We start from the raw sequence: 115,343 nt of genomic DNA, 5'->3' as shown, positions 1-115,343 counted from the left end.
AGGAATAATGTAAGGTCGCAAAGACATTTGTTCTTTCCAGTACAAAAAATGACATAAAAATCCCCGGATAGTTTAGATCTTCCCGGGGATTTTATTAGTTTAATGATGGTGTATTTAACGTATTAAATCACTTCATCAATATTATAATTCTTATGTTCCCTGTTGGTTCTGATGATCATTTCTCCTAAGAATCCGGCTATGAAAAGCAGAGTTCCCATAATCATCATTGTCAGAGCAATATAAAACCACGGATTGTTTGTAATCAAATGTCCGTAAATTCCTCTTGCTACATCGATCAGTTTTGAAATTCCTAACCAAAGTGCCGAAAGAAATCCCACGATAAACATCACAGTTCCCACCGCCCCGAAGAAATGCATGGGTCTTCCTCCGAATCGGCTTACAAACCAAAGGGTTACCAAATCCAGAAAACCTCTGATAAATCTTTCGGTTCCGAATTTTGAAGTTCCGTAAGGTCTTGCCTGATGCTGAACCTCTTTTTCGGTAATTCTTCTGAATCCGGCATTGGCTGCTAAAACAGGAATATAACGGTGCATATCTCCATACACATCGATGGATTTTACAACCTGCTTTTTATAGGCTTTCAGACCACAATTGAAATCATGAAGATAGACTCCCGACACTTTTCGTGCTGCTGCATTGAACAGTTTTGACGGAACATTTTTCGTCATTACGTTATCAAAGCGTTTCTTTTTCCAGCCTGAAACAATATCGTAATTATCTTCAGTGACCATTTTATAAAGTTCAGGAATTTCTTCGGGAAAATCCTGTAAATCGGCATCCATGGTAATCACTACTTCTCCGTTCGTTCTTTCAAAAGCAGCATGAAGAGCCTGAGATTTTCCATAATTCCTGGAAAACTTTATTGCATGGATCTGGGGATGCTGAACCTTCATATTTTCAATGATGCTCCACGACAGATCGGTACTTCCGTCATCTACAAACCAGATTTCATAGGATAAGCCGTTGGAATAACAGACATTATCAATCCTTGAAAAAAGTTCTTCCAAAGAGTCCTCTTCGTTTAATAACGGAATAACTATAGATAAATTCATTTAATTTTAATAAAAATTATTCTTGATTTTCGGTTTCCTGGTATACGGATCTCGTTCTGAAAAACGCTCCAAAAAACACTGACAAAACTACGTAAAATATAAGAATTGCTGCAAAATATCCTGAAAAATGACTGGCAGTAAGCATATCTTTTCCTTTAATGGCTTCCGGAGAAAAACTTGGCAGCCTTTCCTTGTACTTTTTGTCTAATTCATCAATGTCTTTTTGATGTTTCAGGATTTTTCTTGCAGACTGATACTCAGTATCTAGTTCCGTTTTCTGTCTCTGCACATACTGGTAATTCAGCAGTTTTTTAGCATCAGTATCTACGAAATTAAGGAAAGCGTAAATGCTGAAAATAGAAAGAATTCCTCCGATAAACATCGGAATAAATGCTCTTGAGAACGCATCTTTAAAGCTTACGACTCTATTTTTGTTCCAGAAAGATTTTACGGACCAAAAAGCACCACCTGCATATAAAATAGGCAGAACAAATGCATTGATTTTCAGAGAGATGTCAAAATAATTGATACCTGAGAAAAAGTAATAGGCTACAAAAAAGATGATCATTGTAGCGATAAAAAGTATAATTCCTAATGTTGATGAACTTTTCGTCATGTTAGATTTTTTAGAAAAAGTTGAAAAATTATTGCCCTAAATTCCAGCTGTTTAGCTTTATTACTGCCTTTTTTCGACTAATTTTCTTTAATAATATTTTGAAGTTTATAAATTATTCCTACCTTTGCAACGGCAAGTCCTAAACAACCAGCTCCTGAGAACCCTCCAGGGTGGGAACACAGCAAAGGTAATTGGTCGTAGCGGTGTGATTTAGGTAGCTTGCCATTTTTTTGATTTAAGTTGAAGTAAGGTAATTGGAAGATTATCTTTTTTTGTTTCCATACTTTTCAGCATTTCCATTCTAATTTCCAGATTACCTTTCATTTTTATTTAAAATTCAAACTCCTCTCCCAGTTTAGGAAGAACAAGTTCTACATTTTTATCTGCAAAATGCTTCAATGCACTTTCATGGTTGATCTCAATGGCAGGGAATGTATCGAAATGGCATCCGATCACTTTTGGAGTTTTTAGTAATTCTGCTGCTGCAAAAGATGCTTTTCTTGGGCACATGGTGTAGTGGCTTCCGATGGGAAGGATAGACAGGTCAATATTCCCGAAAAGTCTTGGGAAAAGCTCCATATCAGCCATTACCCCGGTATCTCCGGCCAGATAAATGTTCTTACCTTCAGGAAGTCTGAAAATATATCCTACCGGAACGCCTCCATAGCTTCCATCCGGGAACGAACTTGTATGGTGAGCCGGTACCATGGAAATTTTAAGATCGCCGATTTTTGCCGATCCTCCTAAGTTCACATCGTCTTTGTTTTTTGCAGTTTTAAAATAAGCACAGACCTCAGGAACACCAATAATTGTTGCTTCCGGATGAAACTGTAACACTTCCTCTACATCAGCAATATGATCACCGTGAGCATGAGTCAATAAAATATAATCGATCTTCTGAGCCGATATATCAAAGCCGGATTCCGCTTTTTTGTAATTGTAAAAAGGATCGCTTAAAATTGTTTTGTCTTTGTATGTAAACAAAAAACAGTTTTGTCCTAAAAATTGTATTTTCATTTTTAATTTATTTTCTAATTATGTACATGAAACCGTTGAGTTGAAAAGAATTTGATACAACAATAAACTTGTTGGTATAATAATAAAAATCTGAAGAATTAAAAATTCTCTCTGCGGTTTTTTCTTTCCGATTAATAAAAGCAAAGCGAAAACTGCATTTGAAACAACAACGATGAAAATTAAAAGAGGAAGAAAGCTAATATCAGAAACCGATATATTACCCTGTGATTCATCAATAAGAGTATAAATAAGAAATAAAGCTAAAATAATTGATAAATAAGAAGTTATTTTTAAAGCTAAATTCATTGCATTTATTTTGATGGAAATTTATCCTCAATCAGATTCAGTTTGATTCTATGTTCAAGATATGCCTTACAGCCATCTAAAACAGTTGTAAAACCTCCCGTATTATCATTAATTACTTTTAAAAGGTCTTCACCCGTCTGGCTGAACCCATAGCTTTTAATAACAACTAGAATTCCTTTCTCCATTTGTTTGAATTCATAATCTACATGTACTGACGGATCTCCCCACTCTGTTTTTATCAGCTGGTTTGGAATAATCTGGTGAACTTTTACTTCAGATTTTGCGCCATACATTTCCCACTCCCAGGTAATCGTTTTACCCTCCTCCAATTTTCCGGTAGATTTTGTAAACCAGAAATTGGTAGTCACTTCAGGATTGATAAATGCCTCAAAGACATCTTCAATCGGTTTTCTGATAAGCATTTGAGCTTCAACATAGCTATTTGAACTCATAGTAATGGAAATTTATTTATTTAAAAAAATTAAGCCCAATTGCTGTAAGAACCGCCATGGTAAAGGTAAGGATACCCACCTGTTTCAAGAATGGATCCAAGTCTTTAGGCTCTTTTACAGACATGATTTTCCTTCTGAGCTTAGCAAATGGAATTAACAGGATCATTACAATGAAAACGTAATAGTTTTGAGACTGTATGAAACCATTTAATCCTAAAAATATAAGAATTAAGACTAAAGGAAGCTGTAACAGGACCATTTCGTAAATCATTGCATTTTTGAAACCTATCCTCAATGCAAAGCTGTTTTTCCCAGACAATCTGTCACTTTCTATATCTCTCATATTGTTAAGATTAAGAACAGCCATACTCATCATTCCTACTGCTGTTCCGGGTAATAGCATATCCCAGCTGAAAGTTTTTGTAAACAGAAAATAACTCCCGCAAACCGAAACTAAGCCAAAAAATACAAATACAAAAAGATCTCCCAATCCCATATATCCGTAAGGTTTTTTTCCAACTGTATAGCCGATTGCCGCCAGAATACAGGCTACTCCCAATCCTATGAAAATATAAAATTCATTCATATAATTGGGGATGAAAGCGATGTATAAGAGTGCAATTGTGGCAACAAAGGATAATGCAGAAAAAAGGATTACCGCATTTTTCATTTGCTTTGCCGTAATTTTTCCTGAAGCTACGGCTCTGGATTCTGCCTCATTTATTCTTTTGGCATCAGTTCCTTTTACGCCATCCCCATAGTCATTGGCATAGTTTGATAAAATCTGGTATAAAAGGGTTACCAGAATCGCCAGAGCAAAAATTTTCCAGTCCCAGGTACCTCCTTCTCCGTAAAGTCTCCATTTTGCAATGAAAGCTCCCATTATAATTCCGCTTAAGGAAAGCGGTAAAGTTCTTAGCCTTGCGGCTTTTATCCAATCCGACATAAATATTTAGATGTTAGATAGTAGAAGTTAGAAGTTAGATTTAAAACCATATAAGCTTACTATCTAATTTCTAACCTCTAACTTCTTATTTTAAGATATCCATTGATTTTCTCCGAAGTCTGGCTTTCTTTTTTCAAGGAATGCATTTCTTCCTTCCTGCGCTTCTTCTGTCATATATGCCAAACGGGTCGCTTCTCCTGCAAACACCTGTTGGCCAACCATTCCATCATCTGTCAGGTTCATTGCGAATTTCAGCATTCTGATAGAAGTTGGTGATTTTGCTAATATTTCCTGTGCCCATTCATAGGCTGTATCTTCTAATTCGGCATGTGGGATAACGGCATTAACCATTCCCATTTCTAAAGCTTCCTGAGCAGAATAGTTTCTTCCTAAAAAGAATATTTCACGGGCTTTTTTCTGACCAACCATTTTCGCCAGGTAAGCGGATCCGTATCCACCATCAAAACTCGTCACATCAGCATCGGTCTGTTTGAAGATAGCATGTTCTTTACTTGCCAGAGTAAGATCGCATACCACATGAAGTGAATGCCCTCCTCCTACTGCCCATCCCGGAACAACAGCGATCACTACTTTCGGCATAAAACGGATCAGACGCTGAACTTCAAGAATATTCAATCGGTGTCTTCCGTCTTCGCCTACATATCCCTGATGTCCTCTTGCTTTCTGGTCGCCTCCACTACAGAAAGCCCAACCACCATCTTTGGCACTTGGACCTTCTCCTGAAAGCAGGACAACCCCTATTGAAGAGTCTTCATAAGCGTCATAGAAAGCGTCATACAGTTCTGAAGTGGTCTTGGGTCTGAAGGCATTTCTTACTTCCGGTCTGTTGAAAGCAATTCTTGCTACCCCATTACATTTTTTATAGGTAATATCTTCGTATTCTTTGGCGGTTTTCCACTCAATCATCTTATAAAAATTTTTCCCAAAGATACGGAATTACAGAGAATTTTCAGGGTGAAATTTAACGATAATTAAGGTGAAAATAAAAGCATATTTCAGATCAAAAAATAAAAAACCGGAACATTTCTGCTCCGGTTTCATTTATAATTTAACTAAGAATTATTATTTTGCTTTTGCTTTAAGCTCAGCTTCCTTAGCTTTCAGATCTTTAATTTTATCTGTATTTTTTGTTACGATATAGATCTCTTTCAATGCAGTAAGGGCATCAAGATTTTCCGGTGCTGCTTTGTACCATCCTTCAGCATATGGAAGTGCCTTAGTAAATCTTTCTCTTCTTGCATCGATTAGTTTAGTCGCTTCTTCAGGCTTATCTTTTCTTGTTGCGTTAATCTGCTCTACAATTTTGGAATCGTCTCCAATTATTGTATAAACAAGGTTCTGATAGGCATTATCAAAGTCAGGTTTAATCTCGATAGCTTTCTTGAATGATGCAAGTGCATCCTCCACTGTTGCAGGATTTTTAGACTGCATTACTCCAAGGTTATACCAGTTGGTAGCATCGTTAGGGTTTTTAGCCAGCTGCTCTTTAAGTGCTCCGATGAATTTTTCCGTATTTCCAGAATCATAATAAGCTGTAGCCTGAGCTTCTTTAAGTTTGGCATTATTTGGATATTTTGCCAAACCTTTTTCAATAATTGTCAATGCTTCATTAGGCTTCTTTGCGTTCATAAGCAAAGTCGTTAATGTTTCATACAGTTCCGGCTCAACACTTGGTGTTTGCTCTGTTTTGAAATCTGAATAATCAGGATTCTTTTTCATAAGCTCCCAAGTAGCTTTGTCTAAATTCACTACCTGACCAGACTTTTTCTCTTTCGCAGTATACGTTGTCTGAACTCCTGTAAAACCTGAATTAATAAGATCTGTATATATTTTGATGGATTCGGTGCTGTTATTTGCCAAAGCATAGCTCAGACCTGCGTAATACATATATATCTTATCATCCTGGCCATTGGTCTTTAATAAGTTATAAACTTCTAAAAACTTAGGCGCGGCAACGGTATAATTTTTTGCATTATATGCATCCATTGCAGCTTTGTTCGCTTCCTGCAGCTTGGCATTTACATCGCCCTTCTGACCGAAAACGAAAGCAGAAGCTACGATTGCTATACCTAAAATGAGTTTCTTCATAATAACTATATTATATTAATTGTACGTTTTATTCTTCAGAATCAGAATTCTCATTTTCTCCGGCCGGGTTTTCTTTTTCAGCCTGTGGTTCTGTATTGTTTTCTTGGTTATCTGCTACAATTCCTGTCCCTTCTGCATTTTCTTCAGAGTCTTCTTCTGCTACCTCTTTATCCATTTCTACTTTTGCAATGGCTGCAATTTCGTCATTTTTCTTAAGGTTAATCATTTTTACTCCCTGAGTATTTCTTCCCATTACTCTCATTTCATCCATATTCATTCTGATGGCAACACCGGACTTATTGATGATCATCAATCCGTCTTCGTCTGTCACATTCTGAATAGCGATCAGATTTCCTGTTTTTTCGGTAATGTTCAGGGTAATAACTCCTTTTCCTCCTCTGTTGGTGATTCTGTAGTCTTCTACAGCAGTTCTTTTACCGTATCCCTTTTCAGAAACCACAAGAACTGTCTCTTTTTCTACATCATTCACAACAATCATACCAATTGCCTCATCATTATCGTCCATAGTGATACCACGTACCCCAATGGATCCTCTACCTACTTCTCTTACTTTTTCTTCAGGGAAACGGATACATTTACCATTTTTAGTTGCAATCATGATCTGAGAAGTACCATTGGTAAGGTATGCACCCAATAATTGGTCATTATCTCTGATCTCGATGGCATTAACCCCATTAACTCTTGGTCTTGAGTACGCTTCAAGAGAGGTTTTCTTAATGGTTCCATTCTTGGTCACCATCACTACACTCATTTGGTTTACGTATTCAGCGTCTTTCAGGTTATTGGTTCTGATATAGGCTTTGATCTTGTCATCCTGCTCAATGTTGATCAGGTTCTGTACTGCTCTTCCTTTGGATGTTTTTGACCCTTCAGGAATTTCAAATACTCTTAACCAGTAACATCTTCCTTTTTCTGTGAAAAACAGCATATACTGGTGGTTGGTCGCAGAAACAATATATTCAAGGAAATCTTCGTCCCTTGTAGTTGCTGCCCTGTTCCCTACACCACCTCTGCTCTGAATTTTGTATTCAGAAAGTGAGGTTCTCTTAACATATCCTGCGTGTGAAATGGTAAGAACTACGGCTTCATTCGGGATAATATCCTCAATAGACATTTCTCCTCCTGAATAGTCGATTGCAGTTCTTCTTTCGTCACCATATTTTTCTTTGATTTCAAGCAATTCTTCTTTGATGATCTCAAATCTTCTCGGTTCATTGGCTAAGATATCTTCCAGGTTCATGATCTCTTTCATGATCGTGTCATATTCATCACGGATCTTGTCAAGTTCCATTCCTGTAAGACGTGCCAGTCTTAGATCAAGAATAGCCTGAGCCTGAATGTCAGAAAGTTCAAATGCTTCGATCAAACCTTCTTTTGCCGCCTGAGGGTTAGCACTGTGACGGATAATAGAAATGGCTCTGTCTAAAGAATCCTGAGATCCTATCACTTTCATGAAACCTTCCAGGATGTGAGCTCTCTCTTTTGCTTTCTTAAGCTCGTACTGAGTTCTTCTCACAATCACTTCGTGTCTGTGCTCTACGAAATGGTGGATGATATCCTTTAAATTAAGCTGTTCCGGTCTTCCTTTAACCAGCGCAATATTATTAACGCTGAAAGAAGTCTGAAGTGCTGTATATTTATATAGTAAGTTTAGGACAACATTAGGAATAGCATCATTTTTCAGTTCGTAAACGACACGCAGACCGTTTCTGTCCGATTCGTCTCTGATCTCATGAATTCCTACAATCTTATCATCTTTTACGAGTTCCGCAGTTCTGGCGATCATATCAGCCTTGTTTACCTGGTATGGAACTTCAGTAACGATAATAGCATTTCTGTTTCCGATTTCTTCGAAATTCACTTTTGCTCTCAGCACTACTCTTCCTTTTCCTGTATGGAAAGCATCCCTTACTCCATCGTAACCGTATATAATACCTCCTGTAGGGAAATCCGGCGCTGTAATATGGTGCATTAATTCATCGATAGTAATCTCTCGGTTATCGATATAAGCACAGATTGCATCAATAGATTCTGATAGGTTGTGCGGTGCCATATTGGTCGCCATACCTACTGCAATCCCGGAAGTACCATTGACTAAAAGGTTAGGAACTTTTGTAGGCAGCACGGTAGGCTCCTGCATACTGTCGTCAAAGTTATTCTGAAAATCAACAGTTTCTTTGTCCAGATCTGAAAGAATCTCATCAGAAATCTTTTTCAGTCTTGCTTCGGTGTATCGCATTGCCGCAGGCGGGTCTCCGTCCATTGAACCGAAGTTACCCTGCCCATCCACCTGGGGATAACGCAAGCTCCATTCCTGAGCCATTCTCACCATTGCATCATATACTGAAGAGTCTCCATGCGGGTGATATTTACCCAAAACATCCCCAACGATTCTTGCAGATTTTAAATATTTTCTATTAGAAAAAACCCCTAATCCATACATACCGTAAAGTACTCTTCTATGAACGGGTTTCAGGCCGTCTCTTACGTCCGGCAACGCTCTTGAAACGATAACCGACATCGAATAATCGATATAAGACGATTTCATTTCATCAACAATGTTGATAGGAATCAGTCTTTCTCCTTCTTTTTGCATAAACAAATTTATTATAATGACAGTCAGACCTTTAGCTGTGCGTCTGAAAATTATTTATTTCCAATTTTTATTAACGGGCTAATTTACGAAATTTTTACCGATTTTTGCACTAGAATTTATCCACAAAATCTTAAAAATTCATAAAATATGAGCTTATTGAGTATAACTTTCCACTGTACGAAAAACAATATCGAAGAATGGGAAAATTATATTGATGAAACACTGGTGCTGATGGCGGAAAACCTTATGGATGTCAATAAATATATTCTTTCTGAAGTACACAGTGATTATATTGAAGAGGGGAAGAATTATAACTTGCTTCTGATGTTTGACAATGATGATCTCAGAGAGGATTTTATCAAAAGTGAAATGCTCAACATTTCGGAAAGAATTGAGAAAAAATTCGGAACGGAAATAATGATCTTTAATACATTCCTGAATCCAAAAAAATCAAGATTTTAATACAAATCAAAAGCCCTGAAAAATCAGGGCTTTTTTATTTTTCTTAATCTCTGTGTCGTTTGTGTCCTTTGTTTTTATGATGATGACCTCTGTTGTCATAATCATAATAATACACTCGTTTTTTCACCTGTCCCGGAGCATAGTATCGTGCACTTCCTCCATACACTTTTTTAGCTTGTCCCGGCGGGAGTCTCCTTACATGATGATCATGCACCACACATGATGTCATCATAAACATAACGGTTAACACCCCTACAATTTTCATTAAACCTTTCATATTTTCCACTTTTTCAAATTTCAATAGGGAGATAACAAGGTTAGTGCCAAAGTACACCGGAGCATTTTTGAAAGGGAAGCTTACGGGGTTTGAAAGCCAATATTTTTAGAACAAAAGTGATTTATTTAATTAAAACTGAAAGATTTAAAGAATTGTCCGGTTCTCTTTTATTTATTCTATACTGTCACTTCGCTTTTCGAACAGTACAACATCTTTCCACTGTCCGTTTAGCTTTCCAATTTTTTTTCTGACTCCCACGGTTCTGAACCCGTTTTTTTGGTGAAATCTTATAGAAGCTTCGTTTTCGGGAAAGATACTGGCCTGAAGAGTCCAGAAACCATGGCTTTCGCTGTCAAGAATCATCTTTTTCAGCAGAACTGATCCTAAGCCTTTCCCTTGATACGTATTGTCAAAATAAATGCTCACTTCAGCTACTCCTTTATAACATTCTCTTTTGCTTACCGGCTTCAAAGCGCACCACCCTACTATTTCATTGTTTTCATTCTCAAGTACCCAACGGCAATCGTTGAAATATTCCATATTCCATGCTTCGGCAGTAGGAACTTCTGTTTCAAAAGTGGATACCCCTCCGTCTAATCCCTGCTTATAAATTTCCAGCACTCTTTTTTCATCACCGGGAAGCATTTCTCTTAATTCGTAATTCATTCTATTTAATAGTATTTTCTTTTATTTTTTCTTTTGATTCTTGAATAGTGGGTCTGCTTTTCTTTCTCATCTTCTGAAATAACGCTTATATTACCATCAACTTCAAGAATAGAAAGCTTAACATCTCTTATTTTCTCCACGCCGTGTTCTCTTATGGCTTCTTCCAGCTCATCACGGGTGATCTTCACCCTGTTCAGAGCAGTCTGGTCTATTACCCCATCTCTGATCAGGATTACAGGGTCTTCTTCCATAAATGTTTCGAATTTCCGGTTGGAGAACATGAGTCGTTTTAGAATAAAGTTGGCCGCAAACAGAACGAGGGCTGCAATAAGACCACCCTGTAGAGAGGTATTCTGGCCCACCATTGCATTCTGAACCGCATTGGAAATAAGAAGGAGCAGAACCACATCTCCTGCATTAAGCTGGGAAAGCTGGTTTTTACCAAAGAGACGGATAGCGATCACCATAAAAAGGTAAACGCAAAGGGAACGTACTACAACATCAAGAATAGGATTCACAGATCATATTTAATAATCAAATGTATTAAATTTTATGATTGGCTGTTTAAATTATTTTTAGGCTTAAGAAACAATCTGACAGAATAAAAGATGGCACATGATTTGACCATTGAATTTAAATTTTATTGATGAAAAAAATCTTTCTATGCTTAGGAATTTTTCTCTTTTTAGCAGCCTGCAAAAATAATGGATCCCGTGCAAATTCGGCCGAAGAAACCTCTGTTATACAAAAGGCCAACGAGCTTTACCGTTTATATGGAGGCTCAAATGATGCTCTTTATAATAAACCTTTCTCTGACAGCCTTTTTTCTCCGGAACTCAAAAGAACACTTGAAGAGGCTTTGAATGCTTCTAAAGCTGATATTGAAAAGGTAAAACACAGTGATCATCCGGATGAAAAACCATTATTGTTTGAAGGAGCTGTTTTTTCAAGCTTATATGAAGGATACAACAGTTACAAAATAAAATCTGTTGTTATCAACCCTTCGGGTACTTCAGCGGATGCGGCGGTTACTTTTGAATACATGATGTCTCAGCCTAAAGTTATATGGACCGACAAAGTACATTTGATAAAGTCCGGCCAGGAATGGAAGATTGATAACATCAGCTTTGACAGTATTGCAAATTCGAAAGATCTGAAAGCAAGCCTGAAGAATTTTGCTCAAAGCGTGAAATAATCATTAAATCTGATCATAAAAAAAGCTGCTCTAAAGGCAGCTTGAATTTTTAAGGACATTGAGAAATATGGGCTTCACTACACACTGTTTTATTGAGTCTTTCACAAAATACACAATAAATTACAGGTGCACCCCCATACACTGATTTCAATTCATTCTTGTTAAGTTTCTTTAAATTTTTCATATTGTTTTAATTTGTTTGACAAATATAGAACGCTTTTCCTGAACATTTATTATATTTTGCACTTAAAATTTTCATTATTTATAAAAATCATAAGAAATTCCAAACAATACTTTAATATCATATATCTTTATGGTGAAATATTATTTATAATATATTATGTATCTTTAAATAAACCAAAACAATAAAATAATATTAAAATGATCACACCAAAAGGAGCCCAGGTCGGGCAATTCGAACCAGCGAAAAAATCACTGATATCCAATGGCCTTCTTTCCGGGCAGGACGAGATGGCCAATTACAACAAGGGCGTATGCCACGATGTGGTAGCTTATGCCCTGTATATGAGAGGTGCAGCCATATCTCCGGATGAACTTGTACAGTTCCGTGCACAGGGATGGCTCAATAAATTCAACTATCCCGCAGGCGACAAGTGGGATGGTTATGCTATAATTCCCAAAGGAAAAGCCATCGGTTTTTACAGGCTAAGAGATAAAACGTGGTTCCATTCGGCGGTCACTACCGGAAACGGTGCGGAGATCAGATCCGTGAACGGATTTTCACTGGGTACGGCATGGTCTGTTCCTGTAGACATGAAATGGGTTCTGGGTAAAAAGAATGAAGACGGAACCTTCAACTACGACGGTACAAAAATAGAAGTTTATATATCCTCTCTATAATTGGTTTGATCAATGCTAAAACCTGTTAATATTGAAGAGCGAAAACCTGTATGGATCGCTCTATCTGATTTTTATCTGGATACAGAACTTCAGGATTTTAATTTTCAATATATTGTTAAAACAATTCTGGAAAGCCCGTATTCTTTTGACGATGTGAAAACCATTAATATATATGAAGTCTTTCCTGTTTTACAGCCCAATCTGTTACAGGCAGCAGGTGAATGGGCCGGATTTAATGAAAAATGGCTGCTGGAAGCCATTACAGATTACCTTAAAACAAAAACCGTTTCTGATAACGCAATGATCAGCACCAATTATAAAAAATATGCTTGGATGCAGGAAGACTATTGGCAGAAGCTTGAAAGCATTTACAACGAAATGCAGGAGAAATAAAAAAGCCACAACAAGTATTGTGGCTTTTTATATTTAATTTTAATTATTATTCTAATTCTCTTTTTAGAAACTTACCGGTCAAACTCTTCTTAGATTTCACAATCTCTTCAGGAGTTCCCTGAGCTACGATCTGGCCACCGTGTTTTCCTCCTTCCGGTCCTACATCGATAATATGGTCTGCCAATTTGATCACATCCATATTATGTTCGATGATGATGAATGAGTTTCCTAATTCTACCAGCTGGTTAATAGCATCCATCAGGATCTTTACATCTTCAAAGTGAAGCCCCGTCGTCGGCTCATCTAAAATATACAATGTATTTCCAGTCTGTCTTTTCGAAAGTTCTGTAGCCAACTTGATACGCTGTGCCTCTCCTCCTGAAAGTGTTGTCGACTGCTGTCCCAGTGTAATATATCCTAATCCTACATCCTGAAGGGTTTTTACTTTGGCAAAAATCTTAGGAATTGGCTGGAAGAAATCTACCGCTTCACCAATCGTCATATCCAGAACATCGGAAATAGATTTTCCTTTGTAACGTACTTCCAGGGTTTCTCTGTTGAAACGTTTTCCATTACAGGTTTCACAATGTACGTATACATCGGGAAGAAAGTTCATTTCAATTACTTTCAGCCCACCACCCTGGCAGGTTTCGCATCTTCCGCCTTTTACATTGAATGAGAATCTTCCCGGCTTATAACCACGGATTTTACTCTCCGGAAGCTCAGCAAAAAGGTTTCTGATGTCTGTAAACATTCCTGTGTAGGTTGCAGGGTTTGATCGCGGAGTTCTTCCGATCGGAGTCTGGTCTACGTCTACAATTTTATCAATATGATCAAGCCCTTCAATCTTTTTGTATGGAAGAGGCTCCTGAACGGCTCTGTAAAAATGTTTGTTCAGGATCGGATATAAGGTTCCGTTGATCAGGGAAGATTTTCCGCTACCTGAAATTCCTGTTACTACAACCAGTTTTCCTAACGGAATATCAAGGGTAACATTTTTAAGGTTATTTCCAGTAGCTCCTTTTAACAGTATATTTTTACCATTCCCTGCTCTTCTTTCCGCAGGAACTGCTATCTTTCTTTTTCCGTTGATATAGTCTGCCGTAATGGTATCTGCTTTCAACAGGTCTTTCGGTTTTCCCTGCCACAGTATTTCTCCACCAAATTTTCCGGCTCTCGGACCAATATCCAATACCTCATCAGCCTCCAGGATCATATCTTTATCATGCTCTACAACAATGACGGAGTTCCCGATATCTCTAAGGTTTTTCAATGAATTGATCAGTCTCTCATTATCTCTCTGGTGAAGCCCGATACTTGGTTCATCCAGAATATACAGAACATTCACAAGTTGTGACCCGATCTGCGTGGCAAGACGTATCCTCTGGGATTCTCCGCCTGAAAGGGTTTTAGAGCTTCTGCTTAAGCTCAGATAATCCAAACCTACATCCAGAAGGAACTGAAGTCTTGTTTCAATCTCTTTTAAGATTTCGTAGGCAATGATTTTATGTTTTTCTGAGAATTTATCTTTAACGTCGGATAGCCATTCTTTTAAATCGGATAAGCTTAAAGCATTTACCTCAGCGATATTCTTTCCGTCTATTTTAAAGCTTAAGCTTGCAGGCTGAAGACGGGTTCCGCCGCATTCCGGACAGGTTTCTTCAGTGGTAAAATGCCTTTCCAGCAATACTGCCTCGTAAGATTCTCTTTCTTCAATGATCTCTTCCATAAAAGTGATCAGACCATCGAAGCTTATTTTTATCTTTTTGGTAATCCCTGCGTATTTCAGATCTTTATTAAATTCCTTATGGCACCCGTTGTAGATATAGTCCAAAGCCTCGTCCGGAATATCCTTCATAGGTGTTGCCATGCCCAATCCGAAGATCTCAAGGATATTTTTGATCTGTGATAGTATCCATTTGTTGGATTTAATATCTTCCAGCGGCAACAGTCCGCCCTGGTTAATGGAAAGTTTAGGGTTTTCAATAAAGTAATCTGTATTGATCTTTTTGATAGTCCCCAAACCTTTACATTCCGGACAGCTTCCTTTCGGAGAGTTGAAGGAGAATGTATTGGGTTCCGGAAGTGCCAGTGAATGTCCTGTTTCAGCATCCATCAGATTTTTCGAAAAATATTCTATATCTGTGCCTCCCAGTTTCTGGATTCCGATGATCCCTTCGCCCATCTCAATTGCGGTACGCAGGGATTTTTCCATTCTGGATTCGGAAGCATTTTCACCGATGATCCATCGGTCGATCACAATGTCTATATCGTGGGTTTTATAACGGTCCAGCTTCAGATCATATTCTATATCCTGCAGCTCACCGTCAATCCTTGCCTGACCGTAGCCTTTTTTTGCCATCTGTACAAAAAGCTCATGGTAATGGCCTTTTCTGGAACGTACTACAGGCGCAAGAAGCATTATTTTTTCGCCTTTATAATTTTCCTTGATTGTGTCCAAGATCTGGTCTTCCGTATAGCTTACCAACCTTTTTCCACTGGAAAGAGAGTATGCATCGGAAACTCTTGCATATAGCAAGCGTAGATAATCATACAGCTCGGTTACGGTTCCTACGGTAGACCTCGGATTTTTATTGGTGGTTTTCTGCTCGATGGCAATTACGGGAGAAAGACCTTCTATCTTATCTACATCCGGTCGTTCCAGACCGCCCAGAAACTGGCGCGCATATGCCGAAAATGTTTCGATATAACGACGCTGTCCTTCGGCAAAGATGGTATCAAAAGCCAAAGATGATTTCCCGCTGCCGGAAAGCCCGGTAATTACTACCAGCTCGTTGCGAGGAATCTTTACATTAATATTTTTAAGATTGTGTTCACGTGCTCCGTAAACTTCTATATATTCTGTTGATTTACTCATAATTTGGGGTGATCCTGCCTGAAAATCACAATGTGCAAAATTACGGAATTTTATGGAATTGTATGAACCTGAAAGATTTTATTAAACTTTAATTTTAGTTAAATTTTTAAGCTTCTGAAATGATTAATTCTTCATGAATTTCGTTCGTGAAATTTTGTTTATGCTCTGCGTGATACTGCTGATATTAACTATACTCCTATTCCCGCAAATAAAAAAGACTGATACATTGCATCAGTCTTCTGTTATAGGTTCATACTTTTTTTATTTCACAAATGAATTGTAGGAGTTCAATACAGATTCGTAGGAGGAATCGATCTGCTGGATATCGCTGTCTGAAATTTTTCCAGTGCCTTTAGCATCACGAATCAGTTTTCGGTAAGTATCCAAAAAGCTGGACGCACTTTTATTAAAGCTTTCAAACAATGTTTTTTTGTAAGAATACTGCGGATCTTTCACATTGAATTCTAATTTTGAATTGGCTTCTACTGCTTTGGCAAGCTCATCATATTTTTTCTGAGCTTCCGCTTCGTTGAATTTTCCTGAATACTGCTTATCCAGTACATCAATATTAGAGTCCAGGGAGTTCATTACGCTTTTGGAAGAGATGATATATTCTTTCATAGGATGGTCTTTCAGAACCACTTCTTCTGCCGCATCTGTTGCAGGTTTGATCTTCGCCACTACATTTTCTCCCGAGGTAAATAAAGCCTGGGCTTCGGTTTCAATATCCTTTGTTATGGCATCTGCTTTTGCTCCTTTGTCATCTTTATAGTCTTCAGAATTCATATAGGATTTAAGCTCTTCGAACTTTTTCTCTATACTTTCCTTTTTAGCTTTATAGGTATTGAAATCAGCTTCTATTGCTGCCTTGTCTTTTCCAAAACCTGACGGTATTTCTTTGATCTTGCTGAATGAGTAATCCATAGAACCTATTACTGGCATTATCATGGCATTTCCGCCTTTTGCTTTCGCTACGGCTCCATCTGCATATCTCAGAATACTTTCTATATGTTTGGATGTATTCTTATAAGAATCCAAAAAGTTGTTATTGAAATCGATGATAGCATTCGCTTCGTCAGCACCACCAAGGTTCAAAACGGATTTACCCAGTTTACTGACGTCTTTTTTACAGCTGATCACACTGACTGATGTGAAGGTCAGGGCCATAGCAAGGACAATAATCTTTCTCATATTTTATAGTTTAAGTTTAGTTGTAATTTATATTTCGTCAAGATCAATATCTTCATTGCTTATTTTTACTACATATTCGATTCCGTCAATCGCTTTCGAAATGATTTGATTTCTAAGGATATTGGCCATATTTTCCCAGTAGGCCCTTCCATAGAATGAATAATTCTGAGGAATGATTTCTATTTCAACGGTTCTTACAAAACCTTCTTTTGGGCGGTTGCTGATCATGGTTCCTCTTCTTACCCTTACTTCTTTTACCTCATCTTTCAGGACCATTCTGCAGTAGTTTTTAACATCTTCGAGAGAAATGATCTTGTCTCTTGTGGTTAGGGCATATCTGTAAGCCTGAATACTGTCTGTTCCTTTCTGTTCTTCAGAACCGCCTATAGTTTCTGTGAGGAGTACAACAGTCTGTGACTTTAACTGATTAGAAAGTTCTGTTCCCGGACGCATATGGTTGGCCAGTGTGCAGTGTGTCACCCAGAATGAGGCATATGTATGGTCTGTTTTTTCTACAGGCTCCATAATGACGTAATTCAGTTCCTGTCTGATATTTCTCTTCGCATTGTTCACTTTCTGAACCATCGTCTTCATTTTATCTGACATTTCACTTAGCACTCCTTTGACATTATCCCTGTTTAACAGTGAAAATGCAGCAATTTCATCTCTTGTCAGTTCCAGAACATTGGCAATCATATCTACGGCATTTCTATTGGTGAAACGCTCCATTCCGCCTTTTCTTACTGTATACAATCCTTTTTTAAGATCATCGGCAGGAGTAAAAGGAATCTCCGTATATTTTCTTCCGTCTCCATCCTGAACTTCATCCACATACAGGAAATGTTCGCCTTCGTCTGTAACGAGAGGAATATTGTTTCCCATGATATCCAGGCTGTATTCTGTCTTCTTCCAGCCTCTGTTGTAAATAGGGAAAGCATTCATTACAAATGAAAAATTATCTAAGATCTCCGCAGAAAACTGCGGCGGGAATTCAAAGGTAAGCCACAAATAGCGTTTGTCTCCGATCTGCTTCCTGATCTCTTCTTTTTCGTTGAGAAAGTCTAAATTTTGTGGCAATACGCCAGGCTCCGAAAAGAGGCTGCTTGAAAGTCCGGTGATTTCTATGAATTTATGACGGTAAATACTTTTGATATCTTCAATAACTTTATTCCGGATCGACTGTTCTCTGAACATCTGCTCGTATCCGTCCTGCTGGCTGTTCGTAAGATAACTCAATCCCTCTCTTACAAACAAAGGATTCCCATTACTGGTAACGGTAATATAAGGAAGCAGCTTGTAGACGAAATCTATATGCTCAAAAGCAGGATTGGAACAGAATACGCTGATGTATTTTGGGAAATTTTCAGTGGCATATCGGCTTACATCCACTCCTATTGTAATCTTTCTGTAGTCTTCAGGTTTTCCCTGGAATCTTGCAACCGGTATTTTATTCAACCTGTCATCTACACTATAGCAGGTATTTCCTACAAACATTATTGCCGTCTGTATTTTATTAATTCTTACATTTCCTACGGGTGTAAAAGGAATATTAAGCTGTTTATCCGATTCTGATTTTACCGTTGATGTCATCTGCTTGCGGAAAAAGAATTCGGTATGTTCCAGTAGGACTTCCGAAGATTCGTAAGGCAACGTAAAGGCAACCGCATGGGCCGGAATCGGATGGGTATAGATGGATGGTGTCAGAAGTTTTGCCAGTTTCTCAAGGATTCTTGCATTTACTGTCTGAATCTCATTATTAGCCTTAAAAACTTCTGTACTGAATGCGTCTATCAGTAGTTTTACAAAAGGGTCCAGAGACTGCGGGCTTTTCAGTCCCCACACTTTGGTGGCGTTCTGAAGCATTCTTGCCTTTACAGATTCTTTGGAATATATATTTTGATCTAAATTCATAATTTTTCTTGCTTTTAAAAACAATTAGTCAATAGACATCGGGCTTAAAAATAATTCTGTAGAAAAACTGAAACGCTCTCCTGTTGCCTCCATTTTTGCATTGATGGCAATTCTTACTTTCTTTTTGATCTCTGTATGTTCTTTGGTATCGTAGCTGTGCTCTACAAATTGGATGTGGGCATCAATCTGCGGGTTCACGATGCGGGGCTCATATTCCTGAATCTGCCTTCTGAGGCTTTTAATGAAAACGCTCTCCCAAACGGCACTGGTAACTCCATTATCGAATTCCAGATTCCATACGTCGTTTCCATAATTGTCATCATATCTGTTTTCGCCTTTTTTAGTGGTGATCAGCAGCATGATATTGTGCGCAATGCTTTCGCCCATGTCGCAGATATCAATGCTTCCTCCTTCAGTCATGAGTGTTGAAGGCACGAAAGGCATTCTGTAATTTGGTGTGTCCATAGTCAGCTTCTTATTTTACATAGTCTAGTTTTCTTAAAAAGAACTACCAAAATACACATTTTCATGAAATAAATATGAAAAGAAATCAAAAATCTCATTGAAAAAAGGGCTTCCAAACGAATTTGAGAGCCCTGATATATTATAGAAACGGTTGAATCTTAACCTATTGATCTGTCTGCTTTTTCCTATTAATGAAATAATACACAGGAAGTCCCAGGAGCACCATTAAAAATCCGGGCCATGTATATTGCTGTTTGTAAATCAGGAGAAGTACACAAAACCCTGTTCCTATCAAGAGATAGATAATAGGCGTTACCGGGTAAAGCCATGTTTTATAAGGTCTTTCAAGATCCGGCTTTTTGATTCTTAAATAAATAACTCCGAAAACCGTAATCATGTAGAACAGAACGATCACAAAAGAGATCATGTCCAGAAGATTACCATACTGTCCGCTAAGGCATAGCACCGAGGCCCATATTCCCTGCATCCATAAAGCATTTTCCGGAACTTCATTTTTATTATTTTTCTCTGCAGATTTAAAAAACATTCCGTCTTTTGCCATAGTCTGAAATACCCGGGCTCCAGCCAGAATCAGCCCGTTGTCGCACCCGAAGGTAGAAACCATTACAAGAACTGCTATAATGATGGTGCCTGCACTTCCGAAAATATTCTGTGAGGCTGCCACCGCAACCCTGTCATTGGCTGCAAAAGCAATACTGTCCCTGTCCAAAGCATTCAGGTATACATAATTGACTGCCAGATAAAGGATCATCACTGCAGAAGTTCCATAGATCATTGATTTGACAATATTTCTCTTAGGATTTTCAACTTCTCCAGAAACGAAAGTTACACTTTCCCAAGCTACCGAACTGAAAACAGATCCTACCATGGCTGCCGCGATGCCTCCGAGCAGGGTCATTCCATTAATTGGTTCCCAGCCTTCTTTTAGGAAATTACCGCTTATATCTTTTTTAAGGTTATTAAATGAATCAAAACCCAGGCTGAAATTTTCAGCTAAATGCGAAAAATCAACTAGAATAAATCCAACAGCAATTAAGCCCAGTAAAGCAATAATTTTTGAACCCGTAAATACATTCTGAAGCAACTTTCCGCTCTGTACACCTCTTGTATTAATATAAGTAAGTAAAAGGATAACGGCTATTGCCAGAATCTGTATCCATGTGATTTTGAATTCTCCACTCTGGAAAAGAGGAGCTGCATCATTCAGTGACGGAACCAGATAAGCGGTGAATTTACCGAAAGCCATTGCTACTGCGGCAATGGTTCCTGTCTGGATTACCGTAAACAGGCCCCAGCCGTACAGAAATCCCATCTTTTTCCCAAAGATCTCTTTGAGATAGGTATACTGCCCGCCTGCTTTTGGAAACAGCGCAGAAAGCTCTCCATAGCTGATTGCCGCTGCTACAGTCATCACTCCGGTAATGATCCAGACTACGATCAGCCAGAAACCGGATCCCAGGTTCCGCATCATATCGGCACTTACAATAAAAATTCCGCTTCCAATCATAGATCCCATTACCAGCATAATGGTGTCCCAAAGTTTCAGTTTTTTCTGCATAGTCAAGTATAGGCATCAAATATAAACAAATCTGAGATTGATTTTGATATTTGTTGAAAATTTACTGCATCACCTGCTTTTTATCAAGTTTTTATCGAATTGTTATTCAATTTTAATTAGTACTTTTGGAAAAAATATTAAAAATGAAATTCAAGGCTATATTATTTGCAGCAGCTGTAAGTATTTCTACTTTAGCTTTTGCACAGGAGACATCACAGAAAAAGTCTGGACCACCGGAAGGAAGTGCTATTGTAGGTGACGCATATGGAGCCGGAGTAACTTCAGAGTCTAAGGCCATCACAGTTGATAAACTGAGCAAAAAACTTAAAAAAGACAATAAAAAAGTTGAAAACGTAGCAGTTAAAGGAAAAGTAACTGATGTATGTGAGAAAAAAGGATGCTGGCTTACCATCCAGACTGAAGATAATTCTCAGTTTTTCGTAAAAATGAAAGATTATGCATTCTTTGTTCCAACAGCTTTAAAAGGTAAAAATGTTGTATTGGAAGGTACTGCAGAAAGAAAAGTAACTTCAGTAGACGAGCAGAAACACTATGCTGAAGATGCTAAGAAACCTCAGGCTGAAATTGATGCCATCACGACTCCTAAAGAAGAGATCAGGTTCGTAGCCAATGGAATTAAAGTGGTAAACTAATCCTGTATATACTATCAAAAACGTCCTCAGGAAGTAATACTTTTTGAGGACGTTTTTATTTTATGAAAATCTTAAGCTTTTCTAATCTTCTATTGTAAATTCTACAGGCGCATCCAGTTTCGGATATTTGGTAGCAGATACAAATCTTTTCCCTGTACAGTCTATTTCCAGCCAGCCTTTTCTTTTTTTCACATCTCCCACTTCCATCACAAAAGGTACAAATGATATTTCATCCTTACCTTCTTCCATAATTTCGCGGTACTGAACTGCAACATCCAAAATGCATTCATGGTCTGTATTCAGCTTTACATTTCTGTAAATAATATCATAATGTGTTTCCTGGTTTTCGGGAATTTCAAGATATTTTTCCCACCCTTCTGTATCCGAATTCAGCTCACTGATTGCTTTTAAAGCATAATATAAAGCAACCGTATAGTATTTTCTGGTTCCTTTTCTTGTATAATCATCTACGAAATGTCCGCCCTCAAATAAAATAGTAGGCATTCCGGCCTTAATGAAGTTGTCGCCTGTAGAGGTAGGATAAAACTCATCAGAATATCTACCGATCTGATTCGGAATTAATTCTTTTAAATGATCATACATTCTTCCAATTACAGCCATGCATTTCTTCCTGTTATCCGTTATCGTACGTTCTTCATTTTCAGAGGGAGCCAAAAAAGAAAGCGTTGCCGGATGTATTCCGTCTGTCGTAAAAATAGTCCTCTGTTCATGTAGGTTTAGTGCATAATCATATTTTTTTGAGGCCACTATTTTTTTAAGGAATTTAATTTCCGTACTCGATTCATTATGAAAATCTCTATTCAGGTCAATATCTGCAGCATTTAGTCTTGTCCATCTTTCTGAGCCGTCAGGATTGAGCATAAAAATAAAATCCAGCCTGATTTTACTGAAAAGATCCTGTTTCATTTCCGGATCCTTATCCAAAGTTTCCAAAAGGTCAAGCATGGCATGGCTGGCATTGGATTCATTTCCGTGCATCTGTGACCATGCAAGAACATTAATAGTTCCCGTTCCTAGGCTTAACTGATAAATAGGCTTGTCTAAATAGGATCTTCCAATCTCCTGAATATAATCGCTGAGATTGGCCTGTAAGTAAGAAAATAATTTTTCAGGGGAAATATAGCGGTTTGAGAAATTAGGATTCGGAGAATAGAGCTGTTCAAAATTCATTATAAATAATTTACAAGAGTCAAATTTAATGATTTTTAGGCAAAAAATATTAGTTAACATTTGTAACTTAATTAAACAATGACAACTGCCATTTTGTCTGTGGATAAAATTGTTAATTGAAAATATGATATTTATAGATATGTAAAACATTTAAATTCAGTAACTTATAAAGCTTACATCAATTACATTTAGAATCTTACTTTAAGTGAATAAAAGCCTATTAATCAGTAAATAGGCATAATATTGCTAAACAAGATTAATGTGGAAAACTTCGTTAATTAAATACATATACAAATGTAAATTGCTGTTTTTTTGTATTTATCCAAGAAATTCAATCTAAATTTAACTATCATATGACCTTCATTACTCTTATCAGAAAATAAGGATTTATTAGTAAACAAAGTTTTAATATATTTATCCATAAAATACTATTAATAAGTTATTTATGATTATAATTTACGTTTGTATACGGCAAATAAAGATCTTTTACTGCTTAAAATCTTTTATTTCTCAGTAAATATGCTTTACTTCTGAATATATTTTAAAACACTACTAATCATTGATTTAGCATATAATTAATAGACAACCCCTGAATATTGGAAACCCAACAAAACAGAAGGTTTCAAAGTAATTAATCAAGGAAATTTATCAGCTTAAAATGGTGTTTACTTTGTTAAATAGAGTTATAGTGGAAAGAGAATTATTATAAACAGCTCTATTTAAGCTTATTATATCCATTTACATATGTATATTTATAAAATTAAACTTCGTTTACTTATGTAATTTGTATATGTAAATTTTATTATTTACATTTGTAACACAATTGACAACTTATTTTCATGAGTTTAAACGAAAGAATTTCAAAAGTTATTGAGTATTCCAACCTCAGCCCTTCCGAGTTTGCAGATGAGATCGATGTACAGCGTTCTTCCATTTCGCATATCACTTCGGGAAGAAACAAACCATCTCTGGAATTTATTATAAAGATAAAGTCAAGCTTTCCGGAAATCCTTTGGGACTGGCTGGTTACGGGTGAAGGTGAAATGCTGAAATCCGAATTACCGGAAGTAAAATCTGCTTCAGAAGAAAAACCGGAAGATGAAAAAGGGAAACCCACTCCGCTACCCGACCTGTTTACGATGATGAAGGATGATGAAGATTTCGGAGCTGAAGAGGAATCTGATACTCTGAAAGAGAGCCCACGAGAATCGTTTATACCACCCCCATATAAGACTCAGGAAAATTTATCCAATTCTCAGCGATTAGAAAATACTAATGATAAAATATTAAGCCAAGTTATTGGTAATCAAGAAAATAAGATAAAAAGGATTGTGCTTTTTTATGAAAATGGAAAATTTGAAAGTTTTGAGCCATAAAAACCCGGTCAAAGAAAATGGCCGGGATAAAAAATAGTTGAAGAAGAAAACTAAAGCTTACTGCTTTATTAGTTTTGTAATTTTTGTATGTCCACCTTCATTCTTGATCTTCAGAATATAATTTCCTTTTGGCAAATCTGAAACACTATACTCTTCGGAACCTTTCAAGGTCCTTACTATTTTTCCGGAAACATCCATAATTTCCACACTGCTTATTCTGAGCCTTTCAGGATTATTGATTCTGAAATGGTCTTTTACCGGATTAGGATATACCTGGATCCTGTTGTCATACTGCATGGTTTCCTGTGTACCTAGCGTAGTCGCTGTAAATGTAATAACAAACGGCATATCTAAAGGGACATCAGGAGCTGAAGTAGGGTTTCCGGCATCAACTAGAGAAGTCCACGTTCCTAAAATGGCATCAAATTGTTTAGCATTAAAGGCTGGAAGTCCCCGGCTTCCAACAATCGTAACCGGTGGTAAAAAGCCTGCATTAGCCATCACCACATTCTGCAGCTGGTACTTTATCCAGTATGTTCCGGCTCCCAGAGTAACAGGGGTATTGGTTGTTATTTTCCATATTTTTCTAGTGGTACCAGGAACTGCTGCTGCAGGTACGACAGTATTTCCAGTTCTGTACATGGTAGCATCTATTCCTGCAGAAAACCTGTTGGTAGTATCATCTCCAAATACACTTGTTGCCCCTGCTACGGAAGGGTCCGAATTGAATATGTTTACTCTTACTGTATTAAAAGGAGCCGTAGTTCCTGCATAATTCGTCTGATAGGCAAAAAAATCTATGGTTGTAATCTGCCACGAACTTCCGGCGGGAACAGTAAAATCATCAGCAAGAAAAAAACTCGCCGCAGCTGAGCTGGATGTTCCGCCCAAACCAAGGCTGGTATTGGACTCTGTAGTATTTCCTGTATTATTCTGAAGTTCAGACCATGTGTATCCGGCAGGTGCTGCCGTTCCGCTTTTAGAAGTAGCTCCGGTACTTAAACCTCCGTTATTATAGGTTTGTGCTATGCCAGAATTAGCCGCTATAAAGGCAGCAATAAGTAATGCTTTTTTCATAATATTAGTTTTTAATGGTTTAAATCAAATATAACCAATAACAACGAATAAAACAATATATATTAAATATTTTTATTATATAATTAAAATATATATAAATATTATAAATTATAAATAATATAAAACTGCGGAAACTTATAATAGATACAGTTCTTTTTCACATGCATATAGCAAATTAAAAAGACCTGCAGTTTCTGCAGGTCTTTTTGTATATTTTATAAAAGATTATTTCTTTCTTCTTTCCAATTCTTTCTTGATGAGACCTAGTTCTCTTCCGGTTTGTCCGGCTACAGAAGTGTTTTCTCTGGCTCTTCTTGTAAGATAAGGCACAACATCCTTTACTGGACCGTATGGAAGGTATTTAGCTACATTATAGCCTTTATCTGAAAGATAGAAGGTAATATTATCACTCATTCCGTAAAGCTGTCCAAAGTAGATATGAGGATTTCCATTTTCAAGCGCCTTGGATTTCATTTTATCCATAACCAATTCAGATGAGATCTCATTATGAGTTCCAAAGAATGCAGATACTTTATCCAGATGATTCATTACAAAATCAATTCCGGCATTATAATTCTTGTCTGAAGCCTCCTTATTAGGCTGGATAGGATCCGGATATCCTTTTTCTTCTGCTCTGGCTCTTTCCTTTTCCATATAGGCGCCACGCACGATCTTATATCCTATGAAATAGTTCTTTTCTCTGGCTTTCTGAAGATGAGCTTCCATATACTCCAGTCTTCCGGTTCTGTACATCTGGATGGTATTCCAAACAATTGGCTTTTCCCGGTTGTATTTCTCCATCATTTCTTCACAAAGTTGGTCTGCTGCATCCTGCATCCAGGTCTCTTCAGCATCTACCATTACTTTTTTGTCATGCTCATGGCAAAGACCGCATACCTCATCAAATCTTCTTACAACTCTTTTCCATTCCTCTTTCTGACTTGAAGTAAGTTCAGCTCCACTTCCTACCGCTTCATACAGGTCAATTCTTCCAAAAGCAGTCGGTTTGAATACAATAAAAGGAATAGCAGGATTTCCCACAGAAAATCTAATGATATCTTTGATCTCTTTACATACCGCATCAAAGGTTTCCTCATCCTCTTTACCTTCTATAGAGTAATCGAAAATACTTCCCACTCCTCTTTTGAAAAGCTGTTTTACCGCTTTCATACTTTCTTCACGGGTCTCACCACCACAGAACTGTTCAAACAAAGTACTTTTTACAATTCCGGTCACGAAAGGAAAATTATTGTGAACCGTAAAATTAAGAACAGAAGTTCCAAGACTGGTAAGAGCGGGCTGTTCAATCATTTTAAACATCCAGTACGCCTTTCTCAATTGTGCATCAGACTTGTCTGCAAATGCTACTTTAGTATCGTTAAAAATGGGCATTCCTTTTTATTAAATTTAGTTTTGCAAAGGTAATAATAACCTCAGTTTATTTAAAGAAAATTTTCTAGAATTTGCTTTCGATTCCGTTCAGGAGCATTGCCATAATTCCTACAAAAACCCAAAATCTTAATATATTGAGTGTGAAGAACTTACTTCTTCTGGTAGATTTAAGCAGAAGGTAAATACAGAAGATCATTACGAATAAGCCTCCGGTAAAGTAATATGCCATAAAACCTGATATCCCTGTTTTGGTGATTAGTTTCATGGAAACGGCCATTGTGGTAATCAACAGGGAAATGATTATGATCTGGGTATTTTTATTTTTAAAATAGTTGGGAATGGTTGTATATCCGAATGCTTTGTCTACACTTTTTGTAAGCATATCTTTCACAATATCGATACACAGAAGGATCAGAAAAAGGAAAATAGCCATAAGCAATACCTTCTTGGAAAAGGTTTCATAATACACCATCATTCCGAAAAAAGGATAAAGGGTTAGGCTTACAAAAGTAAGATTGTTAATGATCAGTAACCGGCTTAATTTATGACTGTAAAACCACATGAAGAACTGGTATACAAGAAAAAAAACAAAAACCTTATGGGAAATCATCCATGCGACCCCAAGAGAAATCGCTGTCAGAGCAAGGTAAGCATACAAAAAATATTTCTGCTTGATAAAGCTTTGGATTCTGGTCCGGAACGGTTTTACCACATGGTCTTTTTCCAGGTCATAAAACTGATTGATGATTCCACCCGCCAGAATAGTTATAACGGTGCAGAAAATAATGCCGTGTACCTTAAAATCGAAGACAAATTTACTGAACGTTTCATCCTGATTGAAGAGAAAAAAAGTAGATACATACAGGGCAAATGTATGGAGTGCCGCAACAAAAAAACGGGCACCTATCAGAAAACCCACGAATTGTGATAATCTGTAAAATATAGATTTAGAGATATAGTTTTTAGATTGGAAAGTTTCTTTTTCAGAATTCATTCCAGCCTGTTTAAAATCTGTAAATCACTTCTTTTTGGAAGCCTTCAAGCATTTTTTCTGCTTTTGCATAATCTTTAGTGAAACCCAGGATATATCCGCCACCGCCGCTTCCGCAAAGTTTCAGATAATAGGCATTAGAATCGAGTCCTTTTTTCCAGATGTTGAAAATACTTTCAGGAATCATCGGACGGAAATGTTCATATGCCCAATAGGAAAGCTTTTTCAGGTTCCTGAAGAAAGGATTCATATCTTTTTTAAGGAAAGATTCAATGCATGCGTTGTTGTAACGGATGAATTCTTCTTTCAATGTTTTTCGGAAACCTTCAGTTTTCATTTTTTCAAAGAAAATCTGTATCATAGGCCCTGTTTCTCCTGTAATGCCGCTGTCGATAAGAAATATGGCTCCTTTTCCAGCTTCCCCTTCCGGGATGGAAACTCTATCGAGGTTTTCTTTATTCTCGATAAGGATCGGAAGGTTCATATAGCAGATCAGAGGGTCCATTCCTGAACTTTTACCATGGAAATAGCTTTCCATTTCTCCAAAAACGGTTTTTAATTTTTTCAGATTGTCTTTTGAGATTTGTTCAGGATCCAACTTATTGAGCGCATATTTTTCAAAAATAGCAGCTACCAAAGCTCCTGAACTTCCTACGCCGTATCCCTGGGGAATATTGGAATCGAAGAAAAGTCCGGATTCAATATCATTTTTAAAGCTTTCGATATCTAATTTAAAATCATCAGAAAGGTCAAGCGTTGCAAGGAAATCAGAGTATTTCTGCAGATGTTTGTTCGATTTAAGTTCAAATTCAGAACTCAAATCTGAGAATTTCAGGGTTCCTTTATAGAAACTGTAAGGTACTACAAGCCCCTGGGAGTCTTCAATCATCCCATATTCTCCAAAGAGAATTATTTTTGCATAAAATAGAGGGTTCGTCATTTTGACAATAAATCTTTTTGCAAAGTTAAAATTATTCCGCTGAATATAAGCAAAACTTAAGCCGAATTCCAATTTATTTAAGCAGAAAACGTTTTTCAGGCTTTTCTCACTACAAAGAGCAGAAAACCATTTTATCCGCAGACAGCAAAAAAGCCTGAAAGATCAGGCTTTTATGATAGTTTAATTAATTTTTATTGATAGTTGGTTATAAAGTATCTCTTTCTTTCCGCATATTAACTTTAAGAAACCGGATCAGAACAAGTCCTGCCGCGAAAAATAAAGTCATCGAAAGGGCTGCAATGCGCATATTATTAAAATGTTCAATCAGTGTTGCAAAGATGAATGTTCCGATAATGATCGCAATTTTTTCCAATACATCATAGAAGCTGAAATATGTGGTATTTTCCATAGAGTCTTCAGGCAGAAGCTTTGAATAGGTTGATCTTGACATAGCCTGAAGTCCACCCATTACCAATCCTACTACTGCTGCCACTCCATAGAACTGATATTCTACCGTAGGATTTTCTTTGTTCAGGAAATAAGCCCAAAGACACGCAACAATCCAAAGTACGATAGCGATAGAAATCACGTTTCTGTTTCCTATTTTTCTTGATAACCTGGAGAATATGACTGCTCCGATAATCGCTTCGATTTGAATAACCAAAAGGGTTCCGATCAGTTTATCCTGAGCCAGGTTGATTTCACTTTTTCCAAATAACGTAGCCATCAGGAAAATAGTCTGCATTCCGACACTGTAAAAAAAGAAGCTGGAAAGGAAGAATTTTAGGTTTCTATCCTTAAATAATACTCCACCTACTTTGAAAAGCTCATGAAAACTTTCTTTGGCAATGTCTTTATAAAAGCTCATATTGTCTTTAAGAACCTCAAAGAAACCACCCTGTTCTTCATGTTTTTTAAAAATATTCTTATAATTTAAAAGGACAAGATCTTTAGGCAGTTTTTCTTTAACATCTCCAAACTGAGGAAGATGTTTGAAAGTATACTGGGAAAAACCAAACCACCATGCACCGGTCAACAGGAAGCTTATTCTTGTAAATAAAAGCTGCTGTGCCGCTCCTTTTGCAAAAACCTGAATAAGTACCAGACAGATCACCACAAGAACGACAGAACCTATATATCCGTAAACATATCCTCTTGCAGACAGCGCATCCTGTTTATCCCGGGTTGCAATATCGGGCAAAAATGAGTTATAAAATACCAAACTTCCCCAGAACCCGACACTCGCCGTAATACTGAATAGAAGGCCTAAAAATACATTATGCATTCCCGTAAACATAGCCAATCCCATACATGAAGTTGCGCCAAGATAACAGAAAAACTGAAGGAATGATTTTTTGTTTCCGATAGTATCCGCTAATGAGGATAGGAACGGAGAAAGCAGCACTACAATAAAAAACGATATGGTCAGTGAATATCCGTACACAGCATCCGGCTGGTATTCTTCTCCGAAAATCTTTATCATGTGCCTTACCGGAACATCAATCCATGATTTTGTTTCTTCCACATACTCCTTTTTCTCATAAGCAGTTGTCAGTATGGAATAGTAAATAGGAAAAATAGTAGAGGTAATAACCAATGAGTAAACAGAGTTCGCCCAGTCGTATACAGCCCAGGCTTTCATAATCCTTGGATTATTCTTTATGTTTTGAGGCTGTTGATTCTCAATTTCAGACATTTCAAATAAATATTAGTAGCACAAAAATAGAAAAACCATTAAGAAATCGATTAGAATTTAGAAAAATTATCGATTCCTTAATGGTAAAATATTCTTCGAGAGAATATTACATATTTTCAATCACGATAGCAGAAGCTCCTCCACCACCGTTACAGATAGCTGCAGCACCATATTTTGCATTATTCTGCTTCAATACATTAATCAGTGTTACGATGATTCTGGATCCTGAACTTCCCAGCGGATGTCCAATGGCTACTGCTCCACCGTTTACGTTTACTTTGGATGCATCCAGACCTAGAATTTTGTTGTTGGCAAGCCCTACTACAGAGAATGCTTCATTAAATTCAAAGAAATCAATATCAGAAATTTCTAAACCTGCTTTTTTAAGAGCAATTGGTAAAGCCTTTGCAGGAGCAGTCGTGAAGTTTTCAGGCTCCTGAGCTGCATCAGCATAGGAAACGATTCGTGCTAGAGGCTTTAAGCCTAATTCTTCCATTTTTTCTTTAGAAACAAGGATTAAGGCAGAAGCACCATCATTTAATGTAGACGCATTGGCAGCGGTTACTGTTCCTTCTTCTTTCTTGAATACGGTAGGAAGCGTTGCAATTCTGTCAAAATTTACTGCTTTATACTCTTCATCTTCAGAAAAAATTACCGGATCTCCTTTTCTCTGAGGAATTTCAACAGGAACCACTTCTTCAGTAAATTTTCCTTCGCTCCATGCTTTTGCCGATCTTTTGTAAGATTCTATAGCAAAATTATCCTGATCTTCTCTTGAAATACTGTAATCTACAGCACATTTCTCTGCACAAACTCCCATATGCACTTTATTGTACACGTCTGTAAGGCCATCCAGCACCATTCCGTCCTGCATTTTGATATCGCCTAATTTAGTGGCAACTCTTGCATTATAGTAGTGTGGAACAAGCGACATATTCTCCATACCTCCGGCAACAATTACTTCTGCATCACCTGCCTTGATAGCCTGCGCTGCCATAGTTACTGCTTTCATTCCAGAAGCACATACTTTATTGACTGTAGTAGAAGGGGTCTCAACAGACAGCCCTGCACCCAAAGCTACCTGACGGGCCGGGGCCTGGCCTTCTCCTGCCTGCAGTACATTTCCCATATAGATCTCCTGAACATTCTTAGGATCAAGACCGATTTTATTTAATGCTCCTTTTACAGCAGCAGATCCCAGCTTTGTAGCAGGAACGGTTGAAAGGCTTCCCATAAAACTCCCGATAGGTGTTCTTACTGCGGAAACGATGAATACTTCTTTCATGTGTATTATATTTACTTTTTTTAACAAATGCTGCCTTCCGACTGCATTATACTATTCTATTTTTTTGCTTTTATATAAATAACCTCATATTGGCTATTTTCAATTTTGGAATGTATTTTCAGGGCGTTATCCTGAGTTTCTACAATTTTATTGCTGAAAACATCTCCTATACGGATACGGCCATCATTGACTGTCTTATCCAGCACGATCGCTTTATAATTGCAGTCGTCCACAAAAACCAGAGAGGATTTTATGTAGTCTTTACCATTATTGAAATATTCGGTCTGAATATTATCTTTAATGGTCATATACCAGATTCCCGCGGGATAATTCGGGCGAAGGAATTTCCCTTCTCTTATATTTTTACATTTAGCCGGCTGATCCGGCTTGTCAAATGCTGTCTTTTGAGACTTAGCCTGAGAAAATATCAACATCAATAAAGCTGCTGATCCTAATTTTAAATGCTTCATATTTGTGTCCGTTGATTTATTTTTTTATTTCCTGCAGCGAAAACCATAAGGAAAGCGCCTAAAAATTCTATAACCCAGCCCCATCTCAGCTTTACAACTCCTGCAAAAGCTTCTCTCCATGATTTGAACGGCAGAAAGCTGAAGTATTCCAGAGACTGCATCTTTACGGCAACGAGTGTAAATGCAAATAACAGAATCAGCAACACTCCAAAGAACCTTACTACTTTCACACTGTTATTGACAATACCAAAAACTGCACATGCGGCAAAGATCCAGCATGCAATAGCCAGATAATGATCCAGTTTCCAGTAATTCCAGTTTCCAATAATGGGAACATGAACAAGAGGAAGAAAACTACCGGCCACCACTAATAATAATCCTAATAACTGAATATTTTTCATATTTACTAAAGTGCCAAAATACAAAAAAAAACACACTTTTAAACAGTGTGCTTTAAAAACGGATGATTCCTTTACAAACATTTGTTAGCCTCAATAAAAATTGATTAAAATTAAATTATTTTCAACAAACATTCAATTTCATTACTGAATTAGAAAATGATATTTACGAATTCTATGCCGAGCTGAACTCCATATTTATTCTTCAGAATAGCCCTGTCATTGAATACGGGTGTAAAATCTTTCTGGACAAATACTTTAAGACCTCCATAACTGATCCCGAATTTTCCACCGACGATAAAATCGTTCACTCCATGCATTATTCTTTCTCTTTCTACAATCCTTCTGGAGTTTTCATTTGAATATTTTATGTAATTCACACTTCCCACTTTCACACCACCATAAATCCCCATTACCAGGCTCAGTTGTCTTTTTTTGTTATCAAGATACTGAACCCCGTCATATTCTGTATATTTTGGATTCAATACAAATCTTAAATCTACAGGAATGTATAGGTATGTAATGTTGAATTGGGTTTTCTTTAAATTCCCCCTGTCAAAATCATCTACGAACAAAGCGTTGTCTTCCTGCTTAAAAACTCTTCCGTATTTGGGAACATACTGGTCGAATCTGACTCCTAAACCAACCCGGTAAAATACAGGGCTTTTAAAGCCTCCGATCTGGTCCTCATATCTGATTGCCATTTCTGAAGAGTTGATGATGGTGTTCCTGGTATCAGAATCTTTATTGTAAAAGTTAAAAGGTTCATTTTTTGAGGTCAGGCCTGCTCCCATTATACTGCCGGATAATTCTACCGTCTGTAAGGACTGTTTGGGATTTTTTGTCCCCTTTTGCCCCAATTTCATATTAAGACCATTAAATCCCAGCCACATTTCGTTTTTATTTGTACTGTCCCGATCCATAAAAACAGCATTTCTAACCATTTCTGTTGTCGCAGCCTGCAGTTCGCTTTGCTGGGCATCTACTTTTTCATTAATCGTTTGTTGATATTTTGAAGCAATTTCGGAGCGTTTTTTCTTCTTTTCCTCCGTTGTGATTTTATTATCTTTAAAATCTTTATCAACGATGTCCAGCTCTGCATTCATTTTGGATTTCTCTGAAACCACAATGCTGTCAATTTTTTTCGAATAGAGTTTAATCTGCAGATTCATATCCGGTTTTTCCTGAGCCGCACTGTATGTAAAAGCCATTACAGCAGCCATAAAGATCAACTTTGTTCTCATATTTATTTTATTAATTTTAAACAATATTTTAGCTCTGTCCCTGTTTCAGGTCAGTATTATTTTGATTTTAAAAAAGTTCAGTTTTATTTGGATTCCAGATAGACCGTTACTCCCAAAACGGTTACATTACCTACATTCGGAACAATGTTATCAAATTTGAAAGCTCCTAATTTACGTTCATCTTTACTGGCTTTTTCCCGGGCTTTATCAAATTCTCTGCCCAAAAGAAGTTCATCAGGATTGATATAGTTTGATTTTGATTTCTTGACTTCTGCAAGTACTGGAGGATTTGGCATCACAGTATTCTCCGCTTTTTCATTGTTAATGATATTATTTTCCGGTTGAATAACTATATTTTGCCCTTCTTTATGTTCGGCAATCTGAGTATCGTTCGATCTTCTTTCTTTTTTTGGAATTAATGCATGATCAGAACTAAATTTTTCCAGATTTTTGTTTACAATTTTTACTGTATTCTCCCGGATAGGCTGATCATTCGAAATAAGCGTTTGATCTTCCAAGCCTGCATTTATAGGATTTACTGTCTTTTCAAGAGTTTTTTTAACAATATAATCCGTTTGTTTACTCTCAAATTTTGTTTTATAATTGTTATAATAAATAAATGTTCCTGCAGAAATAAAGAGCAATACAGCAGCAGCATACTTCCACCACTTAAAAGACCGGTTTAACGGCATATCAGGTATATTATCCAACTTCTGGTCTAATTTATCCCAAAGATCTTCAGAAGGCTTAATTTCGAGTCTTTCGTAGTCAGACTTTAACTGTTTCAGTATCTCTTTTTTCATTTTCTTCTGCTTTTAAAAATTCTGTAAGCCATTTTTTGGCTTTGCTTAGCTGGCTTTTACTTGTTCCCTCTGAAATATTCAGCATTTTTGCGATTTCCTGATGTTTTTTTTCTTCAAAAACATATAGATTGAAGATCAGCCTATACCCTGCCGGCATCTTTAAAAATATTTCTTCAATATTGATTTCTTCCAGCCGTTCATTTATATCTTCATCAGAATACTCGTCTGCAATTTCTATATCGGCATAAAGAATATTCCTGTTCTTCCTGACAAAACTGATAGAATCATTGACAACAATTTTTCTCAGCCAAAATGGAAAGCTTTTCCAGTCTCTGCATTCGTCTAGCTTGGTAAAGCATTTCATAAACGCGCTGATCAGGATATCTTCTGCATCATGAAGATTATTCGTATAAGAATTTGATATGGCAAGCATTTTAGCCGAAAACATTTCGTAAAGAGCCTTTTGGGCCATCCGGTCCTGTTTTTTAGCCAGTAAAAAATTCTTTTCGAGGTTCTCCATGTATCGGTTTTCTAACTATAAGACGGAATTTATTCTAAAAGGTTGCCCGAAAATAAAAAAAATTGCACTTTCTTTCAAAAAGTGCAATTTAATATTTTAATAATCAGATCAGTAGAATTAGTGTTTTACTGAAGAAACTTCTTCCGGATTGTGTTTATGTCTGAATAAAACAGCAAAGAAAATGGCCAGGATCAATGCATAAATTGCAAATGAGAGCCATATATTCTGCCAGTCTTTTACCATGACTACAGATGAGAGTGTTCCGTCAGTATTCACTGTTGAATTGAAGCTGTTTTTAAGGATTTCCAGGAAAGTAGGATTATCTGCTGTTGTGTCAAGATAAGCAGATAAATCCGAAGCATTCGTAAATTTGTGCGTGAAAAATTTATCGATAGCCCAACCTGCAATATAGCTTCCGAAAAGAGCACCAAAACCATTGGTCATCATCATAAATAATCCCTGAGCAGATGATCTTATCTTTTTATCAGTCGTTGTTTCTACGAAAAGAGAACCGGAAATATTAAAGAAGTCAAATGCCATTCCGTATACGATGCATGAAAAAATGATCAGTGAAAGCCCAAATCCATCAGGAACACCATAAGCAAAGAATCCGAATCTAAGCACCCAGGCCAACATAGACATCAACATTACCTTTTTAATTCCAAATTTTCTTAGAAAGAATGGGATTGCCAAAATAAATAGTGTTTCCGAGACCTGCGAAATCGACATGATAATCGTAGACCTCTGTACTACAAATGAGTCTGCATATTTGGGGAAGTGTGAAAATTCACTTAAGAATACATCTCCGTAAGCGTTAGTCAGCTGAAGTGCTGCTCCCAAAAGCATTGAAAACAAAAAGAACAAGGCCATTTTATAGCTTCCGAAAAGCTTAAATGCATTAAGGCCTAATTGTTCAGATAATGGAGCATTTTTATCAATCAGCTTCTGAGGCGGACATTTTGGTAAAGTCAGAGCGTAGATTCCTAGAAATATCGCAATAGCCCCGCCAATATAAAACTGTCCTTCTGTAGCCTTGTTTCCTGTAAGATTGGTAATCCACATCGCTACAATAAACCCGATAGTTCCCCACACGCGGATAGGCGGAAAATCTCTCACGACATCCAGATTACTGTTTTTCAGGATCGTGTAAGAAATAGAGTTTGCCAGGGCAATGGTAGGCATATAAAAGCACATCGCCAGAAGCATTAGCCAAAAGAAAGAATTAGGATCTGCGGAATGAGGCAATACAAAAAGGATAACCCCATAAAGGATATGCAGTACAGAAAATATACGTTCTGCATTTACCCAGCGGTCGGCAATAATCCCGGTAATGGTCGGCATAAAAATAGAAGCTATTCCCATGGTTCCGAAAACGGCTCCAAACTGGGTTCCGTCCCAGTGTTTTGTACCGAACCAAAAATTAGCCATCGTAATCAGCCATGCTCCCCAAACAAAAAACTGAAGAAAGCTGAGGATGGTAAGTCGTAATTTTAAATTCATAGTTTAGTATAAGTGTTCTTTTAATCAATTCTCTTTTTCCTCCTTTTAATTTCTTCTTGAATTTCCAGAGCAGTATCAAAATCTTCTTCCTTTACGGCTTCATCCAGTAATTTTTGCAGCTCTTCCATAGATACCGCTTTTAAATTATCTTCAGACTGCTCGGTTTCGGAGAACGGCTGTTCTTCTTTTGAAACATCTTCCAGCTCAAGAAGAATTCCCGCTTCATTAAGTACCTGCTGAGTGGTAAAGATAGGCGCATCAAATCTTACGGCCATTGCTACTGCATCAGAAGTTCTTGCATCAAGGATCAGCTCTTCGTTATTAGCTTTATTTTTGAAATTAATATTAGAAAAAAATACGCCGTCTACGATCTGGTAAATAATCACTGAAACCAATTCATAATGGGCAGAAACTATAAATTTTGTGAATAAATCATGGGTAAGCGGACGGGGCGGATGGATGTCTTTTTCCAGTCCCAGCGAAATAGACTGAGCCTCGAAATTTCCTATAACAACAGGTAATTTTATATGTGATTCTTCATGTTCCAATAACAAAGCGTAAGCCCCCGATTGGGTCTGGCTGTACGATATTCCGCGAATAATTAGCTGCTTATAATCCATAGCTACAAATATAAATTAATTTTTTATTGTAGGTTTCACTTTTAGACAAAAATAAAAGCCCGGAAGCCGAGCTTTTATGCTATTGTTGATAAGTGTCAAAAGTCAATAGTGAATTTTGCTTCGCAAGTGAATTAATTTAAAAAATTGACAAGCGTAGCGTATTGACTATTAACCATTCACTATTCTATCCTTTAATTGCTTTAATTTTTTCTGTTAATGCAGGAATAATCTGGAATGCATCTCCTACTACTCCATAATCCGCAGACTTAAAGAATGGTGCTTCAGCATCATTATTAATAACTACGATGGTTTTAGAAGAGTTTACCCCGGCTAAGTGCTGAATAGCTCCGGAAATACCTACTGCAATATAAAGATTAGGTGAAATTGCTTTTCCTGTCTGTCCTACGTGCTCTGTGTGAGGTCTCCATCCGATATCAGAAACCGGCTTGGAACATGCAGTAGCAGCCCCAAGAACATTAGCAAGATCTTCAATCATTCCCCAGTTTTCAGGACCTTTCATTCCTCTTCCTGCAGAAACTACCACCTCTGCTTCTTTAAGGTCTAATTTCCCTGAGCTCTGCTCGTGAGAGATCACTTTAGTATCTTCATTAGCTACTGATAGATTCTTAACTTCTTCTGATCCTGATACAGCGCTTTCTTTTACACCGAAAGCATTTTGAGAAACTGTGATGATCACCCCATTTCCTTCAGCTTTTGCATGCATAAACCCTTTTCCTGAAAAAGCTTTTCTTTTTACCTGGAACGGGGAAAGGCTTTCAGGGGCTTCCAGTACATTGGTAATCAAAGAATAGTTCTTCATTACTGCAAGCATAGGAGCGATAGAAGAAGCATCTGTAGTGTGAGGGAAAACGATAGTGTTTCCGTCTGCCACTTCACTTACAGCCTGAGCGAATGCCTTTGCTGAAAAGCTTTTAAGACCTTCATCTTTTACATTGATAACGTTTGATGCTCCATATTTGTACAATAAATCTGAAGAATCTGTTGGGTTTACAGAGATTGCCGTAACGGTATCTCCCGCCTGGTCTGCAACTGCTTTAGCATAAGAAACGGCTTCAAAAGCTGCTTTTTTGTAAACTCCATTTATATTTTCTGCGTATACGAATACTGCCATTTTTTTTAAATTTAAAGATTAAAAAATTTAAGGATAAAAGATTGGAAATCAGATCAGGGCTCAACATATATCCCTGTTTCAGCTTCTTTCTTTTAAATTTTTAGATTACTTTAGCTTCTTCGTGAAGTAATCTTACCAATTCATCCAAATTGTCAGGAGAAACCATTTTTACAGCAGCTCTTGGCGGCACGCTGTCATAAGTTACTCCCTGAACTTTCACCTCAGAAGAAGCAGGCTCTACTACCTGTAAAGGCTTCGTTCTTGCAGACATGATCCCTCTCATATTCGGGATGATAAGATCTTTTTCATCTACCAATCCTTTTTGTCCTGCGATTACAGCAGGTAATTTTACTGATATCGTTTCTTTTCCGCCTTCAATTTCTCTTACAGCAGTAGCTTCGCTTCCGTTTACATCTAAACCTACAGATGCATTGACGAAAGGCTGATTTAACAGCTGAGCGACCATTCCTGGTACTGAACCTCCGTTGTAATCGATAGATTCTTTTCCGCAAAGGATAAGGTCATATCCTCCGTTCTGAGCTACGGCAGCGATTTCTTTCGCTGTAGAATAGCTGTCTTTAGGATCAAGGTTTACTCTCACGGCATCATTGGCACCAATAGCTAATGCTTTTCTGATCACTGGTTCTGTAGCAGCATCTCCTACGTTGATCACTGTTACAGTTGCACCCTGAGATTCCTGAAGTTTAACTGCTTTTGTCAACGCAAATTCATCTAAAGGGTTGATTACCCACTGAATTCCATTTTTGTCGAAGGCAGATTTATCTGCCGTAAAGTTAATCTTGGAAGTAGTATCCGGAACACTACTGATACAAACTAATATTTTCATGTGTACTATTTTATTTTTTCCCTTTTAGGCATAAAAAACCTTAGTGTTTTATGCTGAGATTTTGTTACATTTTACGTTGCTAATATAATTAAAAAATATATTATGCATGCATAATACTTATTTTTTTACTATTCAATACATTAAATGCATTTACTAGGCTGGTTTTGTTGCCCTAAACTCTATTTTGCTGGGCAGAACACGTGGATTCATTTTTAAAATATCCAGGACCAGATTCCCCATATCTTCGGGCTGGATCTTCCAGCTGTCTTTTTCTGAGGGAACGTTTCCGTTAAAATTGGTAGCGACTGATCCCGGCATAATAACCGTAGATTTGATGTTGTATTTTCTCAGATCAATCATTGCCGCCTGAGTAAATCCTACGACTCCAAATTTAGATGCATTGTAACCTGTTCCGTTTTCAAAGAAATTGGCACCTGCCAGACTCGAAATCGTGATATAATAGCCTTGCGTCTTTTTTAATTCTTTCACAGAAGCTTTTAATGTGTAGAATACGCCTGTCAGATTGGTTTCTATCATATCATTCCACTCTTCGGCAGTCAGTTCATCTACAGGTTTGAATATTCCCAATCCTGCATTGGCAATTACAAAATCCAACCTTCCGAATGTCTCAGTAATATATTTTACAGCCTCTTCTTCGCTTTCAAGGCTTCTTACATCTGAAACAATCCCCAAAACATTATTTGAATATTTCTTAAGTTCTTCTTCAGCTTTTTCAACATCATCTCTTTTACGTCCTGAAAATGCTACTGAAATACCGTTTTCCAATAATATTTTCGCTATTCCGAAACCTATTCCTTTGGTTCCTCCAGTTATATAAGCTACTTTATTTTCTGACATATTATTAATTTTAATGCTCTAAAATAACAAAAACGCTTCAATTGAAGCGTTTTATATAGACTAAGATTTGTCAGGTATTTCTATAATTAATCTATAACAAAATAATTTATCTGAAAAATAATGAAAACTAATTTCATACAAAACTCAACCTATTTTTTTATAAATTTCTCAGAGAAATTACCATTTTCAGTTCTAATATTGATGAGATAAGTGCCAGCAGGAAAACTTCTAACATCAATTTTATCATTTTCTACCATCGACTGAACCTTTTTGCCAGCCGCATCATAGATTTCAATGTTTTTTATCTTAGAAGAAGCATTTATTTTAATAAAATCTGAAGCAGGATTAGGATATACAATTACCTTATTCTTATTTACAGTACTGTTTGCTACAGATAATAATGCCTGATTATATACTTTAACATTATCAATATAGGCTGTTCCGTCTGCGTTATCGTGTACGAAACGCAACTGGTTTATATCCATTGATTCTACTGCAATACCGGAATAGATCAAAATCCCGTTCAGATAGTATTTAACATCTGCAGCGGTTCCTACAACTGCAATATGGTACCAGGAATTCGGCTGCCACGTTCCCAATGCAGTGTCCATTACAGGATTTCCTGATAGTGTTTTCAGAACTTTAATTGCACCGGAATTATCAAAATCGAGTCTGACAATATATTTTTCGTCAGCGCTGCTTACTCCCTGAAAGCTAAAAATCGATCCATTAAGCTGGGACATATTGATATCGAAAGAAACCGTAAAACCGTTGTAGGGAAGCAATACAGGAAGATTATCAAACGCGCCGATGATAGGAATGGATTGGGTTCCATAAGTATTTTCTTTTACAATCTTCAGAGAATTAATTCCGTCTGATGCATTATCCATAGAAATGATCTGGTTAAGCACGTTCGGGGGCATATCACCGGTTGGCGTGCTGATCCAGGTCCCCTGACCATGGATATTCCCGGTATAAAATCCATCTGAATATTCAAACGAAATGATCTGCTGCGCAAAGGAAAACACTGAAAACAAGCAGAATGCGACAGAGTAGTTTTTTTTCATAGTAATTATTTTAGGTTGAACTAAAAATAATCACATACATTAACTAAAAAAATATCATTTGATAGGGATATTACCATAAAAAAACGTAAAGCGCTCCGATTTTGGAACGCTTTACTGAATATGATTATAAAATATTTAATTATTTTGAATAGTTCTGGAAGAACAGCGGAATACTTTCAATTCCTTTATAGAAATTAAACAGCCCGTAATGTTCATTCGGTGAGTGAATTGCATCTGAATCCAGCCCAAAGCCCATTAGCACAGACTTAGCGCCTAATACTTTTTCAAACATTGCCGTGATCGGAATACTGCCTCCACTTCTGTAAGGAAGAACTTCTTTACCAAATGCAGTTTCCATAGCCTGCTTAGCCGCTAAAAACTCTTTAGTATCACTTGGTAAAACATATGGCATTCCTCCGTGGTGAGGTGTTACTTTTACTTTAACATTCTCAGGAGCAATTTTTTCAAAATATTTTGTGAATTTTTCCGTGATCTCTTCAGGAGTCTGATAAGGAACCAGACGCATTGAGATTTTAGCAGAAGCTTTGGAAGGAATTACTGTTTTAGCTCCTTCTCCTGTATATCCTCCCCAAATACCATTACAGTCTAAAGTAGGACGGATAGAGGTTCTTTCAAGCGTTGTATAGCTTTTTTCACCTTCCACTCCATTGAGTCCGATAGATTTCTTGAATTCTTCCGGATTGTCTTTCAATTTGTTCATATCTGCTCTTTCAGCATCTGATACGGTTTCTACATTATCATAAAATCCGTCTATGGTAATATGTCCGTCTTCGTCGATCAGTTTAGCAATCATTCTGGAAAGTACGTGAATCGGATTAGGAACGGCTCCTCCATACAATCCTGAATGAAGATCTCTGTTCGGTCCTTCTATTTCAACTTCTACATAGCTTAAGCCTCTTAAGCCAGTTGTAACAGTTGGCTGTTCGTTGCTGTAAATATGAGTGTCGGAAATTAAAATACAGTCGCAAGACAATTTTTCTTTGTTTTCGTTAACGAAGTCTCCCAAGCTTACGGATCCTACTTCTTCCTCACCTTCCAAAATAAATTTAACATTACAAGGAAGAGAGTTTGTCTTCATCATCGCTTCAAAAGCCTTTAAATGCATAAAAAACTGTCCTTTATCATCCGCAGAACCTCTTGCAAAAATGGCTCCGTCAGGATGAAGTTCTGTTTTTTCAATATAAGGTTCAAAAGGTGGTTTTGTCCAAAGCTCCAATGGATCTGCCGGCTGAACATCATAATGTCCGTATACCAATACTGTTGGCAAATTTTTATCTAAAAGTTTTTCTCCAAAAACAATAGGATATCCTTTGGTTTTGCATACTTCTACATTGTCAGCCCCTGCATTTTTAAGATATTCTGCAACAACATCCGCACATTTCAAGACGTCATTTTTATAAGCCGGATCTGCAGAAATAGAAGGAATTCTCAATAACTCAAATAATTCATCCACGAAACGCTGTTTGTTTTCATTGATGTAATTTAATGTCTCTTGCATTTTAAAAATTTGTTTCGTTAAAAATAAAAAAAATGCCCTGCTTGAGCAAGACATTCATATACTTTATTGTATTTAAATTATTTTGTAAATCTTACAGACATTTTTCTGTCAGACGCTCTTTCTGCATCAGATGCTTTTGCATCCACTTTTGCAAACTGGCTTCCATATCCTTCTGCTGAGACAATCTGTCCTCCGGCACCTAAAGCGGTAAGCTGAGCCTTAATGAAATTGGCTCTGTCCTGAGATAATTTCACATTTTTAGGTTCATCTCCGGTTTTATCAGTATAACCGCCAATTTTAATTTTTGCATCCGGGTAAGCTTTCAAAATTTTAGCAAGATTACTCAACTGCTCCTGAGAACCAGCTTCCAACTGATTGGCAGAACCCATTTTGAAGTTAACATTATCAAAGTCATACCATACATTTTTCAATCCATCTTCTGTAGCAGAAGCATATTGTCCGGATTTCAGGTATTTTACAATGCTGTCTTCCATTCCGTTAGCAAAACCTTTCAGAGCAACCCCATTTAAATCAATAGAAACCTGAGATCTCTTCTCAGCATGTTCAGAACCATGTCCTGCAGCAGCTTCATGACCGTGTGCTTCACCTCCACCCTGTGCATCGTCGGAATATCTTTCTACTCCTTCTTCCAGTTTCAGAGTATTCTTGTTTCCTCCTGCCTGGATCTTTTTACAGCTTACGGCTACTGTTGCAACAGCTAAACATATAATGAATTTTTTCATATGTAAAATTTATTTTTTAAATGTCATATGGAATCGCATTATTTTAGCCGGTTATCATATTTTAACAGCAAGCGATTTCATGCTTAAATTTTTGATTGCCCAAAAGTAAGAAATCCTGCTTTTTTCGGCAACATTTTTATACTGATTTTAAAATAATTTTCCCTTTTTTGGATTGTGTAAAAATAAGGTAGCCTTCACCACCGTCTTTTATTCCATATTTCTTTTTGATATCTTCAGGTTTTAAAGGATAATTCTTTGAAATAATATTAAACTGCTCTTTCTTTTTAATTTGCTTAGATTCAACAGATTCCATTTCTAAAACTCTACCGGGAAAATCATTAATTTTCTGATCTGAAGTATAGAGATGGGTATTGGGATGAAGTTTTTTAAGCCTGAATCTTTCTGAGACCAGATTAAAAATTCCGGCTTTTAAAATACTGTTATTAGGAATATAGATGAACTTTTCAGGCTCGGAATACACAGGCTGAGCATTGTCCTCTTCTCCAAATACGAACTTAAAATCAGGTTCCCCGCTTTCCAGGTTGATACAATTTACTGTAATGCCATTTCTTTTTTCATTGGATAAAAAAACAACGGCTTCTTTTACATCATTTTTCAGGGCTATTATTTCTATCCTGAAAATACCTGGCAATACCGAAATCAGATATTTTAAATCGATTAACGGTGAAAGTTTTATAATCACCTGATCTGCAGTCGCAAGAAGAACGTCTTTAATCTGGAGGATATCCGGCGAAAGATCTTCAAGCAGAAATACTTTATTTTTGTTGTGGTCTCTTCTTGCAGGATCTAAATAAATAACATCAAAATATTCTTTATTCGTACTCAGAAAGTCTTCCAGATTTTGATTGATAAAAGATGCTTTTCTGCCTAAAATTCCCCAATTATGTTCTACTATATTCAGTAATTCGAGGTTTTTTTCCACGAGAGTCACCTCATTGAAATTCCCGGAAAGATAATAGGCATCGATTCCAAAACCGCTGGTCAGGTCCACGAATCTATTCCCTTTAAGGATCTGCGACTTGTAAAGTGCCGTTGTTTCCGAAGAAGCCTGCTCTAAATTAAGTTGCGGCGGAAAAATAATGCCTTCTTTCAGCAGAAACGGAAATTTCTTCTGGGCAGTTTGTTTTCCTTTAATCTGCTGCACAATTTCCGACATGGAAACATCTTGAAATGGGGATTTTTTTAACAGAAGAGAATGCAGATCTGTATTCAGATTTGCATTGATATAGTTTTGAATTTCTTTGTTTAATAATTTGTTTTCCACAGATTTCCTGGAATTTTCAAATTTTATAAATGAATAATATAAATGATTATAAAATACTTCGACTCCGCTCAGAATGACGTTCTATGACTGTTCATTATATTTTTCAAGGCAATACCTAGATTTTATCTTTTATAAAAAATATAATCTGTCAGTAACGGATCAATACCGCTTTGTTTTAGAAGGGAATTGATCTGGCCCCGATGATAGGTTGAATGGTTTATGGCATGAAAAAGCATTTCAAAAATACTATTTTCAAATTTTATTCCTCTTGAGTTCTGATATTCCACTCTGTTATCCAGATCGGATTTTTGAATGATATCAATACTTTTCAGAAAATTCTGCTGATTAATTTCATCAAGAGACTCAAAAGGGTTGACCTGCCAGACTTCAAATGAGTTTTCGCCCAATATCCGTGAATTCCAGATCTGCTGGGCATTCAATATATGATTGATCAGATTGATTGTTTTTTCATCAACTTTCGATCTATTCTCTGAAATATATTTAATCATTTCTTTGTTGAAATGATGAGTGTATTCAAATAGATCAATCAGTTTTTCTTTCATTACATGATATTATTTTTCTTAACCACAGATTACGCAGATTTACACAGATGTTTACGATTAATTTCCATGATCCTAAAATTAGGTATAAATGGTATTAAAAGAATAAAAAATTTACACATAATCATCTGTGTAAATCTGCGTAATCTGTGGTTTAATAATCTATATTTTTTTTAATCTAATTCTCCGTTTACTTTTCTGAAAATACTTTTATTAATATAGTCAGTATTAAAGTTCACTAGAATGCCGAGCTTTAATCCGGTAAGTTTTAGATAAGTCAACAACTGTTGATGATGTATATTAGCTATATCTGTAGTAGCTTTTATCTCTATAATTACTTTATTTTCAACAATTATATCCGCAATAAATCCTGATTCTATAACAGTATCCTTAAACTTAAGATTCATTGGGACCTGAGTTTTTACCATTAATCCATTATTTTCAAGTTCATAAGCCAGAACTTTTTCATAAACCTTTTCTAATAAACCTGGGCCAAGCTCATTATAGACAGAAAAAATGCATTTCCTGACATAAAAACTTATCTCATTTTCTTTCATTATATTGTGTTTTTAAAATAACAGATATCTTTTAAGATTACCTGTATTTGAGAAGTCTGGGGAACCTATAAATTACTCAAACATTTCCGCCCAACGTACGGCTTTTATTTCTTTTTCGTTGTAAAGATCCTCTATTGATCTTTTAACGTCTAATTTGGGGTATAAATTCACTCCTATCAGCTTTATTTTACCTTCTTCCACCCATCTTTGCTCTTCAACAGCATGATCGTAGATCTTTTTCTGAATGATTCCCTGTTTCAAAAGTTCCAGATACCCTCCTGCCTCTTCTATTTCAACAAATAATGCCCAGGATTTTTCTGCCATCTGACGGGTAATATCTTCAACGTAATAACTTCCGTTCGATGCATCCTCAAATACATTAATGATGCTTTCATAAGCGAGAACAATCTGCTGCTTAAAGGAGATTTCTTCGGAATTATCAGTACTTCTGTTCACCAGATAATTATTGCTGAAAACAGCATCTGCTCCTGCAATCATTGCAGAAGCGAGTTCTAAGGTTGAACGGATCAGGTTATTTTCATTATCGGAAACCGCTTTATTTCTTAAAGATGTCTCTGCAAAAATATATGGCGTTTCATTTAAACCATATTCTTTGGAAAGTTGGTTAAAAACTATTTTAAAAGCTCTCAGCTTAGCTATCTCAAAGAAATAATTCCCACCCACTGCTATTCTGAAAATCAGCTTGTTCAAAATTTCAGAGCCATACACTTCAGCAAGTTCCTTGGTTTTCGCCAGCGCAATTCCCAACTGCTGGTAAATGGCAGCTCCGGCATTCTGATGAAGTGAAATATCAACACAGATGTTTCTTCTGAAGTCTTTTGATAAAAGTTCTTTAGTCAGCTGGTCATCAATGATGCCTTCATTTTCTTTAAAAACATCAATCAGTGAAAAATACTGGTCTTCTTCTTTCGGGCTGATATGACCGGCAAGGTCTTTATTATTGACAAAAATTGTTTTTTGCTCAAGGTTTTCTACGTTGTGGTCTAAGACAAATGCAAATACATCTTCTTCCAGGCTTTCGTGATATCTTGCTACGAGATGGGTATTTTCCTCAACTTTCGGCAGGTTTGCCAATGGTTGCTGAACTTCACTGTAAAAAGGTTTTACATCAATTCCTTCCAGATTTTCCTTATTTAAGATGGAATAAATGTCTTCTGTTTTAAGCTGTTTTTTTACTAAATTTTCCCAGTTTGGAAGTATATCTGCTGACATTGGCTGTTTATTATGGGTGAATGGTGAATTTTGCTTTGCAGGCAATGGTAAAATTATTAAAATTGACAATTAACCATTGATAATTCACGATTACGTTTATCATTTTTATGTGAATGGTGAATTTTGCTTCGCAAGTCAATGGTGAGTCATGAAAATAGACTATTGACCATTCACAGCAAAGCTAATTGACTTTCACATTTCAAATTTCTTATTTTTTAGCACTATTTGTGCTGTCTACTACCAAAATGAAGATCTCTTCATCCGGTTTTTTCATAAAATAATTTTCTCTTGCGTATTTTTCTTTTTCCGACTTATTGTTCATCAGCTTTTTATAAAAAGTATCATTTTTTTCGTACTCTTTTTTATAGTATTCAAGCTGGTCTTCATATCGGCTGATTTCACCGTTCAGTTCATTAATAACAAGGAAAGAGGTTTTATCAAAGAAAATCATCCAGACCAAAAACATACAGATTGTAATGGTATATTTATTCAGAACATATTTCTGGATCATTTTAAATGTTTCAGATTTCGGCTGAATGTCTTTAATAAGTTTGTTTTCTTCCATTTTAATGTTTTCTCAACGAATTTTTAATAACAGTAGTTAAAAAATCAATCGCTACGGAATTCTGTCTCATATTCGGAATGATCAGATCTGCGTCATTCTTGGATGGCTCAATGAATTCCTGATGCATTGGCTTCAAAGTGGTCTGATAACGGTGAAGGACTTCACTCAGATCTCTTCCTCTTTCCTGAGTATCCCGCCTGATTCTTCTGATCAGTCTTTCGTCTGAATCTGCATGAACAAATACTTTTAAATCAAATTCTTTCAGCAGTTCTTTGTTCGTCAATACCAGAATACCTTCTACTACCAATACATTTTTAGGTTCTACAGTGACGTGGTCGCCAGTTCGGGAATGGGTTACAAAGCTGTAAATGGGCTGTTCTATAGACTCATTGTTTTTTAAAGCTTTTACGTGTTTTATCATTAAATCGAAATCTATAGACTTTGGATGGTCATAATTAAGCGCCTCTCTCTCGATCAGTGTCAGATTCGGGTTATCGTGATAATAATTATCCTGAGAAAGGATATTCATTCCTTCAATATCAAGCTGTTGCAGTATCTTATCAACAACTGTAGTTTTGCCGGATCCTGTTCCTCCAGCAATTCCTATTACAAGCATTCTTTTTTGTTTCTTTATAGTTGGTACAAATATACTATTTTAGATGAATGCAAGTAAAACAATCCCGCAGAATTTGGTATAACAAAAAAATCCGATGTCTGGGCACCGGATTTAAAGTTTTTATTTTTTAATGAATTTTGCAGATAAATTAATTTCTTTTACGGTCAGGATATAATTTCCGGACGGAAGGTTTGAGACATCAATTCTGTTGCTGTTATTCCTTATCGTTGTTTCCATTACTTTTCGGCCTTCCATGTTATAAATTTCGGCTTTTTCTTCTTTGTTCCCTTTCAACAAAACGATAAGAACATCAGAAACCGGGTTTGGATATACTGAAACTGGGTTTTCTTTAACTGTTTCTTTGGTACCCAGTGTACAGCTGTATTCCGGAAGAACATAGCCTGCAGCTGTAAATTCCTCTGTCATAGCGGTGATATCATTACAATTGAACCCGAACTGTCCCAGCATATCAATACCGGCCTGTCTTACGGCAATGGCCGCATTTTGCTGGTTTGTTGTTGAAGTTGTTAAATTCAGTCCTTCTAAAAACGCTCTGTCCGTTTTCTCTTTTCCTATTCTGTTATAAATTCTCATCAGTGCCGCAGACCAAATCTGTGCTTTATCATAATAGGAACCGGATCCCGGATATGTCATTGTAGTATTGGTTATTCTGCCATCCCAGAAAGAATTATGACCGTCCCAGCTGAACATCCAGTTGTATTCCGGAGCAGATGTAGACCATTGATTTAAGCTTCTGCTGTAAGACTGTGCCCAGTAATCGCCACATCCTTCACTCAGACCATCTGCATTGGAAATTCCTCCTGCCAGCCAGTGATGAATTCCGTGTCCCAATTCATGTAAAATTACATCAGCATCTTCAGCATCGTCTACACCGCCTTCACCAAATCCAAGTGACTCACTTCCTGTCAGATAATGAGAGTTATCCTGACCACTAAAACCATGCGGATCAAATCTTAATACCCCATTGTTTTGTGAAGGTTTGCAGACAATTCCTAAAGTTACATTGATGTATCTTAAACTATTATCAAGGTGCCAGTAAGCATTCACTGCTTCAAATCCATCATCACTTCTGTTAAACAAAAACTGATTGGTAGACTGTGTAAAAATTCCTTTTGCAGGTGCCTCTATCTCCTTAATTTCTGCATACGTTCCCTTTAAGGTATAAATTCCGCCTGTAAAATCAATTTCAGGAATTGTCACTAAAGTTCTTGCAGCATCCAGACTGGCGTTGGTAGCGTCGTTATTATCTACAAAATCACCTGCATAAGCTGATCCTGTTTTAGATAAAGGATCCGGTTGAAAAATGTAGGCACTTCCAGTTACCAAAGCCTTCTTTGATGTTATTTTTTTATCTTTTTTCTTATGAAGTGAATCATTTTTATCATGATGTTTTACAGAAATGTCTTTCATGCTGATCACATCACCTGTTTTTGCATCCACAATGGTTTCCCAGCTGCCGGGATTATCAAAAGAGCTGATCAGTACCCTGTAAACCAGTTTTGTTTCTCCTGAATCTGTAATGTAGATAAACAGCTTATTTTCTTCATAGGTAATCTCTCCTTTTGACCGGGAAGCTCTATGGGCTTTTTTAAGCGCTTCTGAAGCAGACACAGAGGGAGCCGTATCAGTTTCTTTCAGGTTTTTCTTCAAACTTTCTGTCCCTGTATAACTTATTTTACCGGATTTGTTGAAATGGACCACAATTTCAGACTGAAAAACAGGAACGTCTTTTATCATCTGCTGAAATCGCAGGGTTTCTCCTGTATTGCTTTTGCGTACCGAGCTTAATGTGAGTCCGCTGAATCCCGGAATTCCTAAATTTCTTGAGTTTTCTTTGATCCAGTTTTTAGCCGGAGCTTCAAAAGATGATTCCTGAGCATGTAATGCGGAACAGCATAATATACTCCCAAGAACCAGCGAAGTAATTTTTTGTTTCATTTATTTATATTTAGAGTGTGTCTTAATTGCTAATATAAATAAATATGACGAAATTTTTCACCAATAAGTGTATATTCTCTAAAAAAAACATGCTTTAATAAGAAACACTGCCAATTGGCAGTGTTTTGATTATACTATTTCGCTTGTTAATTCTCTCGAAAGCAGTTTTTCATGCATGGGCTTAAGGAGATCCATAGAACCTGTTTTTACTGTGCATTTGCCTTTGTAATGGACGAGCATTGTACATTGCTCCGCCTGTTCCAGGGTATGCTTGCAGATCTCTATCAGACAGTCTATCACATAATCAAATGTGTGAATATCATCATTATGGAGAACCAGTTTATATACTTCATCTGTGTCATCCAAAACCAATACTTCTTCTTCATATTGACGTTTTGGATCTTCGTAATCTTTTATGCTGTTATAAAAAATCATTTCTACCTTTTTAAACTTCCCCTATTTTATCGGCCAGGTCATTAAGTACATTCGGCCCTTCGTATACTAATTCTACGAGCTCTACACTCTTATTATTCATTTTCAGAATCTTGAAATGATAATTTTCCAAATCAAATTCGTCGTTTTCCTCCGGAATATCTTCCAGTTCATGCAGAATGAATCCTGCGAGTGAGTTGTATTCGCTTTCTTCAGAAAGAGGTAATTTTTTAGGCAGATATTCGTTGATTTCATCCAGTGGCTGCGTAGCCTGAACCCAATAAATATTATCTCCTATTTTATCTACCAGCTTATCTTCATCATCTTCTTCATCCTGAATTTCTCCTACAAGCTCTTCCAGAATATCTTCCAGGGTAATAATACCTTCTGTTCCTCCAAATTCATCAATAACTATTGCAAGGTGCTGTTTTTTCTGCTGGAAGATTTTCAGGAGGTCCGAGATCTTTTTGCTGCCCACAACAAAGAATGCATCACGCATAAGATCTTTAAGATCCTCATGGTTAAGGTCTCCTTTTCTCTTTACAAATTCCCTGATAATCTCTTTGGTATAGAAAATCCCAATCACATTATCTATGGAATCAAGATACACGGGAATACGCGAATAGCCGCTATCCATGATCTTGTTGATAATTTCATTGATATCTTCTTCAAAGTCAATAGACGTGATATTCTGTCTTGGAACCATGATCTGCTTGGCGGAATGATCTGTAAAATCAAATGCATTTTTAATGATCTCATAATTCTCTTCTTCAATCTCGCCACTATCAGCACTCTGCTTTACCAGAAGCTGAAGTTCTTCGGTGGAATGAATTTCCTGTTCGGAAGCCGGATGTATCTTAATTAATCTTAGAAATGTATTCGACATCAGGTTCATCAACCAGATAAATGGTTTGAAAACCGTGTAAAAAACTCTTAATGGAACTGCTGTAGCCATTGTAGTCGCTTCCGACTTTCTAATGGCAATAGATTTCGGGATAAGCTCACCAAATACAATATGCATCACAGTAATTAATACGAAACTTGTCACCACTGAAATTGTGGTAATTGTTGTTTGGGTAAGCTCCACATTCAAAGAGTGGAAAATACTTTCAACTACGTGGTGCAGGGCACTTTCACCTACCCAACCCAACGCAAGAGATGCCAGGGTAATACCAAGCTGTGTTGCAGACAGGTATTCATCAAGGTGCTTGATAATATGCTCCGCCTGTTTTGCCATAGAGTTACCTTCGGCTGCTTTTAACTGGATCTGTGAATAACGAACCTTAACAATTGAGAATTCTGCGGCTACGAAAAAGCCATTTAGTAAAACAAGAAATAAGGCTAGCAAAAGCCTGACTATATCCGAGTCCATTTAGAAGTTGTATAATATTTTAGTTTACAAAGATAGATAAAATATAAATAACAAGAAAAGCATCGATAATATCGATGCTTTAATATTATGTTAAAATAATTCTTTACGAATTTTTCAAAGCTTCTGCTCCGGAAACGATCTCTAAGATTTCGTTTGTAATGGCAGCCTGTCTTGCTTTGTTGTAGAAAATGACAAGATCATTTTTAAGTTCCTGCGCATTATCTGTAGCTTTGTGCATTGCTGTCATTCTCGCGCCATGCTCAGAGGCAACTGAATCTAAAACTGCTTTGAAAACCTGGGTTTTGATCGCTTTAGGGATCAAATTATCAAGAATTTCATTTCTGTTCGGCTCAAAGATATAATCTGTTTCCACCTGAGTTTCTTCAGCTTTTTCAGCCATAGAAATCGGAAGAAGCTGTTCAGTAGTTACTTCCTGAGTAGCAGCATTAACAAATTTGTTGTAGATTAAATAAACTTCGTCAAATTTACCTTCTTTAAAGCTGTTCATTACTCCTTCAGTAACATGAGATACTGTATCAAAGTTTAAGTTATCAAAAACAGCACTTTCATTAGAGTATACCGTACGGGTTCTTCTTACCGCATCAAAAGCTTTTTTACCGATGGTAAGCACTTCAACTTCGTATTGAGACTTATCTCTAAACTGGATGTTAAGCTCTTTTACAATAGATGAATTGAAAGCTCCTGCAAGACCTCTGTTTGAAGTAACAGCGATGAAAAGAATCCTCTTCACTTCTCTTTTTTGAGCATAGATAGAAACCTGATCGGGATCAGAGCTAGAATTTACATTCTGGATGATTTCCTGCAGTTTTTCAGAATAAGGTCTTAGCATTACGATGGCATCCTGTGCTTTTTTAAGCTTCGCAGCGGAAACCATTTTCATAGCACGTGTAATCTGCATCGTAGATGAAATTGACGTAATTCTACCTCGTATTTCTTTTAAGTTTGCCATTAATTTGGGTTCAAAGTTTATGGTCTAAAGTTTAAGGTTTAAAACGGATTCTAAACCTTAAACAATGAAGATTTTAGTTATATTTAGAAGCTAAATCATTAGCCGCCTGCTTAAGAACGTTGGTAATATCGTTGTCGATTTTACCTGCTTTAATAGCCGCCATTGTGTCAGGGTGCTTAGATCTTAGGAATTCGATATATTCAATCTGGAATTCTTTTACTTTTCTGATCGGAACGTTTCTCAATAAGTTCTCAGTTCCAGCGTAGATCATAGCCACCTGGCTGTCTACAGGAAGTGGAGAGTTTACCGGCTGCTTAAGGATCTCAACGTTTCTTTCTCCTTTAGAGATTACCGCTAAAGTAGAAGCATCAAGGTCAGAACCGAACTTAGCGAACGCTTCCAATTCTTTATATTGAGCCTGGTCTAATTTAAGAGTACCAGATACTTTTTTCATTGATTTGATCTGAGCATTACCTCCTACTCTGGATACAGAGATCCCTACGTTGATCGCAGGACGAACCCCTGAGTTGAATAGATCAGACTCCAAGAAGATCTGTCCGTCTGTAATAGAGATTACGTTAGTCGGAATATATGCAGAAACGTCACCAGCCTGAGTTTCGATAATTGGAAGTGCAGTTAATGAACCACCACCTTTTACGATTGGTCTTAATGAATCTGGTAAATCGTTCATCTGGCTCGCGATTTTGTCATCAGCAATAACTTTCGCTGCTCTTTCCAATAGTCTTGAGTGAAGATAGAAAACGTCTCCAGGATAAGCTTCACGGCCCGGTGGTCTTCTCAATAGTAGAGAAAGCTCACGGTACGCAACCGCTTGCTTGGATAGATCATCATAAACGATCAATGCTGGTCTACCAGTGTCTCTGAAGAACTCACCAATAGATGCTCCAGCCATAGCAGAATATACCTGCATTGGAACCGGATCGGATGCGTTAGCCGCAACAATTACAGTATATGCTAAAGCTCCTTTGTCAGAAAGGGTTTTAACGATTTGCGCTACAGTAGAAGCTTTCTGACCAATAGCAACATATATACAATATACAGGCTTACCTGCATCAAAGAATTCTTTCTGGTTGATGATTGTATCGATCGCAACGGTAGTTTTACCGGTCTGTCTGTCACCAATAATAAGCTCTCTCTGACCTCTTCCTACAGGGATCATAGAGTCAATCGCAACGATACCTGTCTGTAAAGGCTCAGTTACCGGCTGTCTGAAGATAACCCCAGGCGCTTTTCTTTCCAATGGCATTTCGTATAAATCCCCAGTAATAGGACCTTTACCATCGATAGGGTTACCAAGAGTATCTACTACTCTTCCTAACATACCTTCTCCTACTTTGATAGAAGAGATTCTGTTTGTTCTTCTTACTGTATCTCCTTCTTTTACTAATTTACTTTCCCCAAGTAGAGCAACACCCACGTTGTCTTCTTCAAGGTTAAGTACAATACCTTCTACATCACTAGAAAATTTCACCAACTCTCCGTATTGTACGTTTTCTAACCCGTATACACGAGCAATACCATCACCGATGGTTAAAACTGTACCTACTTCCTCAACGTTGGATTGAGTGTCGAAGTTGGCCAATTGCTGTTTTAAGATCGCAGATACTTCTGCCGGATTTATTTCTGCCATTGTATGGTTGTTTTTTCTTTAATTTAATTGAAAATCTTTTTTAACCTGGTTAAGTTTTGTCTTTACAGATGCATCGATCTGCTGATCACCTACTCTTAAAATGTAGCCTCCTAAAATATCTGGCTTCACATTTAAATTCAGATCAAAGTTTGAATCTGATTTTACTAGATTGGTAGATCTTAGAATCTGATCAAGGTTCTCTTTAGAAAGCTGAGTCGCTGTAGTAAGAGTTATTCTCTGTACTCCATTGATATCCTCTACTTTATTGATGAACTCCTGAGCAATATTTTTCAGTTGGTTCTCGCGTCCGTGCTTGATCACTAATCTGATCAGGTTCTGTGAAGAAACTGAAAAATCTTTAAAGATCTGGTCTGCTACCTCTATTTTCTTTTTTGCATCAATGTAAGGTGTAAGGAAGAATTTATTCAAATCTGCAGATTGAGACATGATCTTCTTTACATCTTTCATTTCAGAAAATACAGCAGCTGTCTGACCTGTTTCATTGGTGAAATCAAGCAGTCCCTGTGCGTATCTTTTAGCTACTTTAGATGTAAGCATTCTTAGTTAAGGTTAGATTTGTTTAAATAATTTTGAACTAATTCGTTTTGAGCTTCGTTGTTATCCAACTTCTGCTTAAGGATAGATTCAGCAATATTTACAGATAAAACACCGATTTGAGTTTTGATGTCTGCCATAGCAGCATTTTTCTCAGCATTGATTGTCTGTTTAGCTGCTTCAATCATTTTATCTCCTTCATTTTTAGCAGCATCTTTAGCTTCACCTACGATTCTATCTTTAATTTCTCTGGCTTCTTTAAGGATAGCATCTCTTTCGATTTTAGCTTCACGAATAATTCTTTCGTTATCTTCTTTTAAAGTCTCCATCTCTTTTCTTGCTAATTTAGCTTGATTAAGAGCATCAACAATAGAAGTTTCTCTGTCATTGATTGATTTTAAAATAGGTTTCCAAGCAAATTTGCCTAACAAAAATAATAATGCTAGAAAAATAACAGACTGGATAATAAATAATCCTGATGAAAACTGGTGAATTAATTCCATTATATAAATGTATAAATAATTATTACTTTTTTTCTTAAATAACCATTACCTGTAACCAACCGTTACGGGTAATGGTTTAATTTTAATTAGTTTACTGCGAATAGAGCAGCAAACGCAACACCTTCAACAAGTGCAGCAGCGATAAGCATAGCTGTTTGGATTTTTCCAGATTGCTCAGGTTGTCTAGCGATAGCTTCAAGAGCAGCAGCTCCGATTTTACCAAGACCGATACCTACACCTAGTACTACGATACCAGCACCTACAATTTTAGGGATTTCCATAATATATAATTTTAAAAAATTTGTTTTTACTTTAATTTACAATTTCAATTAGTGAGCAGCATGGTGTTCATGTTCGTGCTCTTGTACTGCCATTCCGATGAACAAAGCTGATAACATTGTGAAGATATAAGCCTGTAAGAATGCTACCAATACTTCCAATAAGTAGATCACTAATGTTAAGAACGGGAATGCAACACCTGCTGCAAAGTTCTTAAACACATAGATCAATCCAATTAAACTCATTACTACGATGTGTCCTGCAGTCATGTTAGCAAAAAGACGAATCATCAATGCGAAAGGTTTAGTAATTGTTCCTAATAATTCGATTGGCAACATGATCAGTTTCATTGGTACAGGAACACCCGGCATCCAGAAGATATGTTTCCAGTAATCTTTGTTAGCAGAGAACGTCGTGATTAAATAAGTAAGGATCGCAAGGAAGAATGTCATGGTAATATTACCTGTAACATTAATTCCGAAAGGCATCAATCCTAATACGTTAAGAAACAATATAAAGAAGAATACTGTTAATAAGTACCCCATAAATCTTTTGTATTTATGTCCGATGTTTGGGATCGCTACTTCATCTCTTACGAAAATAATTAAAGGCTCTAAGAATCTTGCAGCTCCTGTAGGGACAACAGACTTCTTATAAGATTTAGCCATTCCCCCAAATAATACTAACATAAAGATTGACACGAATAAAATGATAAGCACACTCTTTGTAATAGAAAGATCCAAAGGTTTCTCATTCGTAGGATGACCATCTTCACCCAGTGTTAAAGTTCCCGCTGCATCTGTTTTATAAATTTTCTCGTGGTGCAATTTATAATAAGAACCGTCTACTTCAGTCGGCTCACCATGCATGAAACCTTCTTTATTGCTCATAAAGCTATGGAATCCGTTATCATAGAAAATAACAGGAAGAGGAAAACCGATATGGTGACCTTCTTTGTCTACCATCAATGTAAAGTCGTGAGCATCCAACAAGTGATGATCGATAAACTCCTTGTTTTCTTTACTTGTTTTGTCTTTCTCCGAAAGCTCTTGAGCAGGAGCCGCCTCAGCAGTAGCCTCACCGTGCTGTGCAGACACTAAGTTTAATACAAAAATACTGTAGAATAAAACTGCGAATTTCTTAAACATTGATAGGTTTTTTTCGTTGTGCAAAAATATAATATTTTTTCTAGTTTCAATAAATAATTTTACTGTTTTTTGTCATGATTAATCAGCTTAATTGCATAGTATGTAAGCAGTGTTGTCAGGACGAAATATGGAATAATAAAATGAAATTTATAGCCCGGAATCACTTCAAAGTTCAATTTTTTCCTGATTAAGTACATTAAACCGAATTTTAAAAGGATCAGCCCAATCACAGACAGCCCTAAAAATTCAGGCACTACCCTATTAATTAAAACAATCATTGTAATCATCAGCATGAACATGACACTTAAAAAAAGATAAAATTTAACAATAATAATCTCATCTAAGTGAAAAACAAATTTCCAAAGGGAAAAATGGATCAGAAATGTTAAAAAGAATAATACCGTAACCAGGATATTAGGATTTAATTTCATTGCAAATACTATGGTTTATTTTAAGTGATCACAAAAATAGACTTTTTCTATCGAATTTCACATGAATTGATTTTTATCATTTTTTCTATATATATAATATTACGTATCGTAAGACTTTGGATATGCCTAAAAATTCCTTATTTTTGCAAACCTATAATTTACAATACATATGTTTAATAGTTTACAGGATAAATTAGACAAGGCTCTACATAATATTTCCGGACGCGGGAAAATCACAGAAATCAACGTGGCGGAAACCGTAAAGGAGATCCGTAGAGCGCTGGTAGATGCCGATGTTAACTATAAAGTTGCAAAAGATCTTACCAAAAGAGTTCAGGATAAAGCTTTAGGACAGAACGTTCTTACTTCCCTTACACCGGGACAGCTGATGACGAAGATTGTCCATGACGAGCTGGTAGATCTGATGGGAGGTTCTCAGGAAGGAATCAATCTTTCAGGAAAACCTACCGTAATTCTTATTGCAGGTCTTCAGGGTTCGGGTAAGACTACTTTCTCCGGAAAACTGGCCAATTACTTAAAAACAAAAAGAACTAAGAAACCTTTATTGGTTGCCTGTGACGTTTACCGTCCTGCGGCAATTGACCAGCTTAAAGTATTGGGTGGTCAGATCGGGGTTCCGGTATTTACAGAAGAAGGTTCTACCAATCCTTCTACCATTGCTGAAAATGCAATTAATTTTGCAAAAGCAAACGGTCATGATGTAGTGATCGTCGATACCGCAGGACGTCTTGCGATTGACGAGCAGATGATGAACGAGATCAAATCTGTACATTACTTCATCAAGCCCCAGGAAACTTTATTCGTAGTAGATTCCATGACAGGTCAGGATGCTGTAAATACAGCAAAGGCATTCAACGATGCCCTGAACTTTGACGGTGTTGTTCTAACGAAATTAGATGGTGATACGAGAGGTGGTGCTGCTTTAACGATCCGTTCTGTAGTTGAAAAACCAATCAAATTCATCTCTACCGGTGAGAAAATGGAAGCTTTAGATCTTTTCTATCCGGAAAGAATGGCAGACAGGATCTTAGGAATGGGAGATGTAGTTTCCTTAGTAGAAAGGGCCCAGGAACAGTTTGATGAGGAAGAGGCTAAAAAGCTTCACAAAAAGATCGCTAAAAACGAATTCGGATTTGATGATTTCCTTAAACAGATCAACCAGATCAAAAAGATGGGTAATATGAAAGACCTTATGGGAATGATTCCGGGGGTTGGAAAGGCAATCAAAGATGTTGAGATCAGTGACGATGCTTTCAAACACATTGAAGCAATCATCTACTCTATGACACCTGACGAAAGAAGAAGACCTTCTATCATTAATACCCAGAGAAAACAGAGAATTGCAAAAGGTGCAGGAAGAAAGATTGAAGATGTGAATCAACTGATGAAGCAGTTCGAACAGATGGGCAAAATGATGAAGATGATGCAGGGACCTCAGGGAAAACAGATGATGCAGATGATGAGCAAAATGCCAAATATGCCAGGCATGGGCGGAATGATGGGAAAATAAAAATAACAAAGCCTAAACAAAAAGTCATAAAAAAACTCTCAGAAATTCTGAGAGTTTTTTATTTTTATTTGAATTTATATCCTATTCCGATCTGGAAGAAATTCATTTTCAGCTTTTCATCGTTTACTGGATCTTTGATCATATTGGTCAGTCCGAAACTGTAACGGGCATCTACAAATAATCCTTTGTATACGTTATAATCAGCCCCTAAAACCAAACCGAATTCAGAAGACTTAAGATTATCATCAAAGTTCTTTTCCAGGAATTGTTCACCTTCATTTACAGCTTGTTGATTTGCCATTCCTCCTGATACGTCAATATTTACTTTCGTGTTGGTTCTGAAGCTTACAAAAGGTCCTGCGTATACTCCAAGTTCAGGGGTAGCATAATATCTTGCAGTTACAGGAACTACAATTCTGTTGAAATTAAATTTTTCCGTAACAGTAATTCCCATTGTTGAAACTTCAACTTTCCCACCCAGGTTTGCATACTGAACTTCTCCCTGCACAGCAAATTTATTATTGAATTTATGCTCTACCAAAGCGCCTACATAAAAGCCTGATTTAGATTTCAAGCCTCCACTTACGCCTTCAAATGCATCAAGATCGTCATTTGAGTTCAGTTTTGATAATGCATACCCTGCTTTTACACCGAATTTTGTCTGCGCATTCATTCCTGCACAAAAAGCAAGAGCTGATGCCAATAAGATTTTTTTCATGGTTATTTTATTTTAAAAAAGTTTTTAAAGATAAAAAAGCCCTAAAATAATTAGGGCTTCTATTTTTACAAATGCTTTGTTAATTACTTAGCAAATACATATTTAACTCCGAAAGTTACAGAAGATAAATTCAAACCGAACTTATAGTTGTTTACGCTCTTAGCACCATCAACGTCTAATTTAGAAGTGTTGTATCCAAATTCACCGATAGTAGCTTCAATGCTCCAGTTTTTGTTTAAGAAATAATCTAAACCTGGCTTAACGTTAACACCGATTGAAGTATAGTTAGCTTTGTCAGAAGTAGACGCAGTGTTCGTAGTTGATCCTATTGTAGTAGTTGTTGTAGCTTCGTCTTTAAATTGTCCGAATTCCATTGGAACTTCTAATTGACCGAAGATATATAATTTGTCAGCTAAAGTCCAATATTTTCTTACGAAAGGAGCAACAACAAATGCAGATTGAGTACCTTTAGTTTCAGAAACAAAGCTACCACCTGCAATTGATCCAGTTGTAGTTTTAGTAACTTTATCACTTGCATAACCTACTCCTAAACCTACAGCAAGGTTAGTCCCTACAAAGTATCCTGCAGTTGGAACGATTCTGAAGCTTTCTACTTTAGTATCATTGTTGTTGTTTTCTTCCTGAGAATAACCAACTTGTCCTGAAATATATGCAGTTCCTTTTGCAATTTGAGCATTAGATAAACCGAAAAGTGCAACAGCACCCGCTAATAATAATTTTTTCATTTTAAAAAATTTTAATACTTTCTGAGGGCAAATTTACAGTGGCTCTCGCTAATATTAAAATTTGTTAACGTGATTAATATCATCGATAAACATTGGTGTTTTCCGAAAATAAAGCATATTCATTACAGGATTTTGATTTTTTCACAATATTTAGAATAAAAAAATTACAATTTTTCAATAACAGCGAAAAATACTTAGTTTATTTAATTTTACCATTTTCTTTAAATTATGTTTTTTTTCCATAAACATCATGAATAATAAGATTATAAACCGTTAATATTTAACATATTAGTCTTAATATTAAGCAAATATTTATACCTAAAGACAATTTTTCTTCTTTATCAAGTATACATTGTAAAAAAGAAACTCCGGCCTTTAACAGCCGGAGTTCTGAATTATTTTCTACTTTTTCTTATTTGATGAAGAAGTTGTATCCAATATTAATGGCACCTACGTTCCAGTTGGCTGTATACCATCCGTAGTCACGCTTGTTGCTGATTGTCTGGTATCCTAAATAAAGTTCACCTGTAGACATCTGGTATCCAAATTTAGGCTGAGCATAGAAACCACCATCTACTCCATCTTTTGTAGAAATTCCGTATCCAAGATCTAATCCTACAAAGATAGGAGCTCCTGAGAATTTATATTTACCGGAAACTGCTACAGGAATAAATCCGAAATCATCAAAGTTATCTTTTCCAAAGAAATGTGAATACCCTGTGGTAACTCCAAGATCAAGTCCTTTTGTAATGTTCCACATATAGGCAGCATCCACTCCTAATGTAAATGAAGAAGCATCACCAGCATCACCTACCGGAACACCGATGTGACCTCCCAGTTTAAAACCTTCCTGCGCCTGTGCAGCACCGCCTAGCAGTGCAAAAGCACCTAGTAAAAATAGTTTTTTCATTTTTTAAATAGTTTGATTGATGTTGCAAAATTACTAAATATTTTTATTATTAACATAAAATTAACGGGAGACGTCTCTTAGAAACAAAAGAAGCGGGCCTAAATTGGCCCGCTTCATATTTTTAACAAGTTCTTAAAAATTAGTTTCCTCCGAATTTGAACCCAACACCTACCTGGAAGAAGCTGTTAGTCAGTTTTCCATCTCCGGAATCCTTAGCTAAGTTAGAAACTCCCATGTTGTATCTGGCGTCAAAAAACAAACCATTTTCCAAAGCATACTCAGCACCCAGGAAAGGAGCAATATTCAAAGTGTTAACCTGGTCTTTAATGTCTCTCTCATCGTCTGCAGAGATTTCGAATCCTGGAATCATTCCCAAACCAAGATCTGCTACAGTTTTTGTTTTTGCAGAAATGATAAGTCCGAAACTTGCTCCGGCAGAAACTGATAAACCTTCAGTAATGAAGTATTTAGCAGAAACAGGAATCAAAATAGTCCCGAAAGTGGTCTTGTTCTTAATGTTAAAGAATGTACCTGCTTCATCCTCATCTTCCACTCTTTCAGTAACTTTACCTCCTAGTGGCGAGTATAAAACTTCACCCTGAAGAGCAAATTTATCACTTAGTTTATGCTCTACCAAAACACCTGCATAGAAAGTGTGTGAAGGATCTGTATTTTCAGAATTCCCGTCGTCTTTAAATTTTAAAGTTGAAAGTGAGTAACCGGCTTTAGCCCCGAATCTTGTTTCTTGAGCGCTTAGATTAGCGCTAACTACAGCCGCCGCTGCAATAAGTAAAAATTTTCTCATGATTATTTTTTAGTATTCGGTCACAAAACTAAGTTTTTTTTTTAGAACACCAAATAGTGAGTAAAAATATTATCACAAACAATTAATACTAAATGTAAAAACATTCGGTTCAAGCAGTTTCAATTTAATCCTTCAGTCTCTTGTCCTCTTCGTTGTATGCCAGGATGATCTTTTTCACAACAGGATGTCTTACAACATCTTCTTCAGTAAGGTGTACAAAACCGATTTCTTTAACATCTCTAAGAATTCTCATAGCTTCTTTCAATCCGGATTGTTGTTTCGGCGGCAGATCGATCTGGGTTGGATCTCCTGTGATGATGAATTTAGCATTCATCCCCATTCTTGTCAGAAACATTTTCATTTGGGCATGAGTTGTATTCTGTGCTTCATCAAGAATTACAAAGGCATCATCCAGCGTACGCCCTCGCATAAAAGCCAACGGAGCGACTTCAATCACTTTCTTTTCCATAAACCCTTCCAGTTTTTCATGAGGGATCATATCTCTAAGCGCATCATATAAAGGCTGCAAATACGGATCCAGCTTTTCTTTAAGATCTCCGGGTAAAAATCCAAGGCTCTCTCCTGCTTCTACCGCAGGTCTCGTCAGGACAATTCTTTTCACCTCTTTATCTCTCAAAGCTCTCGCTGCCAAAGCCACACTGGTATACGTTTTTCCGGTTCCCGCAGGTCCTATCGCAAAAACCATATCTTTTTTCTCGGTTTCTTTTACCAGTTTCTTAAGATTGGTAGTTTTAGCTTTAATGATCTTACCGTTGACCCCCTTTACAATAATATCCTGGTCGAAAATCAGTTGTTTTTCATTCTCGTCCTTAATATTCAGGACATTCTCAACGTCTTTTAAAGCGATAGAATTGTTTTCAGAGATAAATTTTACAAGATTATCCAGTTTCTGTCTGAGTATATCTAATGCTTCCTGATTACCCATTGCAAAGACAAAATGGTCTCTTCCGGTAATCTTAAGGGTAGGAAAGCTTGATTTTAATAAGTTGAAATATTGGTTATTAACGCCATAGAAGGTCTTTACATCGATGTCTTCTAAATCATATGTTAATTCAAACATGCAGTATTTTATTTTTATTAGATTTTAAAATTAAAGCTTTTTTTCAAATTTATATCAATTCTTTTCTACAATCTTTTGGGGCTTTCTTTTTATTTTAAATAACTTTGCAGGAAACACTATTTATTCTATCAACGATCCATGTCAATTATTACCCTTACTTCGGATTTCGGAAATTTAGATTACAGAGTTGCCGCTGTGAAAGGCAAAATTCTGTCTTTAAATTCTAAGGTTAATATTGTTGATATAACCCACGAAATTCAAGCTTTCAACCTGATACAGACATCGTATATTGTACGCAACGCCTATAAATATTTCCCTAAGGGGACAATTCACATTCTTTCTGTAGACAGTTTTTACAACAGATCCAGAAAAAACATTCTTTATAAGGCAGACGGCTCCTACTTTTTAGCAGCAGACAACGGACTTTTAAGCCTTGTCTTTTTTGATATAAAACCGGAAGCGATATACGAAATCACTTTGAACAACCGCTTCGATGATGTGGTAAACTTTACTTCCACCGATGTTTTTGTGCCTGCAGCAGTACATCTTGCGAATGGCGGACTTCCAGAAGTAATAGGCCGGAAAATAGATTCGGCAAAGGAACTTCTTTTTCCGAAACCTGTCTTCAATGAATCTGAAAAAATGATCATTGGAGAAGTAACCTATATTGATAATTTCGGAAATATAATCTCAAATATCAGTAAAGATTTTTTTGAAAACACAGGCAAAGGAAATGAAGGCTTTACTATAAAATTCAGAAATTTAACACTTTCAAGGGTATATTCCAGCCATACTGAAGTGGTTTCCGACTGGGAAAGGGAAACAGAATTCCACGGACAGTCGGCAGCGATCTTCAATGACAGTCAGCTTTTGGAGCTTACCATCTATAAAGGGAGTAAAAAAAACGGGGCCAAAAGCCTGTTTGGGCTCAATGTAGGCGAGAATATCTACGTTGAATTTGTCTAAGATTATATATTCCATAAAAAAACCGATTTTTTTTATATATTTGTCAAAATCTAAAAATTAAAAATGGCAGAATACAAATTATTGCTTCCTTCCATGGGAGAAGGTGTTATGGAAGCGACAATTATCACTTGGTTATTCAATGAAGGTGATAATGTAAAAGAGGATGATTCCGTAGTTGAAATTGCAACAGATAAGGTAGATTCAGACGTTCCGACACCGGTTTCGGGGAAAATTGTAAAAATCCTGAAACAAAAGGACGAGGTTGCTAAAGTTGGTGAGGCCATTGCCATTTTAGAAATTGAAGGAGAAGGCGGAAATACAGCTTCAGAAGAAGTACAAACAGAAACTCCGGCAGCCGCTCCGGATACAGAAACTTTAAAAGCTATTGAAGAGCCGTTACAGGCTGCAGCTTCCAACGTAGAGTTTTCAGGAGACCTTTACCTGTCACCATTGGTAAAATCAATTGCACAGCAGGAAAACATTTCTGAATCTGAACTTAAAACGATTAAAGGAAGTGGTTTAGAAGGAAGAATCACAAAAGAAGATATATTAGCATACGTTTCCAACAGAGGAAACCAGCCGGCTCAGCAGGCTGTTTCTGCACAACCAGCAACTCCGGCAGCGCCAAAAGTTCCGGCTTCAGCACCGGTTTCTACGGTTCCTGTAGCAGCAGGTGACGAGATCATTCCAATGGACAGAATGAGAAAGATCATTGCTGAAAACATGGTAAAAGCAAAACAGATTGCTCCGCATGTTACTTCTTTCATCGAAACAGACGTTACCAACGTTGTAAAGTGGAGAAACAAGCATAAAGATATTTTCGAAAAACGTGAAGGAGAAAAACTGACTTTCATGCCAATTTTCGTGAAAGCTGTAGTGAAAGCTATCCAGGATTTCCCAATGATCAATGTTTCTATTAACGGTGAAAATATCATTAAAAAGAAAAATATCAATATCGGTATGGCTACAGCTCTGCCGGACGGAAACCTTATCGTTCCTGTAATTAAAAACGCTGATCAGTTATCGCTTTCAGGCTTGGCAAAAGCGATCAACGATTTGGCGTACAGAGCGAGAAACAAAAAACTAAGACCGGAAGATACTCAGGGAGCAACGTATACCATTTCTAACGTGGGAAGTTTCGGAAACCTTATGGGAACTCCTATTATTCCTCAGCCTCAGGTCGCTATTTTAGCTATTGGTGCTATCGTTAAAAAGCCTGCAGTTCTTGAAACTAAAGACGGTGATGTAATTGCCATCCGTCAGCTGATGTTTATGTCTCACTCTTATGACCACAGAGTAGTAGACGGATCTTTAGGAGGGATGATGCTGAAGCATGTTCATGATTATCTTCAGAACTGGGATCTGAATACAGAAATTTAATACCTGATAACTGATAAGGGACTCATTATTTAAAGGTCATGCGGAACTTATCAAACATCTTACCATACAAAACCTCCGAAAATCCGGAGGTTTTTTTACTATTAAAAGATTATCTGTACATTTGAGTTAAATACGAAACTAACCATAAAACATAATAATCTTAATAAAACATCACAACCCCATCTTAAATATGAAAGAAGTAACTTTAATTGCAATTATTTCATTATGCATCATCATTGCCACTTATTTTGTTGAATTTATCATAGGATTTTTCAACATTAATGATATCATGTATGTATACCGTGTTTGTGGCGTAATAAGCCTTCTGGGCTATGTCGGCATCTTACCTTTCTTTATTAAGCTCTATCAAAAACAGCGATAATGGATAATGAGCTAAGAGAACTTTTTGAGATCAAAGAAGATGATCATACAATACTTGTTTCAGAAAAGAAGCCAAATACTGCAAAGCATATTCTTATTCGTCTTGCCATATTTATAGCTGGAACTATAGGTTTTACAGCTGTGATATTTAATGCTAACGGCTGGGATGTTTTAGGTTACCTGATAATTATGTTTGCTTTTCATGCTATCTGGTTTTTTTGTATTCTTATTGAAGCACTCATCCTGCACATCAATAATAAATACATCCTCAGGAATGCCAATCTGAAATTTTCGGCTGTTGTACTGATTCTTTATTGTGTAGCCTATATTGCTATTTTCAATCCACAGTATTAATCATTGCTTTCATCAATACAATATAAAAGCTTCCTTTTGGGAAGCCCCTATATGTATGTATCTCAAATCCGTGGGAACTTTTTTAATAGGATTTTTTAATACCATCTAATTTCCCTATTTTTCGGTTTAATAAAATGTCCCAGTCCACAAATGCTGAAAATTTTCTCCCTCATCCGAACAGGCCTTAAAAAGTCTTTTGACAATATCCGCAACGAGCAGCTGAAAAACAATCTGCTGCAGGCCATTCCCTTCTGGATCGGTTCAGTGATCACCGGCTTTTTTGCGGTGATGTATGCTAAGATATTTGCATGGGGAGAACATCTGTTGCATTTCATGATGAACTGGCATTCGTGGATGATCTTTATTATTGCTCCCATTGGTTTTGTCCTTTCATGGTGGCTGGTGAAAGAATTTGCTCCCAACGCCAAAGGCAGCGGTATTCCGCAGGTGATGGCCGCTGTAGAACTTGCCAATCCGAAGGAACATACCAAAATCAGGAGCCTTTTAAGTCTTAAAATCATCGTTTTTAAAATTATTTCATCTGTCATTCTGGTGATCGGAGGCGGTGCTGTAGGACGTGAAGGACCTACCATCCAAATTGCCGGTTCTGTATTCAGAAAGGTCAATGAATACCTTCCGCACTGGTGGCCGAAAATCTCAAAGAAGAACATGATCATGACCGGTGCGGCGGCAGGACTTGCAGCGGCATTTAATACACCTTTAGGAGGAATTGTATTTGCCGTAGAAGAACTTTCCAAAACGCATATCAATTACTTCAAAACCGCTTTATTTACGGCAGTGATTATTGCGGGCTTAACAGCCCAGACTTTAGCGGGATCCTATTTATATTTAGGCTATCCTAAAACCAATGATGTATCTCTGATGGTTATGTTTCCGATTATCCTTGTCGCGGGAACTTCCGGAATCCTGGCCAGCCAGCTTTCCGTAATGATGCTTAAGATGAGTGACTGGAAGAAAAGGAAGCTTAAAACGGATAAAGCCAATATTATTTTTCTGGTGCTTTGCGCACTGTTTATTGCTTCCATAGCATATTTTATCAACCGCGAGATTCTTGGATCCGGAAAAGAAATCATGGAACGCGTGCTTTTTACTAGCGACAAACATGAAGAATGGTATGTCCCAATCTTAAGAATGCTTGGCCCTGCCCTGTCTTTTACCTCAGGTGGTGCAGGAGGAATTTTCGCCCCGGCCCTGAGTGCGGGTGCCAGTATAGGATCTGTAATCTCCGGGGCCATTCATTTGACGCCCAACGAAACCAATGTAGTAATCCTCGCAGGAATGGTAGCTTTTCTTACCGGAATTACAAGAGCTCCCTTTACTTCCGCTATTATCGTACTTGAAATGACGGACAGACATTCCCTGATCTTCCACCTGATGCTGGCAGGAATGGTATCTTCCATTGTTTCTATTTTAGTAAGCAGACATTCTCTGTATGATGTGATCAAGGTAAATTTTCTGACGGAAATCAGAGAGAAAGATTAATAGAATCATTATATTTATTAGCGATTCCTGTTATTTTTTGGCTTGAAGTTAGCAGAGGAATTAAAAAAAACAGAGTATCAAATCTCTCACTGTCAATTTTAAACTAAAAAACAGCAACCTGTAACTGCCAACTATTTCGCACAACTGTTGTATATTACAAATATATTTTCTAATTTTGCACCTCGAAATAATTAACAAATTCATTTAACATTATGAACAATTACGAAACTGTTTTCATTTTAACTCCCGTTCTATCTGATGCTCAGGTAGAGGAAGCAGTGAAAAAATTTGAAGATCTTTTAAAAGAAAAGAACTGTGAAATCGTTGCCAAAGAAAACTGGGGATTAAAAAAACTAGCTTATCCAATTCAATTGAAAAAGAATGGATTCTACACTTTAATCGAGTTTAAAGGTGAAGGTACTGTAGTTGCTGATTTAGAATTGGCATTCAAACGTGACGAAAGAGTAATCCGTTACCTGACTACAAAACTTGACAAACACGCTGTTGAGTACGCTGTAACTAGAAGAACTAAAATCAAAGCGGCTAGAGCTTAATTATTAACCCTATTTTAAAAAAAGACAAGACATGGCAATAGACGAAATGGCTAAACAAGCCTCAGCTGGAGGAGAATCTGAAGTAAAATTCCTTACTCCACTTGATATCAATACAAAATCTGAAAAGAAATATTGTAGATTCAAAAAATACGGAATTAAGCACGTTGATTACAAAGATGCTGATTTCTTATTACAGTTTGTAAACGAGCAAGGTAAAATCTTACCAAGAAGATACACTGGAACTTCTTTAAAATACCAAAGAAAAGTTTCTGCTGCTATCAAAAGAGCAAGACACCTTTCTTTACTACCTTACGTAGCTGACTTATTGAAATAAGACAAAAAATAAATAAGAGAAGAGGACAACCTCTTCTTTTGTTGCTGAATAAATAATTTAATTCTAACTTGATTTTAGATAAGAGATCTAAGATTTCAGATAAACAGACATTGTCTTCCATCTAATTTCTAATTTCCAGCATCTAAATTCTAAAAAAAGGACAACAACAATGGATATCATCCTAAAAAAAGACGTAGAAAACTTAGGACTTGAGTTTGATACAGTAAGCGTAAAGCCTGGTTATGCAAGAAACTTCTTACTTCCTCAAGGAATTGCACTTTTAGCAACTCCTAAAAACAAAGCAGCTCTTGAAGCTACTTTAGAAGCTAGAAAAGAAGAAGAAGCTAAATTAATCGCTGCTGCTAACGCTGTAGTAGATCAGTTAAAGAAAACTTCTGTTACTATTCCTGCAAAAGTAGGTTCTGGCGACAAGTTATTCGGATCTATCAACAATGCAGATCTTTCTGCTGCTCTTGCTAAAGCTGGAGTTTCTGTAGAGAAGAAATACATCAAAATCCCAGGGAACACTATTAAAAGAACTGGTAAAGTTACTGCAAACATCAGACTACACAGAAATGTTGAGTACAACTTTGAATTCGACATCGTATCTGACGCTCCGGTAGAAGCTCCTAAACCAGCTGCTCCTAAAGCTAAAGTAGTAGAAGAAACTCCTTCTGAAGAAGCTTAAGATTCTAAAGAGATTTTCTCAAATATATAAACCACTTCCTTTGAAGTGGTTTTTTTTTGTATTTGTTGTATTAATATCTTTTTAACTACCCCGTCTTTTTGCGTTGCAAAAATCCACCCCTTCAAGGAGAATTAGGGTCAGGAAAAGCTTGAGGTAAATATTTATTTCTTTTTCCATTGAATTCCTCAACGCTACTCTATATCACAAATCACGGAACCTCCAAAAAACTCTCAAACTCTCCTACTCTCCACAACCTACTTATCTCCTTTCAGTTTCTGCTGATATTCTGTAGGCGGTACCCCAATTACTTTTTTAAAGATATTACTGAATGAAGAAAGGCTGTTATAGCCTACCATCATCGCTATTTCGTACATATTGTATTTGCCTTCCAACATTAATTCCAGTGAACGAGTGATTCTCAGCGCCCGCAGAAAACGGACGTAATTCATGCCTAAAATCTCTTTAAACTTCCGAGAAAGAGTTCTGGTGCTCATGCCAAATTCTTTCGCCGTAGATTCAATGGTAAGAGGTTTTTCAAGGTTAGCATGGATGTATTTGGCAATCTTTAGAAGAGTTTCATCTTTTGGAAAAGGATGCTGAACCGGAAAAGCCAGCTTTTTATCTCTTTTTTCGGGAAGAATTCCTTTTAAGGCTTTAAGGAAATAATATTTAGCACCATCATTTTTTGTGATTTTCCCATCCCAGTCTTTGGTATACAAGATCATCTCCCTGAGCAAGTGACTGACTGAATAGATATTAATTTCATCAAAGAAGCCACTTTCATTCTCCTCTTTTTTAAAATAAAAATTGTATAAATCTACTTTTGGGCTGGTTGAGAAAATATAATGCGGCGTTCCTGCCGGGATCCACATAAAGCATCTTGCCGGAAGATACCAATGTTTAAGATCCGTAAAAACATGAACGATTCCGCCCTCTGCATATACCAATTGGGCAGAACTGTGATGATGAATATCTGTGGTAATATCTCCTGTAAGCACATTATACACATAAAATTCTGCATCATCATCTTCTACCGCTTTAAAATGGCTGTCATTCATCCAATAAAGGTATAAAGAAAATTTTAAATTGGCGTAAATGAGCAAATCTTTTTCTGCTTTCACAAATCAGGTCCCATACTTCGCATCGTAACTTTGCAACATCAAAATCATTTTAGCAAAAATCCTTTAATTAAATTATGAATATGATATTTAACGCATGTAAATATCAGTGCATGACGTTGTGCTTACTGCTTACAGGCAGTTTTTTACACTCACAAATGATCGATTATCAGCATATCAGCCTTCAACAGGCTATTGAGACCGGTTTGAAAAACAACAAAAATATACAGATAAGCCACTTAAAAAAGGAAATGTCTGTCACCAGGGAAAAGGATCTTGCCATGGAAAAACTTCCGGATATAGAATTTCACACCAGCTATAGTCAGGTAACTAATCTTTTCCAGCATCAAAACGGCATTTTCAATAAAGCCACGAAATATGATGTTATTAACGGGATGTATGATTTTACGCTTTCGGCATCAATACCTGTGTATATGGGTGGGAAAATCAGGAATTCAGAGAAAAAAGCGTCTATTGATACCGAAATTTCAGCCTTGCAAACCCATCAGGATGAAAGGCAGCTTAAAATGGAGATCATTACTGCTTTTCTTCAGATCCATCATTTAAAGGAACAGCAAAATCTTATCAATGATAAAATGAAGGAGGATTCTGTAAATATAAAACAGGTAAAAGCTTTAAAAGCCAATGGAGTTGTTACGGTAAATGAAGTTCTGAGAACATCTTTACAGCTTTCCAACCATACTATGAGCTGGACAGAGCTGGACAACGATATACAAATTGCTGAACACAAGCTTAAAACCATCCTTTCTCTTTCTGAAAACCAGGAAATGCATGTAGATACGGAGGATCTTATCTCCGACAGAGCTACGATTCCCTATATTGATGAACTGACGGAAACTGCTTTAAGTAAGAGCGAATCCGTAGAAATGGCCCACAAAAATCTTTCGTTAAAAGAACTGGATCAAAAAATTATAAAAGCAAATTATTTACCCAAAATTACGGCAGGAGGAGAATACTTTATCAAATATCCCAATATGATGTTTTTCCCTCCTGAGCCCTACGCCTACCGTTTGGGAATGCTTGGAGTGAATCTTACTTATCCCATCGAAAATTTGTATAAAAACAAATACAAGATGCAGGAAGCCCGGGAAAATATTGATCTGGCAAAGCTCCAGATTGAAGAGAATGATGAAAAGGTAAGACATACCGTTTATGAAGCTTATAAAAAATTCGAAGAAACCGATCAGAAAGTGAAGATTGCTGAAGAAGCCATTGGCCAGGCCAAAGAAAACTACCGTATTGTAAAGACAAAATATGCGAATAAACTAAGCCTGATCACAGAACTCATCGATGCAGATAATGCTTATCTGGAAGCTGAATCCAATCTTATCTCCGTAAAAATTAACCGACAACTAAAATATTATCAACTCCAGTACACGATTGGAAACTTATAAAAACTATGGCAAAGAAACAACTGACACAAAAGGAAAAAAGAATCAACAAGTCAATTACACTTCTGGCCTGGATCCTGATCATCAGCGGCATCACAGGCATGGTAAGTTTCTATCTCTTCTCAAGAAAAAACGTCACCACGAACGATGCTCAGATCGAACAGTATATTACCCCTGTTTCCAGTAAGGTTTCAGGATTCATTAAAAGTATACGTTTTGAAGAAAACCAGTTTGTGCACAAAGGAGATACCTTGATTGTTATCGATAACAGGGAATTTGTCAACCAGGTAAAAATGGCTGAGGCCGGCCTTCATGCCAATGCAGAAAACATCACAACCATTGAAAGTGGGGTTAATACAAAGAAAAGTGATTCAAAGATTATTGATGCCAAAATAGCTTCAGCAAAAATTGATATATGGAGAACAGAACAGGATTTTAAGAGGTATAAGAACCTGGTTTCTGAAGACGCCGCTACCGAACAGCAGTTTGAGAATATAAAAGCCTCTTACGAGCAGGCCAAAGCCAATCTTTTAGCCTTAGAACAACAGAAAAATTCAGTAAAAGCTGGTGCTAATGAACAGCAGACCAAAGTTGCCCCGGTAAAAAGCCAGATCCAGCAGAGTTCCGCAAATCTTAATAATGCCAGACTTTTTCTTTCATATACTGTGATCACCGCTCCGTACGATGGCTGGGTAGGCAAAAAAACAATCCAGGAAGGACAGCTGATCAAAGAAGGCCAGGCTCTGGTACAAATGGTAAGCAAGGAAAAATGGATCATTGCCAATTATAAGGAGACCCAACTCGGCCAGATTGATACGAAACAGGAAGTAACAATTACTGCAGATGCCTATCCTGAAATTGAGTTTAAAGGAAAAGTAGTTTCTGTATCGCCGGCATCAGGCTCACAGTTTTCTCTGGTAAAGCCTGATAATGCCACGGGAAACTTTGTCAAAATCGAACAGAGATTTCCGGTAAAAATCATTCTCGATACCAATCAAAATAACGAAAAACTGCTTTCCGGAATGAATGTCCTGGTGAGCGCGAAGAAGATATAAAGTTTTTGTGTGGGAGGGTTTTAAGCTTTTAGAGTTTTAGAGTTTTAGAGTTTTAGAGTTTTAGAGTTTTAGAGTTTTAGAGTTTTAGAGTGAAAGATAGTAAACAAATCCAATTTCTACATCAATAACAGCCAGATTAGATTTTTTTTAGCGGAAAGACGGGATTGCAGCGACAGGCTTTTGGTTATTCTTTAGCGTTTGTCATCTTACCTTTTACTTTTACATTCTGCTCTTTGTCTTTCCGCATTTTATTTCGATGAAATAGTGAGAAATATCTATGCCTTCGCATTAAATTAATAATCACCAATTATCGCATTTACACATCTTATGCAGCATAATACAGTTTATCACAAATGGGTCCCGCAATGGCTGAAGCTGCCGCTTCTGGTGTTGGCACTATTTCCCCACCTGATGTTGTTGTCGCTTTTGCATTCCAATAGCGCCTTCACTTCTTCTTTTATGGATGTAGATTCAGATGACATCCAGTACTTAATGATTCTGATGTATGGAACCTTTGTGGTCACTCTTTTGGTTTTACAGAGGTTTATGGCTTATTTCAGCGTTAAATATTATGTTTTGCTGATGTCTTCCATTTCTGTGATCATTCTTTATGCCCTCTCGGTTACCAACAATTACCAGGTCATCCTGGTCATAAGATTTCTGGAAGGCATTTTCGGGCTGCTGGAAGGCGCTATTTTTCTCCCACTGATCATTGCTGAATTGAAAACAAAACACGCTAAGGTAATAGCCTATCTTTTCATGTATACCATCATGCTCACAGGAGGAACAGTCACTACATCACTACTTAAATCAAGCATTGAAAATTATGATTTCCGGCATATGATCTTGATGATGGTTTATTTTCATGTTTTTGTCCTGGTTATCGGAATCGCTCTTTTCAATACCAACCGGTTTTTTCCTAAAATGCCACTTTATCAACTGGACATCACAAGTTGGTTCCTGTTGTGGGCCTGTCTTCAGTCAGGAGGGTATGCCATCATTTACGGAAAAAGACTGATGTGGTTTGAGTCTGATACCATTATCATGTGTCTTTTTATATTTCTTCTTTCAGGAGGATTGTTTATGCTGAAGCAAAGGAATTCCAAAAGACCGATCTTTCATTTTGAAGTATTCAGCTCAAAGAATGTGATTGCCGGGATGATCCTTTTTTTTATTTTTTATCTGATCCGTTCCGGCCTGAACAATGTTTACAGCATTATGGCAACGGTCTGGAAATGGCCATGGGACTATATTGTCAACATTCAATACTGGAATGTGGTAGGGACGTTTATTGGTATTTTTTTATCGGGGATCTGCCTGATGCGTGGCATTTCTTCAAGGATTGTTTTTTTTACCGGATTTTTGCTGCTGGCAGTAGACTGTGCATGGTTTACGTATACATTTTATCCGGACACTACCCTTTCTACAATCTGCCCGCCTTTACTTCTGCAGGGAATTGCTCAGGGCTTACTGTTTACGCCCCTTGTTTTCTTTCTTATTTCCGGAACGCCGGAAGAATATCTCTCCAATGCAACAGCTTTAGGAACTACAACCCGTTTCTGGACCACTGCTATCGGCTATGCTTTAATGCAGAACCTGATGCTTTTTTTAACCTTAAAGCATTCTGATACTTTAAGCTTTAATCTTACAGATACCAATCCGGTTTTTTACAGTCAATGGAACCAGATATTCGGAGCTCAACTCTCTAAACTGCCCGTGAATGAGTCTTTATCAGTGACTGCCGGAGCCTTTAAAGCAAAAATAACAGCCCAGTCGATCCTCCTTTCCAATATGGAAATTTTCACAGGACTGTTCTGGCTGGCATTGATCACGGCGTTTGCTTTACTGCTTTACCACCCTGTGAAAATTGCGGTGAGAAATATTATGTGATTTTAGGCCGAAAATTTGCTGTACTTTCCGAAATTTGAATTGTAATGGGAATTCAGGAAATCGTAGATCATCAGAAAGCTTTTTTCAAGACACAGCAAACGAAGAATATCAAGTTCAGAAAAATGTATCTTGAAAAGCTCCGTGATATTATTATAAAGAATGAAGAGCTCTTGTATGAAGCTGTTTACAAAGATTTCGGCAAATCAAAGTTTGATACTTTTACCACAGAGATTTCCTTTGTTTTGAATGATATTAAGTATTATCTGAAGAATTTAAATGCACTTTCAAAACCTAAAAGAGTCAGGACCAACCTGGCCAATCAACTTGGAAAAAGTAAAATTTATCCAGAACCTCTAGGAAATGTTCTTGTTATAGGTGCATGGAATTATCCTTATCAATTGTCGATTTCCCCTGTAATTGCTGCGCTGGCAGCAGGAAACTGCTGTGTTTTAAAGCCAAGTGAAATTGCAGAAAACACAATGAAGGCAATGGCAAAAATCATCAATGAAAATTTCCCTCCCGAATATCTGTATGTGTATGAAGGCGGTATTGGTGAAACCACAGAGCTTTTAAAGTTAAAATTCGACAAAATATTCTTTACCGGAAGCACTAAGGTTGGAAAGATCATTTATCGGGCTGCTGCAGAACATTTAACGCCTGTTGTGCTTGAATTGGGCGGAAAATCGCCCGCTATTGTAACCAAAGATGCAGATCTTGAGGTAGCTGCCAAAAGAATTATATGGGGGAAATTCCTCAATGCCGGACAAACCTGTGTAGCACCGGATTATCTGCTGGTCGAAGAACCTATCCATGAACAGTTTTTGGAAACACTGAGAAAGTATATTATGGAATTTAAGTACGGACCGGACTCTGAACATTATACAAGAATTATCAATCAAAGAAACTTCCAACGTTTGGTAAAGCTAATCGATAAAGAGAAAATTTACTTTGGTGGAAATTTCGATGAAAAGAACCTATTTATAGAGCCTACCCTTCTAAATAATGTAAGCTGGGAAGATGATGTTATGCAGGAAGAAATTTTCGGTCCGATACTCCCTGTTATTAGCTTTACCAATTTTAATTTGGTTCTTACTACCATCCTGGAGTTTGAAAAACCGCTGGCCGCTTATCTTTTTACCCGGAATTCTGAAGAAAAAGAAGCGTTCACCACGAAATTGTCGTTTGGTGGAGGATGCATTAATGATGTGATCATGCATTTAGGAAATGACCGTCTTCCTTTTGGAGGGGTTGGAAACTCAGGTATTGGAAGTTATCATGGAATATATGGTTTTGAAGCATTTTCTCATCAGAAATCCATTCTTGAAAAAGCAACCTGGGGTGAGCCTGATATAAAATATCCGCCTTATTCAGATAAAAAATTAAGCTGGATCAGGAAACTGCTGTAAATAAAAAAAACCGGGAAGAATTTCCCGGTTATACTTTTATGACTTTGGAGCCCACTGGTCAAAGAACTCTTTTACTTTTTCTTTGCTGTATCCTTTTCCTTCTTCAAGAACAGAACTGTCTTTTAAAACATGAATCATTTTTCCGTTTTTATCCAAAACTATGAAAAAAGGATAGCCAAGCTTTTCTTTAATGTCCACATATTTAGCAAAAACTTTTTCATTTTTATTTTCCGGGGAGTAATTCAAATGATAATACAGATAGTTTTTATCTACAGTTTCCTTCAACTCAGGAGTGTTCTGAACAAAATTATTAAAGCGCAGGCACCAGATACACCAGTTTCCTCCGGCCTGAATCACAATATTCTTACCTTCTTTTTTAGCCTGAGCTACTAGCTTGTTAATATCAGCTTCAGCATTAGCTTTAGGATCATAAGGTTTGGGAAGTTTTGCTTTTTCTTCTGCTGCTTTCTTCTTCGCATCCAGCTCTGCATGATCAGGTTTTACCAGAAGAGCATTATCCTGCTTTCTTGCTTCCGGTACATTTTTGGTTTCCTGAGAAAAAGCAAGTATGCTTAGTCCAAGAAAAGCTATGATCGACAATTTTTTCATAACATAAAAATAAAAAAAATAATACTTATTGCAAGCAAAAATAGAACCATAATTTTATTATCACTAGATTTGCATGTTTTATGAATTTCCTAATCAAAATATTATATCTCATTTCTAAACTTCCGCTTAAAGTATTGTATATTTTTTCGGACGTTATGTTTTTCTTAAATTATTATCTGGTAGGCTATCGCAAGAAGGTAATTACGCAGAATCTCCAAAACTCTTTTCCTGAGAAGTCTGAGGAAGAAATAAGAATTATAAGAAAGAAATTTTATCTTAATTTTTCAGATTATCTTGTAGAAACCATTAAATCTTTCAGTATTTCTGAAACGGAATCCCGGGTAAGAATGCAGCACATCAATCAGGAAGCATTCCATGAAGCTAAAGCAGAAGGAAAAAATGTGATCATGCTTGCCGGACATGTTTTTAACTGGGAATGGATGAATGCTTTCGCAAGAATTATTCCGCAGAAACATTGCCATCCGGTATACAGAAAAGTGAACAGTGATTTCTGGGAGAACCAGATGAAAAAAGTTAGGAATAAGTTTGGGAATGAAGCTCTGGAAGCCAATGAAGTGATCTTGAATATCTTCAGGTCTAAAAATGATGGTGAATCGGCTTATATGTTTGTAGCGGATCAGACCCCGCATGTTGCCCACGTCAATTACGGATTAGAGTTCCTGCACCAGAGAACCCCTGCATTTATAGGATACGATAAGCTGGCTACCAGAATGGACCTTGCCTTCATTTACTGTGAAATGAAGAAAGTAAAACGGGGATACTACCAGGTAAACTACCACAGGATCTATCCTGACGGTGAAAAGTTTACGGAACATGAAGTGGTAAGGAAATTTCATAAGCTTCTGGAAAACACTTTACATAAGCACCCGGACAATTATCTCTGGTCACACAGAAAATGGAAGTACCAGGATTCTATTAAATCGTTTGATGCTGAAAAAATATAATCCTGATGCCTAAAAATTTAGCAGTTGTTATTTTAAACTGGAACGGTAAAAACTGGCTTGAAAAATTTCTTCCCAGTGTTGTTGGTTTTTCCCAGGATGCAGATATTTATGTGATAGACAACCTTTCTACCGATGATTCTATAGAATTTGTACAGACTCATTTTCCTATCGTAAAAATCGTTAAAAACAATCAGAATTATGGTTTTGCAGGGGGGTATAATGAAGGTTTAAAGGAAATAAAAAACGAATATTATTGCCTTCTCAATTCTGATGTGGAGGTTACCGAAAACTGGATCAATCCTGCCTTGAATCTGCTCGAAAAAAATCCTTCTATCTCAGCCGTACAGCCTAAAATTTTATCTTTCAACAATAAAAAGCAGTTTGAATTTGCCGGGGCTGCCGGAGGCCTTATTGACAATCTGGGCTACCCTTACTGCCGGGGACGTGTATTTGACGACCTTGAAGAGGATAACGGCCAGTATGATGATGAAACAGAGATATTCTGGGCTTCAGGATGTTGCTTTTTTATTCGTTCAAAAGATTTTTGGGAGCAAAATGGTTTCGATGAAAGGTTTTTTGCTCACCAGGAAGAGATTGATCTTTGCTGGAGACTGATTAATTCCGGGAAGAAGATCTTTTATACGGGAAAATCAAAAGTATACCATGTAGGGGGCGGAACCCTGAATAAGCAAAGTGCACAAAAGACTTATTTAAACATCAGAAACAATCTTTCTATGATGTTGAAAAATCTGCCGTTTCCTAAACTGATAGGGCTCATATTTTTCAGGCTGTGCTTAGACGGAATTGCAGGAATTTATTTCGGACTCAAGAATGGATTTCCACACCTTTGGGCTGTGGTAAGGGCTCATTTCGGATTTTATGGGCAACTTCCAGGAACATGGAAACTTCGTCAAAGGCATCAGAAAAATATATTCTACCAGTCAAAGTGGCTGATCTTCAGACATTTTTTAGGTGGAAGGAAGTAGGTTTTAGGGATTAGGGATTAGGGATTAGGAAAATAAAGTACAATATCTGACGCTTAAAGGAGTATAGTATTTTACCGGAAAAATTCTTAACTTCAAAAAACTTTAAACCTTGAATATTAAATAAAACCAGCATCTAACCAATCAGCAACACATAATTCTTAACTCATCACTCAAAAAAATGGATTTCTGCGCAATAGATTTTGAAACAGCCACTCACGAAAAAAGTTCAGCGTGTGAAATGGGCATATGTGTTGTTCAGAATTCCAAAATCGTAGAAACGAAAACCTGGCTGATCAAACCGCCCAGTTTCCCTTATTTCAGCAGATTTAATATTGGTGTTCACGGGATAACTCCGGAAGATGTGCAGGATGCTCCTACTTTTGATGAGATCTGGTATGAAGCTGAAGAAATGATGTATGGCACCCTGATGATCGCCCATAATGCAAGCTTTGATGCAGGGGTTTTAAGGGGTTGTTTCGAGCATTACGGCATGTTTACCCCAAAACTGAATTACCTTTGCAGCATTCAGCTGGCTAAAAAATCATGGAATTATCTTCCGAAATACGGTCTGAAACATCTGGCGGATCATCATCAGATCAACCTTAACCATCACCGGGCCGGGGACGATGCGGAAGCCTGTGCAAAAATTGCCCTGCTGGCTTTTGAAAAATTAATTATTACTGAAAATGAAGAAATACACGAGTCTTTTCTAAAGTATATTAAAAAATTATAGCCTAAAAAGCCTCTACTTCCGACTGCTATTCACAATCATTATTTTATTTCCTACAACCACCTCAAAAGGAATACTCCTAATTGCTTAACACTTCAGAGAGCAGGTTGAATTTTGGAATCTCAATTTCAAAAGTTTCCTGGGTATCCATGTTTTTAACAAGGTATTTTCCGCTCATATTTCCTACTCCGGACCGAAGCATCACATTGGAGAAATAAGCAAAATTTTCGCTTACAGGAATCTCTGGTGTCAATCCTATTACACCATCTCCTGTAATCTCAGTGTATCCAAAGCCTACATCGAAGATCAGCCATTTTCTTTTCAGTACTTTAATCGGAAAGCTGCCGTCATTTTCTATCGTAATATTATACTTGAAGACGTAACGGTTTTCAGATGGATAACTGTTTTTACTATCATATTCAGGTATTACTGAAACTTTGATATTGGAAGTCATTTTTGAGAACATCATCTTAGTATTTCTTTAACAGATACAAAAATCTCGCCTTTTTAGGGCGAGATTGTGTTAATATTAAAATTTCTTAAAATTTATAATCCAAGACCTTTTCTTTCGTCACCTCCCATTAGTATTTCAACTGGGTTGTCGATACCTTCTTTTACCGCTACAAGGAATCCTACAGATTCTTTTCCGTCGATAATTCTGTGATCATAAGACATTGCCACATACATCATTGGTCTGATCACTACCTGTCCGTCAACCGCTACCGGTCTTTGGATAATGTTGTGCATTCCAAGGATAGCAGACTGCGGAGGGTTGATGATTGGTGTAGACATCATAGATCCGAAAGTACCACCGTTTGTAATAGTGAATGTACCTCCAGTCATTTCATCAACTGTAATTTTACCGTCTCTTACTTTAGTTGCAAGATCTTTGATATTGGCTTCAACTCCAGCGAAAGACATGTTTTCGGCGTTTCTCAATACCGGAACCATTAATCCTTTAGGACCTGAAACCGCGATTGAGATATCGCAGAAATCATAGTTGATCTTGTAATCTCCGTCGATAGATGCATTTACATCCGGATACATCTGTAATGCTCTTGTCACCGCTTTTGTAAAGAAAGACATAAAGCCTAGTCCTACTCCATGTTTCTGAGCAAATTCTTCTTTATATAGTTTTCTTAGTCTGAAGATTTCAGACATGTCAACTTCATTGAAAGTTGTCAACATGGCTGTTTCGTTCTTTACAGAAACTAATCTTGAAGCGATTTTTCTTCTTAGAACTGAAAGTTTAGTCGTCGTTGTAGTACGAGCTCCTGTTGCCGTAGAAGGGCTTCCTCCTAAAGCAGGAACAGCAGCTAATTCTGCATCAGTCTTAGTGATTCTTCCGTCTCTTCCGCTTCCTGAAACCTGTCCAGCCTCAATACCTTTCTCATCAAGAATCTTTTTAGCTGCAGGAGACGGAGCTCCTGTTGCATACGTTTGTGGAGCCGGTGCCGGAGCAGCTGGTTTTGGAGCTTCCTGTTTAGCTGGTTCAGCAGCTTTTGGAGCTTCTTCCTGTTTTGGAGCTTCTGCAGCCGGTGCGCTTGCGCCTTCAGGTTTTGCAGCATCCATATCAATTAAACAAACTACCTGGCCAACCTGTACTACATCACCCTCTTCTGCTTTTAACGTGATTACACCGCTTTGTTCTGCAGGCAATTCAAGAGTTGCTTTATCTGAGTCTACTTCTGCGATTGGCTGATCTTTTTCTACATAATCACCATCTTTCACAAGCCAAGTTGCAATTTCAACTTCTGTAATGGATTCTCCCGGTGAAGGAACTTTCATTTCTAAAACTGACATATTGAGTATTTTTTATTTTTTTAATTGGGTATTATTCTTAATTACGCTGTAACGGGTCTTTTTGCTGGAGCATCATCTCTGTCGAAAACTCTGTTGATCACTGCATTCTGGTTTTTCTCAAACATTTTGTGGCTTCCCGGAGCTGGAGCACCGCTTGGTACCGGAGCTACTACCTGGATTCCTGTGTCTCTGAAGTTTCTCAGGATATAAGACCACGCTCCCATGTTTTCTGGTTCTTCCTGAGCCCAAACCAATTGTGTTCTGTTACTATACTTGCTGAAGATCGTTTCTAATGCATCTGCCTGAAGCGGATACAGCTGCTCCAATCTTACCAGTGCAATATTTTCACAGTTAAGCTCTTCTTTCTTCGCTAATAATTCGAAGTATAATTTACCTGAACACAATACTAATTTTTCTACTTTTTTAGGGTCTGCTGTAGGATCGTCCAAAATCGGCTGGAATGAACCGTTTGCAAAATCTTCCAGTGGAGAAACCACTTTCGGATGTCTCAACAGAGATTTAGGGCTCATTACGATCAACGGCTTTCTGAATGTCCATTTAAGCTGTCTTCTTAATAAGTGGAAGTAGTTAGCAGGTGAAGTGATATTGGCTACCACCATATTTTCGTTCGCACAAAGCGTTAAGAATCTTTCTAATCTTGCTGAAGAGTGTTCTGCACCCTGACCTTCTGAACCGTGAGGTAGTAACATTACCAATCCGTCCTGAATCTTCCATTTTTCCTCTGCAGCAGCCAGATACTGGTCAACGATGATCTGAGCACCGTTCACAAAGTCTCCGAACTGAGCTTCCCAGATCGTCAGTGTATTAGGAGAAGCCATTGCATATCCGTAGTCGAAACCTAAGACTCCGTATTCTGAAAGGTGAGAGTTGAATACATCAAATCTGCTTTCTGATACATGTCTTAATGGGATATATTCTTCTTCTGTATCTTCAGTTTTCACCACCGCATGTCTGTGGGAGAATGTTCCTCTCTCTACATCTTCTCCGGAAATTCTCACATTATGCCCTTCCACAAGAAGTGTTGCATAGGCCAACCATTCTCCAAGAGCCCAGTCTAATGAATTTCCTTCGATAGCCTTAACACGGTTATCAAACAGTCTTGTAATTTTATTGATGAACTTTTTATCAGCAGGAAGAGATGACATTTTAATCGCCAGCTCTTTAAGTTTAGCCAGGTCATATTTTGTATCTACAGGAATCTGAACTGCCCCTCTTTTTCCGATTGGATAATTGGTCCAGTCTTCTGCCATGAAAAGATCCATTGCATTTTTTTCGATCTCTTTGGAAGCATCAAAGTCTTTATCTAAAAGTGCTTTGAAATCTGATTCCATTTTTGCAATAAGATCATTGGATGTAATGCTGTCCTTAAGTAATTTATCTTTATAAATTTCTCTTGGATTAGGATGTTTAGAAATTAGTTTATACAAATTAGGCTGTGTGAATCTAGGTTCATCACCTTCATTGTGTCCATATTTTCTGTATCCTAATAAATCGATATAAACGTCTTTACCAAATTTCGCTCTAAAATCTGCTGCAAAATGCATGGCATGAACTACCGCTTCAGCATCATCTGCATTAACGTGCATTACAGGTGATTCTGTGACTTTTGCAATGTCTGTACAGTATGTTGACGATCTGGCATCAGCATAGTTTGTGGTAAATGATACCTGGTTGTTGACAACGATATGAACAGTTCCTCCTGTTCTGTACCCCTCTAAGGTCATCATCTGAGCTACTTCATAAGCAATCCCCTGACCTGCAATAGCACCGTCACCGTGGATTACGATAGGAAGAATTTTGGAACCGTCTCCTTTGTATTTGTCATCTATTTTCGCACGGCAGATTCCTTCTACAAGAGCTGCTACGGTTTCAAGGTGAGACGGGTTCGGGGTAAGGTTGATGGCCACTTCTTCTCCGGAAGCGGTTTTCACTTTTTTAGATGATCCTAAGTGATACTTAACGTCCCCTGAGAATACATCCTCTTCAAATTCTTTTCCTTCAAATTCTGAGAAGATTTGCTTATAAGATTTTCCGAAAATGTTTGATAAAACATTCAGTCTTCCTCTGTGGGCCATTCCTAATACCACTTCATCCACTCCAAGTTGAGAAGATCGTGAGATCAGCTGATCCAATGCAGGAATTAATGTTTCGCCTCCTTCCAGAGAGAATCTTTTCTGTCCTACAAATTTTGTGTGAAGATAGTTTTCAAAAGCTACTGCCTGATTCAATTTTAATAAAATCTCAGTTTTCTCATTGGCAGAAAGGCTTGGGTGGTTTTCGTTCACCTGAAGCCATTTTTTAATGAAATCTTTTTCTTCAACGTTGTTGATATACGTATACTCTACCCCGATAGAATCGCAGTAGATATTTTCCAAATGCTTGATCAGGTCCTGTAATGTAGCAGGCTCTTTCATTCCTGTTTCAACAGCACAGTTGAATTTTGTGTTTAAATCCTCCTTGCTCAAACCGAAGTTCTCGATGTCTAAAGTAGGCGTATAATGTCTTCTTTCTCTGACAGGATTTGTTTTTGTGAACAGGTGCCCTCTTGTTCTGTAAGCCTCGATAAGGTTTACTACCTTGAACTCTTTTTTGATGTGCTCAGGAACTTCTCCGCCGGCTACTGCCTGAGAGATCTGCTGTACTGCCGGAGCAGCATTGGCCGGAGCCTGGATATATTGGATGTTATCGTCATCTCCATAGTTCTCCAAAGCAAAATCAAAGCCTTGAAAAAAGGCTTTCCATGATGGCTCTAAAGAATCCGGGAATTTTAAGTACTGTTGGTATAAATCCTCAATTAACTGAGAATGAGCTGCGTTTAGGAATGAAAATCTGTCCATTATTACAGTTTATCTATTATTAAAATTTATTTGTAGAATTAATCTTCAAATTTAATAAAAAAAACCGAGTTAAGACAGCCTGAAACCGTTAAAAAAAATTAAGAAAAAAATAATCGGAAAAAAATCACTTAAACACTGATAATGAGAGCTTAATATTCACCTCCTGCCCTTCAATCGGACGTTCAATAAAGGTCTGCCGGATATCTCCGAAGCGCATCTCGTCTTTTTTAGCCTTCTGAATCAGCTGCTGAACCGCCCGTATTCTGCCCTCGTAGCTTCCTTTGTAGTACATCACATAATTTTGAGAAGGATTTACAGTCCGGAAATTGAAATTATTATCCGGAACTCCTATCTTTTTGGAAAGAGGAATTCCCAGGAAATAAGAAACTTCTTTGTCTTTGTAATTATCGGCATCGGTAATCAGTACCGGGAAGCCAAATTCATCGTCTTTTTTACCGAGATCCATTGTGACATAGTTATACACTTTGCTGTAATTCATAACGATGTTTTTATACAGTGCTTCTTTCTTATTGGACGCACTTACGTTGATGCCCAGCAACAGCTTATCTTCCTCGTTTTCCACCATGAGACTGTCATACTTGATGGAAGCCATCTGATTGTCTTTTTCCACTTTATTGCCCAAAACATTTTTCAGATTGACCATGCTTTTATTAATATTTTCGGCAAACCGGTCTTCTGTCCAGAAATTTTCCACTCTTCTGAATACGGAAAGTTTAGGCGTATGCACATACCAAGTAATCTTTGTTTTGTCCGCAGAAACAGGCTTGAACTGAACATCCACTACCGTTGGGCTTTCATTCCTGTCTTCAAAAAGCTGGTATCTCAAGCTTTTAGCAGGATTTTCATACCGGATGAACATTTCTCCGTCCGTATCATTTTTCGGATCTACATAGCTTATTGCACTTCCCTGACCTTCATAAGGGGTATAATAATCGATATCAATTGATGGTGAACTTGTAAAAAAATTGTTCCAGCGGGTAAAATGCTGGAGATTATTAAACTGGGAAAAGACTTTATCTATGGGATAATCGACTTCTTTTTCTATCTTAAAATCCTTGTTTTCGTCCACGAAAAAATACATGGAAGCAGCATAGGCTCCTACCACAAGAACAAGAATTACGGCTATTATTTTAAAAAAACGCATCACGCAAAAGTAAGACAAATAAAAAAAGTAACCAATATCTCAGTTATTTTGAAAAATTTATTTCTAAAATAAGCCACATTATAAAAGTGAATTATTCAATTCTTATTTTTGAAAAAACTGCATTATAATTGGAAATTTCAATTATTAATTTATTATTTTATAAAAATAACTCCACTTTTAAATATTAAAATAACGGTATATTTTTTGATGCGTGAAAAAGCCTAAAATTAAATATTTTTCTATGAAGAAGTTATTTGTATTTCCTTTGATTTTACTTTTTTCAACGGGTTTTTCTCAGTATTCAATTTCAGAAATTCCTGAAGACGGCTATCTTAATAAAAGAAGCTTATATATACAGAAAGAGGAGACATTATTGGGTCTCCTCTTTTATGTATAGCTAGTCAACTAACCATATCTTTCATTATCCGATATGGGTTCCCGAAGGAAGAACAGCTCCTTTTTTCACCACTACAATTCCATCCTGTACGGAATGGGTTCCGTAATCGCCATCCGGAATATGCTTTCCGCCGATAATTTTTACATTGTCGCCGATATAGCAGTTTTTATCAAGAATAGCCATTTCAATATAGCAGTATTTTCCTATTCCCATGTTCGGGTACCCGTTTCTGTCATTAAGCACAATTTCGGTAGTATTCTGGTAGAAATCGGCTCCCATTACGTAAGAATTGACAATCGTACTTCCTTTATCTATTCTGGTCCTGTTCCCAATCACTGAATTCTCAATCTTATCGGCCATTATAATACATCCATCCCCGAAAACAGCTTTGCTTACGTATGAACCGTTAATTTTGGACGGCGGCAGCATCCTTGCTCTTGTATAAATGGGTGAAGAGGAAAAAAGATTAAACTGCGGAAAGTCCTGACACAGATCCAGGTTGGCTTCGTAGAAAGATTCTATAGTTCCGATGTCTGTCCAGTAGCCTTCATACTGGTAGCTCAATGTTTTGTATTTTCCGATAGAATTTGGAATAATATCTTTTCCAAAATCATCCCCGGCTCCATCTTCAAACATTTTTTTCAGTATGGTTCTCGTGAAGATATAAATTCCCATCGAGGCCAGATATTCTTTTCCCTTACGCTTGTTTTCTTCTGAAACTTCAGATTTTAAGCCATCCAGAATATCATATTCCGGTTTTTCATAGAAAGATGTAATGTTTCCGTCGTCATCAGACTTTAAAATTCCGAATCCTGTGGCGTCTTTTGCCACCACGGGAATGGTAGCAATCGTCACATCACCTCCGTTTTTAATGTGAAAATCGAGCATTTCCCTGAAATCCATCTGATAAAGCTGGTCACCGGAAAGGATAAGAATATAGTCGTAATCATATTTTTCCAGATGCTTCATCGACTGGCGGACCGCATCTGCTGTTCCCTGGTACCAGCTATCGTTTTCCACGTTCTGCTCAGCAGCAAGAATATCTACAAATCCTTTGCTGAAAATGTCAAAGTGATAAGAATTCTTGATATGTGAATTTAAGGAAGCTGAATTGAACTGTGTTAAAACCAGAATCTTATTGAGTCCCGAATTCAGACAGTTGGAAATAGGAATATCTACCAGCCTGTATTTTCCTGCAATAGGAACTGCCGGTTTGGATCTTGAATATGTTAACGGGAATAATCTTGTCCCTCTGCCGCCTCCCAAAACAATGGAGATTACATTTCGTTTCATAGGTATCTTGCGTTTTATTGAATTAAATTTACTGTTTTTTCTTAGTATTTACCGCTACTCTAAAACACTCTTTAGATTATGATCAGCAAAAGAAATCCGGAAATTTTCGTGATATCAGTTATTATATAAAGCTATATATTTTTCCGCAGATTTCTCCCATGCAAAATCAAATTTCATGTTGGCATGGATAAGATCTTCCATAATTCCTTTTTGGTTATAAATTCCCAATGCCCTGTTCATGGCATGTACTATATCGTCTACTCCCGGATAGGTAAAATTTAATCCCGCTCCTCCGGTTGAAATATCTTCCACTGTATCTCTGAGGCCTCCGGTATATCTTACAACAGGAACTGTTCCGTACCTCATAGAATACATCTGGTTTAGCCCACATGGCTCCACGCGCGACGGCATCAGCAGAAAGTCCGCGGATGCATAGATCTTATGGGAAAGGTATTCTTTATACCCCAGATCCAGCGCAAAATTGGTATATGTGTATGCATATTCTTTAAGCTTATTTTCAATATAAGCATTTCCAGAGCCCAGGATCATAATATTCAGTGCACCATAACTCTGCTTAATGCTTTTCCAGACTACATCCGGCAGGAAATCCGCTCCTTTTTCGGTAGCAAATCTTCCTATAAAGGCAAACAGAGGAAGTTCCGGCTTCAAACCATATTCTTTGCAGAGCTTTTCTTTATTTTTCTTCTTTTGGGCTACCGCATTTTTAATATTAAAATTAAAATCCAGCATCGGATCGGTTTCAGGGTTCCATACTTCCGTATCAATCCCGTTGATGATCCCGTATGCTTTTCCGAACTCCTGGCGCACAAGACTTTCCAGTCCGCGGAAACTGATAAACAGTTCTTCAAGATAACCTTCAGAAACAGTTGTAAAAGCATCTCCACATTTGATCATGCTTGCCAGCGGGTTGATGAGTCCGTTCCAGTCCATTAACCCCCATTTGTAGGAATCAAAATGAGGCATATAATTTGCCATATTCCAGCTCATCATTCCCTGGTACTCTCCATTGTGGATGGTGCCGATAGTTTTTACACCCTTTAAAAATTCAAATTCAGGACAGTGCTGCGTCATAAAAGGGACTAACCCTGTATGATAATCGTGGCAATGCAATACATCCGGACGGATCTTCATAGCACTCAGCCAATGAAGCACCCCATGCTGAAAGGCTAAAAACTGGAAACTTTCATCCTGATATCCGTAAGGGTTTTCCCTATCTAAAAGTCCGGGAATTTTCACCATATACAATTCAAATCCCAAAGCATCTGTTTTCTCCTTCATGACCTGGACCTGAAGCATATTTTCTCCCTGATGAATAAAGCCATCAAAAACTATGTCAAACTCATGATCATGAACAAAAGATTTATTATACCAGGGCATAACAACCTTGGCTTCTATTCCCTTTATTTTGTTCTGGTATTTCGGCAGCGCTCCCACAACATCTGCAAGACCACCTACTTTTGCTACCGGATAACATTCTGTACTTAAATGATATATTACCATAATTTCACTGTCATTTATATTTCATCAAACCCTATTGTAGTCCTCAGCATCTAATGATTATTTCTTGTGTTGTTTTATTCTCTGTAATTTATATTTTTTATCTTTTTTCTGTCTTAAAACAATTCCTGCCATTGGTGGAAGTTTTACCGTGACAGATTTTGGATGCCTCATCCATTCTTCCTGCTTTTCACCCAGAATATCAGCATCTACACCGCTTCCGCCATATTTCTGGTCATCAGAGTTGAAAATAACCTCCCAATGAGTCCCTACATTAACTCCGATGGTATATTCTAAAACCTGTGGAACCATGTTGAGAACGACCATCAATACATCATCCCTTCTTTTGCCTTTTCTAAGATACACATAGACTGAATTCTCGAGATCATCCGCTTCCACCCACTCAAATCCGTTTTTATCAAATTGATTTTCATAAAAAGCAGTTTCGTTCCTATATAAATGATTTAGATCTTTGACTAAACTTTGCATTCCTTTATGAACCGGATACTGCAGCAGATGCCAATCAAGGCTTCTGGTAAAATTCCATTCACCGGTCTGGGCGAATTCGTCCCCCATAAAAAGAAGCTTGGCTCCCGGATGAGTGTACATATAGACATATAGGGTGCGGAGATTGGCAAATTTCTGCCATTCATCACCCGGCATTTTATAGATCAGGCTCGCTTTTCCGTGTACCACTTCATCATGTGACAGCGGCATCATATAATTTTCGTTATACATATACACGGATGCAAAAGTGATTTTATGATGGTGGTATTTCCTGTTTTCCGGAGCTTCTTTAAAATAATCCAGCGTATCATGCATCCATCCCATCATCCATTTCATTCCGAAGCCTACTCCACCATCATGAACAGGTTTTGTAAGCATAGGGAAATCCGAACTTTCCTCAGCTATCGTAACAATACTGTCTCCAAATTCTTTATAAACAGCCGTATTGAATTCCTGCAAAAAAGCTTTGGCTTCAAGATTTACATTTCCCCCTTCAATATTAGGCTCCCATTCTCCTTCGTTCCTTGAATAATCAAGATGAAGCATAGATGTGACTGCATCTACACGAAGTCCGTCTGCATGATAGCGTTCCAGCCAGAACATCGCATTCGAGATCAGGAAAGATTTCACTTCATTTCTGCCGTAATTGAAAATATAAGACTTCCAGTCAGGATGAAACCCTTTTCTGGGATCTTCATGTTCATAAAGGTAAGAGCCATCAAAACGGTGCAACCCGTTGGCATCTCCCGGAAAATGAGACGGTACCCAATCCAAAATAACCCCAATGTTATTTTTATGAAGCTCATTGATCAGAAACATCAGATCCTGCGGCGAACCGAAACGTGAGGTCGCTGCATAAAAGCCGGTAATCTGATATCCCCAGCTTGGATCGTACGGATACTCCATAACAGGCATGAATTCTATATGCGTAAAGCCCATTTCCTTTACATAAGGAACTAATTTCTCAGCAATATCACGGTAATTCAAATATTTATCCGGAGCATCACCTTGTCTTACCCAGGAACCTAAATGCAGCTCATACACAGATAGCGGCGCATTCAGACTGTTGCTTTTCCAGCGCTTTTCCATCCATTCCTCATCACTCCATTCGTACCAGGTTGTAGAAACCAGCGAGGCTGCCTGCAGATTTTGCTCCCAGCTTAAAGCAAAAGGATCACTTTTCTCCAGAATTTCACCTCTGGCAGTTTCTACAGCATATTTATATAACGTCCCCCAGGTAAGTCCGGAGATAAATCCTTCCCAGATTCCCGATCCGTCCCACCGCGGAAACAGAATATGATCTTTATGATTCCAGTTGTTGAAATTCCCTATAACGGAAACTTTTTTTGCATTAGGAGCCCAAACCGAGAAATAGACACCTTTTACACCCTCTTTTTCAACAGAATGTGCTCCAAATTTCCCATACAGCTTATAATGCCTGCCTTCTTTGAAAAGGTAGATATCATGATCTGTGAACAGCGTATAGGTTTTAACAGAATTCATCAAGATATAGTTATACTTTATTTTTCTTTGAAACTACGAAAATTCCCCACAATAACGATTAATAATTAATCAAATAATTATTATGTTAATTTCCCGATTTTGGGCACAAATATCAAATATATTATTTTTTATATTTATCTTTTTATGATTTTAAAACAATCTTTTTTATAAATTTAGCTTCAAAATTATATTAAACACATAGGATGAGGTTTGAACTTTATACTGAAGAAAGCGACAACAGAACGGTATACATCACCGGAAATTTCAACAATTGGAACCCAAGAGACTACAATTATCAGCTTAAACAGCTGGATCCGCACAATTATTTTATAGAGATTGACAACGAAATACTTCCGAATACCGTAGAATATAAATTCACAAAAGGAGGCTGGGAAAATGTGGAGCTCGATAAATACGGAAACATCACTCCAAACCGGAAAGCTGAAAAAACATCCGGGAAAACATCTGATATCATAGAAAAATGGAGGCTCAACTGGGGACCTTTTAAAAAGGAGTTTTTCCCGATTGCAGAAGTTATTTCGGAAGAATTCTATATTCCACAACTAGAACGGTACCGGAAAATCTGGGCGGTATTGCCTTACGACTATTATGTATCCGATAAAAGCTATCCCGTGCTTTATCTTCAGGATGCCCAAAATCTTTTCAACGAAGGAAGTGGGTACGGAAACTGGGAAATTGATAAAAAGCTTTCTATTTTAGCGGAATATGGACGTGGTGATGTTATTATCATTGCGATAGAACACGGCAGTGAAGAACGTATCAAGGAATATATCTTTGACAATGACAATATTGCGAACGGCTCGGAAGGAAAAAAATACATCCGTTTCATTACAGATACTTTAAAGCCTTTTGTGGATGAACACTACCGCACGAAAAAAGACCGTGACAATACAGGAATCGGGGGCAGCTCATTGGGCGCGCTGATCAGTATTTACAGCGGATTTCTTTATCCTGAGGTTTATTCTAAACTGTTGATCTTCTCCCCTTCACTTTGGGTGGAACCTAACAATAATTTTCCGATGATGAGCTTCAGGGTTCCTTTTAAAACCAAAATATACCTGTATGGGGGTGGTCAGGAAGGTTCCAAAATGGTAAAAAGAATCCATGTTTTTGAAGAATATTTAAAGCGTTGGGAAAAGAAGAATCTTTTTGACTTTGAATTCAGGACCAGCATCAATCCGGAAGGAACCCACAGTGAATTTTACTGGTCCCAGGAGTTTCCCAGAGCCATTGAGTGGCTGTTCTATGACAACACGGAAAATCCGGTAGAAGTAAAACCACAACAACAGAGCATTAAAAATTAAGCTTATGAAACTGATCAACAAAAAAAATAAAAAATACACACAGGTTTTTCACCTTTTCACAGAAGAAGAATGGAAAAAATCCAGCAAAAATTACAATAAAAACATCTCTTCTTTTTTCTCCGGAAAGAAATATGAGGTTTTCATTCATACTGATGAGGAAAGGATCATGTATCTAATCGGTTTGGGCAAATCCACGCTGCAGAATTTTGAGGTTCAGCAGGTAGCCGTTAAATTCTCCCAAACACAAAAAGACAAGCTTCAGGCTATTCCTAGTCTCGTTTTAGCAGATTTTCTGAATGAGAAACAGTTCGAAGAGTTCGTAAAAGGTTTACTTTTTGGAACATACAGCTATCCTTTTGATAAAAAGCATGCTTTCTGGAATCCAAAATTTGAGATCCATTTTGAAAATTTAAGCCAGAAAAAACTATATACAATCAGCTCAAAAGCTGAAGCGTTAGCCAACGGACAAACAACCTGTCAGGAATGGTTGAATAAGCCGGCTAATCTTAAGAAACCTGATATATTAAGTCTGTTTCTGAAAAATATGGCCAAGAAATATGACCTAAAATATACTGTATTCAATAGAAAAAAATGCGAAGAATTAGGCCTGGGCGCTTATCTGTCGGTTAACCAGGGAAGTGCTTATGATGCCGCTTTCACCATTATCGAATATAAAACTACCGTTAAAAATGCCAAAACATTTGGTTTGGTCGGGAAATGTGTCCTTTTTGATACAGGAGGTATTTCTCTGAAGAACCCGGACAATATGCATTACATGAAATCTGATATGGGAGGTGCCACGGCAGTTATCGGAACCCTGATCTATGCAGCAGAAATGAAGCTTCCGGTGAATATCGTTGCCGTACTTCCTATCACGGATAATGCCATTTCTGAAAAGGCTTTTCTTCCAAGCGACGTTATTACGGCCTACAACGGAAAAACCATTGAAGTACTCAATACGGATGCAGAAGGCAGAATGATTCTCGCTGACGGACTTTCTTATCTTGCCAGAAACTATAAAACGGATTTTCTGATTGACCTTGCTACCTTAACAGGAAGCTCTGTAAGAATGTTCGGCGATACCTGCGGAGCCATGTTCTCCAATCATGATGAGCTGAAAAGCCTTCTGGTAAAAACCGGAGACAATACCAACCAAAGAGTATGGAATCTTCCTTTATGGGATGTATGGAAAGATGATATACAGTCTGACGTTGCAGATCTGAAAAACATTTCTATGAAACCTATCGGTGATTGCATCATAGCCGCTAAATTTCTGGAGCAGTTTATTGAAAACCATCCTAAATGGGCACATCTGGATATTGCAGGAGTTGCTTTCGGAAGTACGGGATATTCAAAAGAAAAAGCAGCAACCGGCTTTGGAGTACAGCTGCTGGCCGATTTAATTGAAAATTATCACTAAAAATTAGTTTTTTTCAAAATTTCTCTGTATACTTGAGTGTGTATTTTCAAAAACGCAGTTTATTGTGATTTTTAACATTAATTAATCAATAAAAAATTGCTTTTATTTTTGATAATTTACTAAAAACTAAAAAACATTATATGGAGGAGAAAACAATAGTATGTATTTCGTGCTATTACAAGGGCTATGACTTCATGGACGAAATGAAGAAGCTCGGTAATAAAATTATCTTGATAACATCAGAAGGCCTTAAAGAAAAAAACTGGCCATGGCATGCTATTGATGAGGTATTTTATATGTCTGAATTAAAACCTTCTGTCTGGAATCTGGATCATCTGGTCCAGGGATTTTCACATCTCATGAAAACCAGGAAAGTAGATGCTGTAGTGGCCCTCGACGATTATGATGTGGAGAAGGCTGCATTGATCAGAGAAACATTCCGTATTCCGGGAATGGGACAGACTACACACCGCTATTTTAGGGATAAGCTGGCTATGCGCCAGAAAGCGAAAGATTCGGGTATCAATGTTCCGGAGTTTACAGCTGTTTTTAATAATGATGAAGTGAACAGCTTTGTAGAGAAAGTTCCGGCTCCCTGGGTATTAAAACCCCGCTCAGAAGCGTCAGCATCAGGGATTAAAAAATTTTCGTCCAAAGATGAGCTCTGGAACGAACTGAATGCCCTTGGTGAAGAGCGACATCTTTTTTTGCTGGAAAGTTTTAAACCCGGAGATGTCTATCATGTGGACAGTCTGACTTTTAATAAAGAAATTGTATTTACATCTGCTTCCAAATACCTTGCACCACCTATGCAGGTTTCTCATGAAGGTGGTGTATTCAGATCCAAAACCCTGGGAAGATATTCCGATGAATTTAAAGCCCTTGAAGAAGTCAATGCCAAAGTTCTTTCCAGTTTCGGATTAATGAACGGAGCTACCCATACTGAATTTATCCGTGGAAAAGCCGATGGAAAATGGTATTTCCTTGAAACATCCTCCAGAGTTGGAGGCGCACACATTCCTGATCTTGTTGAAGCCTCCAGTAATATTAATATCTGGCGGGAATGGGCCAAGATTGAAGATGCCCTTCTGCGTGGAAAAAGCTATCAGGCTTCGAAGCCTACAGGTTACTATTCAGGTCTCATTATTGCCCTGATCAAAGATAAAGAGCCTGATTACAGTGTTTTCAGCAGCGAGGAAGCTGTGAAGTTCCTTCCGATCGATCATCATGTAGGAATTGTTTACAAATCCAGCGATCCGGACATTATACAGCAAAGACTAGACAGTGCTGCCGAAAAAATCCAGGCGGAAATGCTGAATATTCTGCCGCCCAAAAGTAAACTGACAAGCTAAACACAATATATAATAAAAGAAACTGATCAATGCCGCATATAGAACATACAGATTATTATTCAAACATATTAGGAACAAGTCTTAAAGTGGAGGTTACAGGACATTACGGATATCCCATCGTTATGTTTCCAACTTCCCAGGGACAATACACCCAAAATCACGACTTTCATCTCAACGGAAGTATCAATTGGTTTATAGAACAGGGAAAAGTAAAGCTTTATAATATCCAGACGATTGACAGCTGGAGCTTTTATGATGAAAAAATTTCGCCTCAGAAAAGGATAAAGAATTATGAGCTGTATGTACAGTTTCTGATTCAGGAATTTATCCCCTATATCCAGAAAATTCATAAAACACACCGTGTTGCAGTGGCAGGAGCAAGTTTCGGAGGTTATCATGCCGCTAATTTTGCTTTCAGGTTTCCGGACGTGGTTTCCCATCTGTTCTGTCTTTCCGGAGCATTCAGCATCAGGAATTTCATGGACGGATATTCAGATGAACTCGTATATTTTAACTGCCCGAGAGAATTTGTAAAGAATGACGAGGCATGGAAATACAAACATATGCACATTGTACTGAGCACTTCTGACCAGGACATCTGCAGGGATAAAAATATTGAAATGGCAGAGATCTTAAGCTCGAAGGGAATCGATTTCTGGTACGATGAGAGAAAATGGATCAATCACGACTGGCCGTTATGGAGGATGGTATTTCCTACTTTTATAGGAACTTTTTTCTCATGAAACCGTACATTTAATAAGATAAAATAATAAAACATATACCAATTTAAAAACAGAAATTATGGCAAAAAAAGTGGGAATTCTATTCGGTATGGAAGACACATTTCCTTGGGCGTTTATCGACAAAGTGAATGAGCTGGGCGGCGGAGAAATCATTGCTGAAGCAGTAAATATCGATAAACTTGAGCAGGGAGCTGATTACGGCTATGCAGTCATTATCGACAGAATTTCGCAGGATGTTCCTTTTTACAGGGCTTATTTGAAAAATGCAGCACTTAACGGAACTTATGTAATCAATAATCCATTCTGGTGGAGCGCCGACGAAAAGTTCTTCAATAATGCGCTGATGACAAAACTTGGAATTCCGCTTCCTAAAACAGTACTCCTTCCTTCGCACGAAAGACCTACAGATACTTCGGAAACATCATTCAGAAACCTGAAATTCCCTCACGACTGGGAATATATTTTCAATTATGTAGGGTTTCCTGCCTATATGAAACCTCATGACGGCGGCGGATGGAAAAGTGTATACAGGGTGGAAAATCCTGAAGATCTATGGGAAAAATTAAGCGAAACAGAACAGCTTGTGATGATGGTACAGGAAGAAATTGTTTTCGATGATTATTACAGGGTTTACTGTCTGGGCAAAAAATATGTTCACATTATGCCTTACGAACCACGTAATCCACATCACTTAAGGTATGCCACGACACATCAGACCAAAGGAGAGGAACTTGAAAAACTGTTAAAAACAATTCATGATTACACTATTACCATGAATGAAGCTCTAGGCTACGACTTCAATACGGTAGAGTTTGCCATCAGAGACGGAATTCCATATGCGATAGATTTCTGCAATCCGGCTCCTGATGCAGATAAAAACTCGGTAGGTGAAGAAAACTTTGCATGGATTGTAGAGCATTCTGCTAAACTGGCCATTGAAAAAGCAAAAGAATATGTTCCTGGAAAACCTAACATCTCTTGGGGTACGTTTGTAAAAGACTCCGTAAAATAATCATTAAAAAAATAAAAAAACACGAAAAAAAAATGCATCAGTTTACTATAGGAATCGAGGAAGAATATCAGATCATTGATGTTGAGAGCAGAGACTTAATATCTCATGTTTCAAAGATCATTGAAGGGGGCAAAGCTGTTTTAAGTGAAAATCTAAAACATGAAATGCATGAATCAATGATCGAAATGGAAACCGGAATCTGCCAGAATATTAAGGAAGCCAGAACGGAACTAACTAACCTGAGAAGACATTTAATCAATACAGCTCATGAACAGGGACTTCGTGTTTCCGGAGGTGGAACCCATCCTTTTTCTAACTGGGAACATAACACCATCACCAACGGTGAGCGGTATAACAAGATCGTGGATGATATGGGAGATGTTGCCCGCGGAAATTTAATTTTCGGGCTCCATGTCCATATTGGGATCCCTAACCGTGAAGAAGGGGTAAGGATTCAGAATGTAATGCGTTATTTTCTTCCACACGTTTATGCACTTTCTACCAACTCACCTTTCTGGATCGGAAGAAATACAGGATTCAAGTCTTACAGACAGGAAATTTTTGTAAAATTCCCAAGAACCGGTATTCCCAGCTACTTCAATTCACTGGCTGAATTTGACAGCTATGTAGAACTTCTTGTAAAAACCGGAACTATAGATAATGCCAAGAAAATCTGGTGGGACCTGCGTGTCCACCCATTCTACCCTACCATTGAGTTCAGAATCTGTGACATGCCTTTAAGGATAGAGGAAACAGTTTGTATGGCTGCCATTATGCAAAGTTTAGTAGCAAAAATCTATAAACTTCACCAGCAAAATTTAAGTTTCAGAAGCTACAGAAGATTATTGCTAAACGAAAACAAATGGAGAGCATCTAAAAGCGGTATTGAAGCCCATCTGATTGATTTCGGAAAAGAAGAATCCGTTCCTTATCCACATCTGCTGAAAGAACTCCTGGAATTCATTGATGATGTAGTAGATGACCTGGACTGCAGAAAAGAGGTTGAATATGCCTGGACCATCCTGGAAAACGGAACAGGAGCCGACAGACAGCTTAAAGTATTTAATGAAACCGGAGATCTTACCAAAGTAGTAGATTATATGATCTCTGAAACGGAGTATGGCATAACACATGGCGAAACGGCTTCGTAATATTTTTGGTAACTTTGCAAAAAATATGAAGTAGTATGAAAGATATTCGAATCGCTCTGGTTGATATGAACAACAACCATGTCAATCAAGGCTTTAGAAATATTAAAGAGATTTCAGAAGCATTCCAACAAAGTTCTGAAGAAAATGTAACGATCAAAACATTTGATGTAAGGTTTAAGAATGAAATGCCCAACATTGAAGATTTTGACATCTTTATTTCTTCTGGCGGACCTGGAAACCCACACAGAGAAGGTTTGGAATGGGAGGACAAGTATGCCGCTTTTCTGGATGGTATTTTAAAGCATAATAAACATAATGAAGATAAAAAATATCTGTTCCTGATCTGTCATTCATTCCAATTGGCAAGTATTCACTGGAAGCTGGGAAATATCTGCAAAAGAAAATCTTATTCTTTCGGGGTAATGCCGGTTCATAAAACAGACGAAGGCAAGCAGGAGTTTTTGTTCAAAAATCTTCAGGATCCTTTTTATGCTGTAGATTCCAGAGCGTACCAGTTTATTGAGCCGGATATGGACCGTTTTGATGAGTTGGGAATGAAAATCACGGCTATCGAGAAATTCAGACCACATATTAACCTGGAAAGAGCTATAATGGCTGTACGTTTTTCAGATGAAATATTCGGAACGCAGTTTCATCCGGAAGCTGATCCCAAAGGCATGATAGAAAATCTGAAAGACGAAAAGAATAAAACAGCAATGATTGAGAACTTCGGCATGGAGAAATACCTTGAAACTGTAGACAGAATAGATGATGAAGACAAGATTATCCTTACCAGAAGCCAAATCCTTCCGAGATTCCTTCAGTCTGCAAAAAAAAACATTTTAAAGGAAAGTGAAGCTTTGGCTTAAGCTTATATAATAGATGCTTCGACTTTGCTCAGTATGGCAATGCTGAACAAATAACAGTCAGTATTAGAGATGTTATGCTGAGCGAAGTCGAAGCATTATTAATAAGATATGGCAATAACCATAACAGATTAAATCGGACAGAAATGTTCGATTTTTTAAAATAAAAACCACAAAGAAAAAATATGATCCCAAAATACAGAAAACAGTTCAACCAGGAATTTTCGCAGGAAAAATATGATCAGCTTAAAGAAAGCCTTGCCCAGAAAGGAAATATTGCACCGGCATTCAGAATTTCAGAAAGCCCGCTTTTTCTTACAAATGAATTTAAAGACAAACTTCTTGACGCAAGCGAAAGTATTATTGACCAGATAAAAGCACTTCCTGCCGAAGTGCTTTACAAGGCTGTTCCGGATAACTGCAGAGTGCCGAATGACACGCTTCAGCCTCACTTTTTTACCATTGATTTTGGGATCTGCCGAAGCGAAAACGGAAAAATAGAACCTCAACTCATAGAACTGCAGGCATTTCCTTCTTTATATGCTTTTCAAAAAGTATTTGAGGACACATTTTGTGAGGTTTACCCTTTTCTTTCTGAGATCAGAAATACAATGCCGCATTCTGAGTTCAAAAGTCATTTAAAAGAGCTGATTATAGGTGATGAGGACCCTGAAAATGTTATTCTCCTTGAAATATTTCCAGAGAAACAGAAAACAGCCATTGATTTTGCTCTAACAGAACAATTACTGGGAATAAAAACAGTTTGCCTGACTAAAGTAAAAAAAGAAGGCAGAAAGCTGTTTTATGAAAACAACGGAAAAACTGTTGAGATTAAAAGGATCTATAACCGTGTCATTTTTGATGAACTGGATAGAATTCCGGATCTGAAAACCGGGTTCGATTTCCGTGATGATATTGATGTTAAATGGATCACACACCCTAACTGGTTCTTTAAGATTTCAAAGTTTCTTCTTCCGATTCTGAAGCATCAATTCGTTCCGAAGAGCTATTTTCTTCACGAATTCCCCGAATCCGAAAGTCTGGATAATTTTGTATTGAAACCTTTATTTTCATTTGCAGGAAGCGGAGTGAATTTAAATCCTACGAAAGAAATTACTGAGGCTATTGAGGATAAGGAAAATTATATCTTACAAAGAAAAGTAACTTATGAACCAATTTTTGAAGATATCAACGGAGAGTTTTCAAAAGCTGAAATCAGATTGCTTTACATCTGGCACGAAAATGACGAACGTCCTATTCTACTGGAAAACTTGGGAAGAATGACTAAAGCTGCGATGGTAAATGTGGATTTTAACAAGAAGGATGCCATATGGATCGGGAGTTCTAATGCGTTTTTTGGAGAGGAGTAATTTGACAAATCAAAAAACAGGATAGTAAACAAAACCCAATTAATACAACAAATCCTTCTGCCTTCAGGAGGATTTGCTATTTTTGCAATGCTTAGTCTCTATGTTAGCTTACAGAAAAGCTTATGGAGCAATAAAAAATGATATTCATGAATCTTAAAAATGTCGATGAACTGATTTTTCAGCCGCTTGGACTGAAACTTTTAAATGTAGAAGAAGATATAGAAGCCCAAGAGTATTCAGGTTGCAGTTTAGGTCTAAACCAACTGAATATTAAATTCCGAACAGCAAAGATAACACCAACTAAAACAGGCCAGTTTGTGACTATCTGGAAACGTAATGAAAAGGGAGAAACAGCTCCGTTTGATTCCAATGATCTGTTTGATTTTTATTTAATTTCAGCTTCCACGGACAATGATAAAGGAATTTTCATATTTCCTAAAGAAGTTCTGATAGAAAAAGGAATTTTGTCCCATGATCAAAAGATTGGTAAAAGAGGAATCAGAGTATATCCAAACTGGGATCTCACGGAAAATAAGCAGGCAAAAGCCACTCAAAAATGGCAGGTAGAATACTTTCTTGATCTTTCACAGGATACGGAATCGTATCTTAAAAAAGCAAAACTACTATTTGATTTGAAAAATAGTTAATCTGTATATTTTTCTAACGCAAAATTTTGCACTAGCTATCTACATTTTAGAGTTGCAAAAAAGCTTCATCAGCGGGTTCGCCGCCTCGTTTACATTCCGTAAGGTAAAACCCGCTTTTCATAAAAGCTTTGTGTTAAAGAAACCTTTTGTAGATTAAACAGATTTTGCAGATCTAATGGATGAAAAAAGTAAATGAAAATTTGTTTAAAATAAAAAACGGCTGAAAATTCAGCCGTTTTTGTATAAATCATTTATTTTATGAATTTTTATCGTCTTCCATAAGCTCGCGTGCCTGGTAATCCTGTACCAGATCGATTGCATTGGAAATAACGTCACTTAAAGCAGTGATAAAGGTTCCTTCTTCAGCCATTCCCATGGCATGTTTTAAAGCTTCAATTTCTTTAGGTATAATCTCATAGCTCACATCTCTTCCGGCTTCATTAATACCATCGATGATCAATCCGTTGATTTCTTCTTCCGTTCTTCCTCTCAGGTGTTTTTCGTTTCTGATGATGATATAATCAAACATCCTTCCGGCAATTTTTCCGCATTCTCTGATATCACCATCCCGTCTGTCTCCTACTCCTGAAATAATGCCTATTTTCTTGGTAGATTCTACATTTTTAAGGTAATCTTCTATTGCCTGGTAGCCTGAAGGATTATGTGCAAAATCAATAAGAACCTTAAAATTCTTAAATTTAAAAATATTCAGTCTTCCCGGTGTAAGCTGCGCACTCGGAATAAAAGTTCTTAAGGAATTGGAAATGTCTTCGATTCCGAAACCGTAGAGATAGCTTGCCAAACTAGCAGCTAAAACATTTTCGATCATAAATCTGGCCTTCCCTTCCATGGTGATCGGGAAATCTTTAGCCTTTCCTATTCTGATCTTCCAGTCGCCTTTTTTAATCGTCACGAAACCTTCTTCATAAATGCAGGTAATTTTCCCTTCTTTGGCAAATTTTACGATATGGGGATTACTTTCATCCATACTGAATATCGCGACATTGCTGTCCAGATCATTAATGATCTTCATGGAATATTCATTATCAGCATTCAGGACGCTCCAGCCATTTTTCTTTACACTGTCCAGAACAACTCTTTTTACTTTTGTCAGGTCTTTTAGATTGTGAATATCATTCATTCCTAAATGATCCTCTTCGATATTCGTCAAAACCCCGATATCACATTGTGAAAATCCTAAGCCTGAACGCAGGATTCCGCCTCTTGCTGTTTCCAGAACAGCAAATTCTACCGTAGGATCTTTCAGAACAAACTCAGCAGAAAGCGGTCCTGTAGTATCTCCTTTGGAAAGCATTGTATTTTGTATGTAAATCCCGTCAGAAGTAGTAAAGCCTACTCTGTAACCATTGCTTTTTACAATATGGGAAATCAGTCTTGTTGTTGTTGTTTTTCCATTGGTTCCTGTCACGGCGATAATGGGAATGGTGAACGGCTTCCCCGGAGGATACAGCATATCAACTACCGGAGCAGCTACATTTCTCGGTAAACCTTCGCTTGGCGCCAGGTGCATTCTGAATCCGGGAGCAGCATTTACTTCAATAATGGCTGCACCGCTTTCTTTAAGAGGCTGAGTCAGGTTTTCTGCCATAATATCGATGCCGCAGACGTCCAGACCTATAATTTTGGAAACTCTTTCAGCCATGGTGATATTCTCCGGATGCACCATATCAGTAACATCTATGGAAGTGCCCCCTGTAGAAAGATTAGCCGTTGATTTCAAATAAACCACTTCTCCCTTCTGAGGGACGGTTTCAAGGGTGTACTGAAGTTTTTCAAGAAGTTCCAATGTATCTTTGTCTACTTCTATTTCGGTAAGCACATTTTCATGGCCATAACCTCTCCTCGGATCTCTGTTTTCTTTATCGATCAGCTCCTGAAGATTCAGTTCCCCATCACCTACTACATGGGCGGGAACTCTCCTTGCTGCCGCAACCATTTTATTGTTAATAACCAAAACCCTGAAATCATATCCTGTAATATATTTTTCTACAATGACTTTTCTGGAATATTTCTGAGCGTGCTCCAATCCTATTTTTGCAGCTTCCCAATCGTTTACATTAATGGAAGAACCTTTTCCGTGATTTCCGTCCAATGGTTTTAGTACAATGGGATAGCCTATTCTTTTTATAACGCTGTCCAGACCTTCTTCATCCATCACCAAATCTCCGATAGGAACAGGTATAGCAGCATCATGGAGCATTTTTTTCGTCAGTTCTTTATTACATGCAATATCTACCGCAATTGAGCTTGTTTTTCCTGTAATGGTAGCCTGGAAACGCTGTTGGTTTACCCCATATCCAAGCTGCACCAAAGAATTTGTTCCCAATCTTATCCATGGAATTTTTCTGGAAACAGCCTCTTCCACGATACTTCCCGTAGAAGGTCCCAGGCGGACACGTTCTCTGATCTCCTTCAATTTCTGTATACAGGCATTAATATCGTATTCTTTATTATCTATTAAAGCCTGGGCTATATTTACAGCTTCTTCAGCAGCATAAATGCCTGCATTTTCTTCAATATAATTAAAAACAACATTGTATATTCCCGGTGATTTTGTTTCGCGGGTTCTTCCGAAGCCTACATCCATACCTGCCAGCGTCTGTATTTCCAACGCTATGTGTTCTATGACATGCCCCATCCAGGTTCCCGTTTCTATTCTGTGAAAGAATCCACCCTCCACTCCTTCTGAACACCTGTGGGTAAACAGAGAAGGAATCAGCTTTTCAATTCTTTCTCTGAAACCGTCGATTTTATTGGTAGGATAATTCTCCATTTCTTCAAGATCCAACCTCATCTGTATCAGCTTCTTTCTTCTGATACTCCAGATGTTTGGGCCTCGCAATGCCTGTATCTTCTCAATTTTCATAATCTATTTGCATTTTATCAGTTAACAATAACTCCTTCAAAAATCAAAGATAATGTAAAACCCTAAACCAAACTATACCACATTTAAAGATTCCCAAAAAAAAATTAAAAAAAATTAACAATTCTAAAACATTAAAAATCATTAAAATGTGGCATGAATTTCGCCAAATGTTAATTATTTTTTAAATTTGCACACTATGATGAGACCCGTTGGAAAATTAATTATTATCGGAGGAGCTGTAAACAAAGGAAGCTTTGCAGAAACCGATTTCGACCAGAACATTGAAAAAAACCTTAACTTTTTTGAAAGAGGAATCTTAAGAAAGATCATTAACGAATCTAAGCTTAAGGAAAATTCTGTCATCGAAATTGTAACCACAGCCTCCCAGATCCCTCAAATTGTAGGCACAGAATACAAAAAAGCTTTTGAATTTCTTGGCGCCAAAAATGTAAATATTCTCGATATCCACAACCGTGAAGAGGCCAATTCTGATGCTATGGCAGCCAGAGCTAATGCAGCAGATGTTGTGATGTTCACCGGGGGAGATCAGCTCAGGCTGACTTCTATTCTTGGTGGAACAAGATTTCACGATACTATATTACTGAAATACCAGGAACAGGATTTTATCTATTCAGGGACTTCTGCCGGTGCGGCGGCGGCTTCTGAAAATATGATCTACCAGGGAAGCAGCTCTGAATCTCTTTTAAAGGGAGAAATTAAAACAACGCAGGGACTGGGTCTTATAGATAATGTAATTATTGATACACACTTCGTACAGCGTGGCAGAATCGGACGTCTTTTTCAGGCTGTAGTCAACAATCCGAGAACATTGGGAATAGGACTGGGTGAAGACACCGGACTTTTTATCCATAATGATATTATGACTGCTGTAGGTTCAGGGCTGGTGATCCTGGTAGATGGAAGATTTATTAAGGATACCAACCTTACGAATATCAACCTGGGTGAACCTATTTCAATCGATAATCTTACGGTACATGTTATGTCTATGAATGATCATTACGACCTTACCACAAAGAAACTTACGATCGAAAATTCACAGTTCAACCCTATCCCACAGGATAAATAAAAGTTAACAGTCAATGGTGAATAGTGAATTTCACCGGTTAAAATTTTATCGTTATCTTTAAAATTGACCATTGACTTTTCACAATTGGCAAATACAATCTTATGAAAATCATTATCCACGGCGGTTTTTTCTCTGAAAGCGATCAAAGTCATGAAGTAAAGACGGCAAAACAAAATTCTTTAAAACAGATTGTCCAAAAGGCTTTTGAATATCTTCAGACGCATTCTGCTTTTGATACGGCAGCTTATGCTGTTTCTCTTCTGGAAGATGATCCGTTGTACAATGCAGGCATCGGCTCTCAGATACAAAGTGACGGTGTGATCCGTATGAGCGCAGCAATTATGGATGGAGAAACGCAGAAGTTAAGCGGTGTAATCAATCTTCAGGATGTAAAGAATCCGATTTTTGTCGCAAAAGAACTAATCAAAGAGGATGACAGGGTTCTGGGTGGTAATGGTGCTAAGATTTATGCCTCTGAACATGGTTTCGAGAATTTCTCAACGGAGATTCCCCAAAGAAGAAGTGAATATGAAGCTAAACTTAATAATGGCGGTAAAGGAACGGTAGGCTGTGTTGTTCTTGATAAAGACGGAAAGCTGGCAGTAGCAACCTCTACAGGCGGGAAAGGCTTTGAGATTCCTGGAAGGATTTCAGATTCGGCGACGGTAGCAGGAAATTATGCCAATTCAGTTTGTGCAGTGAGCTGCACGGGTGTAGGAGAAGATATTGTAAGCAATGCCACTGCTGCAAAGATTGTAACGAGAACTACTGACGGAATGGGTCTGAAACAGGCTTTTAATAAGACATTTGAGGAGCTTAAAACCATAGATGGCTTTGCAGGGGCTATCGCTATTGATAAAGACGGAAATATCTATCATCAGGATTCTTATCCTACGATGGTCTTTGCAAGTTTTGACGGAGAAGATTTTCAGGTCTTTCAATAATTTTAACATTTTTTTATTATCCCATTTAATTTTTTGGCACGTATTTTACATGTTTACTAGTAACAAGTTTTAATATAAATCATTAAAAATAAAAATCATGGGAAATAAAACAAAAGGGCTATTGGCCTTACTAGGGGTAGGTGCTTTAGCATATTGGAAATACAAGAACTCTACACCTGAAGAAAAGCAGGCTGTAAAAGATAAAATCAATACTGCAAAAGACAACCTGAACAAATGGGGAAATGATGTGAAGAACAAAGCCAATGATGTTGCATCCCAGGTTCAGAATAAAGTAGACGAAGCTAAAACAAAAGCTGAAGATTCTTTAAGCTAAAAGCAGATTAGTTTTTTTAACATTCATATATGAAAAGTCATCGTAATCTCAGGATTATGATGACTTTTTATTTTAAATGATACTGTAAAATTAATTTTTATATCCTTTCAAAGCATAAACCAACGGCAATTTATTATCAAACTTTGAAATCCGCCATTTCCCTTTTTCAACTTCTTCCACTTCTTCCACATGGTTGAAACACGGATAAGGTGACCAGTCAAATTCCTGGAATTTTTCCAGTTGTATATCATGATTTATCAGATTCTGCAGCACTTCAGCTAAAGAATGGTTCCACATCACATACTGCTGAACAATATCTGCAGATTGATCAGCATAGGTTCCTTCGTAGGTTTCTACAATAGGTTTTTCATTAAAATAATTGTAGGCAACTTTCGTAAAATCATCATCAAACATCCAGACGGCAGGATGAAATTCCGCCATTATAAATTTTCCACCTGGTTTTAAATAATGGCTGATGACCTCTGCCCATTTATCGAGGTCAGGAAGCCAGCCTATTACTCCGTAACTTGTATAGACGATATCAAATTTCTGATCAAGAATCTCCGGAAGGCTGTATACATCCGAACAGATAAATTCTGTATCGGTACCACATTGCTGTGCAAGCTCTTTTCCTGCTTCAATAGCTTTATCAGACAGGTCTATACCAATAACCTGAGCTCCCATTCTTGACAAGGAAATAGAATCCTGTCCGAAATGACATTGAAGATGCAGAATATTTTTACCTTTTATATCTCCTAGAAGCTCCAGCTCTATCGGATTGAGTGAGTTTCTTCCTTTCAGGAATTCATCTACAAAATAGAAATCCGATTTCAGGTGAGGATCTACTTTGGCATTCCATGAGTTTTTATTGATTTCCAGGTAATTTTCCATGGTGTTTGCTTAATGCTAATTTAGAAAATGTTTTGAGATTATTTTACTTAATACTTATGTACAAACAATCAAATTCCGGGAATAACAATGGATGTATAAGAACTGTAAAGCTCCCACCCCATTGTTTCATAAAGTGATTTTCCCTGCTCTGTTGCTACTAAAAAATTGTTATGAATACCATTTGATACTGCAATTTTCTCGAGTTCATGCATCAGAAAAGTAGCGAGTCCCTTTCTTTGATGGTTTTCTGCTGTTAGAATTCTGTCATAAACTGCCAGATCATCTGCAAGCACAATTCTGCCTATGCAAGCCAACTCCCCATTTTCATCAATAATCTTAACCGCTGTTGTGGAATTGTAGTTTTCATATTCAAGCCGATAGCTTTCGCCCAGGCTTTTCCGTGAAATATTCATCGGACTGGAACAGAACATCATGTATCCGGGAGGCTGAATTATCCATTTTTCTGATACCCTATTTTTTACCTCATCCGGAGAGGCGCAAACCTTGAGGTAAATCCAGGGTTCATCAATCTGTTTTGAGAGTTCAATGAAATCATCATTGATCTCAGGAAAAACATATCTTATTTTCTGCCTTTCTTCTCCTACTTCTACTTTAAAACCGGATTTGTATCTTACCGGAAGAGGAAGTTTTCTGGACAACGACCATGCCTTCAACCATTTCTCTATAATATTATAAGGTACGATATCCATCATGATTTGCTCGTTATATTTACAAAGGCTGGTTCAGCAGTTTCTTTTTCTGTTCTGCAAATTCTTCTTCACTTAATACTCCCCTTTCTCTAAGTCTCCCCAACTGTTCCAATTGATCTAAAACTGAAGGTTCTGATTTACTTTGAAAATATTCTTTAGGACGGGCCATAAAGTCCCTTACTTTTTCACAAAATAATTCTGCATAATATTTTCCAACATTATCAATTTCAAGAACATTATCCGAAATATGAATATCTATGGAAGCCAGCATTAAGGATTTCTCGTATTGTATAGAACTTACTTTATCGTAAGAAAAATCTTCTACCTTCAGCCCATACATGAATTCTTTATCCACAAAAATAAGTCTTCTTTCCGTTGCTACTAAGATGATATGATGATTAGTCAGTTTATTTCTTCCTTCAATTAAATACACAATTCTTTCATTCTCCGAAAGGACATCCGGTAACGCATGAATTTCTTTTCTGGCAAAAATAGTGGGATTGATATCTAATATTTCCAGTTCATCTTTTATTTCGTCAAGTCTTGATTTTTCACTCATTATTAGCTTTTATAAATGGTAGATATTACAAATTTAATTTTTTTCTAAAATAGGGAAAGACATAAGCCTATTATTTTAAAAATAAAATTTAACAGTCATTCTTACAAAAGCATAACTCGCACAAGTATTAATACCAGTAAATGCAAAAGCATTATCGATTGATAATGCTTTTTAATTTTATATTTTCCAGAATATTACCCTAAAAACTCTTCCAAAGAAACTGTTTTCTGTTCTCCAGCTCCCAGATCCTTAAAAGTAACTGTTCCGTTTTTAATTTCTTCTTCTCCTAAAAAAACAAGGTTTTTAATTCCTTTCTTTTCAGCGTAGGTAAACTGTTTGTTCAGCTTTGCATTTTCAGGGTACAGCTCAGCAGAAATTCCTTTTTCTCTTAGCTGCATAATCAGTTTTAAAGCTTCTACCGTTTCTTCTCCTCCGAAGTTAGCAAAAAGGTATTCTACTTTCATTGAAGCTTCTTCAGGGAAAAGATTAAGCTCTTCCATCACCAGATAAACCCTGTCCAAACCAAACGAGATCCCGATTCCCGGAATATTTTTAACTCCGAAAACCTCTGTAAGGTTGTCATATCTACCACCACCTCCGATGGAACCCATTGCCACCTCATCCGCTTTCACCTCAAAAATAGCCCCGGTATAATAATCTAAACCTCTGGCCAGCGTAATATTGAATACCAGATTCTGCATATCTACACCAAGGTTCAGAGATTGAGTAAGGACAAATTCAAGTTCTTCCACTCCTTTCAGTCCAATTTCACTGTCAGCAAATTTTTCTTTTAACTGAAGAAGATTTTCCAGCGCATCATCGGACTGATTAAATAAGAACTCCAATTTATCAATAGATTCCTGAGAAATTTCTCTTTCCAGTAATTCTTTAACAACTCCTTCTTTTCCTATTTTGTCCAGTTTATCGAGAGCTACAGTAAATTCAATCAGTTTATCAGTAATACCTGCATATTCTGCCAGACCGGAAAGGATCTTTCTGTTGTTCATATGGATGGTAACAGGAATTTTCAGATCGGAGAATGATTTCAGATATAGCTGAACCAAATCCACTTCCTGTAATAAGCTTTCGCTTCCTACCACATCTGCATCACATTGGTAAAATTCTCTGAATCTGCCCTTCTGTGGACGGTCTGCTCTCCATACCGGCTGAATTTGGTAACGTTTGTAAGGAAATGTCAGCTTACCATGATTCATCGCCACGAATCTTGCAAAAGGTACGGTAAGGTCATAACGGAGCGCTTTATCTGAAATTTGAGAAATAAGTTTCTGATGATTTTTATTATCCCAGTCTTCCTGATTCACTTTTGAAGCGTATTCCCCTGAGTTCAAAATTTTAAAGATCAATCGGTCACCTTCTTCTCCGTACTTTCCTGTCAAAGTAGAAAGATTTTCAAAGCTTGGGGTTTCTAGTGGCTGAAAACCGAACAATTCAAAATTATTCTGTAAAATATTGATAATATATTTTCTTCTTGAAACTTCCTGTGCTGTAAAATCTCTCGTTCCTTTTGCTAAACTTGGCTTCATTTGCTGTATGTCATTTTGATAGATGCAAAAATAAGGAATTGAAAGGACTTTTCCGAAAGATAAAAAAGCTGAGGGAGAAATCTCCCTCAGCTCCTGATACATCATCATTAAGAAGTTCAAAAATCAGACACTTTCAAGAATCTCTAAAATCTCTTCACCATAGTTTTCAATCTTATGTTTTCCGAAACCTTTGATCTCAAGCAGCTCTTCTTTTTTAGCAGGTTTATACTTAGCCACAGACATCAGTTCTTTATTGCTCGCGATAAAATAAGTGGGGAGATTCTGTTCTTTCGCCTTCTCAGATCTCCAGTATTTCAGGGCATCTAAAATTTTCTCTTCATCGGAGTTTAAAGTATCATTATCTGCAGAGTACTTTACTGCCTTTGGTTCCTTCACTGTATTTTTAGCTGTTTTCAGCTCTTCAAAATACAGGATTACGGACCAATAACATTCATCGTTTACAAAAGCGGTTTCCACTTTTATAATTTCGTTCACGTCAAGAAAATCATCAAGCATTTTTTGATCTCTATGAAGAAATTCCTTGGAAAGTCTGATTTTAAAAACTTTTACATTCATCATTTGTGTTTTTAAAATTATTTACCTCCTAAAAGCAGGATCTCATCGATTCTGATCTCGGTTATATAACGCTTAACGCCGTCTTTGTCATCATACGATCTGTAGGTAAGTTTTCCTTCAATTGCAATTTCTTTTCCTTTGGGTACATACTTCTGAAGGATTTCAGCTGTCTTTCTAAAAGCAATCAGATTATGCCATTGTGTTTCTTCCACTTTTTCGCCTTTTGCATTCGTGTAATGATCGCTGGTGGCTAGCGATACGCTTGCTTTTACATTTCCGCTTTCGAAGTTTACTGTTTCAACTTCTTTACCTGTGTAACCAATTAATGTTACTTTGTTTCTTAGTGACATAACTTTAAAAATTTTAAGATTAATAATTCAGATAAGAGACGTTCACTGTCTTTCTCAAATCTCTGTTGCAAAGATTGTTACACCAAAGCATCTTAGTCGGTTATAAACTATTTAAATTCATTTGTATTCGTTTGTTGTCGAGTATTTCCGTATCTTTGATCAAATCAAGCTATGAAAAAGGACATCACTATTTTTGAGTTTCCTTTAAATCTTGGGCTCACTAAAAAGGAGCATGAGATAGAAACGGGAGTAAGAAAACTTCCTGCATGGCTCAGGAAATTTGGTTTTCATAAAGGAATAAATCTCATATACTGGATCCTGATTATGATACAGAAGGGCTTTATACCCAACCTTTCATTGAAAATTTAATTCAAATTATAAATAACCCGACTGAAAAAAATTAAATATGAAAAAGATTACCAGAATATGGCATGGAGTTGTCAATGCTGAGAAGGCAGATGAATACCTTAAATACGTTGAAGAAACAGGTATTTTACACTATATAAAAATACCCCAGGAAATCTATCTACAAAAATACTGAGAAAAAAAGATCAGGAAATTTGTCATTTTTTTACTGTTACCGAATGGGACTCTTATGAAAGTATCAGGAAATTTGCAGGAGATGATTATGAAAAGACAAAAGATTATCCTGAAGACAAAAGATTTTTACTGGAATTTGAGGAAAATGTCAATCATTATGAAACTTTTGAATACTAATTAATAGAAAGAAATTGTGAAGAAAACAATAAAAAGAACGTTCAGGGTTTCGAAATATGTGATTTACCGAGAAACACTTGTTGATTATAAAGAGCATTTCTGGTCTTTTTTAGGAGCATTTGTCGGGATCGGAATTATTGCATTTATTCAGTCCCATACTTTGGCTGCCACTGAAAATATATTTCTGATCGGTTCTTTTGGTGCATCGAGTGTTCTGATCTATGGGGCCATTCAGAGTCCTCTTGCCCAGCCCAGAAATTTAGTGGGTGGACATGTTATTTCAGCGCTTGTGGGAGTTACGGTTTATAAAATCGTTCCTGATATCATATGGCTTGCTGCGCCTCTGGCTGTAGCTTTTTCTATTGTCTTGATGCAGTATACAAAAACCCTTCATCCGCCCGGAGGAGCAACAGCACTGATTGCAGTGAGTTCTACAGGAAAAATTCCGGACCTTGGATATTGGTATGTACTTTCTCCGGTTTTATCAGGCTGCATCATTCTTTTACTCGCAGCTCTTTTATTCAACAATATAACTCCGAATAGAAGCTATCCCTCTCATACAAGTTTTAAACGGTTATTAAGGAAAAAACATGAACATTCACACAAAATGAAAAAATAAAAGCATGAACTGTCTCGAATGTGGCGAAAAAATTAACGGGAGGTCTGATAAAAAATTCTGCAATGATGCCTGCCGGAATGCCTACAATAATAAGCAGAACAAAGATTCTACTAATCTGATGCGGAATGTGAACAACAAACTCCGCAGAAATTACCGTATCCTTATGGAACTGAATACAGATGGCAAAGCGAAAATTGCAAAATCAAGGATGGATGGCTTAGGTTTTGATTTCGATTATTTCACCAATCTGAAAGTTTATAAAAATGGCTCTGAATACAGGTTTATTTATGACTACGGCTATAAGCTTCTGGAAGATGATTTTGTACTCATTGTAAAGAATCAGACATAATTCCCTACTTACCCTAAATATTCAATTATGAAAGAAATTGTTCTTATCACCGGTGCCGGCGGAATGATCGCACAGAAACTCTCAAAAAAAATAGAAAACGAATACACCGTACGATTTCTGACGCGAAAGAAAAGGCATGAGAATGAATTTGAATGGGATATTAAAAACGGAACAATGGATGAATCTGCTCTTGAAAATGTTTCCCACATTATTCATCTGGCTGGCGCCAATATTTCAGAAAAACGATGGACCAAGGAAAGAAAGCGTGAACTGATATCCAGCCGTGTAGATTCTGCAGGACTTCTTTTAAAAACTGTAAAAAAGAAAAAAATACAGCTTAAATCTTTTATTTCCGCTTCTGGAATCAATTATTACGGAACGGTAACAACAGAAAAAGTTTATACTGAAAAAGATCCTCCCGGAAATGACTTTCTGAGTGAGGTTGTGGTTTTGTGGGAAAGATCGGCAGATGATTTCAAAGAACAAAACCTGGCAGAAAGGGTTGTGAAAATACGGACAGCCGTTGTTCTTTCTAAAGAAGACGGGGCACTGAAGAAAATGGTTCCCACTATAAAATACGGCATCGGGTCTGCTTTAGGAAATGGAAAACAATACATGCCGTGGATTCATATTGACGATATTTGCTCTATTTATCTGACAGCCCTGAAAAACTCTGATATGGATGGGGCTTACAACGCAGTTTCTCCTCAGCATACTACCAATGAGAATTTAACGGAAAAAATAGCTGAAGTTCTGAAAAAACCTTTATTTATGCCTAATGTACCTGCATTTGTTTTAAAACTAATGTTTGGAGAGCTGGCAGATGTTTTACTGGAAGGCTCACGGGCTTCTTCACAAAAAATACAGAATACAGGATTCCAATTTAAATTTCCTGATCTGAAGGGAGCTCTGGAAAATCTTCTGAAAGAGAAGTAATTTAGAAACAAAAAAAGTATTATATGCATATCCTAGTGAAGCCACACTCAGACTTTCAAATTTTCCAGAACCTTATTAAGCAAAGCTGTTAATGTTTCTAATTCTGTTTTATCCAAGATAGCAGAAGCCTGATCGGCTACTGTTTTTCGGAAATCTTCAGAATTATTGATCAGAAACTTACCTTTTTCTGTCGCTGAAAGATTAAATATTCTTCTATCGGAAATACTTTGTTTCTGTTCGACCAGCCCATTACTGATCAGGAATTTGATCTGTTTTGATATGGCTGCCTGGCTGACCTTAAATGCCGCAGCAATCTGTTTTCCGGTAACCTGATCCTTCCGATATATATATTCTATAATATTGTAATGCGTTGCCGTAACACCGCTGATGTTCCCCTTGTTCATATTAGCCAATATAAAACACTGAAGATCAGTAAACGTATTAAAAAAATGATTCTTTTCTATTTCCATAAAAATACTTAACTTAGTTAACTATTAACAAAGTTAATGAATTATTATGAAAGAAATCATCATCACTCACGCAAGACAGAATAATCTGAAAAATATTTCATTACGCATTCCAAAAAATAAAATAACGGTCTTCACAGGAGTTTCAGGATCCGGAAAATCATCGTTGGTATTTGAAACGATAGGTGCCGAAGCCCAACGCCAGATTAATGAGACACAAAACAGTTTCATAAGGAACCGCTTACAGCATTTTGGAGTTCCGAATGTAGAAAAAATAGAAAACCTTAATGTCCCTTTTATCATCAATCAAAAGAGGCTGGGAGGAAATGCACGCTCAACAGTGGGAACAGCAACAGATATTTATGCTTCCCTCCGGCTACTTTTTTCCAGAATAGGAAAACCATTTGTAGGATATTCCAATGTGTTTTCTTTCAACAATCCTCAGGGGATGTGTCCTGAATGTGAAGGCCTAGGATATGTGCAGACCGTGAATACGGAAACTCTTTTTGACAGAAACAAATCACTGAATGAAGGCGCGATACGGTTTCCCACATTTCAGCCCGGAGGCTGGCGGCTGACACGTTATATTTATTCCGGGTATTTTGACAATGACAAAAAGCTTAAAGACTTTACAGAAAAAGAATGGGAAATGTTGTTGAATGCCAAAGAACATCTTCCCAAAAATCCGACCAAAGAATGGGGAAAAACAGTCCGGTATAAAGGCGTAATTCCCAGAATTGAAAGTTCATTTCTGAAAAAGGAGTCTAAAGAGAATATTACGCGAAAAGATACTTTAAAAAAAATCATAATTACTAAACCATGTCCGCTTTGCGAGGGGAAACGGCTCAATTCAAAAGTTCTGTCCTGTAAGATTGAAGGTAAAAGCATTGCAGACTGTACCTCACTCTCCATTGATGAACTTCTCCTTTTTATTCAGAGCTTGTCATCTGAAATATATTCTTCTATAATTAATGAGTTGATAAAAAAGCTTCAGAACCTAATTGATATAGGTTTGCAGTATCTGACCCTGGACAGACAAACTGACACGCTATCAGGAGGGGAATCCCAACGGATAAAAATGGTAAAGCAGCTGGGAAACAGCCTTGTGGATCTGCTGTATATTTTTGATGAACCCAGTATCGGCCTCCACCCTAAAGATATTGACCACATTGTAGACATCATCAAAAAAATAAGGGATAAAGGCAATACCGTCTTAATTGTTGAACATGACCCGGATCTCATCAAAATAGCCGATCTTATTGTGGATATGGGACCTGATTCGGGGAAAAACGGCGGTGAAATTATGTATCAGGGAACTTTTAATCATTTAAAAAATGCAAAAGGTAAAACAGCCGATTATTTTAACAAAGCCCGTACTTATAATAACGTCCCTAGATCAGCAAAAGGCTATCTTGAAATTAAAAATGCTCATCTTCATAACTTAAAAAATGTGAGTGTAAAAATACCTACAGGCATAATGAATGTTGTAACCGGTGTGGCAGGATCAGGGAAAAGCACTTTGATCAATAAAGTTTTACCCTTATCCTATCCGGTAACCGTAGTAGATCAATCTGTTTTTACAGCCAGTATCCGTTCAAATCTGTTAACGTATCTCAATCTGTCAAATACTGTCAGAAAACTTTTCTCCAATGCCAATAATGTTTCTGAAAAGCTTTTCAGCCGCAACGGTGAAGGCGCCTGTTCCAATTGCAGGGGATTGGGCGTGGAAAAAATAGACCTTGCTTTTATGGATGATATTGAACAGCCCTGTGAAGTCTGTCACGGATCAGGATATAAACCTGAAGTTTTACAATATCTATACAGGGGTAAAAATATCGCTGATATCATGAATATGACCGTTCTGGAAGC

At 37.3% G+C, this 115,343-nt stretch carries 116 protein-coding genes and 1 other RNA gene (1 of these 117 only partly in view); 41 read left to right on the top strand and 76 right to left on the bottom strand.

What is annotated here, in order from left to right:
• Positions 1-122: 122 nt before the first annotated feature.
• Both ACTJIV_RS07820 and ACTJIV_RS07815 read right to left on the bottom strand, forming a co-directional pair.
• The gene (locus tag ACTJIV_RS07820; RefSeq protein ID WP_223559390.1) at positions 123-1,073 is read right to left on the bottom strand and encodes a glycosyltransferase family 2 protein; all 951 of its coding nucleotides are present in this window, start codon (positions 1,071-1,073) and stop codon (positions 123-125) included.
• 16 nt (positions 1,074-1,089) lie between these two features.
• Positions 1,090-1,689 (bottom strand): DUF4199 domain-containing protein, encoded by a 600-nt coding sequence (locus tag ACTJIV_RS07815; RefSeq protein WP_440626646.1) that lies wholly within the window; start codon positions 1,687-1,689, stop codon positions 1,090-1,092.
• 130 nt (positions 1,690-1,819) lie between these two features.
• Between ACTJIV_RS07815 and ffs the strand changes: the two genes are divergently transcribed.
• Positions 1,820-1,917, top strand: an RNA gene (ffs, locus tag ACTJIV_RS07810) — signal recognition particle sRNA small type.
• 102 nt (positions 1,918-2,019) lie between these two features.
• Here the strand turns inward: ffs and ACTJIV_RS07805 are convergent.
• The 7 genes from ACTJIV_RS07805 to gyrA all read right to left on the bottom strand — a co-directional run bounded on the left by ACTJIV_RS07805 (position 2,020) and on the right by gyrA (position 9,136).
• On the bottom strand, positions 2,020-2,706 hold the full coding sequence (locus ACTJIV_RS07805; protein WP_440626644.1) for a metal-dependent hydrolase: 687 nt from the start codon (positions 2,704-2,706) through the stop codon (positions 2,020-2,022).
• 18 nt (positions 2,707-2,724) lie between these two features.
• Positions 2,725-3,012 carry a hypothetical protein gene (locus ACTJIV_RS07800; protein WP_111957968.1) on the bottom strand — a complete coding sequence of 96 codons (288 nt, stop codon included), beginning with the start codon at positions 3,010-3,012 and terminating at the stop codon, positions 2,725-2,727.
• 5 nt (positions 3,013-3,017) lie between these two features.
• On the bottom strand, positions 3,018-3,464 hold the full coding sequence (locus tag ACTJIV_RS07795) for an SRPBCC family protein (protein WP_111957970.1): 447 nt from the start codon (positions 3,462-3,464) through the stop codon (positions 3,018-3,020).
• A gap of 16 nt (positions 3,465-3,480) precedes the next feature.
• On the bottom strand, positions 3,481-4,410 hold the full coding sequence (gene menA / locus ACTJIV_RS07790) for a 1,4-dihydroxy-2-naphthoate octaprenyltransferase (RefSeq protein ID WP_223559386.1): 930 nt from the start codon (positions 4,408-4,410) through the stop codon (positions 3,481-3,483).
• Between the two features lie 90 nt (positions 4,411-4,500).
• Positions 4,501-5,337 carry a 1,4-dihydroxy-2-naphthoyl-CoA synthase gene (locus ACTJIV_RS07785; protein WP_111957974.1) on the bottom strand — a complete coding sequence of 279 codons (837 nt, stop codon included), beginning with the start codon at positions 5,335-5,337 and terminating at the stop codon, positions 4,501-4,503.
• Positions 5,338-5,493: 156 nt separating this feature from the next.
• A complete protein-coding gene (locus tag ACTJIV_RS07780; protein ID WP_223559385.1) occupies positions 5,494-6,519 on the bottom strand; it encodes a tetratricopeptide repeat protein in 1,026 nt (341 codons plus the stop codon).
• Between the two features lie 28 nt (positions 6,520-6,547).
• A complete protein-coding gene (gyrA, locus tag ACTJIV_RS07775; RefSeq protein ID WP_111957978.1) occupies positions 6,548-9,136 on the bottom strand; it encodes a DNA gyrase subunit A in 2,589 nt (862 codons plus the stop codon).
• Between the two features lie 147 nt (positions 9,137-9,283).
• Here gyrA and ACTJIV_RS07770 point away from each other — a divergent pair, with 147 nt between their 5' ends.
• Positions 9,284-9,598 carry a DUF4286 family protein gene (locus tag ACTJIV_RS07770; protein WP_111957981.1) on the top strand — a complete coding sequence of 105 codons (315 nt, stop codon included), beginning with the start codon at positions 9,284-9,286 and terminating at the stop codon, positions 9,596-9,598.
• A gap of 43 nt (positions 9,599-9,641) precedes the next feature.
• Here ACTJIV_RS07770 and ACTJIV_RS07765 read toward each other — a convergent pair whose 3' ends face one another.
• From ACTJIV_RS07765 to ACTJIV_RS07755, 3 genes are all read right to left on the bottom strand, one after another.
• Complete coding sequence (locus ACTJIV_RS07765) at positions 9,642-9,875, bottom strand: hypothetical protein (protein ID WP_111957983.1); 234 nt, start codon at positions 9,873-9,875, stop codon at positions 9,642-9,644.
• A gap of 171 nt (positions 9,876-10,046) precedes the next feature.
• The gene (locus ACTJIV_RS07760) at positions 10,047-10,541 is read right to left on the bottom strand and encodes a GNAT family N-acetyltransferase (RefSeq protein WP_111957985.1); all 495 of its coding nucleotides are present in this window, start codon (positions 10,539-10,541) and stop codon (positions 10,047-10,049) included.
• Between the two features lie 5 nt (positions 10,542-10,546).
• Positions 10,547-11,059, bottom strand: coding sequence for a DUF421 domain-containing protein (locus tag ACTJIV_RS07755; protein ID WP_111957987.1), 513 nt, complete (start codon positions 11,057-11,059; stop codon positions 10,547-10,549).
• Between the two features lie 128 nt (positions 11,060-11,187).
• On the opposite strand from ACTJIV_RS07755, the gene ACTJIV_RS07750 reads away from it, so the two are divergent.
• Complete coding sequence (locus ACTJIV_RS07750; RefSeq protein WP_440626639.1) at positions 11,188-11,736, top strand: hypothetical protein; 549 nt, start codon at positions 11,188-11,190, stop codon at positions 11,734-11,736.
• A 49-nt stretch (positions 11,737-11,785) separates the two neighbouring features.
• On the opposite strand, the gene ACTJIV_RS07745 is transcribed toward ACTJIV_RS07750, so the two are convergent.
• Positions 11,786-11,920, bottom strand: a complete 135-nt coding sequence (locus tag ACTJIV_RS07745; RefSeq protein WP_111957991.1) for a bacteriocin-like protein — start codon at positions 11,918-11,920, stop codon at positions 11,786-11,788.
• A 197-nt stretch (positions 11,921-12,117) separates the two neighbouring features.
• On the opposite strand from ACTJIV_RS07745, the gene ACTJIV_RS07740 reads away from it, so the two are divergent.
• Together ACTJIV_RS07740 and ACTJIV_RS07735 are read left to right on the top strand one after the other, a co-directional pair.
• Positions 12,118-12,597 carry a hypothetical protein gene (locus ACTJIV_RS07740; RefSeq protein WP_223559382.1) on the top strand — a complete coding sequence of 160 codons (480 nt, stop codon included), beginning with the start codon at positions 12,118-12,120 and terminating at the stop codon, positions 12,595-12,597.
• Positions 12,598-12,609: 12 nt separating this feature from the next.
• Positions 12,610-12,990, top strand: a complete 381-nt coding sequence (locus tag ACTJIV_RS07735) for a DUF7079 family protein (protein ID WP_111957995.1) — start codon at positions 12,610-12,612, stop codon at positions 12,988-12,990.
• Positions 12,991-13,036: 46 nt separating this feature from the next.
• Here ACTJIV_RS07735 and uvrA read toward each other — a convergent pair whose 3' ends face one another.
• From uvrA to ACTJIV_RS07710, 5 genes are all read right to left on the bottom strand, one after another.
• Positions 13,037-15,868, bottom strand: coding sequence for an excinuclease ABC subunit UvrA (gene uvrA, locus ACTJIV_RS07730; protein ID WP_223559381.1), 2,832 nt, complete (start codon positions 15,866-15,868; stop codon positions 13,037-13,039).
• A gap of 261 nt (positions 15,869-16,129) precedes the next feature.
• Positions 16,130-17,059 carry a DUF3829 domain-containing protein gene (locus ACTJIV_RS07725; protein ID WP_111957999.1) on the bottom strand — a complete coding sequence of 310 codons (930 nt, stop codon included), beginning with the start codon at positions 17,057-17,059 and terminating at the stop codon, positions 16,130-16,132.
• Between the two features lie 27 nt (positions 17,060-17,086).
• The gene (locus tag ACTJIV_RS07720) at positions 17,087-18,970 is read right to left on the bottom strand and encodes a type VI secretion system baseplate subunit TssF (RefSeq protein WP_223559380.1); all 1,884 of its coding nucleotides are present in this window, start codon (positions 18,968-18,970) and stop codon (positions 17,087-17,089) included.
• A 24-nt stretch (positions 18,971-18,994) separates the two neighbouring features.
• Entirely contained in the window at positions 18,995-19,435 is a 441-nt protein-coding gene (locus tag ACTJIV_RS07715; RefSeq protein ID WP_111958003.1) for a GPW/gp25 family protein, read from the bottom strand.
• 163 nt (positions 19,436-19,598) lie between these two features.
• Positions 19,599-21,014, bottom strand: coding sequence for an APC family permease (locus ACTJIV_RS07710; protein WP_440626635.1), 1,416 nt, complete (start codon positions 21,012-21,014; stop codon positions 19,599-19,601).
• Between the two features lie 143 nt (positions 21,015-21,157).
• On the opposite strand from ACTJIV_RS07710, the gene ACTJIV_RS07705 reads away from it, so the two are divergent.
• Positions 21,158-21,667, top strand: coding sequence for a DUF4920 domain-containing protein (locus ACTJIV_RS07705; protein WP_111958007.1), 510 nt, complete (start codon positions 21,158-21,160; stop codon positions 21,665-21,667).
• An 81-nt stretch (positions 21,668-21,748) separates the two neighbouring features.
• Here ACTJIV_RS07705 and ACTJIV_RS07700 read toward each other — a convergent pair whose 3' ends face one another.
• The gene (locus ACTJIV_RS07700; protein WP_440626633.1) at positions 21,749-22,858 is read right to left on the bottom strand and encodes a M14 family zinc carboxypeptidase; all 1,110 of its coding nucleotides are present in this window, start codon (positions 22,856-22,858) and stop codon (positions 21,749-21,751) included.
• 839 nt (positions 22,859-23,697) lie between these two features.
• On the opposite strand from ACTJIV_RS07700, the gene ACTJIV_RS07695 reads away from it, so the two are divergent.
• The gene (locus ACTJIV_RS07695; RefSeq protein WP_223559378.1) at positions 23,698-24,234 is read left to right on the top strand and encodes a helix-turn-helix transcriptional regulator; all 537 of its coding nucleotides are present in this window, start codon (positions 23,698-23,700) and stop codon (positions 24,232-24,234) included.
• A gap of 57 nt (positions 24,235-24,291) precedes the next feature.
• Here the strand turns inward: ACTJIV_RS07695 and ACTJIV_RS07690 are convergent, their stop codons facing one another.
• The 35 genes from ACTJIV_RS07690 to ACTJIV_RS07520 all read right to left on the bottom strand — a co-directional run bounded on the left by ACTJIV_RS07690 (position 24,292) and on the right by ACTJIV_RS07520 (position 57,452).
• Positions 24,292-25,311 (bottom strand): T9SS type A sorting domain-containing protein, encoded by a 1,020-nt coding sequence (locus ACTJIV_RS07690; RefSeq protein ID WP_440626631.1) that lies wholly within the window; start codon positions 25,309-25,311, stop codon positions 24,292-24,294.
• A 225-nt stretch (positions 25,312-25,536) separates the two neighbouring features.
• Positions 25,537-26,703, bottom strand: coding sequence for a proline dehydrogenase family protein (locus ACTJIV_RS07685; RefSeq protein WP_223559376.1), 1,167 nt, complete (start codon positions 26,701-26,703; stop codon positions 25,537-25,539).
• A gap of 64 nt (positions 26,704-26,767) precedes the next feature.
• Complete coding sequence (locus tag ACTJIV_RS07680; RefSeq protein ID WP_336378666.1) at positions 26,768-27,697, bottom strand: UbiA family prenyltransferase; 930 nt, start codon at positions 27,695-27,697, stop codon at positions 26,768-26,770.
• Positions 27,698-27,707: 10 nt separating this feature from the next.
• Entirely contained in the window at positions 27,708-28,634 is a 927-nt protein-coding gene (locus ACTJIV_RS07675) for a mevalonate kinase family protein (protein ID WP_111958398.1), read from the bottom strand.
• A 205-nt stretch (positions 28,635-28,839) separates the two neighbouring features.
• The gene (locus ACTJIV_RS07670; protein ID WP_111958019.1) at positions 28,840-30,330 is read right to left on the bottom strand and encodes an MFS transporter; all 1,491 of its coding nucleotides are present in this window, start codon (positions 30,328-30,330) and stop codon (positions 28,840-28,842) included.
• A gap of 106 nt (positions 30,331-30,436) precedes the next feature.
• Positions 30,437-31,615 carry an acetyl-CoA C-acyltransferase gene (locus ACTJIV_RS07665; RefSeq protein WP_336378665.1) on the bottom strand — a complete coding sequence of 393 codons (1,179 nt, stop codon included), beginning with the start codon at positions 31,613-31,615 and terminating at the stop codon, positions 30,437-30,439.
• A 56-nt stretch (positions 31,616-31,671) separates the two neighbouring features.
• Positions 31,672-32,085 carry a hypothetical protein gene (locus ACTJIV_RS07660; RefSeq protein ID WP_336378664.1) on the bottom strand — a complete coding sequence of 138 codons (414 nt, stop codon included), beginning with the start codon at positions 32,083-32,085 and terminating at the stop codon, positions 31,672-31,674.
• Positions 32,082-32,486: a hypothetical protein gene (locus ACTJIV_RS07655; RefSeq protein WP_336378663.1), complete on the bottom strand. Its 405-nt coding sequence runs from the start codon at positions 32,484-32,486 to the stop codon at positions 32,082-32,084. Before ACTJIV_RS07655 ends, ACTJIV_RS07660 begins: the two co-directional genes overlap by 4 nt.
• 149 nt (positions 32,487-32,635) lie before the next feature.
• Positions 32,636-33,727, bottom strand: coding sequence for a hypothetical protein (locus ACTJIV_RS07650; RefSeq protein WP_440626626.1), 1,092 nt, complete (start codon positions 33,725-33,727; stop codon positions 32,636-32,638).
• 83 nt (positions 33,728-33,810) lie between these two features.
• Positions 33,811-34,530 (bottom strand): hypothetical protein, encoded by a 720-nt coding sequence (locus tag ACTJIV_RS07645; protein WP_440626624.1) that lies wholly within the window; start codon positions 34,528-34,530, stop codon positions 33,811-33,813.
• Positions 34,496-35,050 carry an RNA polymerase sigma factor gene (locus tag ACTJIV_RS07640; RefSeq protein WP_111958047.1) on the bottom strand — a complete coding sequence of 185 codons (555 nt, stop codon included), beginning with the start codon at positions 35,048-35,050 and terminating at the stop codon, positions 34,496-34,498. Before ACTJIV_RS07640 ends, ACTJIV_RS07645 begins: the two co-directional genes overlap by 35 nt.
• 117 nt (positions 35,051-35,167) lie before the next feature.
• Positions 35,168-36,550 (bottom strand): nucleoside permease, encoded by a 1,383-nt coding sequence (locus ACTJIV_RS07635; RefSeq protein ID WP_440626623.1) that lies wholly within the window; start codon positions 36,548-36,550, stop codon positions 35,168-35,170.
• A 20-nt stretch (positions 36,551-36,570) separates the two neighbouring features.
• Positions 36,571-37,170, bottom strand: a complete 600-nt coding sequence (locus ACTJIV_RS07630; protein WP_111958051.1) for a bifunctional nuclease family protein — start codon at positions 37,168-37,170, stop codon at positions 36,571-36,573.
• A 184-nt stretch (positions 37,171-37,354) separates the two neighbouring features.
• A complete protein-coding gene (locus tag ACTJIV_RS07625) occupies positions 37,355-38,302 on the bottom strand; it encodes an electron transfer flavoprotein subunit alpha/FixB family protein (RefSeq protein WP_223559369.1) in 948 nt (315 codons plus the stop codon).
• A gap of 100 nt (positions 38,303-38,402) precedes the next feature.
• Positions 38,403-39,149, bottom strand: a complete 747-nt coding sequence (locus ACTJIV_RS07620; RefSeq protein WP_111958055.1) for an electron transfer flavoprotein subunit beta/FixA family protein — start codon at positions 39,147-39,149, stop codon at positions 38,403-38,405.
• A gap of 153 nt (positions 39,150-39,302) precedes the next feature.
• A complete protein-coding gene (locus ACTJIV_RS07615) occupies positions 39,303-40,007 on the bottom strand; it encodes an SDR family oxidoreductase (RefSeq protein ID WP_440626620.1) in 705 nt (234 codons plus the stop codon).
• Positions 40,008-40,156: 149 nt separating this feature from the next.
• Complete coding sequence (locus ACTJIV_RS07610) at positions 40,157-41,074, bottom strand: T9SS type A sorting domain-containing protein (RefSeq protein WP_440626618.1); 918 nt, start codon at positions 41,072-41,074, stop codon at positions 40,157-40,159.
• A 139-nt stretch (positions 41,075-41,213) separates the two neighbouring features.
• Positions 41,214-42,593: a dipeptidase gene (locus ACTJIV_RS07605; protein ID WP_223559366.1), complete on the bottom strand. Its 1,380-nt coding sequence runs from the start codon at positions 42,591-42,593 to the stop codon at positions 41,214-41,216.
• A gap of 77 nt (positions 42,594-42,670) precedes the next feature.
• Positions 42,671-43,336 (bottom strand): OmpA family protein, encoded by a 666-nt coding sequence (locus ACTJIV_RS07600; protein WP_336378656.1) that lies wholly within the window; start codon positions 43,334-43,336, stop codon positions 42,671-42,673.
• A gap of 136 nt (positions 43,337-43,472) precedes the next feature.
• Entirely contained in the window at positions 43,473-44,621 is a 1,149-nt protein-coding gene (locus ACTJIV_RS07595) for a class I SAM-dependent methyltransferase (RefSeq protein ID WP_440626615.1), read from the bottom strand.
• A gap of 122 nt (positions 44,622-44,743) precedes the next feature.
• Positions 44,744-45,184, bottom strand: a complete 441-nt coding sequence (locus ACTJIV_RS07590; protein ID WP_440626613.1) for a DinB family protein — start codon at positions 45,182-45,184, stop codon at positions 44,744-44,746.
• 170 nt (positions 45,185-45,354) lie between these two features.
• On the bottom strand, positions 45,355-45,738 hold the full coding sequence (locus ACTJIV_RS07585; RefSeq protein WP_440626611.1) for a GxxExxY protein: 384 nt from the start codon (positions 45,736-45,738) through the stop codon (positions 45,355-45,357).
• Between the two features lie 72 nt (positions 45,739-45,810).
• Positions 45,811-46,971, bottom strand: a complete 1,161-nt coding sequence (locus ACTJIV_RS07580; RefSeq protein WP_440626610.1) for a methylmalonyl-CoA mutase family protein — start codon at positions 46,969-46,971, stop codon at positions 45,811-45,813.
• A 208-nt stretch (positions 46,972-47,179) separates the two neighbouring features.
• Positions 47,180-47,536, bottom strand: a complete 357-nt coding sequence (locus tag ACTJIV_RS07575) for an FtsB family cell division protein (protein WP_111958073.1) — start codon at positions 47,534-47,536, stop codon at positions 47,180-47,182.
• A gap of 1 nt (position 47,537) precedes the next feature.
• Positions 47,538-48,152, bottom strand: a complete 615-nt coding sequence (gene udk, locus ACTJIV_RS07570) for a uridine kinase (RefSeq protein WP_440626608.1) — start codon at positions 48,150-48,152, stop codon at positions 47,538-47,540.
• Positions 48,153-48,272: 120 nt separating this feature from the next.
• Complete coding sequence (locus tag ACTJIV_RS07565) at positions 48,273-50,111, bottom strand: T9SS type A sorting domain-containing protein (protein ID WP_440626606.1); 1,839 nt, start codon at positions 50,109-50,111, stop codon at positions 48,273-48,275.
• A 129-nt stretch (positions 50,112-50,240) separates the two neighbouring features.
• Positions 50,241-50,546: an ATP-dependent Clp protease adaptor ClpS gene (locus ACTJIV_RS07560; RefSeq protein ID WP_111958079.1), complete on the bottom strand. Its 306-nt coding sequence runs from the start codon at positions 50,544-50,546 to the stop codon at positions 50,241-50,243.
• A gap of 10 nt (positions 50,547-50,556) precedes the next feature.
• Entirely contained in the window at positions 50,557-51,915 is a 1,359-nt protein-coding gene (locus tag ACTJIV_RS07555; RefSeq protein ID WP_111958081.1) for a hemolysin family protein, read from the bottom strand.
• 103 nt (positions 51,916-52,018) lie between these two features.
• Positions 52,019-52,885, bottom strand: a complete 867-nt coding sequence (gene atpG / locus ACTJIV_RS07550; RefSeq protein WP_111958083.1) for an ATP synthase F1 subunit gamma — start codon at positions 52,883-52,885, stop codon at positions 52,019-52,021.
• Between the two features lie 73 nt (positions 52,886-52,958).
• The gene (gene atpA / locus ACTJIV_RS07545) at positions 52,959-54,536 is read right to left on the bottom strand and encodes a F0F1 ATP synthase subunit alpha (protein WP_111958085.1); all 1,578 of its coding nucleotides are present in this window, start codon (positions 54,534-54,536) and stop codon (positions 52,959-52,961) included.
• Between the two features lie 18 nt (positions 54,537-54,554).
• A complete protein-coding gene (gene atpH / locus ACTJIV_RS07540; protein ID WP_111958087.1) occupies positions 54,555-55,094 on the bottom strand; it encodes an ATP synthase F1 subunit delta in 540 nt (179 codons plus the stop codon).
• 2 nt (positions 55,095-55,096) lie between these two features.
• Positions 55,097-55,594, bottom strand: a complete 498-nt coding sequence (locus tag ACTJIV_RS07535; protein WP_440626603.1) for a F0F1 ATP synthase subunit B — start codon at positions 55,592-55,594, stop codon at positions 55,097-55,099.
• Between the two features lie 86 nt (positions 55,595-55,680).
• Positions 55,681-55,875, bottom strand: coding sequence for an ATP synthase F0 subunit C (atpE, locus tag ACTJIV_RS07530; RefSeq protein ID WP_002979108.1), 195 nt, complete (start codon positions 55,873-55,875; stop codon positions 55,681-55,683).
• Between the two features lie 48 nt (positions 55,876-55,923).
• Positions 55,924-57,021, bottom strand: a complete 1,098-nt coding sequence (gene atpB / locus ACTJIV_RS07525) for a F0F1 ATP synthase subunit A (RefSeq protein WP_440626601.1) — start codon at positions 57,019-57,021, stop codon at positions 55,924-55,926.
• Positions 57,022-57,080: 59 nt separating this feature from the next.
• The gene (locus ACTJIV_RS07520) at positions 57,081-57,452 is read right to left on the bottom strand and encodes a hypothetical protein (RefSeq protein WP_034725372.1); all 372 of its coding nucleotides are present in this window, start codon (positions 57,450-57,452) and stop codon (positions 57,081-57,083) included.
• A gap of 169 nt (positions 57,453-57,621) precedes the next feature.
• Between ACTJIV_RS07520 and ffh the strand changes: the two genes are divergently transcribed.
• On the top strand, positions 57,622-58,983 hold the full coding sequence (ffh, locus tag ACTJIV_RS07515; protein ID WP_048504315.1) for a signal recognition particle protein: 1,362 nt from the start codon (positions 57,622-57,624) through the stop codon (positions 58,981-58,983).
• A 64-nt stretch (positions 58,984-59,047) separates the two neighbouring features.
• Here ffh and ACTJIV_RS07510 read toward each other — a convergent pair whose 3' ends face one another.
• From ACTJIV_RS07510 to ACTJIV_RS07490, 5 genes are all read right to left on the bottom strand, one after another.
• Complete coding sequence (locus ACTJIV_RS07510) at positions 59,048-59,701, bottom strand: porin family protein (protein ID WP_440626600.1); 654 nt, start codon at positions 59,699-59,701, stop codon at positions 59,048-59,050.
• 83 nt (positions 59,702-59,784) lie between these two features.
• Positions 59,785-60,447: an outer membrane beta-barrel protein gene (locus ACTJIV_RS07505; protein WP_111958095.1), complete on the bottom strand. Its 663-nt coding sequence runs from the start codon at positions 60,445-60,447 to the stop codon at positions 59,785-59,787.
• Positions 60,448-60,859: 412 nt separating this feature from the next.
• Positions 60,860-61,357 carry a hypothetical protein gene (locus ACTJIV_RS07500; RefSeq protein ID WP_111958097.1) on the bottom strand — a complete coding sequence of 166 codons (498 nt, stop codon included), beginning with the start codon at positions 61,355-61,357 and terminating at the stop codon, positions 60,860-60,862.
• Between the two features lie 139 nt (positions 61,358-61,496).
• On the bottom strand, positions 61,497-62,162 hold the full coding sequence (locus tag ACTJIV_RS07495) for a porin family protein (RefSeq protein WP_440626599.1): 666 nt from the start codon (positions 62,160-62,162) through the stop codon (positions 61,497-61,499).
• A gap of 124 nt (positions 62,163-62,286) precedes the next feature.
• Entirely contained in the window at positions 62,287-63,243 is a 957-nt protein-coding gene (locus ACTJIV_RS07490) for a PhoH family protein (protein WP_111958101.1), read from the bottom strand.
• A 138-nt stretch (positions 63,244-63,381) separates the two neighbouring features.
• Between ACTJIV_RS07490 and ACTJIV_RS07485 the strand changes: the two genes are divergently transcribed.
• The 7 genes from ACTJIV_RS07485 to rplI all read left to right on the top strand — a co-directional run bounded on the left by ACTJIV_RS07485 (position 63,382) and on the right by rplI (position 69,403).
• On the top strand, positions 63,382-64,209 hold the full coding sequence (locus ACTJIV_RS07485; protein ID WP_111958103.1) for an SAM hydrolase/SAM-dependent halogenase family protein: 828 nt from the start codon (positions 63,382-63,384) through the stop codon (positions 64,207-64,209).
• Between the two features lie 63 nt (positions 64,210-64,272).
• Positions 64,273-65,589: a dihydrolipoamide acetyltransferase family protein gene (locus tag ACTJIV_RS07480; protein ID WP_223559350.1), complete on the top strand. Its 1,317-nt coding sequence runs from the start codon at positions 64,273-64,275 to the stop codon at positions 65,587-65,589.
• Between the two features lie 381 nt (positions 65,590-65,970).
• Complete coding sequence (locus ACTJIV_RS07475; protein ID WP_440626598.1) at positions 65,971-66,324, top strand: hypothetical protein; 354 nt, start codon at positions 65,971-65,973, stop codon at positions 66,322-66,324.
• Between the two features lie 150 nt (positions 66,325-66,474).
• Complete coding sequence (locus ACTJIV_RS07470) at positions 66,475-67,827, top strand: chloride channel protein (protein WP_336378645.1); 1,353 nt, start codon at positions 66,475-66,477, stop codon at positions 67,825-67,827.
• A 212-nt stretch (positions 67,828-68,039) separates the two neighbouring features.
• Entirely contained in the window at positions 68,040-68,381 is a 342-nt protein-coding gene (gene rpsF, locus ACTJIV_RS07465) for a 30S ribosomal protein S6 (RefSeq protein ID WP_034706729.1), read from the top strand.
• Between the two features lie 31 nt (positions 68,382-68,412).
• On the top strand, positions 68,413-68,715 hold the full coding sequence (gene rpsR / locus ACTJIV_RS07460) for a 30S ribosomal protein S18 (RefSeq protein WP_034706728.1): 303 nt from the start codon (positions 68,413-68,415) through the stop codon (positions 68,713-68,715).
• A 169-nt stretch (positions 68,716-68,884) separates the two neighbouring features.
• Positions 68,885-69,403, top strand: coding sequence for a 50S ribosomal protein L9 (rplI, locus tag ACTJIV_RS07455; RefSeq protein WP_111958111.1), 519 nt, complete (start codon positions 68,885-68,887; stop codon positions 69,401-69,403).
• A 254-nt stretch (positions 69,404-69,657) separates the two neighbouring features.
• On the opposite strand, the gene ACTJIV_RS07450 is transcribed toward rplI, so the two are convergent.
• On the bottom strand, positions 69,658-70,461 hold the full coding sequence (locus ACTJIV_RS07450; protein ID WP_440626596.1) for a helix-turn-helix domain-containing protein: 804 nt from the start codon (positions 70,459-70,461) through the stop codon (positions 69,658-69,660).
• 137 nt (positions 70,462-70,598) lie between these two features.
• Here ACTJIV_RS07450 and ACTJIV_RS07445 point away from each other — a divergent pair, with 137 nt between their 5' ends.
• The 4 genes from ACTJIV_RS07445 to ACTJIV_RS07430 all read left to right on the top strand — a co-directional run bounded on the left by ACTJIV_RS07445 (position 70,599) and on the right by ACTJIV_RS07430 (position 76,284).
• On the top strand, positions 70,599-71,936 hold the full coding sequence (locus ACTJIV_RS07445; protein WP_440626595.1) for a TolC family protein: 1,338 nt from the start codon (positions 70,599-70,601) through the stop codon (positions 71,934-71,936).
• 5 nt (positions 71,937-71,941) lie between these two features.
• A complete protein-coding gene (locus ACTJIV_RS07440) occupies positions 71,942-72,988 on the top strand; it encodes an HlyD family secretion protein (RefSeq protein ID WP_111958119.1) in 1,047 nt (348 codons plus the stop codon).
• Between the two features lie 327 nt (positions 72,989-73,315).
• Complete coding sequence (locus ACTJIV_RS07435; RefSeq protein ID WP_440626594.1) at positions 73,316-74,878, top strand: hypothetical protein; 1,563 nt, start codon at positions 73,316-73,318, stop codon at positions 74,876-74,878.
• Positions 74,879-74,922: 44 nt separating this feature from the next.
• Positions 74,923-76,284, top strand: coding sequence for an aldehyde dehydrogenase (locus ACTJIV_RS07430; RefSeq protein WP_440626593.1), 1,362 nt, complete (start codon positions 74,923-74,925; stop codon positions 76,282-76,284).
• 36 nt (positions 76,285-76,320) lie between these two features.
• On the opposite strand, the gene ACTJIV_RS07425 is transcribed toward ACTJIV_RS07430, so the two are convergent.
• The gene (locus tag ACTJIV_RS07425; RefSeq protein WP_111958125.1) at positions 76,321-76,893 is read right to left on the bottom strand and encodes a thioredoxin family protein; all 573 of its coding nucleotides are present in this window, start codon (positions 76,891-76,893) and stop codon (positions 76,321-76,323) included.
• Positions 76,894-76,973: 80 nt separating this feature from the next.
• Here ACTJIV_RS07425 and ACTJIV_RS07420 point away from each other — a divergent pair, with 80 nt between their 5' ends.
• The 3 genes from ACTJIV_RS07420 to ACTJIV_RS07410 all read left to right on the top strand — a co-directional run bounded on the left by ACTJIV_RS07420 (position 76,974) and on the right by ACTJIV_RS07410 (position 79,577).
• Positions 76,974-77,858: a lysophospholipid acyltransferase family protein gene (locus ACTJIV_RS07420; protein WP_336378639.1), complete on the top strand. Its 885-nt coding sequence runs from the start codon at positions 76,974-76,976 to the stop codon at positions 77,856-77,858.
• A 5-nt stretch (positions 77,859-77,863) separates the two neighbouring features.
• The gene (locus ACTJIV_RS07415) at positions 77,864-78,844 is read left to right on the top strand and encodes a glycosyltransferase family 2 protein (protein WP_440626590.1); all 981 of its coding nucleotides are present in this window, start codon (positions 77,864-77,866) and stop codon (positions 78,842-78,844) included.
• A gap of 178 nt (positions 78,845-79,022) precedes the next feature.
• On the top strand, positions 79,023-79,577 hold the full coding sequence (locus ACTJIV_RS07410; protein ID WP_440626588.1) for a 3'-5' exonuclease: 555 nt from the start codon (positions 79,023-79,025) through the stop codon (positions 79,575-79,577).
• 76 nt (positions 79,578-79,653) lie between these two features.
• Here the strand turns inward: ACTJIV_RS07410 and apaG are convergent, their stop codons facing one another.
• The 4 genes from apaG to ACTJIV_RS07390 form a co-directional block, all read right to left on the bottom strand.
• On the bottom strand, positions 79,654-80,043 hold the full coding sequence (gene apaG, locus ACTJIV_RS07405; protein ID WP_111958133.1) for a Co2+/Mg2+ efflux protein ApaG: 390 nt from the start codon (positions 80,041-80,043) through the stop codon (positions 79,654-79,656).
• A gap of 77 nt (positions 80,044-80,120) precedes the next feature.
• Positions 80,121-81,377, bottom strand: a complete 1,257-nt coding sequence (gene odhB / locus ACTJIV_RS07400; RefSeq protein ID WP_111958135.1) for a 2-oxoglutarate dehydrogenase complex dihydrolipoyllysine-residue succinyltransferase — start codon at positions 81,375-81,377, stop codon at positions 80,121-80,123.
• 41 nt (positions 81,378-81,418) lie between these two features.
• Positions 81,419-84,235, bottom strand: a complete 2,817-nt coding sequence (locus ACTJIV_RS07395) for a 2-oxoglutarate dehydrogenase E1 component (RefSeq protein ID WP_111958137.1) — start codon at positions 84,233-84,235, stop codon at positions 81,419-81,421.
• 124 nt (positions 84,236-84,359) lie between these two features.
• On the bottom strand, positions 84,360-85,400 hold the full coding sequence (locus tag ACTJIV_RS07390) for an SRPBCC domain-containing protein (protein WP_111958139.1): 1,041 nt from the start codon (positions 85,398-85,400) through the stop codon (positions 84,360-84,362).
• A gap of 241 nt (positions 85,401-85,641) precedes the next feature.
• On the opposite strand from ACTJIV_RS07390, the gene ACTJIV_RS07385 reads away from it, so the two are divergent.
• Positions 85,642-85,797: a hypothetical protein gene (locus tag ACTJIV_RS07385; RefSeq protein ID WP_440626586.1), complete on the top strand. Its 156-nt coding sequence runs from the start codon at positions 85,642-85,644 to the stop codon at positions 85,795-85,797.
• A 24-nt stretch (positions 85,798-85,821) separates the two neighbouring features.
• Here ACTJIV_RS07385 and ACTJIV_RS07380 read toward each other — a convergent pair whose 3' ends face one another.
• From ACTJIV_RS07380 to glgB, 3 genes are all read right to left on the bottom strand, one after another.
• Complete coding sequence (locus tag ACTJIV_RS07380) at positions 85,822-87,090, bottom strand: glucose-1-phosphate adenylyltransferase (RefSeq protein ID WP_111958143.1); 1,269 nt, start codon at positions 87,088-87,090, stop codon at positions 85,822-85,824.
• 114 nt (positions 87,091-87,204) lie between these two features.
• Positions 87,205-88,611, bottom strand: a complete 1,407-nt coding sequence (locus ACTJIV_RS07375) for a glycogen synthase (protein WP_440626584.1) — start codon at positions 88,609-88,611, stop codon at positions 87,205-87,207.
• 57 nt (positions 88,612-88,668) lie between these two features.
• Positions 88,669-90,618: a 1,4-alpha-glucan branching protein GlgB gene (gene glgB / locus ACTJIV_RS07370; protein ID WP_440626582.1), complete on the bottom strand. Its 1,950-nt coding sequence runs from the start codon at positions 90,616-90,618 to the stop codon at positions 88,669-88,671.
• Between the two features lie 203 nt (positions 90,619-90,821).
• Here glgB and ACTJIV_RS07365 point away from each other — a divergent pair, with 203 nt between their 5' ends.
• From ACTJIV_RS07365 to ACTJIV_RS07325, 9 genes are all read left to right on the top strand, one after another.
• Positions 90,822-91,943, top strand: coding sequence for an alpha/beta hydrolase-fold protein (locus tag ACTJIV_RS07365; RefSeq protein ID WP_440626580.1), 1,122 nt, complete (start codon positions 90,822-90,824; stop codon positions 91,941-91,943).
• A gap of 4 nt (positions 91,944-91,947) precedes the next feature.
• Entirely contained in the window at positions 91,948-93,363 is a 1,416-nt protein-coding gene (locus ACTJIV_RS07360) for a leucyl aminopeptidase family protein (RefSeq protein ID WP_440626578.1), read from the top strand.
• Between the two features lie 140 nt (positions 93,364-93,503).
• Positions 93,504-94,715, top strand: a complete 1,212-nt coding sequence (locus tag ACTJIV_RS07355) for an ATP-grasp domain-containing protein (RefSeq protein WP_336378632.1) — start codon at positions 93,504-93,506, stop codon at positions 94,713-94,715.
• Positions 94,716-94,744: 29 nt separating this feature from the next.
• Positions 94,745-95,458 carry an alpha/beta hydrolase-fold protein gene (locus ACTJIV_RS07350; protein ID WP_111958155.1) on the top strand — a complete coding sequence of 238 codons (714 nt, stop codon included), beginning with the start codon at positions 94,745-94,747 and terminating at the stop codon, positions 95,456-95,458.
• A gap of 58 nt (positions 95,459-95,516) precedes the next feature.
• Positions 95,517-96,470, top strand: coding sequence for an ATP-grasp domain-containing protein (locus tag ACTJIV_RS07345; RefSeq protein ID WP_111958157.1), 954 nt, complete (start codon positions 95,517-95,519; stop codon positions 96,468-96,470).
• 32 nt (positions 96,471-96,502) lie between these two features.
• Positions 96,503-97,621, top strand: coding sequence for a carboxylate-amine ligase (locus ACTJIV_RS07340; RefSeq protein ID WP_111958159.1), 1,119 nt, complete (start codon positions 96,503-96,505; stop codon positions 97,619-97,621).
• A 35-nt stretch (positions 97,622-97,656) separates the two neighbouring features.
• On the top strand, positions 97,657-98,490 hold the full coding sequence (locus ACTJIV_RS07335) for a type 1 glutamine amidotransferase (protein ID WP_111958161.1): 834 nt from the start codon (positions 97,657-97,659) through the stop codon (positions 98,488-98,490).
• 182 nt (positions 98,491-98,672) lie between these two features.
• Positions 98,673-99,857: a hypothetical protein gene (locus ACTJIV_RS07330; RefSeq protein ID WP_440626575.1), complete on the top strand. Its 1,185-nt coding sequence runs from the start codon at positions 98,673-98,675 to the stop codon at positions 99,855-99,857.
• A gap of 146 nt (positions 99,858-100,003) precedes the next feature.
• Entirely contained in the window at positions 100,004-100,504 is a 501-nt protein-coding gene (locus ACTJIV_RS07325; protein ID WP_440626573.1) for a MepB family protein, read from the top strand.
• A 256-nt stretch (positions 100,505-100,760) separates the two neighbouring features.
• On the opposite strand, the gene cphA is transcribed toward ACTJIV_RS07325, so the two are convergent.
• Positions 100,761-103,391: a cyanophycin synthetase gene (gene cphA / locus ACTJIV_RS07320; protein WP_111958167.1), complete on the bottom strand. Its 2,631-nt coding sequence runs from the start codon at positions 103,389-103,391 to the stop codon at positions 100,761-100,763.
• A gap of 196 nt (positions 103,392-103,587) precedes the next feature.
• Here cphA and ACTJIV_RS07315 point away from each other — a divergent pair, with 196 nt between their 5' ends.
• The 3 genes from ACTJIV_RS07315 (at position 103,588) to ACTJIV_RS07305 (ending at position 105,756) form a co-directional block, all read left to right on the top strand.
• Positions 103,588-104,478, top strand: coding sequence for a cyanophycinase (locus tag ACTJIV_RS07315; RefSeq protein WP_373426874.1), 891 nt, complete (start codon positions 103,588-103,590; stop codon positions 104,476-104,478).
• Between the two features lie 101 nt (positions 104,479-104,579).
• Positions 104,580-105,422, top strand: a complete 843-nt coding sequence (locus tag ACTJIV_RS07310; RefSeq protein ID WP_440626570.1) for an isoaspartyl peptidase/L-asparaginase — start codon at positions 104,580-104,582, stop codon at positions 105,420-105,422.
• A gap of 97 nt (positions 105,423-105,519) precedes the next feature.
• The gene (locus ACTJIV_RS07305; protein WP_111958171.1) at positions 105,520-105,756 is read left to right on the top strand and encodes a YtxH domain-containing protein; all 237 of its coding nucleotides are present in this window, start codon (positions 105,520-105,522) and stop codon (positions 105,754-105,756) included.
• A gap of 90 nt (positions 105,757-105,846) precedes the next feature.
• On the opposite strand, the gene ACTJIV_RS07300 is transcribed toward ACTJIV_RS07305, so the two are convergent.
• The 6 genes from ACTJIV_RS07300 to ACTJIV_RS07275 form a co-directional block, all read right to left on the bottom strand.
• Positions 105,847-106,647, bottom strand: coding sequence for a class I SAM-dependent methyltransferase (locus ACTJIV_RS07300; protein ID WP_440626568.1), 801 nt, complete (start codon positions 106,645-106,647; stop codon positions 105,847-105,849).
• A gap of 68 nt (positions 106,648-106,715) precedes the next feature.
• Positions 106,716-107,360: a GNAT family N-acetyltransferase gene (locus ACTJIV_RS07295; RefSeq protein WP_440626566.1), complete on the bottom strand. Its 645-nt coding sequence runs from the start codon at positions 107,358-107,360 to the stop codon at positions 106,716-106,718.
• A 16-nt stretch (positions 107,361-107,376) separates the two neighbouring features.
• Positions 107,377-107,916, bottom strand: a complete 540-nt coding sequence (locus ACTJIV_RS07290) for a PH domain-containing protein (RefSeq protein ID WP_440626564.1) — start codon at positions 107,914-107,916, stop codon at positions 107,377-107,379.
• A 194-nt stretch (positions 107,917-108,110) separates the two neighbouring features.
• Positions 108,111-109,460, bottom strand: coding sequence for a histidine--tRNA ligase (hisS, locus tag ACTJIV_RS07285; RefSeq protein WP_111958177.1), 1,350 nt, complete (start codon positions 109,458-109,460; stop codon positions 108,111-108,113).
• Between the two features lie 123 nt (positions 109,461-109,583).
• Positions 109,584-110,039, bottom strand: a complete 456-nt coding sequence (locus tag ACTJIV_RS07280) for an HRDC domain-containing protein (protein WP_223559328.1) — start codon at positions 110,037-110,039, stop codon at positions 109,584-109,586.
• A gap of 14 nt (positions 110,040-110,053) precedes the next feature.
• A complete protein-coding gene (locus tag ACTJIV_RS07275; RefSeq protein ID WP_440626561.1) occupies positions 110,054-110,386 on the bottom strand; it encodes a single-stranded DNA-binding protein in 333 nt (110 codons plus the stop codon).
• A 171-nt stretch (positions 110,387-110,557) separates the two neighbouring features.
• On the opposite strand from ACTJIV_RS07275, the gene ACTJIV_RS07270 reads away from it, so the two are divergent.
• The 5 genes from ACTJIV_RS07270 (at position 110,558) to ACTJIV_RS07250 (ending at position 113,007) form a co-directional block, all read left to right on the top strand.
• Positions 110,558-110,755 carry a hypothetical protein gene (locus ACTJIV_RS07270; protein ID WP_440626559.1) on the top strand — a complete coding sequence of 66 codons (198 nt, stop codon included), beginning with the start codon at positions 110,558-110,560 and terminating at the stop codon, positions 110,753-110,755.
• 37 nt (positions 110,756-110,792) lie between these two features.
• Positions 110,793-110,927: a hypothetical protein gene (locus ACTJIV_RS07265; protein ID WP_440626557.1), complete on the top strand. Its 135-nt coding sequence runs from the start codon at positions 110,793-110,795 to the stop codon at positions 110,925-110,927.
• 192 nt (positions 110,928-111,119) lie between these two features.
• Positions 111,120-111,722 carry an HPP family protein gene (locus ACTJIV_RS07260; RefSeq protein WP_223559325.1) on the top strand — a complete coding sequence of 201 codons (603 nt, stop codon included), beginning with the start codon at positions 111,120-111,122 and terminating at the stop codon, positions 111,720-111,722.
• A gap of 4 nt (positions 111,723-111,726) precedes the next feature.
• On the top strand, positions 111,727-112,071 hold the full coding sequence (locus tag ACTJIV_RS07255) for a hypothetical protein (RefSeq protein WP_440626555.1): 345 nt from the start codon (positions 111,727-111,729) through the stop codon (positions 112,069-112,071).
• Positions 112,072-112,098: 27 nt separating this feature from the next.
• Positions 112,099-113,007: a TIGR01777 family oxidoreductase gene (locus ACTJIV_RS07250; protein WP_440626553.1), complete on the top strand. Its 909-nt coding sequence runs from the start codon at positions 112,099-112,101 to the stop codon at positions 113,005-113,007.
• Positions 113,008-113,054: 47 nt separating this feature from the next.
• On the opposite strand, the gene ACTJIV_RS07245 is transcribed toward ACTJIV_RS07250, so the two are convergent.
• A complete protein-coding gene (locus ACTJIV_RS07245; RefSeq protein ID WP_440626551.1) occupies positions 113,055-113,411 on the bottom strand; it encodes a MarR family winged helix-turn-helix transcriptional regulator in 357 nt (118 codons plus the stop codon).
• Between the two features lie 112 nt (positions 113,412-113,523).
• Here ACTJIV_RS07245 and ACTJIV_RS07240 point away from each other — a divergent pair, with 112 nt between their 5' ends.
• Positions 113,524-115,343: the 5' portion of an ATP-binding cassette domain-containing protein gene (locus ACTJIV_RS07240; RefSeq protein WP_440626549.1), read on the top strand. It continues 433 nt past the right edge of the window; the window shows 1,820 of its 2,253 coding nt (coding positions 1-1,820); the start codon lies at positions 113,524-113,526; its stop codon lies off the right edge, out of view.

It is taken from the genome of Chryseobacterium sp. 22532 (assembly GCF_052044665.1).
Classification (GTDB): Bacteria; Bacteroidota; Bacteroidia; order Flavobacteriales; family Weeksellaceae; genus Chryseobacterium; species Chryseobacterium lathyri.
Note: the sequence above shows the minus strand (reverse complement) of the source record. Positions and strands in the feature narration are given on the sequence as shown.

Bases quoted from the DNA above. Each gene is read 5' to 3' on its own strand.
- ACTJIV_RS07820 (WP_223559390.1), bottom strand. From the start codon at position 1,073: ATGAATTTATCTATAGTTATTCCGTTATTAAACGAAGAGGACTCTTTG.
- ACTJIV_RS07815 (WP_440626646.1), bottom strand. From the start codon at position 1,689: ATGACGAAAAGTTCATCAACATTAGGAATTATACTTTTTATCGCTACA.
- ACTJIV_RS07805 (WP_440626644.1), bottom strand. From the start codon at position 2,706: ATGAAAATACAATTTTTAGGACAAAACTGTTTTTTGTTTACATACAAA.
- ACTJIV_RS07800 (WP_111957968.1), bottom strand. From the start codon at position 3,012: ATGAATTTAGCTTTAAAAATAACTTCTTATTTATCAATTATTTTAGCT.
- ACTJIV_RS07795 (WP_111957970.1), bottom strand. From the start codon at position 3,464: ATGAGTTCAAATAGCTATGTTGAAGCTCAAATGCTTATCAGAAAACCG.
- menA (WP_223559386.1), bottom strand. From the start codon at position 4,410: ATGTCGGATTGGATAAAAGCCGCAAGGCTAAGAACTTTACCGCTTTCC.
- ACTJIV_RS07785 (WP_111957974.1), bottom strand. From the start codon at position 5,337: ATGATTGAGTGGAAAACCGCCAAAGAATACGAAGATATTACCTATAAA.
- ACTJIV_RS07780 (WP_223559385.1), bottom strand. From the start codon at position 6,519: ATGAAGAAACTCATTTTAGGTATAGCAATCGTAGCTTCTGCTTTCGTT.
- gyrA (WP_111957978.1), bottom strand. From the start codon at position 9,136: ATGCAAAAAGAAGGAGAAAGACTGATTCCTATCAACATTGTTGATGAA.
- ACTJIV_RS07770 (WP_111957981.1), top strand. From the start codon at position 9,284: ATGAGCTTATTGAGTATAACTTTCCACTGTACGAAAAACAATATCGAA.
- ACTJIV_RS07765 (WP_111957983.1), bottom strand. From the start codon at position 9,875: ATGAAAGGTTTAATGAAAATTGTAGGGGTGTTAACCGTTATGTTTATG.
- ACTJIV_RS07760 (WP_111957985.1), bottom strand. From the start codon at position 10,541: ATGAATTACGAATTAAGAGAAATGCTTCCCGGTGATGAAAAAAGAGTG.
- ACTJIV_RS07750 (WP_440626639.1), top strand. From the start codon at position 11,188: ATGAAAAAAATCTTTCTATGCTTAGGAATTTTTCTCTTTTTAGCAGCC.
- ACTJIV_RS07745 (WP_111957991.1), bottom strand. From the start codon at position 11,920: ATGAAAAATTTAAAGAAACTTAACAAGAATGAATTGAAATCAGTGTAT.
- ACTJIV_RS07740 (WP_223559382.1), top strand. From the start codon at position 12,118: ATGATCACACCAAAAGGAGCCCAGGTCGGGCAATTCGAACCAGCGAAA.
- ACTJIV_RS07735 (WP_111957995.1), top strand. From the start codon at position 12,610: ATGCTAAAACCTGTTAATATTGAAGAGCGAAAACCTGTATGGATCGCT.
- uvrA (WP_223559381.1), bottom strand. From the start codon at position 15,868: ATGAGTAAATCAACAGAATATATAGAAGTTTACGGAGCACGTGAACAC.
- ACTJIV_RS07725 (WP_111957999.1), bottom strand. From the start codon at position 17,059: ATGAGAAAGATTATTGTCCTTGCTATGGCCCTGACCTTCACATCAGTC.
- ACTJIV_RS07720 (WP_223559380.1), bottom strand. From the start codon at position 18,970: ATGAATTTAGATCAAAATATATATTCCAAAGAATCTGTAAAGGCAAGA.
- ACTJIV_RS07715 (WP_111958003.1), bottom strand. From the start codon at position 19,435: ATGGACACACCAAATTACAGAATGCCTTTCGTGCCTTCAACACTCATG.
- ACTJIV_RS07710 (WP_440626635.1), bottom strand. From the start codon at position 21,014: ATGCAGAAAAAACTGAAACTTTGGGACACCATTATGCTGGTAATGGGA.
- ACTJIV_RS07705 (WP_111958007.1), top strand. From the start codon at position 21,158: ATGAAATTCAAGGCTATATTATTTGCAGCAGCTGTAAGTATTTCTACT.
- ACTJIV_RS07700 (WP_440626633.1), bottom strand. From the start codon at position 22,858: ATGAATTTTGAACAGCTCTATTCTCCGAATCCTAATTTCTCAAACCGC.
- ACTJIV_RS07695 (WP_223559378.1), top strand. From the start codon at position 23,698: ATGAGTTTAAACGAAAGAATTTCAAAAGTTATTGAGTATTCCAACCTC.
- ACTJIV_RS07690 (WP_440626631.1), bottom strand. From the start codon at position 25,311: ATGAAAAAAGCATTACTTATTGCTGCCTTTATAGCGGCTAATTCTGGC.
- ACTJIV_RS07685 (WP_223559376.1), bottom strand. From the start codon at position 26,703: ATGCCCATTTTTAACGATACTAAAGTAGCATTTGCAGACAAGTCTGAT.
- ACTJIV_RS07680 (WP_336378666.1), bottom strand. From the start codon at position 27,697: ATGAATTCTGAAAAAGAAACTTTCCAATCTAAAAACTATATCTCTAAA.
- ACTJIV_RS07675 (WP_111958398.1), bottom strand. From the start codon at position 28,634: ATGACGAACCCTCTATTTTATGCAAAAATAATTCTCTTTGGAGAATAT.
- ACTJIV_RS07670 (WP_111958019.1), bottom strand. From the start codon at position 30,330: ATGTCTGAAATTGAGAATCAACAGCCTCAAAACATAAAGAATAATCCA.
- ACTJIV_RS07665 (WP_336378665.1), bottom strand. From the start codon at position 31,615: ATGAAAGAAGTATTCATCGTTTCCGCAGTAAGAACACCTATCGGGAGT.
- ACTJIV_RS07660 (WP_336378664.1), bottom strand. From the start codon at position 32,085: ATGAAGCATTTAAAATTAGGATCAGCAGCTTTATTGATGTTGATATTT.
- ACTJIV_RS07655 (WP_336378663.1), bottom strand. From the start codon at position 32,486: ATGAAAAATATTCAGTTATTAGGATTATTATTAGTGGTGGCCGGTAGT.
- ACTJIV_RS07650 (WP_440626626.1), bottom strand. From the start codon at position 33,727: ATGAGAACAAAGTTGATCTTTATGGCTGCTGTAATGGCTTTTACATAC.
- ACTJIV_RS07645 (WP_440626624.1), bottom strand. From the start codon at position 34,530: ATGAAAAAAGAGATACTGAAACAGTTAAAGTCTGACTACGAAAGACTC.
- ACTJIV_RS07640 (WP_111958047.1), bottom strand. From the start codon at position 35,050: ATGGAGAACCTCGAAAAGAATTTTTTACTGGCTAAAAAACAGGACCGG.
- ACTJIV_RS07635 (WP_440626623.1), bottom strand. From the start codon at position 36,550: ATGAATTTAAAATTACGACTTACCATCCTCAGCTTTCTTCAGTTTTTT.
- ACTJIV_RS07630 (WP_111958051.1), bottom strand. From the start codon at position 37,170: ATGGATTATAAGCAGCTAATTATTCGCGGAATATCGTACAGCCAGACC.
- ACTJIV_RS07625 (WP_223559369.1), bottom strand. From the start codon at position 38,302: ATGGCAGTATTCGTATACGCAGAAAATATAAATGGAGTTTACAAAAAA.
- ACTJIV_RS07620 (WP_111958055.1), bottom strand. From the start codon at position 39,149: ATGAAAATATTAGTTTGTATCAGTAGTGTTCCGGATACTACTTCCAAG.
- ACTJIV_RS07615 (WP_440626620.1), bottom strand. From the start codon at position 40,007: ATGTCAGAAAATAAAGTAGCTTATATAACTGGAGGAACCAAAGGAATA.
- ACTJIV_RS07610 (WP_440626618.1), bottom strand. From the start codon at position 41,074: ATGAAAAAAAACTACTCTGTCGCATTCTGCTTGTTTTCAGTGTTTTCC.
- ACTJIV_RS07605 (WP_223559366.1), bottom strand. From the start codon at position 42,593: ATGCAAGAGACATTAAATTACATCAATGAAAACAAACAGCGTTTCGTG.
- ACTJIV_RS07600 (WP_336378656.1), bottom strand. From the start codon at position 43,336: ATGAAAAAATTCATTATATGTTTAGCTGTTGCAACAGTAGCCGTAAGC.
- ACTJIV_RS07590 (WP_440626613.1), bottom strand. From the start codon at position 45,184: ATGAAAGAAAAACTGATTGATCTATTTGAATACACTCATCATTTCAAC.
- ACTJIV_RS07585 (WP_440626611.1), bottom strand. From the start codon at position 45,738: ATGAAAGAAAATGAGATAAGTTTTTATGTCAGGAAATGCATTTTTTCT.
- ACTJIV_RS07580 (WP_440626610.1), bottom strand. From the start codon at position 46,971: ATGTCAGCAGATATACTTCCAAACTGGGAAAATTTAGTAAAAAAACAG.
- ACTJIV_RS07575 (WP_111958073.1), bottom strand. From the start codon at position 47,536: ATGGAAGAAAACAAACTTATTAAAGACATTCAGCCGAAATCTGAAACA.
- udk (WP_440626608.1), bottom strand. From the start codon at position 48,152: ATGCTTGTAATAGGAATTGCTGGAGGAACAGGATCCGGCAAAACTACA.
- ACTJIV_RS07565 (WP_440626606.1), bottom strand. From the start codon at position 50,111: ATGAAACAAAAAATTACTTCGCTGGTTCTTGGGAGTATATTATGCTGT.
- ACTJIV_RS07560 (WP_111958079.1), bottom strand. From the start codon at position 50,546: ATGATTTTTTATAACAGCATAAAAGATTACGAAGATCCAAAACGTCAA.
- ACTJIV_RS07555 (WP_111958081.1), bottom strand. From the start codon at position 51,915: ATGGACTCGGATATAGTCAGGCTTTTGCTAGCCTTATTTCTTGTTTTA.
- atpG (WP_111958083.1), bottom strand. From the start codon at position 52,885: ATGGCAAACTTAAAAGAAATACGAGGTAGAATTACGTCAATTTCATCT.
- atpA (WP_111958085.1), bottom strand. From the start codon at position 54,536: ATGGCAGAAATAAATCCGGCAGAAGTATCTGCGATCTTAAAACAGCAA.
- atpH (WP_111958087.1), bottom strand. From the start codon at position 55,094: ATGCTTACATCTAAAGTAGCTAAAAGATACGCACAGGGACTGCTTGAT.
- ACTJIV_RS07535 (WP_440626603.1), bottom strand. From the start codon at position 55,594: ATGGAATTAATTCACCAGTTTTCATCAGGATTATTTATTATCCAGTCT.
- atpE (WP_002979108.1), bottom strand. From the start codon at position 55,875: ATGGAAATCCCTAAAATTGTAGGTGCTGGTATCGTAGTACTAGGTGTA.
- atpB (WP_440626601.1), bottom strand. From the start codon at position 57,021: ATGTTTAAGAAATTCGCAGTTTTATTCTACAGTATTTTTGTATTAAAC.
- ACTJIV_RS07520 (WP_034725372.1), bottom strand. From the start codon at position 57,452: ATGAAATTAAATCCTAATATCCTGGTTACGGTATTATTCTTTTTAACA.
- ffh (WP_048504315.1), top strand. From the start codon at position 57,622: ATGTTTAATAGTTTACAGGATAAATTAGACAAGGCTCTACATAATATT.
- ACTJIV_RS07510 (WP_440626600.1), bottom strand. From the start codon at position 59,701: ATGAAAAAAATCTTATTGGCATCAGCTCTTGCTTTTTGTGCAGGAATG.
- ACTJIV_RS07505 (WP_111958095.1), bottom strand. From the start codon at position 60,447: ATGAAAAAATTATTATTAGCGGGTGCTGTTGCACTTTTCGGTTTATCT.
- ACTJIV_RS07500 (WP_111958097.1), bottom strand. From the start codon at position 61,357: ATGAAAAAACTATTTTTACTAGGTGCTTTTGCACTGCTAGGCGGTGCT.
- ACTJIV_RS07495 (WP_440626599.1), bottom strand. From the start codon at position 62,162: ATGAGAAAATTTTTACTTATTGCAGCGGCGGCTGTAGTTAGCGCTAAT.
- ACTJIV_RS07490 (WP_111958101.1), bottom strand. From the start codon at position 63,243: ATGTTTGAATTAACATATGATTTAGAAGACATCGATGTAAAGACCTTC.
- ACTJIV_RS07485 (WP_111958103.1), top strand. From the start codon at position 63,382: ATGTCAATTATTACCCTTACTTCGGATTTCGGAAATTTAGATTACAGA.
- ACTJIV_RS07480 (WP_223559350.1), top strand. From the start codon at position 64,273: ATGGCAGAATACAAATTATTGCTTCCTTCCATGGGAGAAGGTGTTATG.
- ACTJIV_RS07475 (WP_440626598.1), top strand. From the start codon at position 65,971: ATGGATAATGAGCTAAGAGAACTTTTTGAGATCAAAGAAGATGATCAT.
- ACTJIV_RS07470 (WP_336378645.1), top strand. From the start codon at position 66,475: ATGCTGAAAATTTTCTCCCTCATCCGAACAGGCCTTAAAAAGTCTTTT.
- rpsF (WP_034706729.1), top strand. From the start codon at position 68,040: ATGAACAATTACGAAACTGTTTTCATTTTAACTCCCGTTCTATCTGAT.
- rpsR (WP_034706728.1), top strand. From the start codon at position 68,413: ATGGCAATAGACGAAATGGCTAAACAAGCCTCAGCTGGAGGAGAATCT.
- rplI (WP_111958111.1), top strand. From the start codon at position 68,885: ATGGATATCATCCTAAAAAAAGACGTAGAAAACTTAGGACTTGAGTTT.
- ACTJIV_RS07450 (WP_440626596.1), bottom strand. From the start codon at position 70,461: ATGAATGACAGCCATTTTAAAGCGGTAGAAGATGATGATGCAGAATTT.
- ACTJIV_RS07445 (WP_440626595.1), top strand. From the start codon at position 70,599: ATGAATATGATATTTAACGCATGTAAATATCAGTGCATGACGTTGTGC.
- ACTJIV_RS07440 (WP_111958119.1), top strand. From the start codon at position 71,942: ATGGCAAAGAAACAACTGACACAAAAGGAAAAAAGAATCAACAAGTCA.
- ACTJIV_RS07435 (WP_440626594.1), top strand. From the start codon at position 73,316: ATGCAGCATAATACAGTTTATCACAAATGGGTCCCGCAATGGCTGAAG.
- ACTJIV_RS07430 (WP_440626593.1), top strand. From the start codon at position 74,923: ATGGGAATTCAGGAAATCGTAGATCATCAGAAAGCTTTTTTCAAGACA.
- ACTJIV_RS07425 (WP_111958125.1), bottom strand. From the start codon at position 76,893: ATGAAAAAATTGTCGATCATAGCTTTTCTTGGACTAAGCATACTTGCT.
- ACTJIV_RS07420 (WP_336378639.1), top strand. From the start codon at position 76,974: ATGAATTTCCTAATCAAAATATTATATCTCATTTCTAAACTTCCGCTT.
- ACTJIV_RS07415 (WP_440626590.1), top strand. From the start codon at position 77,864: ATGCCTAAAAATTTAGCAGTTGTTATTTTAAACTGGAACGGTAAAAAC.
- ACTJIV_RS07410 (WP_440626588.1), top strand. From the start codon at position 79,023: ATGGATTTCTGCGCAATAGATTTTGAAACAGCCACTCACGAAAAAAGT.
- apaG (WP_111958133.1), bottom strand. From the start codon at position 80,043: ATGATGTTCTCAAAAATGACTTCCAATATCAAAGTTTCAGTAATACCT.
- odhB (WP_111958135.1), bottom strand. From the start codon at position 81,377: ATGTCAGTTTTAGAAATGAAAGTTCCTTCACCGGGAGAATCCATTACA.
- ACTJIV_RS07395 (WP_111958137.1), bottom strand. From the start codon at position 84,235: ATGGACAGATTTTCATTCCTAAACGCAGCTCATTCTCAGTTAATTGAG.
- ACTJIV_RS07390 (WP_111958139.1), bottom strand. From the start codon at position 85,400: ATGCGTTTTTTTAAAATAATAGCCGTAATTCTTGTTCTTGTGGTAGGA.
- ACTJIV_RS07385 (WP_440626586.1), top strand. From the start codon at position 85,642: ATGAAGAAGTTATTTGTATTTCCTTTGATTTTACTTTTTTCAACGGGT.
- ACTJIV_RS07380 (WP_111958143.1), bottom strand. From the start codon at position 87,090: ATGAAACGAAATGTAATCTCCATTGTTTTGGGAGGCGGCAGAGGGACA.
- ACTJIV_RS07375 (WP_440626584.1), bottom strand. From the start codon at position 88,611: ATGGTAATATATCATTTAAGTACAGAATGTTATCCGGTAGCAAAAGTA.
- glgB (WP_440626582.1), bottom strand. From the start codon at position 90,618: ATGAATTCTGTTAAAACCTATACGCTGTTCACAGATCATGATATCTAC.
- ACTJIV_RS07365 (WP_440626580.1), top strand. From the start codon at position 90,822: ATGAGGTTTGAACTTTATACTGAAGAAAGCGACAACAGAACGGTATAC.
- ACTJIV_RS07360 (WP_440626578.1), top strand. From the start codon at position 91,948: ATGAAACTGATCAACAAAAAAAATAAAAAATACACACAGGTTTTTCAC.
- ACTJIV_RS07355 (WP_336378632.1), top strand. From the start codon at position 93,504: ATGGAGGAGAAAACAATAGTATGTATTTCGTGCTATTACAAGGGCTAT.
- ACTJIV_RS07350 (WP_111958155.1), top strand. From the start codon at position 94,745: ATGCCGCATATAGAACATACAGATTATTATTCAAACATATTAGGAACA.
- ACTJIV_RS07345 (WP_111958157.1), top strand. From the start codon at position 95,517: ATGGCAAAAAAAGTGGGAATTCTATTCGGTATGGAAGACACATTTCCT.
- ACTJIV_RS07340 (WP_111958159.1), top strand. From the start codon at position 96,503: ATGCATCAGTTTACTATAGGAATCGAGGAAGAATATCAGATCATTGAT.
- ACTJIV_RS07335 (WP_111958161.1), top strand. From the start codon at position 97,657: ATGAAAGATATTCGAATCGCTCTGGTTGATATGAACAACAACCATGTC.
- ACTJIV_RS07330 (WP_440626575.1), top strand. From the start codon at position 98,673: ATGATCCCAAAATACAGAAAACAGTTCAACCAGGAATTTTCGCAGGAA.
- ACTJIV_RS07325 (WP_440626573.1), top strand. From the start codon at position 100,004: ATGAATCTTAAAAATGTCGATGAACTGATTTTTCAGCCGCTTGGACTG.
- cphA (WP_111958167.1), bottom strand. From the start codon at position 103,391: ATGAAAATTGAGAAGATACAGGCATTGCGAGGCCCAAACATCTGGAGT.
- ACTJIV_RS07315 (WP_373426874.1), top strand. From the start codon at position 103,588: ATGATGAGACCCGTTGGAAAATTAATTATTATCGGAGGAGCTGTAAAC.
- ACTJIV_RS07310 (WP_440626570.1), top strand. From the start codon at position 104,580: ATGAAAATCATTATCCACGGCGGTTTTTTCTCTGAAAGCGATCAAAGT.
- ACTJIV_RS07305 (WP_111958171.1), top strand. From the start codon at position 105,520: ATGGGAAATAAAACAAAAGGGCTATTGGCCTTACTAGGGGTAGGTGCT.
- ACTJIV_RS07300 (WP_440626568.1), bottom strand. From the start codon at position 106,647: ATGGAAAATTACCTGGAAATCAATAAAAACTCATGGAATGCCAAAGTA.
- ACTJIV_RS07295 (WP_440626566.1), bottom strand. From the start codon at position 107,360: ATGATGGATATCGTACCTTATAATATTATAGAGAAATGGTTGAAGGCA.
- ACTJIV_RS07290 (WP_440626564.1), bottom strand. From the start codon at position 107,916: ATGAGTGAAAAATCAAGACTTGACGAAATAAAAGATGAACTGGAAATA.
- hisS (WP_111958177.1), bottom strand. From the start codon at position 109,460: ATGAAGCCAAGTTTAGCAAAAGGAACGAGAGATTTTACAGCACAGGAA.
- ACTJIV_RS07280 (WP_223559328.1), bottom strand. From the start codon at position 110,039: ATGATGAATGTAAAAGTTTTTAAAATCAGACTTTCCAAGGAATTTCTT.
- ACTJIV_RS07275 (WP_440626561.1), bottom strand. From the start codon at position 110,386: ATGTCACTAAGAAACAAAGTAACATTAATTGGTTACACAGGTAAAGAA.
- ACTJIV_RS07270 (WP_440626559.1), top strand. From the start codon at position 110,558: ATGAAAAAGGACATCACTATTTTTGAGTTTCCTTTAAATCTTGGGCTC.
- ACTJIV_RS07265 (WP_440626557.1), top strand. From the start codon at position 110,793: ATGAAAAAGATTACCAGAATATGGCATGGAGTTGTCAATGCTGAGAAG.
- ACTJIV_RS07255 (WP_440626555.1), top strand. From the start codon at position 111,727: ATGAACTGTCTCGAATGTGGCGAAAAAATTAACGGGAGGTCTGATAAA.
- ACTJIV_RS07250 (WP_440626553.1), top strand. From the start codon at position 112,099: ATGAAAGAAATTGTTCTTATCACCGGTGCCGGCGGAATGATCGCACAG.
- ACTJIV_RS07245 (WP_440626551.1), bottom strand. From the start codon at position 113,411: ATGAACAAGGGGAACATCAGCGGTGTTACGGCAACGCATTACAATATT.